This is a genomic window from Acidimicrobiia bacterium (assembly GCA_040881685.1).
GTDB lineage: Bacteria > Actinomycetota > Acidimicrobiia > IMCC26256 > PALSA-555 > SHVJ01.
In genome coordinates this window covers 26,156-126,708 of record JBBECS010000019.1, presented here as the reverse complement: position 1 = coordinate 126,708, position 100,553 = coordinate 26,156, and the positions used below count along the sequence as shown (strand labels likewise).

The 100,553-nt window shown below is 65.3% G+C and carries 80 protein-coding genes and 1 pseudogene; 31 read left to right on the top strand and 50 right to left on the bottom strand.

Going from position 1 to position 100,553, the window contains the following annotated elements:
- Positions 1–677 precede the first annotated feature (677 nt).
- Positions 678–1,721 (top strand): annotated as a pseudogene (locus WEE69_05975) (IS110 family transposase).
- A gap of 164 nt (positions 1,722–1,885) precedes the next feature.
- On the opposite strand, the gene WEE69_05970 reads toward WEE69_05975, so the two are convergent.
- The 10 genes from WEE69_05970 to WEE69_05925 all read right to left on the bottom strand — a co-directional run bounded on the left by WEE69_05970 (position 1,886) and on the right by WEE69_05925 (position 14,639).
- Entirely contained in the window at positions 1,886–3,595 is a 1,710-nt protein-coding gene (locus WEE69_05970) for an asparaginase domain-containing protein (GenBank protein MEX1144835.1), read from the bottom strand.
- Positions 3,596–3,810: 215 nt separating this feature from the next.
- Entirely contained in the window at positions 3,811–4,632 is an 822-nt protein-coding gene (locus tag WEE69_05965; GenBank protein MEX1144834.1) for a DUF3891 family protein, read from the bottom strand.
- 328 nt (positions 4,633–4,960) lie between these two features.
- Positions 4,961–5,962, bottom strand: a complete 1,002-nt coding sequence (locus tag WEE69_05960; protein ID MEX1144833.1) for an amidohydrolase family protein — start codon at positions 5,960–5,962, stop codon at positions 4,961–4,963.
- A 57-nt stretch (positions 5,963–6,019) separates the two neighbouring features.
- The gene (locus WEE69_05955) at positions 6,020–6,877 is read right to left on the bottom strand and encodes a xanthine dehydrogenase family protein subunit M (protein MEX1144832.1); all 858 of its coding nucleotides are present in this window, start codon (positions 6,875–6,877) and stop codon (positions 6,020–6,022) included.
- Positions 6,877–9,303, bottom strand: coding sequence for a xanthine dehydrogenase family protein molybdopterin-binding subunit (locus WEE69_05950; GenBank protein MEX1144831.1), 2,427 nt, complete (start codon positions 9,301–9,303; stop codon positions 6,877–6,879). The genes WEE69_05955 and WEE69_05950 overlap by 1 nt, the downstream gene beginning before the upstream one ends.
- The gene (locus tag WEE69_05945) at positions 9,300–9,818 is read right to left on the bottom strand and encodes a (2Fe-2S)-binding protein (GenBank protein ID MEX1144830.1); all 519 of its coding nucleotides are present in this window, start codon (positions 9,816–9,818) and stop codon (positions 9,300–9,302) included. Before WEE69_05945 ends, WEE69_05950 begins: the two co-directional genes overlap by 4 nt.
- Positions 9,819–10,045: 227 nt before the next feature.
- Positions 10,046–10,843 carry an SDR family NAD(P)-dependent oxidoreductase gene (locus WEE69_05940; protein MEX1144829.1) on the bottom strand — a complete coding sequence of 266 codons (798 nt, stop codon included), beginning with the start codon at positions 10,841–10,843 and terminating at the stop codon, positions 10,046–10,048.
- Positions 10,844–10,921: 78 nt separating this feature from the next.
- On the bottom strand, positions 10,922–11,857 hold the full coding sequence (locus tag WEE69_05935) for an ABC transporter permease (protein MEX1144828.1): 936 nt from the start codon (positions 11,855–11,857) through the stop codon (positions 10,922–10,924).
- The gene (locus tag WEE69_05930; protein ID MEX1144827.1) at positions 11,854–12,963 is read right to left on the bottom strand and encodes an ABC transporter permease; all 1,110 of its coding nucleotides are present in this window, start codon (positions 12,961–12,963) and stop codon (positions 11,854–11,856) included. The genes WEE69_05935 and WEE69_05930 overlap by 4 nt, the downstream gene beginning before the upstream one ends.
- A gap of 71 nt (positions 12,964–13,034) precedes the next feature.
- Complete coding sequence (locus tag WEE69_05925) at positions 13,035–14,639, bottom strand: ABC transporter ATP-binding protein (GenBank protein MEX1144826.1); 1,605 nt, start codon at positions 14,637–14,639, stop codon at positions 13,035–13,037.
- A 485-nt stretch (positions 14,640–15,124) separates the two neighbouring features.
- Here WEE69_05925 and WEE69_05920 point away from each other — a divergent pair, with 485 nt between their 5' ends.
- The gene (locus WEE69_05920; GenBank protein MEX1144825.1) at positions 15,125–16,255 is read left to right on the top strand and encodes a BMP family ABC transporter substrate-binding protein; all 1,131 of its coding nucleotides are present in this window, start codon (positions 15,125–15,127) and stop codon (positions 16,253–16,255) included.
- Between the two features lie 282 nt (positions 16,256–16,537).
- Positions 16,538–17,428 carry an LLM class F420-dependent oxidoreductase gene (locus WEE69_05915; GenBank protein MEX1144824.1) on the top strand — a complete coding sequence of 297 codons (891 nt, stop codon included), beginning with the start codon at positions 16,538–16,540 and terminating at the stop codon, positions 17,426–17,428.
- A 43-nt stretch (positions 17,429–17,471) separates the two neighbouring features.
- On the opposite strand, the gene WEE69_05910 is transcribed toward WEE69_05915, so the two are convergent.
- Together WEE69_05910 and WEE69_05905 are read right to left on the bottom strand one after the other, a co-directional pair.
- Positions 17,472–19,130, bottom strand: a complete 1,659-nt coding sequence (locus tag WEE69_05910) for an NAD(P)/FAD-dependent oxidoreductase (GenBank protein MEX1144823.1) — start codon at positions 19,128–19,130, stop codon at positions 17,472–17,474.
- A gap of 52 nt (positions 19,131–19,182) precedes the next feature.
- Positions 19,183–20,133 carry an amidohydrolase family protein gene (locus tag WEE69_05905; protein ID MEX1144822.1) on the bottom strand — a complete coding sequence of 317 codons (951 nt, stop codon included), beginning with the start codon at positions 20,131–20,133 and terminating at the stop codon, positions 19,183–19,185.
- Between the two features lie 314 nt (positions 20,134–20,447).
- On the opposite strand from WEE69_05905, the gene WEE69_05900 reads away from it, so the two are divergent.
- Positions 20,448–21,806, top strand: a complete 1,359-nt coding sequence (locus WEE69_05900; GenBank protein MEX1144821.1) for an MFS transporter — start codon at positions 20,448–20,450, stop codon at positions 21,804–21,806.
- A gap of 23 nt (positions 21,807–21,829) precedes the next feature.
- Here WEE69_05900 and WEE69_05895 read toward each other — a convergent pair whose 3' ends face one another.
- The 5 genes from WEE69_05895 to WEE69_05875 all read right to left on the bottom strand — a co-directional run bounded on the left by WEE69_05895 (position 21,830) and on the right by WEE69_05875 (position 30,404).
- Positions 21,830–23,983, bottom strand: coding sequence for a hydantoinase B/oxoprolinase family protein (locus tag WEE69_05895; GenBank protein ID MEX1144820.1), 2,154 nt, complete (start codon positions 23,981–23,983; stop codon positions 21,830–21,832).
- Positions 23,976–26,093, bottom strand: coding sequence for a hydantoinase/oxoprolinase family protein (locus WEE69_05890; GenBank protein ID MEX1144819.1), 2,118 nt, complete (start codon positions 26,091–26,093; stop codon positions 23,976–23,978). Before WEE69_05890 ends, WEE69_05895 begins: the two co-directional genes overlap by 8 nt.
- 206 nt (positions 26,094–26,299) lie before the next feature.
- Entirely contained in the window at positions 26,300–28,036 is a 1,737-nt protein-coding gene (locus tag WEE69_05885; protein MEX1144818.1) for a hydantoinase B/oxoprolinase family protein, read from the bottom strand.
- A 5-nt stretch (positions 28,037–28,041) separates the two neighbouring features.
- Positions 28,042–29,250, bottom strand: coding sequence for a CoA transferase (locus tag WEE69_05880; protein MEX1144817.1), 1,209 nt, complete (start codon positions 29,248–29,250; stop codon positions 28,042–28,044).
- Positions 29,247–30,404 (bottom strand): acyl-CoA dehydrogenase family protein, encoded by a 1,158-nt coding sequence (locus WEE69_05875; GenBank protein MEX1144816.1) that lies wholly within the window; start codon positions 30,402–30,404, stop codon positions 29,247–29,249. Before WEE69_05875 ends, WEE69_05880 begins: the two co-directional genes overlap by 4 nt.
- Before the next feature lie 57 nt (positions 30,405–30,461).
- On the opposite strand from WEE69_05875, the gene WEE69_05870 reads away from it, so the two are divergent.
- Positions 30,462–31,646, top strand: coding sequence for a thiolase family protein (locus WEE69_05870; protein MEX1144815.1), 1,185 nt, complete (start codon positions 30,462–30,464; stop codon positions 31,644–31,646).
- Between the two features lie 22 nt (positions 31,647–31,668).
- On the opposite strand, the gene WEE69_05865 is transcribed toward WEE69_05870, so the two are convergent.
- Both WEE69_05865 and WEE69_05860 read right to left on the bottom strand, forming a co-directional pair.
- Positions 31,669–32,463: an enoyl-CoA hydratase-related protein gene (locus tag WEE69_05865; protein ID MEX1144814.1), complete on the bottom strand. Its 795-nt coding sequence runs from the start codon at positions 32,461–32,463 to the stop codon at positions 31,669–31,671.
- Entirely contained in the window at positions 32,460–33,635 is a 1,176-nt protein-coding gene (locus tag WEE69_05860) for an acetyl-CoA C-acyltransferase (protein ID MEX1144813.1), read from the bottom strand. The genes WEE69_05865 and WEE69_05860 overlap by 4 nt, the downstream gene beginning before the upstream one ends.
- Before the next feature lie 79 nt (positions 33,636–33,714).
- Between WEE69_05860 and WEE69_05855 the strand changes: the two genes are divergently transcribed.
- Genes WEE69_05855 through WEE69_05830 form a run of 6 tightly spaced genes read left to right on the top strand, consistent with a single transcriptional unit; the run spans position 33,715 to position 40,438 of the window.
- Positions 33,715–34,473 carry an SDR family NAD(P)-dependent oxidoreductase gene (locus WEE69_05855; GenBank protein ID MEX1144812.1) on the top strand — a complete coding sequence of 253 codons (759 nt, stop codon included), beginning with the start codon at positions 33,715–33,717 and terminating at the stop codon, positions 34,471–34,473.
- Positions 34,470–34,865, top strand: a complete 396-nt coding sequence (locus WEE69_05850; GenBank protein MEX1144811.1) for a RidA family protein — start codon at positions 34,470–34,472, stop codon at positions 34,863–34,865. The genes WEE69_05855 and WEE69_05850 overlap by 4 nt, the downstream gene beginning before the upstream one ends.
- Entirely contained in the window at positions 34,862–36,916 is a 2,055-nt protein-coding gene (locus WEE69_05845) for an acetate--CoA ligase family protein (protein ID MEX1144810.1), read from the top strand. The genes WEE69_05850 and WEE69_05845 overlap by 4 nt, the downstream gene beginning before the upstream one ends.
- Positions 36,916–37,344 carry a cobalamin B12-binding domain-containing protein gene (locus tag WEE69_05840; GenBank protein ID MEX1144809.1) on the top strand — a complete coding sequence of 143 codons (429 nt, stop codon included), beginning with the start codon at positions 36,916–36,918 and terminating at the stop codon, positions 37,342–37,344. The genes WEE69_05845 and WEE69_05840 overlap by 1 nt, the downstream gene beginning before the upstream one ends.
- Before the next feature lie 44 nt (positions 37,345–37,388).
- Complete coding sequence (locus WEE69_05835) at positions 37,389–38,921, top strand: AMP-binding protein (protein ID MEX1144808.1); 1,533 nt, start codon at positions 37,389–37,391, stop codon at positions 38,919–38,921.
- Complete coding sequence (locus tag WEE69_05830; GenBank protein MEX1144807.1) at positions 38,918–40,438, top strand: methylmalonyl-CoA mutase family protein; 1,521 nt, start codon at positions 38,918–38,920, stop codon at positions 40,436–40,438. The genes WEE69_05835 and WEE69_05830 overlap by 4 nt, the downstream gene beginning before the upstream one ends.
- Positions 40,439–40,447: 9 nt before the next feature.
- Here WEE69_05830 and WEE69_05825 read toward each other — a convergent pair whose 3' ends face one another.
- The 7 genes from WEE69_05825 to fabG all read right to left on the bottom strand — a co-directional run bounded on the left by WEE69_05825 (position 40,448) and on the right by fabG (position 50,184).
- Complete coding sequence (locus WEE69_05825) at positions 40,448–42,094, bottom strand: methylmalonyl-CoA mutase family protein (protein MEX1144806.1); 1,647 nt, start codon at positions 42,092–42,094, stop codon at positions 40,448–40,450.
- Entirely contained in the window at positions 42,081–43,547 is a 1,467-nt protein-coding gene (locus WEE69_05820) for an NADH:flavin oxidoreductase (GenBank protein MEX1144805.1), read from the bottom strand. The genes WEE69_05825 and WEE69_05820 overlap by 14 nt, the downstream gene beginning before the upstream one ends.
- 122 nt (positions 43,548–43,669) lie before the next feature.
- Positions 43,670–45,265 (bottom strand): AMP-binding protein, encoded by a 1,596-nt coding sequence (locus WEE69_05815; GenBank protein ID MEX1144804.1) that lies wholly within the window; start codon positions 45,263–45,265, stop codon positions 43,670–43,672.
- A gap of 4 nt (positions 45,266–45,269) precedes the next feature.
- A complete protein-coding gene (locus tag WEE69_05810) occupies positions 45,270–46,085 on the bottom strand; it encodes a PaaX family transcriptional regulator C-terminal domain-containing protein (GenBank protein ID MEX1144803.1) in 816 nt (271 codons plus the stop codon).
- 188 nt (positions 46,086–46,273) lie between these two features.
- Entirely contained in the window at positions 46,274–48,340 is a 2,067-nt protein-coding gene (locus tag WEE69_05805; protein MEX1144802.1) for a hydantoinase/oxoprolinase family protein, read from the bottom strand.
- A gap of 48 nt (positions 48,341–48,388) precedes the next feature.
- The gene (locus tag WEE69_05800) at positions 48,389–49,387 is read right to left on the bottom strand and encodes an LLM class flavin-dependent oxidoreductase (GenBank protein MEX1144801.1); all 999 of its coding nucleotides are present in this window, start codon (positions 49,385–49,387) and stop codon (positions 48,389–48,391) included.
- A gap of 50 nt (positions 49,388–49,437) precedes the next feature.
- Positions 49,438–50,184 (bottom strand): 3-oxoacyl-ACP reductase FabG, encoded by a 747-nt coding sequence (gene fabG / locus WEE69_05795; protein MEX1144800.1) that lies wholly within the window; start codon positions 50,182–50,184, stop codon positions 49,438–49,440.
- Positions 50,185–50,256: 72 nt separating this feature from the next.
- Between fabG and WEE69_05790 the strand changes: the two genes are divergently transcribed.
- Genes WEE69_05790 through WEE69_05780 form a run of 3 tightly spaced genes read left to right on the top strand, consistent with a single transcriptional unit; the run spans position 50,257 to position 51,845 of the window.
- A complete protein-coding gene (locus WEE69_05790) occupies positions 50,257–50,673 on the top strand; it encodes a cobalamin-dependent protein (GenBank protein ID MEX1144799.1) in 417 nt (138 codons plus the stop codon).
- Between the two features lie 32 nt (positions 50,674–50,705).
- Positions 50,706–51,182, top strand: a complete 477-nt coding sequence (locus WEE69_05785; GenBank protein ID MEX1144798.1) for a MaoC family dehydratase — start codon at positions 50,706–50,708, stop codon at positions 51,180–51,182.
- Between the two features lie 12 nt (positions 51,183–51,194).
- The gene (locus WEE69_05780) at positions 51,195–51,845 is read left to right on the top strand and encodes an isochorismatase family cysteine hydrolase (GenBank protein ID MEX1144797.1); all 651 of its coding nucleotides are present in this window, start codon (positions 51,195–51,197) and stop codon (positions 51,843–51,845) included.
- Positions 51,846–51,869: 24 nt separating this feature from the next.
- Here WEE69_05780 and WEE69_05775 read toward each other — a convergent pair whose 3' ends face one another.
- Complete coding sequence (locus tag WEE69_05775; protein MEX1144796.1) at positions 51,870–52,772, bottom strand: DMT family transporter; 903 nt, start codon at positions 52,770–52,772, stop codon at positions 51,870–51,872.
- A gap of 109 nt (positions 52,773–52,881) precedes the next feature.
- On the opposite strand from WEE69_05775, the gene WEE69_05770 reads away from it, so the two are divergent.
- Positions 52,882–54,459: an AMP-binding protein gene (locus tag WEE69_05770; GenBank protein MEX1144795.1), complete on the top strand. Its 1,578-nt coding sequence runs from the start codon at positions 52,882–52,884 to the stop codon at positions 54,457–54,459.
- Between the two features lie 171 nt (positions 54,460–54,630).
- Here WEE69_05770 and WEE69_05765 read toward each other — a convergent pair whose 3' ends face one another.
- Positions 54,631–55,920 (bottom strand): M20/M25/M40 family metallo-hydrolase, encoded by a 1,290-nt coding sequence (locus tag WEE69_05765; protein ID MEX1144794.1) that lies wholly within the window; start codon positions 55,918–55,920, stop codon positions 54,631–54,633.
- A gap of 38 nt (positions 55,921–55,958) precedes the next feature.
- A complete protein-coding gene (locus tag WEE69_05760; protein ID MEX1144793.1) occupies positions 55,959–57,071 on the bottom strand; it encodes a BMP family ABC transporter substrate-binding protein in 1,113 nt (370 codons plus the stop codon).
- 555 nt (positions 57,072–57,626) lie between these two features.
- Between WEE69_05760 and WEE69_05755 the strand changes: the two genes are divergently transcribed.
- The 3 genes from WEE69_05755 (at position 57,627) to WEE69_05745 (ending at position 60,631) form a co-directional block, all read left to right on the top strand.
- Positions 57,627–58,316 carry an HAD family hydrolase gene (locus tag WEE69_05755; GenBank protein ID MEX1144792.1) on the top strand — a complete coding sequence of 230 codons (690 nt, stop codon included), beginning with the start codon at positions 57,627–57,629 and terminating at the stop codon, positions 58,314–58,316.
- Between the two features lie 102 nt (positions 58,317–58,418).
- Positions 58,419–59,831 (top strand): aldehyde dehydrogenase family protein, encoded by a 1,413-nt coding sequence (locus WEE69_05750; protein ID MEX1144791.1) that lies wholly within the window; start codon positions 58,419–58,421, stop codon positions 59,829–59,831.
- A gap of 5 nt (positions 59,832–59,836) precedes the next feature.
- The gene (locus tag WEE69_05745) at positions 59,837–60,631 is read left to right on the top strand and encodes an N-acetyltransferase (protein MEX1144790.1); all 795 of its coding nucleotides are present in this window, start codon (positions 59,837–59,839) and stop codon (positions 60,629–60,631) included.
- A 15-nt stretch (positions 60,632–60,646) separates the two neighbouring features.
- On the opposite strand, the gene WEE69_05740 is transcribed toward WEE69_05745, so the two are convergent.
- The 4 genes from WEE69_05740 to WEE69_05725 all read right to left on the bottom strand — a co-directional run bounded on the left by WEE69_05740 (position 60,647) and on the right by WEE69_05725 (position 64,295).
- Positions 60,647–60,850 carry a cold-shock protein gene (locus WEE69_05740; GenBank protein ID MEX1144789.1) on the bottom strand — a complete coding sequence of 68 codons (204 nt, stop codon included), beginning with the start codon at positions 60,848–60,850 and terminating at the stop codon, positions 60,647–60,649.
- 115 nt (positions 60,851–60,965) lie between these two features.
- Entirely contained in the window at positions 60,966–61,349 is a 384-nt protein-coding gene (locus WEE69_05735) for a VOC family protein (protein ID MEX1144788.1), read from the bottom strand.
- 22 nt (positions 61,350–61,371) lie between these two features.
- On the bottom strand, positions 61,372–62,535 hold the full coding sequence (locus WEE69_05730; protein MEX1144787.1) for an acyl-CoA dehydrogenase family protein: 1,164 nt from the start codon (positions 62,533–62,535) through the stop codon (positions 61,372–61,374).
- A gap of 2 nt (positions 62,536–62,537) precedes the next feature.
- Positions 62,538–64,295: an AMP-binding protein gene (locus WEE69_05725; GenBank protein MEX1144786.1), complete on the bottom strand. Its 1,758-nt coding sequence runs from the start codon at positions 64,293–64,295 to the stop codon at positions 62,538–62,540.
- 193 nt (positions 64,296–64,488) lie between these two features.
- Between WEE69_05725 and WEE69_05720 the strand changes: the two genes are divergently transcribed.
- Both WEE69_05720 and WEE69_05715 read left to right on the top strand, forming a co-directional pair.
- A complete protein-coding gene (locus tag WEE69_05720; GenBank protein ID MEX1144785.1) occupies positions 64,489–65,133 on the top strand; it encodes a hypothetical protein in 645 nt (214 codons plus the stop codon).
- On the top strand, positions 65,130–65,729 hold the full coding sequence (locus WEE69_05715; protein ID MEX1144784.1) for a nitroreductase family protein: 600 nt from the start codon (positions 65,130–65,132) through the stop codon (positions 65,727–65,729). Before WEE69_05720 ends, WEE69_05715 begins: the two co-directional genes overlap by 4 nt.
- Positions 65,730–65,739: 10 nt before the next feature.
- Here WEE69_05715 and WEE69_05710 read toward each other — a convergent pair whose 3' ends face one another.
- Genes WEE69_05710 through WEE69_05700 form a run of 3 tightly spaced genes read right to left on the bottom strand, consistent with a single transcriptional unit; the run spans position 65,740 to position 68,920 of the window.
- The gene (locus tag WEE69_05710; protein MEX1144783.1) at positions 65,740–66,804 is read right to left on the bottom strand and encodes a Gfo/Idh/MocA family oxidoreductase; all 1,065 of its coding nucleotides are present in this window, start codon (positions 66,802–66,804) and stop codon (positions 65,740–65,742) included.
- A 60-nt stretch (positions 66,805–66,864) separates the two neighbouring features.
- Positions 66,865–67,800, bottom strand: coding sequence for an NAD(P)-dependent oxidoreductase (locus WEE69_05705; protein MEX1144782.1), 936 nt, complete (start codon positions 67,798–67,800; stop codon positions 66,865–66,867).
- Positions 67,801–67,804: 4 nt separating this feature from the next.
- Positions 67,805–68,920, bottom strand: a complete 1,116-nt coding sequence (locus tag WEE69_05700) for a hypothetical protein (protein MEX1144781.1) — start codon at positions 68,918–68,920, stop codon at positions 67,805–67,807.
- A 44-nt stretch (positions 68,921–68,964) separates the two neighbouring features.
- On the opposite strand from WEE69_05700, the gene WEE69_05695 reads away from it, so the two are divergent.
- On the top strand, positions 68,965–70,152 hold the full coding sequence (locus tag WEE69_05695) for an amidohydrolase family protein (protein ID MEX1144780.1): 1,188 nt from the start codon (positions 68,965–68,967) through the stop codon (positions 70,150–70,152).
- Positions 70,153–70,169: 17 nt separating this feature from the next.
- Positions 70,170–71,675: an AMP-binding protein gene (locus WEE69_05690; GenBank protein ID MEX1144779.1), complete on the top strand. Its 1,506-nt coding sequence runs from the start codon at positions 70,170–70,172 to the stop codon at positions 71,673–71,675.
- Here the strand turns inward: WEE69_05690 and WEE69_05685 are convergent.
- The 3 genes from WEE69_05685 to WEE69_05675 are packed head-to-tail and all read right to left on the bottom strand — an operon-like array spanning position 71,672 to position 73,672.
- Positions 71,672–72,307: a TIM barrel protein gene (locus WEE69_05685; protein MEX1144778.1), complete on the bottom strand. Its 636-nt coding sequence runs from the start codon at positions 72,305–72,307 to the stop codon at positions 71,672–71,674. The genes WEE69_05690 and WEE69_05685 overlap by 4 nt on opposite strands.
- Positions 72,308–72,317: 10 nt before the next feature.
- Complete coding sequence (locus WEE69_05680; protein ID MEX1144777.1) at positions 72,318–73,229, bottom strand: SDR family NAD(P)-dependent oxidoreductase; 912 nt, start codon at positions 73,227–73,229, stop codon at positions 72,318–72,320.
- 8 nt (positions 73,230–73,237) lie between these two features.
- A complete protein-coding gene (locus WEE69_05675) occupies positions 73,238–73,672 on the bottom strand; it encodes a MaoC/PaaZ C-terminal domain-containing protein (protein ID MEX1144776.1) in 435 nt (144 codons plus the stop codon).
- Between the two features lie 68 nt (positions 73,673–73,740).
- Here WEE69_05675 and WEE69_05670 point away from each other — a divergent pair, with 68 nt between their 5' ends.
- Together WEE69_05670 and WEE69_05665 are read left to right on the top strand one after the other, a co-directional pair.
- Complete coding sequence (locus tag WEE69_05670) at positions 73,741–74,478, top strand: helix-turn-helix domain-containing protein (GenBank protein MEX1144775.1); 738 nt, start codon at positions 73,741–73,743, stop codon at positions 74,476–74,478.
- Positions 74,479–74,538: 60 nt separating this feature from the next.
- Positions 74,539–75,099: a hypothetical protein gene (locus tag WEE69_05665; GenBank protein ID MEX1144774.1), complete on the top strand. Its 561-nt coding sequence runs from the start codon at positions 74,539–74,541 to the stop codon at positions 75,097–75,099.
- A 79-nt stretch (positions 75,100–75,178) separates the two neighbouring features.
- Here the strand turns inward: WEE69_05665 and WEE69_05660 are convergent, their stop codons facing one another.
- From WEE69_05660 to WEE69_05645, 4 genes are read right to left on the bottom strand one after another with little or no spacing between them, the layout of a single operon-like run.
- Complete coding sequence (locus tag WEE69_05660) at positions 75,179–75,970, bottom strand: ABC transporter ATP-binding protein (GenBank protein ID MEX1144773.1); 792 nt, start codon at positions 75,968–75,970, stop codon at positions 75,179–75,181.
- Complete coding sequence (locus WEE69_05655; protein ID MEX1144772.1) at positions 75,970–76,776, bottom strand: ABC transporter ATP-binding protein; 807 nt, start codon at positions 76,774–76,776, stop codon at positions 75,970–75,972. Before WEE69_05655 ends, WEE69_05660 begins: the two co-directional genes overlap by 1 nt.
- Positions 76,773–79,499, bottom strand: a complete 2,727-nt coding sequence (locus WEE69_05650) for an ABC transporter permease (protein MEX1144771.1) — start codon at positions 79,497–79,499, stop codon at positions 76,773–76,775. Before WEE69_05650 ends, WEE69_05655 begins: the two co-directional genes overlap by 4 nt.
- A gap of 59 nt (positions 79,500–79,558) precedes the next feature.
- Positions 79,559–80,953: an ABC transporter substrate-binding protein gene (locus WEE69_05645; GenBank protein MEX1144770.1), complete on the bottom strand. Its 1,395-nt coding sequence runs from the start codon at positions 80,951–80,953 to the stop codon at positions 79,559–79,561.
- A gap of 144 nt (positions 80,954–81,097) precedes the next feature.
- Here WEE69_05645 and WEE69_05640 point away from each other — a divergent pair, with 144 nt between their 5' ends.
- Positions 81,098–81,919 (top strand): PIG-L family deacetylase, encoded by an 822-nt coding sequence (locus WEE69_05640; GenBank protein MEX1144769.1) that lies wholly within the window; start codon positions 81,098–81,100, stop codon positions 81,917–81,919.
- Here the strand turns inward: WEE69_05640 and WEE69_05635 are convergent.
- Positions 81,849–83,012 (bottom strand): hypothetical protein, encoded by a 1,164-nt coding sequence (locus tag WEE69_05635; protein MEX1144768.1) that lies wholly within the window; start codon positions 83,010–83,012, stop codon positions 81,849–81,851. The two genes, WEE69_05640 and WEE69_05635, sit on opposite strands and share 71 nt — an antisense overlap.
- A 132-nt stretch (positions 83,013–83,144) precedes the next feature.
- On the opposite strand from WEE69_05635, the gene WEE69_05630 reads away from it, so the two are divergent.
- The 5 genes from WEE69_05630 (at position 83,145) to WEE69_05610 (ending at position 89,111) form a co-directional block, all read left to right on the top strand.
- Entirely contained in the window at positions 83,145–84,812 is a 1,668-nt protein-coding gene (locus WEE69_05630) for an ABC transporter substrate-binding protein (protein MEX1144767.1), read from the top strand.
- 64 nt (positions 84,813–84,876) lie between these two features.
- Positions 84,877–85,869 (top strand): ABC transporter permease, encoded by a 993-nt coding sequence (locus WEE69_05625; protein ID MEX1144766.1) that lies wholly within the window; start codon positions 84,877–84,879, stop codon positions 85,867–85,869.
- Entirely contained in the window at positions 85,850–86,944 is a 1,095-nt protein-coding gene (locus WEE69_05620) for an ABC transporter permease (protein MEX1144765.1), read from the top strand. Before WEE69_05625 ends, WEE69_05620 begins: the two co-directional genes overlap by 20 nt.
- Positions 86,941–88,071, top strand: coding sequence for an ABC transporter ATP-binding protein (locus tag WEE69_05615; protein MEX1144764.1), 1,131 nt, complete (start codon positions 86,941–86,943; stop codon positions 88,069–88,071). Before WEE69_05620 ends, WEE69_05615 begins: the two co-directional genes overlap by 4 nt.
- Positions 88,071–89,111, top strand: coding sequence for an oligopeptide/dipeptide ABC transporter ATP-binding protein (locus WEE69_05610; protein MEX1144763.1), 1,041 nt, complete (start codon positions 88,071–88,073; stop codon positions 89,109–89,111). Before WEE69_05615 ends, WEE69_05610 begins: the two co-directional genes overlap by 1 nt.
- A gap of 5 nt (positions 89,112–89,116) precedes the next feature.
- Here WEE69_05610 and lon read toward each other — a convergent pair whose 3' ends face one another.
- Genes lon through WEE69_05595 form a run of 3 tightly spaced genes read right to left on the bottom strand, consistent with a single transcriptional unit; the run spans position 89,117 to position 93,814 of the window.
- Positions 89,117–91,486 (bottom strand): endopeptidase La, encoded by a 2,370-nt coding sequence (gene lon, locus WEE69_05605; protein ID MEX1144762.1) that lies wholly within the window; start codon positions 91,484–91,486, stop codon positions 89,117–89,119.
- 38 nt (positions 91,487–91,524) lie between these two features.
- Positions 91,525–92,922 (bottom strand): class II fumarate hydratase, encoded by a 1,398-nt coding sequence (gene fumC, locus WEE69_05600; protein ID MEX1144761.1) that lies wholly within the window; start codon positions 92,920–92,922, stop codon positions 91,525–91,527.
- 58 nt (positions 92,923–92,980) lie between these two features.
- Positions 92,981–93,814 (bottom strand): SDR family oxidoreductase, encoded by an 834-nt coding sequence (locus tag WEE69_05595; GenBank protein MEX1144760.1) that lies wholly within the window; start codon positions 93,812–93,814, stop codon positions 92,981–92,983.
- A 100-nt stretch (positions 93,815–93,914) separates the two neighbouring features.
- On the opposite strand from WEE69_05595, the gene WEE69_05590 reads away from it, so the two are divergent.
- A complete protein-coding gene (locus WEE69_05590; protein MEX1144759.1) occupies positions 93,915–95,597 on the top strand; it encodes a DUF885 domain-containing protein in 1,683 nt (560 codons plus the stop codon).
- Here WEE69_05590 and WEE69_05585 read toward each other — a convergent pair.
- The 3 genes from WEE69_05585 to WEE69_05575 are packed head-to-tail and all read right to left on the bottom strand — an operon-like array spanning position 95,594 to position 100,395.
- Positions 95,594–97,402, bottom strand: a complete 1,809-nt coding sequence (locus tag WEE69_05585; GenBank protein ID MEX1144758.1) for a M3 family oligoendopeptidase — start codon at positions 97,400–97,402, stop codon at positions 95,594–95,596. The genes WEE69_05590 and WEE69_05585 overlap by 4 nt on opposite strands.
- 13 nt (positions 97,403–97,415) lie before the next feature.
- Positions 97,416–99,722 carry a UvrD-helicase domain-containing protein gene (locus tag WEE69_05580; protein ID MEX1144757.1) on the bottom strand — a complete coding sequence of 769 codons (2,307 nt, stop codon included), beginning with the start codon at positions 99,720–99,722 and terminating at the stop codon, positions 97,416–97,418.
- Between the two features lie 52 nt (positions 99,723–99,774).
- Complete coding sequence (locus WEE69_05575; protein MEX1144756.1) at positions 99,775–100,395, bottom strand: histidine phosphatase family protein; 621 nt, start codon at positions 100,393–100,395, stop codon at positions 99,775–99,777.
- Positions 100,396–100,553: the final 158 nt, after the last annotated feature.

The window sequence follows — 100,553 nt, the reverse complement described above, 5'->3', positions numbered from 1 at the left end:
GAGAGAAACCCTCCATCGCTCGATCGAGCGCGCGGATTCATCAACCGTTGTTGGGGCCATGTCCCCATCATGGCCGATATGCCACCTGTGACGCGCGGCTTGAACCGGTTAGGCGACGGCGCTCGGGCGCTTTCGCTTGGGGCTCGCGCCCGTTTCGCGCGTTCCGCACGCCGTTGAGTCGTTCCGGTCAGACGACGCTCGGTTCCTCCGGTGAGGTTCGTTCGCGGCCTCCGAAGCAAAGAGGCGCACTCCGCCGTAGCGATTCGCAAGCACGTTGTAGAGCGCAGCCGAGACGACGGCCATCGCCACCATGAACGCCGTCACCAGCAACCGCATGATTCGATCGTGATTGGTTTCCCAGGAAGCGATGGTCACATTGAACTGCACGCGCTCTGCCTTGTAAGAGCGGCTGAGCACGCCCGGCGACGTCCACCGCTGACAGTGAGGATGTTGGGTGGGAGCCCGGCTCGGGCCTGACCCAGCTGCTGACTGACGTCGGGGTCTTGAAACGGATTCGTCGGCCCGGGTCGGACTCCCGTGTGTACTCGCCAGTCCGGGCGTTCGTGACTTCATAGGAGCCTGCGTCATCAGGCCGCCCATCACTGTCGTGTCCGTTGTCCCGGCGGTGCGTGCCGTCCACGATCACCGGTGCGATGAAAGGGATGGCCATGACCACGATGCCAGACGAGCGTGTGCGTGTCACGGTGGGGATCGACACCCACGAAGAAGTGCACGTTGCCGCAGCCCTCGACGAGGCAGCTGGTGGCGACCGAGTCGTTCGCGACCACCGGGCAGGGTCATCAGCACCTCGAGCGGTGGGCGTTGGGCTGGGGGGCGATCGACGCGGTCGGGATCGAAGGCACCGGCGCGTGGGGTGCCGGGGTGACCCGCTATCTCCAGGTCGCGGCCACCGGGTGGTCGAGGTCGACCGTCCTGACCGCAAGACCCGTCGCCGAAAGGGCAAGTCCGACACGATCGATGCCGAAGCGGCGGCGAGAGCGGTTCAGGCCGGCCGCGCCACCGGGATCCCCAAGACCCGCACCGGGCCCATCGAAGCCATTCGGGTGCTGCGCGTCGCGCGGCGTTCTGCGGTCAAGGCCCGCGTCCAGGCCGCGAATCAACTGCAGAGCCTCGTGTCGACCGCACCCGACGACCTTCGTGACCAGCTCCGCCATCTCCGCTTGGTCGAGCTCATCCGCGCCGCCGCCCGATTCCGACCCGGCCCTCCAAATGAGCCCAGCCAAGCAACCAAGATGGCGTTGCGCGCCCTGGCCCGCCGCTACCAACGGCTCGCCGATGAGATCGCGGGCCTCGATGCCCAGCTCGAGGCCCTCGTCGCCACCGTCGCACCCAACCTGATTGCGCTCAACGGTGTCGGCACCGACATCGCCGGTCAGCTTCTCGTGACCGCCGGCGACAATCCCGAGCGGCTTCGCAGCGAAGCCGCGTTCGCGCACCTGTGCGGCGTCGCGCCCATCCCCGCCTCCAGCGGCCACACCGACCGGCACCGACTCAACCGCGGTGGCGACCGAGCCGCCAACACCGCCATCTACGTCATCGTGCTGTGCCGACTCCGATGGGACCTACGAACCCGCGCCTACGTCGAACGCCGCACAAAAGAAGGCCGCACGAAACACGAGATCATCCGCTGCCTCAAGCGCTACGTCGCCCGTGAGCTCCACCGCGAACTGACTCGAACGAGCGTGCTTGACACTCCATAGGAGCATCCGTTTCAGCAGGTGAGAGCGATCGTAGCAACCACCGATGGACACGACGTCTTGCCGGTGGACAAGACAATTTTGGGATCAATTCCCAGCTTCAGTTCGCTCGTATCGAGATGCCGGACGCCCGGGACCGACCGGGGAATCGTGGTCCCATCGTGGAATCAATGGGTATCGAAGATCTCCTGGTAGCGGCCGACAGCCCGTGACGTTGCAGCGTGCTCCTGTTCGGTCGGACGCCGTGGATCGGCGGCGGGTGGGAGCGCGCCGAGCTTCAGAATCGCTGCCATGAGCAACACCCGCGCCTTTGTCGCCGTGAGGTTGTTGCCTGCGACGAAGATCGGCTCCGTCTTGCGCGCCATACCGCCGGTGTTCCCTCGGCCCACACGGACGACTGGCATGCCCGCGAAGACCGCCACGGACAGGGCCGCGTTCATCGTGGGGCTACCGATGGCAAAGGGCGACATGCCCTCGCACACGAAGCCGGCGAGCGGCGCATTCATGAGATTCGCTGAAATGCGAGCAAGGATCTCGACTTCAACGGCTGGATCGGACCATGCGTCAGGTCCCGTTGGCGGCGGCGAGTACTCGCTGTACTTCGAGATGGTAACCACCGGAATGGCTGTCGACTCAAGGTTCACATCGTCGCGCTTCGTGGCGACCGGCACCGCGAGGACGCCCTCGTCGAGCGAGCCAGTAACGCCCGTCACCTCGCTTGGAAGCACAGAGAGACGGACGTCCGAGCAGTAAGTGTGGCGACGCGTGGGGACATACGTGAGTTGCGGCGGGCCGTGGCCACCCATATCCGCTACGACGCCGCCGTGGCCGCCTGTGGCTTCATACCCGCCGGGTCGCGCGTCGACTTTCGCTACTTCGCGCGCTGAGTAAACCAACTCATCGATGATGACGACCGCGCCGACTCGGTCCCGGCCGTCCTTGTCAGTCGCCACGCCTGAGGTGAGGTACTTGATCCCGTCGACGATGTTGCGGTCCCCATCGCAGCTCAGTGCCTGGTGCCGGCGCTGCCCAGCATGACCGACGATCGGAACGGTCGTGTCGACAACAAGGTTCAACCAGTAGATCGTCTCCTCCGCTGTGGGGCTGCCCTCCAGCCACTGCGCGCCGATGTACCTTCCGCTCGCGAGCCTTGTCTGAACCGTGTTCGTCGCCCTTGCCAGAGTGGCGAGCGTCGGCTCATGCCGGAGGTGATACGGGTAGTAGACGAAGAAGTCCTCTCCGAGGCGCTCTGGTGGGATGTCGCCTTCCCCGGCATCAGTGCGCGCTTCTGCCCCGAGACCTTGTGTGTACCCGCCGGCTGGCGCAGCACGGATGAAGTCGAAGTCGGCGACCGACGACAGCTCAACTGGCCGTCCCAGGTCGCTGAGCCCGAAGCGGTCGATCTCCTCGTACAACCGGCTGGCATCCGGATAGAAGGTCTGCCGTGAGGCGGCGATGGGAGCGAATGGCTGCGCCGTGGCTTCCTCCCACGCCGAGCCGTCCGCCTTTCTTGCCATGTACGGCAGAAGGTACAGACCGTCCTCGGGGCGGAGCTCGACGACGTAGACCGGTGTCGCGCCCGCGGGCGCGGTTCCCGATTGGAAACTTCCGGAATCATCGAGCCACCCATCGGGCACGGCGCAAAGATGGTTCGAGTCGGCTTCGAGCGGGTGGGCGCTGCAGGCCTCGACGTACACCGTGACTGGCGCAGCCAGTCTCTGCGCGCGGAGGACGTCGAACCGAGTCGGACCACCGTCAGGCGCCGTCAGAAGTGGAAGGCCATGACGTGTCCGTGCCTGGTTGGACGTCACAAGATCGGGAGTATTCGTGATCGTCGCGGTCGGTCCGGAGAACACCGCTATGCGCGGCTTCGCCATCGAAGTGGTCCTTTCAGTGTTTCTCGGAGCCTACGTAGGCTCCGTCGCTGTCCAACTGGGCGACCGATGAGGCATTGCGCCATACGTGTGGGTACGCGGGACACAGGGCGGCGGTTCCACACATAGCGGCATCGACGTGAAGCCACGATCGAACTCTTGGCAGACCGGCACGAATCTCGCATCGGTCAAGGGCATCAGAGCTACCAACACCTGCGTCACGCGCAGAGGTGAACGCGTTGCTCGGCGGAATCGGCAGCCGACCAAAGCGCCCTTAAGTCGGTTCCCGAGGGCTGCGGTGAGAGGTATCGGCCCGTCGTCGCAGGCATAAAGGGTTCGATGTCGAACGGGTAGGGCGACACGCGATACGAACCGTGACCGAGCGGAGTGACCGTGATAGTGACATCGTGCGCGGGCTCGACATCGACCGGTACGTGCCGCATCACAGTCTCTTGGTGGCGTGACGGATGCTCGCATTGCATGTACAGAGAAAAGATGTCGAAGAACTCAAGCGCCTTGTAGGTCCGCAAGACGAGTGTGTCGTCGACGAGATGCGCTGTCGTCGAATCGGCAAGAAGCTCCGCACGCAGCCGTTCCTGGCGTTCGCCTTCGGCAGTCAGCAGGGCGTCTACTCGCTTGCGTGCCGGCGGCGGAAGCTTGTCGCTGAGTGCTGCGTCCTCCAGTCCATAGCGGCCGTTGAACAAGCCGCAACTGTGCATGCTGGAGAGCAGACCGATGAACGGATGCCGGGCCTCGCCAAGCGTCGGTGTGAGTTCCGCCGTGGGCAATAACTCAGACATCGGCGTGCTGGCAAGGTTGTAGGGAAGGCCAGTATCGGGATCAGCCAGGAACCGCTTGTCGAGATCAGTCCAACCCTCGTCGTGCCATTCGACCAAGCTCGTAACGAGCTCGGCGGGCTCAAGCGGCGCGAAGCGATCGTTGCCGAAGTGGCGAACGAGTTGACCCGCGAAGGCGGTGTGATCGTTCTGCAGAATGACAAAGGCCGCATCGCCGGAATGCTCGGCAGGCTGTACGATCATGACTCGCCCTCGTTGTGGATGATCGTCGATGTCAGACGATCGCGAGCGTCACTTGCCGTACATCGCCTGAAGTTGGCTGACGTGATACTCGGCTGGTGTCGTTGGTGAATGGCGAGGAGGATCGGCACCGACTTGGCCCCCAAGATCGCCGCCGATCGCCGCCGGTCGCGTCCTCGGTCATGGTATTCGCTTTCGCTAGCGATCGCCACCAATCCGATAGACCATCGCAGCGGGTCAATCTGCGCGCCGGAAAGCCAGGACCACGCGGAAGCGGGGGGGGGCCCGGGCTCACCCGGGCCCCCACCTCGCCCGCACGTCAGGGGGACAGTCAGCGCGGGAGATTCGTACGCGCCGATGCGGGCAGATCCAGACCAAGGCGTGCTATGGCGTTGGCGAAGAGCACGCTCTCGTAGGCGTCGCCAGAGATCCCAGCATCGATGATCACGCGCTCATTGGCTGCCAGGTCGTGCCTGTTTGCGAACGGGAAGTCGGTTCCCATCATCAACCGCTCGGTTCCGAAGGTCGCGGCGGTGAGCGCCACCGCTTCTGGGGCCGGGGTGGCAACGTCGAACAACAGCCGCTGCACGGTGTCTCTTGGAGGAGGGCCCTCGGGCAACAGGTGTGCGTAGCTCGCCCATATGCGGTCGACCCGCTCCAGCAGGAAGGGCAAAACGCCGCCAGCGTGCGGAATGATCCAGGTGATGTTCGGGAATCGCTCGAGCACTCCGGAGATCATGAGCTTCACTGCGGCGATCGTGTCGTCGAACGGTGCGCCTAATGCCCAGCCCATGAAGTGCCCGCCGATCACGTCCGGGGCGCAGAATCCGTCGGGGTGAACGAATACCGTGATCCCCAACTCGTCCCAATGCTTGTAGAGCGGGTCCCAACGCGCGTCGTCAATGCCAATACCGGCCGAATGCGTGCAGACCGAAACCCCTACGAAGCCTGGTAGGTGTAAGGCACGGGTCGTTTCCGCTATCGAAGCGTCGACAAATGGAAGCGGCACATTCGCGAAGAGGCGAAAACGGTCACCGTAGGGTTCCATCGCTTCGATGCATCCGTCGTTAAAACGCGCGACGAGAGCAGCGCGCGCGCGTTGATCGGGGTGCCAGACGTTGCCCGCCGAGAAGCTGAGAACCTGCATCGCGATGTTCGCCGCGTCCATCAGAGCGATCCGCTCTTCGAACCCAGCCGTGAAGGCAGGATCGGCGTCCAACGGTTCGTACGATGTGAGGAAGCCCGTCGCATCAGGTGGAACCCCGGGATCGCCGAGGAGCGAACGCGCCTGGCGCACGTAGTCCGGCGGGAAGTAGTGGGCATGCACGTCCACCGCCCCGCTTGATCGTGAGCGACTACTCACGTTCATGTTGCACCCTGCTCTGTTTCCTTAGTCAGCGACGTCCGCAAGCGCGCGTCCCACCATCGTTCCTAGGAGCTCGCGTCGATAGGCTTCACTCGCATGAGTGTCATCGGTGACGCGCTGAGGCTCGTTCGCCGCCGCCCTAGCGGCGTTCTTGATCGTCGCTGCGTCGAGGCGCCGTCCCACGACCTCACTCTCGACGGCTGGGAGCTTGATCACTGAAGAGGTGACGCCGAACGCGCCGCTGCCGATGTTCGACACGACACCCTCGCCGTCCAATTCGACAATCACCGCGACTCCAGCGATCGCGAAGTCGCCATGCCGACGCGCCAGTTCCTGGAGAGAGACTCGAACTCCGGACCGCGCTGGGAACACAACCTCCGTAACAATCTCGCCGTGTTCGATGGTGGTCATGAAGGGACCCTCGAAGAAGTCGAGCGCCGGAACCTCCCGCTCAGACCCTGAGCTGACGAGTCGGACTCGAGCACCGGCCGCAATAGCCACTGCAGGCAGTTCAGCAGCGGGATCGGCATGAGCAATGCTCCCACCGATGGTGCCGCGGTTGCGGTTCTGCACATGTCCGACGAAGGGAAGCGCCACGCTGATGAGCGGCGCATCCTCTCGAATCACGTCATTGCGTTCAGCATCCCGTTGACGGACCATCGCACCGACTGCCAGATCGCCATTGCGTCGGGAGACGGAGTCCAAGCCTTCGACCCGCTCGAGATCCACAAGCACTGTCGGCTGCGACAACCGAAAGTTCATGGTGGGAACGAGGCTTTGTCCGCCCGCCAGAACTCGGGCGTCTTCGCCGTGCTCGGCGAGGGCGGCGCACGCCTCAGCCACCGTTGTGGGCCGTACGAGCTTGAAGGGGGCTGGCTTCATCAGGCAGTCGCTCCTGGTGCAACTTCCATGTCCCACGGATCAAATACACCGTCTCTCACCCAATCGCGGACCATCGCCGGGGTGATTGGGGTTGATGTGATGTTGACGTCAAACTCCGACAGCGCGTTTGCCACCGCATTAGCTACAGCGGCTGGCGCTCCGATCGTCCCAGACTCTCCGGCACCCTTGGCTCCGAGCGGGATGCCGGGTGCTGGCGACTCGAAGTGGTCAACGGTGACGGTCGGGATCTCGATCGCCGTAGGAATGAGGTAATCCATGAACGATGCCGATTGCGGTTGTGCGGTATCTGAGTAACAAAGGTGCTCATAGAGAGCGCCCGCGATGCCTTGTGCGACTCCGCCCTGGATCTGACCGGTCACGATTGTTGGGTTGATGAGCGTGCCGCAGTCGTGCACAACGACGTAGTCCACGACGCTGATCACGCCAGTCACCAGGTCCACTTCGACGACCGCGCCGTGACTTGCGTTCGACCAGGTCGCAGCCGCGTTCATCTTTCCGTGTGAATCCGGGAAGTGGGTCACGTCCGGCGGGTCAAACGTGACGGTCACGTCGAGACCCGGATCCATACCCTCGGGCAGCGACATTGTTCGCCCATACGCCGCCATTGCTACGTCGCCGAGCGAGACTGCGGGCGTGGCACTCCCCTTGACATGGAACGAGCCGCCCTCCAAGACCACATCGGCCGGGTCTGCCTCGAGGAGGTTCGCAGCAATCGCCGCGGCCTTCTCGCGGATCAAACGCGCCGCTTTCACGACTGATCCGGCCATCACTACCGCGCTGCGCGAACCCCACGCTCCGAGGCCGTACGGACAGGAATCTGTGTCCCCGAGCGCAACGCTGATTTTCTCGATCGGGATTTCGAGAGCATCGGCCGCCATTGTCGCCACCATGGTCTCGGTGCCCTGGCCAATCGCCGCGGCGCCGACAGACACCAATGCCCCGCCGTCGGGGGTGATGTGGATCTTGGCGGCGTCATAGGCCGTCCACACGCCGCTCGTGCCGAAATGGGTTGGAGCAGTCGCTTCGATATAGGACGAGTAGCCGACGCCGACACGCACCTCGCGCTTGGACGCGTTTCCCTCTCGCGCCTTTGCGGCCAGCTCCTCCGTCAGCTCGACGGCCCGCTTGAACGACTCCACGTGGCTACCGGAATCCAGGATCCCCCCACTTGGAATCGTGTACGGCAAGTCTTCCGATTTGACCAACATCTCTTCGCGCAAGTGATTCGCATCCCTACCCACAGCCTGCGCGACACGTTCGATCGTGCGCTCGATCGCAAAGACCGACTCGGGTGATCCGAAGCCGCGATATGCGCCGCTCGGCGTCTTGTTCGTGACCGCACAGTTGATGTTCACGTCGCTGTAGGGGATCTTGTATGGGCCAGTGAGTACGCCGGCTGACACCAGACTGGTTGCCGTGCCGGGCGCGAAGATCTCGCCGGAACCGACATCGGTCACGAGATTGCATCGCACTGCTTGGATGTGGCCTCGCTCGTCGTAGGCCGCCTCCACTTCCATCAACTGGTCGCGCGCGTGCACCGCGGTAACCATGTGCTCAGATCGATCCTCGATCCATCGGACAGGGCGCCGGAGTGTCATCGCGAGCCAAGCGACAAGGATTTCTTCCGGATATTGGTGGAGCTTGGCCCCGAAGCCGCCACCAACATCGGGGGCGATCACGCGTATCTGTGATTCTGAGAGACCGAGCGTGAATGACAGGGTGGAACGAAGCATGTGTGGTGCCTGCGTCGATGACCAGACGGTGATTCGGCCGCCGCGGTATTCAGCGACTACCCCACGGGTTTCGATCGGATTCGCGGATTGGCGTTGACTCCGGAATGCGGTCTTCACCGATGGATACTTTTCGAAGGCCTGCGCAACCTCGTCACTGGAGTGCGGAAAGAACAGGAGCTTGTTGTCCGGCCAGTCGTCGTACAGCTTCGTGCAGTCGGGGGCGATCGACTCTTCCAGCGATGCAACGACTGGTAGCTCTGTGTAATCCACGACGACATCCATCGTGGCGTCCTCAGCGAGATATCGGTCGTCGGCGACGACGACCGCAACTGGCGCGCCCACGTAGCGCACACGGTCACGCGCGAGCGGAAACAGGTGGACGTTCTTGAGGAAATGAAGGAACTGCGGAAACTCCTGAACACCAACCAGATCTGCGGCAGTGCCCGCAAATTGGACACCAGGACGGTCGCGCGCCGCGTCGAGATCGACGTTGTCGATGGTCGCGTGTGCGTAGGGGCTTCGCACGAATGCGGCATCGACGAGCCTCGGTATACGGACGTCGGCGACGAAGGTTGCCGTACCGTCGAGCAACGCTTGATCCTCGCGGCGCTGCCCGGGCGCCCCGATCAATGAACGGCGGATCTGCAAGCCGAGCTCGAGATCTGCAGTCATGCTCCACCCTTCCCGCTCGATGCCGCCGGGGAATCCGACGCCCATGCCGCCTTTACTGCGTCGACGATCGTGGAGTAGCCCGTGCATCGACACAGATTTCCGGAGAGCAACTCTCGGATTCGATCCTCGCCTTGCCACTCAGCGGGATCCTCGGCGTGCAGGGTCATCAAGAAGCCTGGAGTGCAGAAGCCGCATTGCAGGGCGTGACACGCGCGGAAGGCCTCCTGCAGATCTGACAGAGACCCGGCCGGCGCAAGACCTTCTACCGTCGACACGTGTCGTCCGTCGGCTTGCACGGCCAGGATGAGGCACGAGCGCACTGCCGCGCCATCCATCACCACCGTGCACGCGCCACAGACGCCGTGTTCACACCCGAGATGAGTACCCGTGAGCCCGAGGTCGTCTCTGAGGAAGTCGGCGAGCAGCCGACGAACGGGCACGCGGTGCTCGACACGCTCGCCGTTTACTTCGAGGGCGATGTCTTCCTGCTCGACGGGTTCAAGTGCTGCTGGCATTCGCTCCCCCGATTGAGATTGCCGACGAGGACTCACCAATACGGCACCCGGTCGCGGGGCACGGTATACCGGATTTCTTGCGACCGCCAACAGGACATCATGCGACCCCCGCGCCTCGCTGAAGTCACGCATAAGAGTGGATTGGATCGTGCTGCCACGACGCCGAGAACCGAACCGATCCCGGCCCCTTCATGCGCTCGAGCCTGGAGCGTGAGATGCGCGTCGTGTCACCCTGCCATGAACCGCCCGCCGTTGACGTCGATGACCGTTCCGGTGATGTAGCTCGCAGCATCGCTCGCAAGGAACAAGATCGGGTCCGCAGCCTCATGGAGCTCCGGCATTCGTGAAAGTGGAATCGAGTCCAGCACTTCCCGCTTCTCCTCGCCGCTGAGGCTTTCCCACATGCCGACTAGGCGAGGACCGGACAAGAAGAGGCCTGGTGCTACCGCATTGACTCGGATGCCGAATGGGCCCACTTCGCGCGCGAGGCGCCTCGTCAGGCCGAGGACACCGGCCTTCGCGGCGGCATACGGCACTCCCGTGACGGGCGAGTTCGTTCGACCGCCGATCGACGACACCGTGACGATGGCACCGCCACCCGCTTCGATCATGTGGGGAACTGCCGCTTGGCAACATGAGAAGGTTCCCCGCAGATTGACATCAACCACAAGGTCGAAGTCGTCCGTCGAGATCTCCGCCAGATCGCGCGGTGTTCCGAGGCTTCCTCCGGCAAGTGTGACCAGGACATTGGGCGCACCCAGCTGCTCTGCGATCGCATCGAAGGCTCTCTGAACGGCATCGGCGTCGCTGACGTCGAGCTCGAATCCATGTGCGGATCCCCCGGCGTCGTTCAAGACGCTTGCAGTCGTCTCTGCTGCGCGGCCGTCGACGTCTGTCACGGCCACGACGGCACCTTGCTGCGCGAATCGAACGCACGTCACGTGCCCTAGCCCGCCTCCGCCACCCGTCACGACGACGGTGCGACCGGTGAGCCCTCCGATCGGTCCTCTCTCGACGTCACTCATCGCGACCGGTATCCCTCTTCACGTCAGAGGGCGAAGACCGGAGGGCGTCTGCTGCGCATGCAATGCGACACGGCTCGCTCAGGATCCCTCTCGCGAATAGGGCTTGGTCAGCGCCGTCGGCTCTGCCCCCACTCGACCAGATCCAACCGACGTCGCGATTAGCAGTGCGAACGCGAGGACATAGGGGAGCATGTCCAAGAGCTCGGGGGGAATGCCGATGCCACGGACTTGGAACGTAAAGGCCAACCTCGTCGCTGCTCCGAAGATGTATGCCGCCAGGAGCACGCGCCAGGGCCGCCAGCCGCTCAAGATCACGAGCGACAACGCGACCCATCCACCTCCGCCCGTGATGTTGTCGCTCCATGCAGGAATGAGCCCGAGCGAGATGTAGGCACCCGCGAGCCCCGCGGCTGCAGACCCGACAGCGACATGGGCGACACGCACCCGGTTGACACGGATGCCCAGGCTGTCAGCCGCGGCTGGATCATCGCCAACTGCGCGGAGCGCAAGACCCGGGCGTGTGCGATGGAGATAGATGCTCGCAGCCGCGACCAGGATCCAAGACACGTAGACGAGAAGATCCTGTCCGAAAAGAACGGGGCCGAAGAACGGCCAATCGGTGATCCCACCTGAGATCAGCGGACCAAGATGACTCGGCGCGCGTGTACCTGTCAGAGAAGCCGCTGTAGCAATGTAACTGGAGAGCCCGAGACCGGTGAGGAACAGCGCAAACCCGAGAACCATCTGGTTCGCCTTGAAACCCACCGCCGCGATGGCGAAGATGACTCCGACGAGTGCGCCGGCTGCTATTCCGGCGAGAAATCCAACCAGCAGACTCTCGGTCGCGGAGGTCGCCCAGAACGCGAAGATCGCACCGATCAGCATTGTGCCTTCGACGCCGATGTTGAGCACACCGGAACGCTGCGAGATCAACTCCCCCAAAGCTGCGAGCGCGAGCGGCGTCCCGAAGCTGACACCAGCGACGACCAGTGTCACGAACAGCCCGTCGTTCATTTTTCAGAGTCCGCAGTCTCGAGGGGTCGAGCGGACCGACTTGTGCCCTCGAGAGGCGCACCGGCAAGGGCAACCGAGTGGTCGTGGTCACTTTCGCGTCGGGTGATGGCGATGGTGTGGCGAAGCCAGAAATCTCCAACAATCACAAAGAACAGGATCGAACCCTCAATCACGAGGATGAGCGCGTCCGGAACCCCGAGAACTTGCATCGACGGTTTCGCCGTATCGAGAGCTCCGAAGAGAACGGCAACCGGAATGACTGCGACGAGGTTCAACCGCGAGAGCGCCGCGACCACGATCCCGAGGTATCCGAGGTTCACAGCGAGCGTTCGAGGTTCGAGGGCGCCCACTCTGCCCGCAACGAGAACTGCGCCGGCCAAGCCGGCGAGGCCGCCGGAGGTGAACATCACGGTCAGGATCATGCGCGGAAGTCGCACCCCGGCGTATCTCGCAGTCGACGGTGAGTCGCCTGTGATGCGAAGCGCAAAGCCCCAACGCGTCCATGTCAGCAGCGCAGCTACAAGCAAGATGGCGCCGGGTGCAATGAGGACCGAGAGATCGAGGCGGTCGGTTAATACAGGGAGTCTTGCCGGATCGGGTAGATGGGCTCCCGCTGGGAATGTGCTCGTGACCGGATCCCTGAAGATGCTTGTCGTGCCGAAGATGAAGTAATTCATCAAGTTGAGCGCGACGAAGTTGAGCATCAAGGTGGGCAAGACCTCGTTGACCTGCCAACGGGCCTTCGGTATCGCCGCGAGCAGCGCCCAGAAGCCACCTGCCACGACGCCGCCGACGAGCACGAGTGGGATGACGACGATCCCAGCGAGATCGTCACCGAACGTCAATCCGACGAAGGCGCCAGCGATCGCGCCGACATACATCTGGCCTTCGCCGCCGATGTTGTAGATCGAAGCGCGGAACGCGACTGCCGCGGCGCCCGCGGTCAGGACGAGGGGCACCGCGGTGAGGAGCGATTCCTGGACCGCGAACGAACTGCCAAACGCCCCTTCGAGTCCTTCTCGGTACACGGTGAATGGCGAAGGCGAGCCACCCTCGAGCACGAGGAGGAACGCGCCCACCACGAGCGCAGCCAGCGTGCCCAGCACTGGTATCGCAATCTTCAAGGCCCGCGACGGCGATTCGCGACGCTGGACCTGAAGGATCAGCCCACCGATCGTCAACGCGACGCCTCGTCCGACACGAGCCCGAGCGCAGCCGCACCGTGTTCGACGTTGGAGTGTGGTACCGCCTCGTCAATCTGCGCTCGATGACCAGACATCCAGGCACCCAGCGTCTCGACATCGATGTCTTCGGGAGCGCATTCGCCTACAACGCGTCCCTCGTACAGCACGGCGATGCGATCTGAGATCAAGAGCAGCTCATCGAGATCCTCAGAGATCACAAGTACGCCTGCTCCTGCTTCACATCTCTGAAACAGCAGTTGATGAGTCGCGACGACCGCCCCGACGTCCAATCCTCTCGTCGGCGAGGCCGCAACGACTACATCGGGCTCGTGTTCGAACTCGCGCGCGAGGATGAGGCGCTGAAGATTGCCGCCGGAGAGCTGACGTACTGGTCCGTCTCGCGAGACACCTTTGACCGAAAACTTCCCAATGAGCGTGTCGGCGTTTGCTCGAAGACGACGTGTCATCAGCAGACGGCCGCGAAGGTAGGTGCTGTGCCAAAAGTTCCGCAAGGACAGGTTGACCCACGCCGGCAGACCTGCTGCGGTCCCCGTGTGCAGGCGATCGTCTGGCACGTAGGCCACCCCGACGCGTGCCCGCTCCGTCACTGAAAACCGAGTCACATCGATTTGCGAGCTTCCGACTCGGATCGTCCCGGCAGTCGAGCGTCGGGTGCCCGCAATCGCTTCCGCTAGTTCACGCTGACCATTCCCGGACACACCAGCAATGCCGAGGATCTCACCGCGGTGGACGACCAGATCCACTCCGCACACAGTCTCTCGGCCGCGATCGTCGGCGACCCGAAGCCCCTCGACTTCCAATGCCACTGCATCTTTCCGTGCGGTTCGGGTCCTCGATGCCGGCTTGATCTCGCGTCCGACCATGAGCCGGGCAAGCGCTCGGGGCTCGAGCTCGTCGGCCTGAACCTGCCCAACCTTCCGACCATCCCGCAGGACCGTGATGCGGTCCGCGACATGGCAGACCTCGTCCAACTTATGGGACACCAGCACCACGCTTCGACCCGAATCCGCAAGTGACCTCACCGTCTTGAAGAGAGCGTCGGCCTCCTGGGGAGTCAGTACCGATGTGGGCTCATCGAGGATCAGCACTCCAGCATCGCGGACGAGGAGCTGGAGGATCTCGACGCGCTGCTGCTCACCCATCGAGAGGTCTCCGACCCGAGCTCGCTGAGGTATCGCCAAGCCAAACTGTTCGACCAACGCCGCCGCTCGTTGCTCGAGCTCCCGGCGACGAACGAACACCCCGGTATCAGGAGCAGCTAGACCTAGGTTCTCGGCAACCGTTAGCGACCGGACGAGGCGAAACTCCTGGTAGACCATTCCGACCCCGTACGCGAGGCCGTCATGCGGGCTCGAGAGCACCCGCTGCTCCCCATGGATGCGAATGTGCCCGCTATCGGGTTGGTACAAGCCGGCAAGGATCGAACAGAGTGTCGACTTCCCAGCACCGTTCTCACCGAGGAGCGCGTGGACCTCGCCCTGCCGCACCGCCCAATCCATGCCCCGCACCGCGTGGTTCGAGCCGAACGACTTGTCGACCCCGATAGCCTCGATCGCTGTATCTTCAGGACCCGACATGATTTCCCTGCCGTCCGCGGACCTGCAAGGCATGCCGCTGAACGATCCGCCGTCGCAAAACTGACATACTCCGGATCCACCCGTCGTGAGTTCTTCGCCTTCGAGGCGAACACACCGCGGCCTTCGAGGTGCCGACCCCGACATCCACTTGGAAAGCCTGCGCTGCGAAGGGCGCCGACCAAGCGCGAGTTACAGGGACAATCTGGTCAGATGACGGCCAGCGTGCTGCATACATGCAAGCAGTCCCCCTATTTCGGACCTCAGCGGCCCGGGCCACCCAGCACTCCCGTGCGGCCAGATCATATAGTGACTGAGTTGCGATCGCGAGCAAGCCGTGATATCAATTTCGTCGGTGCCAGACGGCGGCGGGTGGGTGCAAGCTCGTCCGAAGTTCCGTTCCGGACGGCGCTTGGTCGTCCCGACCAGTGCGACTGGAGGGCTGGACACGGGGGCTCGGCCTGAACGCGGCAAACGAAGAATTTGGTTTGGGGGGAGAACCTGTGGGAGTTTCAAGAGGTAAGGGCAAGTGCGCGTCGGCAATTGGCATTGCAGTTGCCTTAGCGCTCGTCCTAAGTGCTGCCGGCAGTGGCGTCGCGGTCGCCGGCCCTAACGACGAGCCGTGCATTCGGGTCGCAATGGTTTACGAAGGCGACGCTTCGCTGCCAGGTTTCGAGGGCGGTCTCAAGACCGGCGAACGGTACCTGCAGAAGAAGCTCCCGTGCGCGGAGGTCGAAGCGGTCGATGACATCCCCGAAGGGCCTGGCTCTGAACAGACCTTCGCGAGGCTCGCGGATGAGGGCTTCGACTTGATCTTTGCGCAGTCCTTCGGATACGGAGACCAAGTCCTTGCGGCGGCGGCGGACTATCCCGACGTCAAGTTTGAGCATCTGCTCGGGTTCCAGCAGGCTGACAACCTCAATACGTACGACTATGCACGATTCGAGGCCTACTACCTCGCAGGTGTTCTCGCTGCTCGGGAAGTCCCGTCGGGTAAGTACGGCATGATTGCACCGTTCGCCATCCCGATCATTGTCTGGGACATCAATGCGTTCACCCTTGGTGCTCGTTCGGTGAATCCAGAAGCGACAGTGCAGGTCGTGTTCACCAACGACTTCGATGACCCAACTGCGGACCAGCAGGCAAGCGAAGCACTCATCGACGAAGGGGCCGAACTCATCGTGCAGCAGACCGGGTCGCCTGCGGCGGCCCAGGTGGCGCTGGATGAGGACTTGCCGTGGATGGGTCACAGCGATCCTAAGGTCCAGCAGTTCGGGCCGGAGACGTTCCTCGCCGCGCCCTATGCGAAGTGGGGTCCCTACTTCGTGGCGAGGGCGGAGGCTGTCATGGACGACTCATGGAGTGCAGAGGGCTACTTCGGCAGCACGGCTGACGGCTTGGTGAAGATCTTCATCAGCAAGAAGAATGTTCCCGCGGACGTTCGTGCGGAGATCAAGGCCAAGCAGAAGGAAATCGCCGATGGGTCGTTCGTAGTATTCGGAGGCCCCATCAATCGGCAAGACGGAACGGTCGTCGTAGCAGCTGGCGAGACCGCCGATCTTGAAGAGATGTCCACGTTGTTTGTGGAGGGCGTCATCGGCGAGCTCCCAGCGGAGTAGATCAGCGGTAGGGCGGCGCACTCTTCCCCTTGCTCTTCGAGCGAGGGAGTCGAGGATGCGCCGCCCTATCCTTGCGTCTGGCCCAACCCTCCGCCTTCGTTGCCGACCGAATCCGCCATCTTGACCACGATCGGCACCGATGGACAGCGGTCCGGGCAATGTGCACCAGCAGCCTCCACAATCATGACGAGATGTTCGGCACACGCATCTGTACGGTGCTCGCCCCTACCGTGCCTACCCAGCTCAAGTTGAGCCTTCGGTAGCCTGGATCCAGGAGGCTCATTGGAACTCGGCATTCACATCCCCGTATTCACCTTTCGCGGCTCCACATCCACGATCGTCTCCGAGCTTGTCCACATTGCCGAGGCAACAGAGGCGTCTGGCGCCACCTGGCTGTCCGTCATGGACCACTATTTCCAGATCGACCGCATGGGCGCGGCGGAGGACCCCATGCTCGAGGGCTACACCACCCTTGGCTTCCTCGCGGCGAACACGTCGAGCGTGCAACTGGGCCTACTCGTGACCGGCGTCACCTATCGACACCCAGGACTTCTTGCCAAGGTCGTATCAACCCTCGACGTGCTGTCCGGTGGTCGGGCGGCCCTGGGGATCGGGGCAGCCTGGTACGAGCGGGAGCACCGCGGTCTCGGTGTGCCACTCCCGCCATTGACCGAGCGTTTCGCGCGGTTGGAGGAAGTGCTTCAGCTCTGCCGCCAGATGTGGGACCCGAGAAACAATGGCCCGTTCCGAGGGCGCTACTACCAGCTTGACGAAACCCTGTGCTCGCCCTCGCCGTTGAGCGTGCCCAGTCCGCCGGTCCTCGTCGGGGGTAGTGGCGAGCAAAAGACGCTTCGGTTGGTCGCCCAATACGCGGACGCGTGCAATTTGCTCCCGGCTTCGCCTGAGGTCGTCGCGCACAAACTCGATGTGTTGCGGAGGCATTGTGATGACGTTGGCCGCGACTACAGCGCCATCCGCAAGACGATCCTGTACAACGGAGAGACCCTGCTTGCCGACGACGTCGATACCTTCGTCGAAGAGATGACGAACTACGCCGTGCTCGGCATCCAGTCCGTCAAGGTAATGCCACCAAACGAAGAGCCAGCCGCCTGGATCGAGCGCTCGTGTGCACCTGCGGTAGCCCGGCTTTCCGAGCTCTCGGCCTCGGTCTAGACCACGTCACAACGCAGTGCCCCCCCAGCACGGACGCAGCTCGTCAGCCGCTGCGTACCTGCCGCGTCAGTCTCACGAGGTTCCTCGCCCGCGACCTTTCCGCACCCATCCATCGCGCTCGCTGGGCGCGACGACCTCGACCATTACTGCGGGCGAGATCAGCAAGCACCGCTTCAGCGCACGCGCGGCCAGGCAAGCCGCTGACGCTCGGCCCTGGATGCGTCCCCGCACCGGTGAGATAAATCCCCGGCACTCCCAAGCGATGCTGTGCGCTTCCGCGCACCGGACGGTCGCCGAGCAGTTGATCCAACGTCGGAGCGAGATGGGTTGCGGCGTTGGTTGCGCCCGTGCGCGCGCTGAGGTCATCCGGCGTCATCAGTATCGACTCAGTAACGCGGTCCCTCAGCCCGGGCAGGCACGCTTCGATGGTGGCCCAGACCGTGTCGGCAGCCTCCGCGCGCGCTGACTCCCAACCGCCTACTCGGTCGAGTTGGTGGGCCATGAAGCTGTTGATCCACATCGAAGCGTTCGGGGGTTTCCCAAGAGACACATCGACGATCGAAGGAATGGTCACGATCACGCTCGGCCTTGGCGCAAGATCTCCTGTCAACGCGGCGGCCTGAGACTCCAACGCGGCGGACGGATCCGCCAGAAGCCACAACATCGAGCCCTCGAACCCGCTGCCCTCAACGACGCCAAGATCGGGGCGCTCTCTCAGCACCGAGGCAATACCGAACTGGCTGAGGTTCCCGCTTACCACCTCGACGCGTTCGAAACGCTGGCGGAGCTTCGCCGGAATCGCGTCATGAGGCTGGATCATGTCCAAGACCAGATCCTGCGGCGGGATCGCCGATACCACCGCCCTTGACGCGTGCAACATGGAACCTTGCCTCGATCGCACTTCCCACCCATCGGACCGCTGCGTGACGGTTGACACGGCAAATCCCGGTTCGATTCGACCGCCGGCCGAAGTCACGGCCCGCTCAAGCGCAGCTACGAACGCGGGAGATCCCCCTCTGGGCCGGGCGTACCGCCGCCCGTGACCTGCGGGGGTGAGACAAAAGAAGGCCCCGGTTCCGGGATACGACGCGGGGAGGCCCGAGAACGCCGTGCGGAAGATGGCCAGGGCTCGCATGTGAGGGCTGCGGAACCACTTCTGGGCTAAGTCGGCGACCGGCATCGTCGCGAGCTCCATCAGCGGACGGCCTTTCCGTCCCAACGCCAGTCGACCCGCGCGCAGCGCAACCGACATCGGAACATTTCGACCGTTCGACAACTCGGCCGTGAGGCCCATGAGTCGGCGAGAGAGATCCACCAACTCGAACCACGCGCTCGCGTCGGCCTCGTCCACCTGTGCGATTGAGCGAGCCGTGTCCTTTGGATCTGCAGCAATCGCGATCTCGGTTCCGTCGCCGAACAGGTGCATCGCGTTGTTTGTTCGGTAGATGTACTCGAGGCCATGCCGCTCGAGCTCTAGCTCCTCTGGGATCGGCGACGCCACGATCGTTGAATGGTCGACCGCTCCGAGCTCAAGCGTGACGCCAGCCCGTGATGTGCTGTAGAGCGCACCTCCGCACGTTTCGTTCTTCTCTACGACGCAGACGTCGAGACCCGCTCGAGCTAAGTACGCAGCACAAATCAGTCCGTTGTGCCCTCCACCAACGACCACTACCTCAGCCCGATCTAGTGGCCTCTCATCCATCAGTCCCCTTCCCGAAGAACGGCAGGCAACGGCACGTTCTATCGATGCGGGTTCACATCCGGAGCAGCCGTTCGGCGTTCCCGTGCGCGATCTTTTCGCGATCGGTTGGATTGATGGGGGCGGCATCAAGAAATGCGCGTCCCTCCGCCATGTCGCTGTACGGATAGTCGGTGGCAAACAGGATGCGATCTGCGCCGAGGACCATGAGGGCGCATAACAGCGGCGCGAACGTGAAATACCCGCTGGTCGTGATGTAGATGTTCTCGTGGAAGTAGTCGCCGACTCGCTTCTGCAAGTTCGCGTAGGGAGTGAGGATCTCGTCCGCTCGAGCTAGCGAGAACGGGACGTTCTCGCCCATGTGGCCGATGATGACGCTCAAGCTTGGGAATCGATCGAAGACGCCGCCAACCACCATTCGAAGCATGTGCAGGCCGGTTTCGCAATGCCAACCCCAGCCCGCCAGAGCCAGGGCATTTCCAACCATTCCTGGGAGATCCGAGTAATAGGCCTCAACGACCTTTTGAGGCGGACGCGTCGGATGGAGGTAGATCGGCACCTCGAGCGCCTCGGCGCGCTCGAAGACAGGCCAGAAGTCCTGGTCGTCGAGAAAGCGACCGCGGGTGTGGCCGTTGATCAGGGCACCCTTGAAACCGAACTCGCGGACCGTTCGCTCCAGCTCATCTGCTGCTGCCGTCGCGTCCAGCATGGGCAGGACAGCGAACCCTGCGAAACGCTCAGGATGTTCTGCAATGGCGCTCGCGAGCACGTCGTTTACTTGCTTCGCCATCGGGATGGCGTCGACGGGATCAAGTTCCTCGACGCCGATCGGAGGGGTCGAGAGCACCTGGACATCGATCCCGGCCGCGTCCATGTCGGCCAGGCGACGCTCCCCCAAGCTCGCGAGCTGCTCTTCCCACCGTTGTGTCGGAACGCTCACCCGTTCGTCGCTGAGTGCAAACCCCTCCGGGGTGATGAAGTGCTCTTCGATCGCGATGACGTGCATTCCCCAACCTCGAGATCCCGCTATTGATGAGGCTCGGCTCCTTCGGTCGGCTTCACGAGCACCGAGTCGACCGGAGACTATAGAGTTCTTCTGTCGATCGCAAGGTAAGCAGGATATGGTGTCTCCGACGACGTGCTAGGTGCGCCAGCTTGGGAGAGCCCGCATGCGGGGAGAGCGCCGAGATCAGCCGCGCTCGCAGCGTCACGGGGTGACGACTGCGGACAACTCATGCCGCCTGTCGTAGAGCTCATCGGACTCGCGGAGCCCGACCCGTGATCGAGGGACCTTCCCGGCGGCGACTGTCGATTGGGTTGATGCTCAATGTCGCGGTCGTGGCCTTCGAAGCGTTGGCCGTGACCACGGTTGCTCCGCGAGTCGCCCGTGATCTCGGTGGGACTGATCTGTACGGCTGGACCTTTGCAGCGTTCATGCTCGCCAACTTGGTCGGTGTCGTCATCGTCGGTCATGCCGCGGACCGTCACGGCCCCGCGCTCCCCTTCATCGTGGGCCTCTCGATCTTCACAACGGGCATGGTCGTGTGCGGCTTGGCCCCCTCCATGCCAGTGTTCATCGCTGGACGCGCCGTACAAGGTCTTGGGGCCGGAGCAATGGTCGTCACGGCGTATGTGACGATCGGGCAAGCGTTCGAAGAACGGGAGCGGCCCCATCAGTTCGCGTTGCTCTCGACCGCCTGGATTGTCCCGGGGTTGGTCTCGCCGGCGCTCGCAGGTCTGATCACGGACGCTGTCGGATGGCGTTTCGTTTTCTTGGCCTTGATCGCTATGCCCATCGTTGCGACATCGATCTCACTACCCGTTATGCGGACGCTCCGCCCCTCTTCCTCTCAGCCGACGACCGCACTGCCCATTGGGCCGGCCGTCGCACTCGCAATCGCCGCTGGGCTCATCATCACAGGCTTGGGTTCGAAGAGCGCTCTGGTGCTCGGACCATGCGTAGCGATCGGCTTGCTCGTGGGTCTGCCGGCGTTCCGAACACTCACGCCACCTGGTACGGCTCGCGCCCGTCATGGCCTCCCGGCGATCGTTGCAACTCGTTGGCTTGAGACGTTCGCATTCTTCGGGGCGAACGCGTTTCTCGCGTTTTCGCTCACCCGCGTGCGGGATCTCAGTTCGGTGACCGTAGGTGCTGTGCTCACACCGGCCACTCTGCTCTGGGCTTGTGGCGCATGGCTTCAGGCACGACTCACGGGCCGATGGGCGAGGCGAACGATGGTGACCGTCGGCGTGGCAACCGTAGGTATCGCAACCGGCGGCGCTGCGCTGGTCTTGGTACGTGGCGTTCCCACTGCGGTCGTCGCAGTCATCTGGGCAACTGCAGGTCTGGGGATGGGGTTGTCGTATCCGACCACCGCGCTGGCCGCGCTGTCCGAGGCGCCGGCTGGACGCCAGGGTGAGGCAACCGCATCGCTTCAGCTGAGCGACGTGTTGGGCCAAGCGCTCGGGACGGGTATCGGGGGGGCCTTGCTCGCGCTGGCAGCTGCGAATGGTGTTGCGCGTCGCGACGCTCTCGCCGTCGTGTTCGGCATGTTGGTGTTGTCCGCCGTGCTCGGTATCCGCACTGCTCGAAACTTTCCCGACGACCCTGATTCCTTGAAGGGAGACGCCCGACTGCGAGAAGGCCAGGGCGATAAGTCTGCCCCTCAATTGCCGTGATCGGTCCTAACTCGCGGCATGCCTCAAGGCCAACGCGAGATGACGTCCTCTAGGGGCGCTTCGTCTGCCTTCGTGACCTGAACCTCCAGACACGTTGCACACGTGGGACAGAAGAACTCTTGCAGGACGAAGTCGCTACTAATTGTCTTCGGGGGACCTTCGAGGGCGACCGGTGATGTTCGTCGGGTGGCGTGGTCGGTCCAGGGGTCACTCGCTGGCCCGACGATGGCACCGCACCAAGTGCATTGGACGTCGGTACCCTCGGCGGTCAGTTGGAGGTACTCGTTGATGCGGTACTTCGTCCGCTCGACAATCTGCCGCTCGAGGGAGGGGATGTCTACGGACTTCCCCAGTCGCTGTTCCCTGAGCTTCGTACGCTGGGTGCGGGTGGCCTCGACGTCAACACGACGTGCGAGCTCGTCGACGATGACGCCGTATGCGGCACGACCGGCTTCGGCCGTCACGATCTGCAGTAGGACGTCCTGGAGCACGAGCTCCGGGTCTCTGTCCAAGGGATCCCCGTAGCCTCCGCCACCTTCCGACCGGAGATAGAGAATGTCCTTGCTCGACACTTGGAGTGATGTCGCACGGGCGTCGTCGACCTGCTCGCCGGTGGTGGCTTCGAGGTTCCAGGGAAACTGGTCGACGTTGCTCTTGCGGAAGATCCGGTGCGCGGAGGTTGCGCCCGGGTATCCACCCGATGTGCCAGGCGTTCCCGGCGCATCTTCGCCCGTTCCCGGTATCACGACTGCGGTCATCTCGTCCGTGGCGCCACCGTGGGGTACGACCGCCCGTTCGTGTGCGGGACCGCCGCGGAACTTCCCGACACCTCCTGAATCTGGGACCACTCGTCGGTACAAGAAGCGCTTGGGTACGGCCTGCTCTTCGGTTTCTACGTTGCCCATGGTGAGAGCAACATGTGCTACGAAGCCACCCGATCCAGCTCCGTCGGCGAACGAACGTGCCCCTTCCGGCATGGCGAACACGTCAGTGCCTACCTGCGCCACGAACTCGCCATACCTGTTCACACCGCCGACGACGTCGGCGGCCTGTGAACCTGTCCAGCACCCCACCGCGCGATCGCTGTATGCGGGTGATGCAGCGAGCATTTTCGCGAGAACGGCGTTGGAAAGGATCTTCACGGCGAAGCCGCTCGAGACCGTGTTCAGCGAGATAGGAGCCGGACGAACGGCGTTGAGCAAGCAGCCCTCGGGGACCACTACATCGAGGCACCGCAGGACTCCGTCGTTCCAGGTCATGTCCCACGCCAAAAGCGGCAGCACCGGCGCCATCGCTTCACCCTTTGTGTGCCAGTAGTGGCAGTTGACGGGAAAGTCGGTTTGGGGGTCAGTTCCGGTGAAGTCGTAGGTGAGCTGGTCGCCTTCCTTTGTTGCCGCGAGCACAAGTCGGTGCGTCTTGTCCGGTACGTCAAGGTACTTAACCGCTCGCCATGTTCCATCCGGGAGCTCGAGCAATCTGCGACGTAGGCGTTGCTCGGACTCATCGATCAACCTCTTGCCGACCGTCTCGACAACGTTGTGCCCGTATTCGTCGTACAACCCCTGCATGCGCTCCTTCACCACGAAGTTCGCCGCCATCTGCGAGTTCAGGTCAAGACCCGTCATGCCAGGGTCGCGGACCATGTTCAGGAATGTCTCGTACACGTCGCGGCGGAAGGTTCCTCGCTCGATGATCTTGAGGCCCTTGGTGCTGAAGCCTTCGTGGAACACCTCTCGGGCATTGGGGCAGAACCCTCCAACGTCCACGCCACCAATATCGGTGACATGCACAAAATTGACCACCCAGGTCGCGAGTTCGCCGTTGAAGAAGATCGGCGTGATCATGTAGATGTCCGGGCAGTGGATCGAGACGGTGTACGGATCATTCGCGAAGAAGACGTCGCCGTCGAAGATACCGGGGTCTTCCGCAAAGCTTGACGTGATCTGTCGTACGGCGCGAGATGCCGGAACTAGGTGCTCAAGGAATCCGAGACCGCAGGTCAACAAACTTCCATCGGGAAGGTAGAGCGCAACGAGCACGTCATGGCCATCGGCTGTGACGGCGGTACCCGAAACCTTGCCCAAGGTGATCAGGCCTTCATCGATCACGCGAAAGAGCTTGTGTCGAATGATCTCAAACGTGAACGGGTCGATCTCTTGATCGAGCGCCTTACCCATCACGACCACCTTCCTCCCACGCAAGCTCGAGGTTCTTGTATTCGTCACAGCGCAGCCATTGCCCGGGATTGATGACGACCGTTGTGTCTGGGCTCCACACAATTGCAGGACCCTCAACGACGTTGCCCGGTGTCAGTTGTTCGAACGAATAACAGCCTGCCTCAAGAAAGTCACGATTCGGTGCGAAGTAGGCCTCGCGCATCTCAACGAGCGCCCTTGACGGATCCGTACTACCGAGCTCCCCGCCAGTCAGTGCCGGCTTTCGCAACAGCCCAGTGCCATGCACTCTGAAGTTGACCATCTCAATACCGGCCTCGGCATAGCCGGAGCCTTCGCCGAATCGTTCCTCATACAGGTTGGTGAACTGGGTCACTGCGCGCTCGAGATCGACGCCTGATACCGGCCCACTCCCATCGAGAGGCACGGTCACCACATGCACCTGGCGAGCAAACCGCATCTCGATCGCACGGGTGATCACGATGTCCGACTCCGAGAAGCCGTCATCGATGAGTTGTTGTCGAATGCGAGTCTCGATCGTGTCCAGCATGGCATTGACTTCGTCAGGATCGCCGGGTACGCGGATAAGACGATTGACTTGCTCCTCGTAGGACACGTCCGAGGACACGGTCCCGAGCGCTCCATGCACAGAAGCGGCATGCGGGATGATCACCCGAGAGACATTCAACTGCGGTGCGAAGCCGCCTACGTGCATGCCAGCGGTTCCACCTGTCGAGAACAGCACATAGGACCGGGGGTCGAGTCCCCGCTCGACGGTCAACTTGTGCAGCATGTCGAAGATCAGACTGTTCGCCAACCGGTACGCCTCGCCGGCAGCTTCGCGCACATCCATTCCGAGCTCATCGGCAATCTTCGTCTTGAAGACGTCTCGCGCTTTCGCGGCATCGAGTCGCTCTCGACCGCCCAAGAAGTAGCGCTCATCCAAGTAGCCCAGGATCAAGTCGACGTCGGTGATGGTTGGCTCGAGACCGCCACGGTCGTAGCACACCGGTCCCGGCGTCGATCCTGCGCTCTGCGGACCGATCCTCGGCACGCGCGTCTCGGGATCGAGCGAGATGATGCTCCCTCCCGCGACACCGATCGATTCCATGTTCATCTTCGGTGACGCGTAGTGGTACCTCGCGACCATGGGCTCGCGTGCGTAGTCGATCAGTCCGTGCTGGATGACTCCTGCTTTGAAGGTCGTGCCACCCATGTCAGCGCCAATGATGTCCTCGTAACCAAGAAGCTGCCCGAGCGCGCGACTTCCGACCAACCCGCTCGCAGGACCGGATTCGATCATTCCGACAGGCTTCCTCGCTGCCTTCTCCGCCTCGAGCAGACCGCCATACGCCTGCATGATCAGCAGCGTGCCGCGGTACCCCTGGTTCTTGAGACGATCACTCAGTTGACCGAGGTACCGCGTGACCGGCGGGCCCAACCTGCTGTTCAACGCCACGGTTTGAGATCTCTCGAACTCACCGAGGACCGGAGCGACATCGTGCGACAACGTGAGGAAGACGTCCGGGTAGAGCTTTCGAATGACTTCCTCTGCCCGAAGCTCGTTCACCGGATTTGCGAATGCCCATAAGAAACAGACTCCGAGCGTCTCAGCGCCCGAGGACATCAAGGACTTGACGGCCGCGGCGATCTCATCCTCATCCGCCGCGGCAACCACCTCTCCCCAAGCGTCCGTCCTCTCCCGGACACCCTTCACGAGCTCCGGCGGAACGAGCGGTTCAGGTTTGGCTACGTACGGAACATTCTTGATCTCCTCTTCAGAACGGCCCGACCATTCCGCGTAGCCACCGCGCATCAAGCGAAGCGTGTCTTCAAACCCGCGCGTCGTCACGATTCCCGCAGGGACAAGGTCGCCTTCAATGATGGCGTTCTCGGCCACGGTCGTCGCGTGGAGAAAGAGCCTCGTGTTCCCCAGCAGGTCCGTGAGCGACGAACCAAGATGCGCCGCTCCCAATCCCACGGCATTGATCACGCCTTCAGAGAAATCCGGATAGGTCGAGAACGTCTTCGCGACCGTGATCCGGCCGTCGCCGTCGAGGACGACGCAGTCAGTGCACGTACCGCCGATGTCGACGCCAATCACGTAGTCCATCGCACTCCCATCGGATTCTCCTGCGGGGAAATGGTGGACGTGATTCGCACGGTTCTCGCGATCGGCCGTTCGACGACGAGCTCCATCTGCGTAGGTCCCCCGGGTCGGCTCTCGGTGAAGGGGAACGGCGCCAAGGGCACCGCCGGAGGCGACACTATAGAGTTCTTTTGCCGATCGCAAGATCAGCAGCAGGGCAAGCGACGGACTCAGTCGTGCCGCGCTGCCTCACGAAGGCGTGTCGTCTCGTCGGCATCGACCACAACGTGATCGGGCATCACCTGCACCGCGACGCCGTACCGCTGGGACGCGGCAACCGGCGTCACGAAACCGAGCTCGACGTCCCGAGCAACGCGGCCGGGATCCCGATCCAACGGATCCCCGTAACCTCCCCCGCCGGCCAGGCGGATGCTCACGACATCGCCATACTCGAGGTCAAAGGACGCCTTACTGCCGACAAGCCGCTCAGTGTCAGTTTCCGGGTTTACAACGGTGGCACCCAGTGACCCCGTGTTGCCGCCGAAGAGACCGTAGGAGGCCACAACGTTACGGTCCGAGAGGTTGGTGAAGCGCACGGCATCCGCGAGGATTCGAACATCGCGCCGAAGACCGCTGCCACCGCGAAACTTCCCCGCGCCGCCCGAGTCTGGGATGAACTCGAACCGTTCGATGACGACCGGTTGATCAACCTCGATCGATTCGACCGGAATGTTCGATGCATTGAACGGTGAGGACATGGCCTCACACCCGTCCCTGCCTGCTCGGGCACCGGTTCCCCCGAAGACGAGCTCATAGCCCACGAATCGCCTCCCGCTACGGCGGTCGATCCCGCCGTAGGTCGGGTTCGCCATGTGAGAGCACGCGGCTTGCACCTCTTCAGGCACGGCTTGACTCAGGGCCCCGATCACTACTTCAAAGATCCGATGGCAACACACGGCACGCGGTCCGCCACCGGCCGGCCGACGCGGGTTGACGAACGAGCCCTCGGGGGCGCTGACCGTCACCGCCCGGAGCGCACCGCCGCTCATCGGTCCGTGCGGATCCGTGAGGCATTTGACCGCCATGTATGTGTACGAGCGGGTGTAGTTGATATAGCTGTTCAGGCCAGATTCGGTTTGACTGTCGGTCCCCGTCCAGTCGATGTCGATCGCGTCGTCGGTGACGGTCACCGTCGCCTGCATCTTGATTGGCGGCGTACCAGGACCACAGTCGTCCATGTAGTCAGTGAACGAGTACGCGCCGTTGGGGATCTCACGAATGCGCTCGCGCATACGCGCCTCGCTCGCATCCATGATTGCGGCCATGCACGTTCGGACGGTTTCGAGTCCGTGCTGCTCGAACAGTTCAATGACGCGCCGCTGACCGACGAGCAACGAATTGCGTTGAGCGCGCAGATCACCAAGCAATGAGCCCGGTGTGCGTGAGTTCGCGAGCACGAGCTTCCATACCCCTTCCACCTCACGACCGCCATCCACAAGCTTGATAGGCGGAATGAACAGCCCTTCTTGGTGGTAGTCGAAGATTCCTTCGACGGCTTGGCTGCCCGGCCGTGAACCACCCACATCAGTCTGATGGACGAGGTTCGTCAGGAATGCGACGACCTCGCCGTTGTAGAACACGGGCTGAGTGAGGAAGAAGTCGGGAAGGTGGCCGGATCCGAGCGCCGGATCGTTCAACAGGATGGCGTCACCAGGCTGCAACGACTCGACTGGATATGCGTCGATTGCGTTGAGCACCGCGAAGTTCATCGCCCCAAGGTGGCCCGGTGTGTACGGACCCTGAACGACCATCTGGCCGCGCTCGTCGAAGATCGCGACCGAGAAGTCCTGACCCTCGCGAACTTGGGGCGAGTACGCGGCTCGGTGCAGCGAGGTTCCGATCTCGACTGCGATCGAGTGGAACGCGCCCCAGACAACACCGAGCGTGATCGGATCCGGTTGTTCCATTCCCTCTACTCCTCCACGGCCGGTCCCTCGGCGACGACTCCTGCTGCGCGCCAAGCAGCCAATTCCTGTGCCGAGTGCTCCAGGAGCCCGCCGAGGATCTCGTCGTTGTCTTGACCCAAGAGTGGCGCTGGCTCGAACGTCTCGGCGTCTCCCACCTTGATGGGATTCCCGACGACCGGATACACACCGACGCGCGGGTGCGCGCTGCTGGTCTCGGTCACCATCCCGCGGTGTCGCACCTGGTCGTCGGTCAGAACGCGATCCACCGTGTTGACGGGCCCACAGGGAACACCCGCGGTTCGGAGTGCATCGATCCACTCCTCGGCCTCCCGCTCGAGGAACCGGGCCCGCAGCAGAGGAACGATGACGTCGCGCGCCGCGTGACGCTGTGCGTTTGTCGGGTATTGATCGATGAGCTCATGACATCCGAGCACTTCACAGAACGGCGCCCAGTGCCGATCCACGAACACGGCAATGACGATTGGGGATGTGGAAGTCTCGACGAGCTGATAGGGCACTACGGATTGGTGCTCGGTCCCGATCGGCCCTGGTACCTGACCATCCGTCAGCCAGTACTGCGCGACATAGGTGAGCAAGGACACTTGGGCATCCAGCAAGCTGAGGTCGATGTGTTGCCCCCGACCGGTCCGGTCGCGCTGAACGATCGCACCCAGGATCGCGAGGGCACCCAACATGCCGCCTGCCAGATCCCCCATTGGGATGCCCATACGCACCGGCGACCCATCACGTTCTCCAGTGATTGACATCGCGCCACCCATCGCTTGCAGGATGAGGTCGAAAGCTGGCAGGTCGCGGTAGGGGCCGTCTTCACCGAAGCCGGTGATCGAGCACGTGATGATGTCCGACTTCACCTGTGCACACGCACCGTGATCGATGCCAAGCCGCTGCATGACTCCGACCCGGAAGTTGTCGATGACGACATCGGACACGCGGACGAGTTCGAGGAAGAGGTCCCTGCCCTCGGATCGCTGCAGATCGATAGCAACGCTGCGCTTGTTGCGATTGATGCCGAGGAAGTAGGCGCTTTCGCCGTCTACGAACGGTGGACCCATCGTGCGGATTGGATCGCCGCCGCTGGGGTCCTCAATCTTGATGATCTCGGCGCCCATGTCGCCAAGAAGCAACGTTCCGTATGGCCCCGCGAGCATCCGGGTCAGATCGAGAATCCGCAGACCCTCCAGCGTCTGGCTCACGAAGCGTGCGCTCGGAGGACGTCGCGTCCAATGATCATCTTCAAGATCTCTGACGTACCGCCGCCGTACAACAGGAACCTGGCGTCTCGGAAAAAGCGTTGCGCGGGATACTCCATCGCGAAGCCGTAGCTGCCGAAAATCCGCGTAGTTTCATCGACGGCTTTCACGCATGCTTCGGACGCGAACAACTTCACCATGGCAGTCTCGCGGACCGTTGCCGTACCGGCTTCGACTCGCCGCGCGACCTCATCGGTGAGCACGCTGGCGGCAAACAGGTCGGTCTCCATGTCGGCAAGCTTGTGCTGAATTGCTTGGAAGTCGCCGATCTTGGCGCCGAATGCCTCACGCTCGTTTGCGTACGCAGCCGCGGCGTCCCGCGCACGACGGCCCAGGCCAACACTGAGTGCTGCCGTCATGGTGCGAATCTCGGACAGGATCCCACCGACGATGCGAGCCCCATCGCCCACATCGCCCAAGAGCGCATCGTCGGGAACAAAGCAGCCATCCAACCTGATCTCGGATGTGAGCGACGATCGGACACCTAGTTTCTTGATCGGCTTGCCCACCTCGAAGCCGTCGGTCTTGGCGTCGAGGAAGAACAGGGCGATGCTCTTCATTCCGGGCTCGTCGGAGGTTCGCGCCCCGACGGTCAGGAAGTCAGCGACCGGCGCGTTGCTGATCCAGGTCTTGGAGCCATTGATGACCCAACCTCCATCGATTTTCTTCGCCCGGGTCTGGATCGCTCCGAGATCGGAGCCGGCGTTGGGCTCGGTAAGAGCAAACGTCGCGACCTTCTCTCCCCGCAGTGCCGGCTCGAGATAGTCGGCCCGGTGTGCGTCGGTGCCATAGCGATGGACAAACGCCGTTCCCATCAAGCCCTGCATGGCACAGATCGCAGCGAGCGCGAGGTTCCCATAGGCGAGCTCTTCCCACAGCACACACGCCGTCGCCAGGCCAGCGCCTTGTCCCCCGACGTCCTCCGGGTACCGGATGCCGAGGTAGCCAAGTGATCCGAGGCGGCGGAACAGCTCGAAGGGGAATTCGTCCTGGTCAAGCTCCTCCTCGCGAGGGATCACCTCATTGGCAACGAACTGGCGCACAGCCGCTCGGAAGAGCTCGGTCTCTTCGATCTCGCCTGGTCGTCGCTCTGGCATCTGCTGCTCCTCGCGGTACGATGACGATCGCAACATTACTTATAGCCGAGGTTGCTCATGTTTGAGAATGCCGCAATTCCGCTGGGCTTTGCGTGGTCGTCACCATTCACGCGGTGGCAAGGCCCGCTTGCCTCCATGTCGGCGCTCGATCTCGTCGTCGATGTGACCGAACGGGCACTCGAAGCGCGCGGCCTGCCAGCAGCCGACGCATCCGAGGTCGTGCTGGGATGGACGATCCCTCAACCCGGCCTGTTCTATGGCGCGCCGACGGTCGCGGCCCGGCTGGGTGCACCCGGAGTGACCGGCCCGATGATCTCTCAAGCGTGCGCGACTGGCGTAGCTGTGTTGCTCGCCGCTGCGCTCCGAGTTGAGACGTCGTCCGCCGACGAGCTCGTCCTCGCGCTGACGACAGACCGCACCAGCAACAGTCCTCTCCTCGTGTACCCGACGGACGGCGCGCCGGGTGCGCAGCCGACCACCGAACACTGGCTGCTCGACGCGATGGCCGGTGATCCCTGGGCTGGGGAGTCAATGGTCACGACCGCCGAGATCGTCGCACGGCAGTCTGGAATGACGCGCGACCAACTCGATGAGCTTACCCAGCTGCGATTTGACCAATACCAGGCATCGCTCGCTGACGACCGTTCGTTCCAGCGCCGGTACATGGTGTCGGCGGAAGTACCGCAACGTCGAGGCGCGATCGTTGTGGATGCTGACGATGGGATCCATACCACCACCCCTGAAGGGTTGGCCAAGCTTTCGCCAGTCGAACCTGACGGCGTGGTTACGTACGGCACGCAGACGCATCCGGCCGATGGCGCAGGCGGCATCGTGGTCACCTCGGTGCCCACCGCGCAGAAACTCTCCAACGATGGGATCGCGCGCGTGCTCGGTATTGGGACTGCTCGCGCCGCCAAGGCCGAAATGCCAAAAGCGCCCGTGCCAGCCGCGCAGCGCGCGCTTGACTCTGCACAACTGACCATCGATGACGTCGACCTCATCACCACACACAACCCTTTCGCGGTCAATGATCTGTACTTCTCACAGCAGACGGGCTTTCCGGTAGAGCGCATGAACACCTACGGCTCGAGCCTGATCTACGGTCACGCTCAAGCTGCAACTGGAACCCGGGCAATCGCGGAACTGGTCGAGGCCCTACGTGAGCGCGGCGGCGGCATCGGCGTGTTCACCGGCTGCGCCGCCGGTGATACCGGCGCAGCAGTCGTACTTCGCGTCGAATAGACGGAAGCAGCCCGGGACAGAGCTAGCGGAAGGCTGAGAAGTCGGGGTCGCGACGCTCGTTGAATGCCGTGTACCCCTCGGTCGCCTCTGCGGTTGTCGTGAAGAGATCCAGACCCGCGTAGGCCATGTTCCCGAGTCCGACAAGGTGGTCGCTGTCCGCGTTGAAACTGTGCTTGAGAAAGCGCAACGCGGTTGGCGACAGCGCGCACATGCGACGCCCCCACTCGGTGGCCTTGGAAAGGAGTTGATCCGAGGGAACCACCTCGTTGACCAGCCCCCAACGCTCCGCGGTCGTCGCGTCGTACTGGTCGAGCAGGAACCAGATCTGGCGGGCGCGCTTCTCCCCCACGACTCGGGCGAGGTAAGCCGTCCCGAACCCTGCGTCGAAGCTCCCTACGCGCGGTCCGGTCTGTCCGAACCGCGCGTGTTCGGCCGCGATCGTCAAGTCGCACAGCACATGAAGCACATGGCCACCGCCGATCGCGAAGCCATTGACCGCCGCGATCACCGGCTTGGGGATGTTGCGAATCGTCTCGTGGAGACGTTGGATCTCGAAGAGGCCGGACTCAGTCTCGCTCTGCCCATACGTGCCGGTCTCCAGACGCTGCTTCTGGTCGCCGCCGGCGCAGAACGCCCGCTCCCCGGCGCCAGTCAGGACAACTGCGCCCACGGCTCCGTCCGCCCATGCCCGCTTGAACGCGTTGATCAGATCCTCGACCGTACGGGCCCGAAACGCGTTCATTCGGTCGGGACGATTGATCGTGATGACCGCGACCCCTTGGTCGACCTCGTACACGACATCTTCAAATTCCCTCACGGATCCACCTCACAAGCGATCGCGATTCCTTGACCCACACCAATACACGCCGCGGCGATGCCACGCCCACCCCCGCGTCGACGGAGCTCCACGCAGAGGTCGATGACGATCCTCACTGCGGACGCACCCAAGGGGTGCCCCATTGCGATTGCGCCACCGTTCACGTTCACCCGTTCGCGCTCTAGCTCCGGAAGGTCTTGGAGCGTGCACAACACCATTGCCGCGAACGCTTCATTGATCTCGATAAGGTCGAACTGCTCGAGCGGCACCGCGACACGCTTCGCAACGTTTCGGATCGCCTCAACGGGCGCAACAGGAAAGCGGTCGGGCGCGGTCCCGACGACACTCGATGCCATGATCGCGCCGATCGGATCGATTCCAAAGCGTTCGACGGCGTGAGCGCTGCCGATGAGAGCCGCCGCAGCCCCATCGTTGATGGGCGACGAGTTGCCGGCCGTGACCGTCCCATCTGACGAAAAGGCAGACGGCAACTTGGCCAGTGCACTCAAACTCGCGTCATCTCGAATCGATTCATCCCGGGCGAGACCGCCGGCGGGCACGACGTTTTGCTCGAACGCACCCGACGCCCACGCGGCGGACGCAGCTCGATGACTCCTCAATGCCCATGCGTCCTGCGCGTCACGCTCAATTCCGTACTCCGTGGCAACGGTTTCGACGACGCCGCCCAACGAGTTGGTCCATTCGGCGGGGAAGCCCGGATTGACGAAGCGCCAGCCGACGGTGCTGTCCACAAGCTCGAGCGAACGCGGGAACGCGGCATCGGGTCGCGCCACCACGAACGGGGCTCGGCTCATGCTCTCGACCCCACCGGCGACGATCAGTTGCGCATCATCGATCGCGATTGCCCGCGCCGCTTGGACCAACGCCTCCGCGCCCGATCCACACAATCGGTTCACGGTCGCGCCGGGCACCGTCACCGGCAGCCCCGCCAGCAGGGCCGCCATGCGGCCGACATTGCGGTTGTCCTCACCGGCGCCATTCGTGTTCCCCAGCACCACATCCTCGATCGTCGCCGGGTCGAGGCGCGGTTGACGTGCGACCAACGCCGCAATCGGCAGCGCGGCCAAATCATCGGTTCGCAGCCCCGAGAGGCCACCACCGCGCTTGCCGAAGGGCGTGCGCACGGCATCGAGGATGTAGGCGGGGCGCATATGCCGAAATTTTGACGAGCGCAACGAGATGTGGCAAGTTCGGCCGGGTCCAGGCTCACATCGGGGAGTCCCGCCAACCGTGGAACCGTCGCGAACGAGCGTCGTCACCGGGGCGGGGCGAGGTATTGGCGCCGCCATCGCTCGCCACCTTTCTGCTCACGGTCACCGAGTCGCGCTGACCGCGCGCACCCAGTCAGAGCTAGACGCGACGGCCAGCACCCTCGTGGGGCCAACCATGGTGGTCGCTGCCGATCTCACAAACGGCGACGACGTCGACCGCTTGTTCTCACTCGTGGAAAACGAATGGGGTCCGGTTGAAATCCTCGCGGCCAACGCTGGAGTTGCGCGCTCGGCACCGCTGGCGCGAACTGACGACGAACTTTGGGACCTTCACATCAACGTGAATCTCACAGCAGCCTTTCGATGCGTCCGCCGGACAGTCCCGCGAATGGTGAGCAACGATTGGGGTCGGGTGATCGTCACGGGCTCCACCACATCTCGGGCTGGCGCCCCCTATGTCAGCGCCTACGCCGCATCAAAACATGGGCTGCTGGGCTTGGTCCGTGCAGTTGCTGCCGAGGTCGCTGGCAGTGGCGTGACGATCAATGCCGTGTGCCCCGGGTTCGTCGACACCGACTTGACCGATACGTCGGTGGCCAACATCGCTGCAGCCACCGGCGCGACTGAAGAGACTGCGCGTGACCGACTCGCACACATGCAGGGCCACGGACAATTCATTACCAGCGATGAAGTAGCCCGCGCAGTGCTCTACCTCGCCTGCGAGGGAAGCATCAACGGGCAATCTCTGGTGATCGATGGAGGGACACTGCTGTCATGACGATCAAGCGCGTGAATCCCCCTTCGCTGAGTCCGCCAACCGGGTTTAGCCATGTCGTCCACGGCAACGGACAGGTCGTCTTCCTCGCGGGCCAGACAGCGCAAGACGCTACGGGCGCCATCGTTGGCGAGACTGTCGTCGACCAGTTCGAGCGCGCACTTGCAAACCTCGTAGAGGCGATCACCGGCGCTGGCGCAAGTGTTGACCACCTCGCCAAGCTCGTCGTGTATTGCACCGATGTGGAGGGGTACCTGAACAGTCTCAAGGATCTTGGGCGCATCTGGCAACGGCTCGTTGGTCGCGAGTACCCCGCAATGACCTTCGTCGGAGTGCAACGCCTGTTCGACCCAGCCGCGCTGATCGAACTCGACGGTTTCGTGATTCGGCCGTGACGGCAGCGACCACGTCCGCGCTGGAGTATCTCTGGGAAGCCCGATCGATAGCGATCGTCGGTGCAAGCAACCGAGACGGCGCGCTGGGATCCCTACCGATCAAGTACCTGCAGCGTTATGGATACGCCGGCACGATCGTTCCGATCAACCCGTCCGCGAAGGAGGTGCACGGCCTCCCCAGCTACCCGTCGCTCGCCGTCGCGCCGATGCCGATCGACTTGGCGCTGGTCATGGTCAGCGCCACACACGTCGCGGACACCATCGATGAATGTGCCGCAGCCGGCATTCCGATGGTCATCATCGGCGCCTCAGGCTTCGCCGAAGCCGGCCCCGAAGGCGCAGCGCTCCAACGCGAAATCGAATCTCGCGCCAAGTCCGCCGGCATCCGTCTCCTAGGGCCGAACTGCATCGGCGCCGTTGGCTTCGCGACCAAGCTCATGGCGACCTTCACCCCTCTGTTCTCGGCACGGGAAGTCCCGTGGCAGACCGGCAACATCGGTTTTGTGAGCCAGAGCGGTGCACTCGGCTTCGGCGCCGTCAGCCTCGCGTTGGAGCGCGGCCTCGGATTGGGGTGGGCCATCAACACCGGCAACGAGGCCGACGTGACAGCGCTCGAGGTTCTCGAAGCGCTCGCACAACTCCAGTCGTGTCACGCGCTGCTTGCATACCTCGAGCAGCTCTCCGACGCGAACGCGCTCCGACGTCTTGCAGTCCTTGGAAAGCCGATGGCGTTCATCAAGGCCGGCGGAAGTGACGCCGGCGCCTCCGCCGCTGCCTCCCATACGGGCGCCCTTGCCACGGCAGACCGAGTGGTCAACGCGGCGTTACGCAAGTACGGCATCGCGCGTGCGCAGGACGTCGACGAGCTCCTCGACTTCGGAGAAGCCTTCAGCCAGCCGCGGCGGCCGGCAGGTCCTCGCGTCGCGGTCGTCTCCACCTCCGGCGGATCGGGAATCCTTGCCACCGACGCGATTGAATCGAGCACGCTCACACTGGCCACTCTCGGGGAAGCAACCCAGGCTGTGCTCGACGAGTTCGTCCCCGCGTTCGGGTCGACCACCAATCCGGTCGACGTCACCGCCACCGTGATGTCGGACGTCTCGGTCTTTTCCCGCTGTTTGGACGCCGTCGCGGACGATCCTGGCGTCGACACGATCATTGCCTGCTTCTGTGTCCTCGTCGACGATGACGTGGATGCCATTGTCAGCACCCTGGGGACTGTGGCAGCCCGATCAGGGAAGCCCGTGCTAGTCGCTCGAACTGGTGGGGATTTTCTCGCGCCGCTGGCCAAAGACGCGTTGCGACACGCAGGAATCCCTTCGTACACGACGCCGACGCGAGCAGTTCGGGCTGCCGACGCGCTGTGGACAGTGTGGGCAGAAGGTCGGAGCCCAACGGTTTTGACCCTGCAATCAGTCACGCCTCCATCACATGCCGACGAGCACAGCCTCAAGCTGCTCCTGGCCGCGGCCGGGCTACCTGTCACGCGGGGCCGTCTCGTTCACTCCGACTCCGATGCCCAAGACGCCGTCCTCGAGCTCGGCGGGCTCGCGGTGGGCAAGGCCGTCGTGCCCGGCCTCCTGCACAAGACCGACGCGGGCGGCGTCGAGCTCGGGATCACACCTGAGACTGCATCGCGCGTGTACCAACGCCTGAAGCAGCTCGGTGGCGAAGTGCGCTTCGAGGAGATGGTCACTGGGCACACCGAAGTTCTGGTGGGCGTCGCATCGACGCCGTTGGGCCCGGTCGTCAGCGTCGGCACCGGCGGCATTCACACCGAGGCGATGGGTGACGTCACCGTGCGCCTGGCCCCAGTCGATATGCACGAGGCCGCGGCGATGATCGCCGAAACCGCGGTCGGACGGCTCCTCACGAGCACACGAGGGCAGCCCGCGGGTGACATTCCGTCCCTCGCTCAGCTCGTCGCGACGGTCTCACAGATCGTCGACGGATGGCCCGCGGGGTTCGAGCTCGACCTCAATCCCGTTGCCGTGTTCCCCACCGGGATCCGTATCCTCGACGCGGCCTACGTCGAACCGCGCGCGAAATGATGAGCTCGCCCCGCACTTGGCGTGTGCTCGTCGCCAAGCCCGGCCTCGACGGTCACGACCGCGGTGCCAAGGTCGTAGCGATGACCTTGCGCGACGCCGGGTTCGAAGTCATCTACTCCGGGCTGCGACAGTCCCCCGAGGCCATCGCCGAGGTCGCCCTCCAGGAAGATGTGGATGCTGTCGGCCTGTCATCCCTCTCCGGAGCACACGCCACCGTGTTCCCCGCCGTCGTCCGGGAACTCCGCGCCCGTCACCTCGACCACGTCCTCGTGTTCGGCGGCGGCGTGATCCCTGACGCGCACATCGCGCAACTCGAGCACGCCGGGATTGCCCGTGTCTTCACACCTGGGGCACCCCTCGGCGAGATTGTCTCGTGGCTCAAGGGTGCGCTTGCCGCCCGCCGCGACGAGCCCGCCGAGCCTCTATGACGTTATTGTGGCGACCGTCACACGTTCAGTAGATCAGGAGAGGCATGAACCTCGGCACTCTCGTGGCGCGGGCAGCGCAGCGGCATGGCACCGGCATCGCCCTCGAAGAACCAGGGCGACAGCTGTCCTTTGTCGAGGTCGCCGACCGCTCGCGGCGCCTCGGTCGTGGCCTGCTCAACCTGGGATTGGCGCCGGGCGACCGCGTCCTTGATCTCCAATCGAACGGGATCGCCTACGTCGAGACCGACTTCGGCATCTCCTCGGCTGGGCTCGTCCGAGTCGCCTTGAACTATCGCCTGAGCCCAAGCGACTGGTGTCGCATCGCACGCGACTGCGACGCCAAAGCCCTCATTCATCGCGCCGAGTTCGCAGACAGGATTCAGGAACTGCGGGATGTCGTGGACCACACGATCGTGATCGGCGATGGAGACGGCATTCCCTACGACCGGTTCCTTGCGGATTCCGAACCCCATCTCACAGACGACATTGCGCCGGACACGCTCATCTCACTCAACTACTCGTCCGGCACCACCGGAAAGCCCAAGGGTGCGACTCGGACCCATCAGAATCGCATCGCGAGCCTCTACAACATCCTCACTGACATCATGACGCCGACGCCGGCCGATGTCTGGTGCCATGCCGGTCCCATCACCCACGCCAGCGGCCTCTTCGTGCTTCCACACTTCCTGATGGGTGCCCGCCAACTCATTCTCCCAACCTTCGATCCCGACGACCTGTTCGAGGCGGTCAACCACCGTGGGGTGACGGGGACAGTGCTCGTACCCACGATGGTGGCGCGACTCTTGATGCACGACGACTTGAACGCGTTGGATACATCACGCCTGCAACGCCTGGTCTATGCAGGCTCGCCGATGCCATCGGAGCAGATCCGCGAAAGCTTCGAACGGATCACTTCGAACCTCATCCAAATGTACGGGTTGGTCGAGGCGATCCCGCCCGTGACGGTGCTCTCGGCGGACGATCACGCGCTGGGCATCACGTCGCATCCTGAGCTGCTCACGTCGGCTGGTTTTCCGTGCGCTGGCGTCGAGGTTCGCATCGTCGACGAGCACGGTTCCACGGTCCCCCCTGGAGAGGTCGGCGAGCTCATCACCCGTGGTGACCACACGATGTCCGGCTACTGGGGTATCGCGGATGAATCCGCGGCCAAGTCCGTGGTCGATGGATGGCTCCACACGGGCGACCTCGGCAAGCTCGATTCGGCCGGACGGGTGTACCTCGTAGACCGCAAGGGCGACATGATCATCTCCGGGGGCTACAACGTCTATCCCCGCGAGGTCGAAGACGTCATCGCTGAGCTGCCAGGCATCGCCGAGGTCGCTGTTGTTGGCGTTCAGGACGCGGAATGGGGCCAGCGCATCGTTGCGCTCTACTCCGTTCGGGACGGTGAGCACGTCGCCGTGGAGTCGGTGCTCGCCCACTGTCGCCAGCGACTCTCCGCCTACAAGAAGCCGAAGGACATTCGGCAGGTCGATGCGTTCCCGCTTCAGGCCACGGGCAAGATCTCGAAAAAGCAGCTTCGTCTGGACCTCGAGGCCGAAAGGGTGAACCGATGACCCTTCGGGCCGATTACGCCCCGGAAGGAGCCGAACGGCCCGGCCAGTTCCCGTTCACCCGCGGGGTCACCGACCAGCCGGGACCCTGGATCATGGGGCAGTACGCCGGCTTCGGTTCTGCCGCCGACACCAACCAGCGCTTCCGTGAGCTGCTCGACGCGGGCCAGACCGGGTTCTCGGTGGCTCTCGACCTTCCCACACAGCTTGGCCTGGACTCCGATGACCACTTGGCCCTGGGCGAGGTCGGCAAGGTCGGTGTGGCGATCGACAGTCTCGCCGACATCGAGATCCTCATGCGTGACATTCCGCTCGAGCAGATCTCCCAAGTTCGCACGACGGCAAATTCCATTGGCTACCTGTGGGCCGCCATGTTCGTCGCGCTCGCCGAGCAACGTGGTGTCGACCCGAACGAGTTCGGTCTGTTCATCCAGAACGATGTCCTCAAAGAGTTCATCGCTCGCGGCACTCAGATCTTCGAGCCCGAACCGTCCCTGAGCTTGGCCGTCGACGTGATCGAATACTGCGCCCGGGAAGTACCCAACTGGGTGCCCCTCGCCATCTCCGGCTACCACATCCGCGAGTCCGGATCCGATGCGGTGCAGGAAATCGCCTTCACGTTCGCCAACGCCATTGCGTACCTCGATGCCGCCATTGCCCGGGGACTGTCAGTCGACCAGTTCGCGCCAAGTCTCTTCGCGTTCCTCTCGTCCGGTATCGAGATCCTCGAAGAGGTCGCCAAGTTCCGGGCCGCGCGCCGGGTCTGGGCCCACCTTCTGCGGGACCGTTACGGCGCCAAGGACCCGAAGTCGAGCCAGTTGCGTATCTTCGCGTTCACCGCGGGTTCGTCGCTCACCGCGCAGCAGCCACTGAACAACATCAGCCGTACCACGGTCGAAGGCTTGGCGGCCGCTCTTGGTGGCGTCCAGACACTCCACGTCTGCGCGTACGACGAAGCGCTCGGCACGCCGACAAGCGACGCAGCCACGGTGGCACTGCGAACCCAGCAGATCCTGTGCTTTGAAACCGGTGTGACCGAGACTCTCGACCCCTTCGCCGGGTCATACGCGGTCGAGGCGTTGACCGACGAGCTTGCAGCGCAAGTCCTCGGGGTGATGGACCGCATCGACCAACGCGGCGGTTCCATCGCGTGCATCAGCAGCGGGTGGTTCCAGAACGAACTCAACGAGGCCGCCTACCGCCAAGCACGCAACGTCGAAACCGGTGAGACGACCGTGGTCGGCGTGAACCGCTTCACTTCAGAGCCGATCGCGCTCCCGGCTTTCGAGATCGATCCCAGGACGGAACAAGCACAGCGTGATGCGCTCTCCACCCTGAGGGCGCGGCGCGACAGCGACGCCGTCAAAACGGCCCTTGATCACATCACCGCGGCAGTACGCGGCAACGAGAACGTGATGGATGCGTGCATCGAGGCGGTGAAGGCCTACGCGACCGTTGGCGAGATCATTGGCCGGATCCGCGACATCGTGGGCGCCTGGCGGCCAACGCGCGCGCTCTGAGCGTTCCCGTTAGCCGAAGATCGCGGCGATGGGCTCCCGATAGACCCCAAAGACATCTCGCAGCGCATCGAAAATCTCGCCGACGGTTGCGTAGTTGCGAACGCACTCAATGGTCGCCGGCATGATGTTCTCGTCGGGATTGGCCGCGACATCCTTCAGGCGAGCAAGCGACTGTTTCACCGCCTGGTCATCTCGGGAGTTTCGAACGTGGTCGAGCCGTTCGAGCTGCTCAGCGAGCGCTCCTTCGTTGTACTCGAACAGCGACGTAGGTGCCTGCGCGTCGTCTGTTTCGAAGATGTTCTCGCCGACGATCAGTCGTTCGCCTGACTCGACGGCACGCTGATCGCGATAGGCCTCGTCCAACACGAGCCGTTGGACATAGCCACTTTCGATGCAGCTAGCCATGCCACCACGCTCATCAATGTCATCGATGAGCTCACGGATTCTTTCCTCATACTCGTCTGTCAGCGCCTCGACGTAGTACGAACCCGCCAGCGGATCAGCAGTGTCCGCCAATCCCGCTTCGTACCCGAGGATCTGCTGAGTCCGCAACGCCAACAGCATCGCTTCCTCGTCGGGAATTCGATACGCCTCTTGCCAGGTATTCACCGTGAAGCTCTGCACACCTCCGAGCACAAGCGCGATCGCCTCTACGGTGCCTCGAACCACGTTGTTCAATGGCTGGCGCGCGCTGTACGTCGACCCGCACGTTCCCGCGAACCACAAGAAACGCCATGACCTTTCGTCGGTGGCCCCGAATCGCTCGCGCATGATCCGCGCCCAGAGACGGCGTGAAGCCCGATACTTCGCCACTTCTTCGAAGAGATTCATGAACGCGCCAAGGTTCCAGGAAATCCTTGGTGCGAACGCGTCTACTGGTATCCCGCGCTCTATTGCACGATTCACATATTCGATCGCGTTCGAGATCGCGAAGCCCATCTCCTGCACTGCGTTCGCACCCGATTCGCGTATGTGGTAGCCACACACGGAGATCGGGTTCGCCTTGGGCATGACCTTCGAGCAATACGCAAAGGTGTCAGCCACGATCCTCAGGCTTGGTTCCACCGGAAAGACGCACGCGCCTCGAGCGAAGAACTCCTTGAGGATGTCGTTTTGGACGATCGGCCGCAGGCGGTCAGCAGGAATCCCCTTCTTTTCGCCGACAGCTTCGTACAGAGCCAGGAAGAGAAAGGCGGGCGCGTTGATGGTGAACGAGCACGAGATGTCTTCGAGCGGAATACCGTCGAACAGAACTTCGAAATCTGCAAGTGAGTCAATCGCTACACCGACGCGGCCAACCTCTGAACGCCACTCGGGGTAGTCAGAGTCGAAACCCATCTGCGTAGGGAGATCCAACGCCGTTGACAGCCCGTGCACGCCTTCCTGCTCGAGCAGACGTCGATGCCAAGCATTCGTCTCGCGGACCGTCCCAAATCCTGTGTAGGTCCGCATGGTCCACAACTTTTGGCGGTACATGTCACGGTACGGCCCGCGGAGATAGGGATACTCCCCCGGGTCTCCGCTGTCTCGCTCGTAGACACGGTTCGAGACGTCACCTGGCCCGTAGACAGGCTTGATCTCGACGCCTGACGACGTGTGCACTTTGCGAAGACCATCGTCTCGGATCGTTGGATCAGCCTGCTCAGAGCGAGACATCTACATCCTCCAATGCCATCGCCTCGTCGGCATCATCCGGACCAAGCTCGATCTCGACGATGTTGGATGGCACACCGCGACGACCACTCTCATCGTAGGGAACTACGCGATACCGGTACGAGCGACCCCTCAGGACAGAATCGTCGAGCTGCGAGGCTCGCGTGCATGACGTGAGGCGCTCATATGGACCGAGGTCCTCGGAGCGCAGCACGTCGAAACCGACGGCCGGGCCCTCCGGTCGTGTCCACTTCAATCGAATCTGTCCTGCCTCGGCGCTCGCCGTGAGGGGTTCGAGATTCTCAGGCCAGCGGATCGGCACCTGACTCTGCTCGTCCGGACGGGGAGCCTGGATCGCGTCCTTCGGCCACAAGTAACACACGACCGTGTTGAAGTTCTCGTCCAGTGACTTGCAGACGTTGCAATAGATGCAGCGCACCGTCTCGTCCTCACGACCCTCACGGAACTTCTTGAGAAGGTATGGATCGGCAAGGAGGGCGCGTGCCATCCCCACGATGTCGCATACCCCGCGCTGCAACAAGTCCTCCGCGAGCTGCGCGCTTCCGATCTTGCCCGTGGCGAGCACGGGCGTGTCGCAACCATGCGACCGCAATGTGCTCTTCACTGCCTCAGCCATCCAACTGTTCGCACCGTCGACATACGTGTCGCCGGGCATACAGCGATCGCCGCTGTAACCGGTGTACGGATACAGCGGCTTGCCCTCGCGATGAACCGCGTCCTCGAACTTGCCACCTGCAGACAAGGACACGTATCCAGCACCGAGCTCGGCGAAACGGACCGCCATTTGGCCGGCCTCGAGCACCGAGTACCCACGCCGAATGCTCTCGTCGGCATCGAACCTGACCGCGACCCCAAACGACGGGTCGACCCTCGCGCGCACGGTCCTGAGAACCTTTGAGGGAAGGCGCAGACGGTTCTCGAGCGTGCGGCCGTACTTGTCGGACCGACGGTTGTGACGCGAGAGCAACGACGAAAGTGTGTACGCATGCGCCATGTGGAGCTCGACGCCGTCGAAACCAGCTTCTTGCGCGCGAAGAGCCGCGGAGGTGAAAAGCTCCGGGAGCTCTTCGAGGCGTTCCGCATCGACCTCTGACACCTTCTCCCGCCATCCCGACCTGGCGATCTTCAGGAAGTGGATGATCTGGAGGAAGACCTTGGAGTCCGATGCCGCGTGGCACGCCGACGTCAATTGACGCAAGCCAGGGATGAACTCGTCGTCGGACACGCGCAGAAGCGGTCCCGACTTTCCGCCGTGCACTGACGAGGCCTCGACCACGATCAGGCCAACGTTTCCTTCGGCGTATCGCACGTATCGGTCAACGACATCGTCGTTCACCCGGCCGTCTTCACCCGACAAACGTGTGACCATCGCTGGAACGGCCAAGCGGTTCGGCAATGTGACCGGGCCCACATTGAGGGCTTCGAGCAGTTTCATCGTCTGGTGGCGTCTGCCCCTGTCCTGCGGCGGCGTGCGAAGCCACATTATGGCATTTCTGTGACGATCGCTAGACGAGCGTCAGGCGCCCCTCATGGCCGGTTTGGGCCCGCGTGGTCCGCTCACGCCTCGGCAGCACTCCTCCCCAATGCCCGCCGGCGGAGCTTGCCATTGGCCGTTCGAGGGAGAGACGTGACGTACTCGATCTCGCGAGGACACTTGTAGACCGCAAGTCGGGACTTGACGAACTGCCGGAGCATGTCGGTCGGCTCAGAATCGAGTGACTCCGCCAGGACGACCCAGGCCTTGACAATCGAAGTCCCACTGGCGGTCTCGGCGCTCGCCACGCCACAGTCCGCCACCAGTGGATGCCCCAGGAGGATCTCCTCGACCTCGACCGGCGACACGTTGTAGCCGGACGCAACAACCATGTCGTCTGCCCGGCCCTGGTACCAGAACACGTCGTCCTCGTCACGTATGAACACATCCCCGGTGTAGTTCCAGCCGCGCCGCACGTACTCACGCTGACGCTCATCATGGAGGTACAGGCAGCCGGTGGGCCCTCGCACGGCAAGTTGCCCCGGTTCCCCGGGCGCGGCATCGACCATCTCGTCGCCGACCACCCGAGCCTCGAATCCGGGAATCGCTCTTCCGGTAGCTCCCGGTGGGAGCTCGGCGCCGGGTGAGGAGATGAAGTTGTGCAGCAGTTCGGTGCTCCCGATCCCATTGGTGATGGCGACGCCGGTTGCCTCGCGAAATGCCGCGGAGGTCGCGGCCGGCAGGTGCTCTCCGCCGGATACTGCAATGCGAAGCGACGAGAAGCTGTGGTCGCGAGCGAGGTCGGCCAGGTCGAGATAAGCCTTCGGTGCAGTGAAGCACACCGACACAGAGTGTCGGTCGATTGCATCGGCGAGGACATCCGGCCCACCCCGCTCGAACAAGACACTTGCTGCTCCAACCCGCATCGGAAATACCATGAGCGCACCGAGCCCATAGGTGAAGGCGAGTGACGGTGTTCCGGCGAAGACATCATCCGAGCGTGGGCGCAAGATCTCGGCCGAGAAGGTGTCGGCGATTGCGAGCACGGACCGATGGAAGTGACACGGCGCCTTTGGCTTGCCGGTCGTGCCTGAAGTCGAGCCCACTAGACAGACGTCATCGGCGTCGGAATCGTCGTCCGAGAACGAGTCTGGCTGGTGCTCGGCGCGGCGCAACGGATCGCTCGAGCCCCCATGACCCCAGCAAAGGATGCTCGGCGGACTTGCGGCCTCAAGCTCGGTACTAACGGTGTCGTGACAGACGGCGATGGCTGGCTGCGTCATCTCGAGAACATCGCGGATCTCCTTTTCTTTCAGCAACGGGCTTGTAGTTACGACCACGCCTCCGACCTTGAGGGCTGCAAACCACCATGCAACGGTCCATGGGGAGTTCCAGCTCCGCAGCACGATGCGATCGCCGGGTTGGAGCCCGTGGTCATCGACCAGGACGTGCGCAAGGCGGTTCGCTCGTTGGAGGAGCGCCGAATACGTCCATTCCTCGTCATCGGTGATGAGGCAGGGCCGTGGCCCCCAACCGCGCTCCACTGCACGATCGAGGAGCTCGGTAGCAGCATTGAGCTTGCTCGGGTATTGGAGCGATGGAAGCGAAAACTGGAAGTGGGGCCACTCGTCGCGGCGAGGCAGGCCTTTCGTCAGAAAGGGGCTGAGAGCACGCGCCACCGGATCAGCCCTCGACGACGTCCATGACCCGCTTGAAGGCGCGCATCTCGATCAACCCGCGGAGCTCGTTGAACACGCGGCGCGCCCGTTCGGCCTCCCAGTCCTCAGGGAGCAGCTCAGGGGGAAGGCCAGGGTCCATGTACGGCAAGCGACGCCATTCTGACACCAGCCGCATGACATCGATGAAGGCGTCACGATCGGTCATGCTGCCGTCATTTCGCCAACGTTTGAGGGCAGGCTCGTGACGCGAGAGGAACTCGCTGTACAACGCTCGCAGATGATCGAGGTCCCATGCGCGCGACACAAATTCAGGCAGTTCGAGAAACGCCGAGTATGCGCCCTCAAAGAGATGAACGTAGCGGTCCAACTTGTTGCCTTCGAGCACACGCTTCACATCGGGGAGTATGCGACGTGGTGCGATCCACACTGCGGCTTCGACCTGTCCGAAACCGAGCCATGCGAGGCGCGACCGCAACGAGTACCGCTGGTCTCGCTCCTTCTCGGGCACCGAGAACACGGCGATCACCCAGCCATCGATCAAGTCGGCTGGTCGTTCGGAGTTGAAGATCCGCTGATCGCCGGCGGCCAGGATGTCCAATGCCTCGTCGGTCAGCGCGTATCCGGCGGACTCGCTCCGCGATTCGGCTCGAAGAAGGCCAGCTCGCTTCATGCGGGAAATGGCCGACCGCGCCGCTTGCTCGTCGATTCCAAGATCTGCCATCAAGACCACAAGGTCTGCGACGGCGATCCAACCTCCAAGTCGCCGGACGAACACGGCATAGACATCGAGGATGAGTGACTTTGGTTGCGTCGCGGGCATTCCTACAGCACTCCGGTCCCCGTCAGATCCCGCTACCGATGCCCAACAGGTCCGGAGCCGCTTGCCGAACCGATCGCGCGCCGGAGCCTATAGCGCATGGATTACGGCCGTCAGGTGGCGGCGTGTCGGCTGCCTCGCTCGCCATCGAATAGGCGGATGCCATGGTGCGCCTCCTGTTGCGCTCGTCGCTACGGCTCATTTCGGATGATCAACGTGCCGAAGTCATCGACGACCGCTCGGAAGCCAGGTGGCACCACGGCGGTGGACTCGCGTTCTTCGATTACCGCCGGACCAACGATCTCCGCTCCTGACGTCAACGCAGCGTGCGAATAGGCGGGCGTGTCGACGTATCCCTCATACTCGGGAAAATACGCTGGCCGCGTCTCGCGCAAAGCGTCGTCTGGCAACCCAGCCCCTCGCGTAATTCGACCGAGGTTGATCTCGGGAGTCGGTCCATACGCGGTGACCTTCCACGTCGTTGCCTCGATACTCTGGTCTCCGCTGCTGAATCCATAGCGAGCGATGTACGCCTTCTCGAAGCGCTGACGGAGCAACGCCATCTCAGCTTCGGTGAGGTCGCCAGCTGGGACCTCGATCGAGAGCTCATAACCTTGTCCGATGTAGCGGAGTTCCACCTCTCGGACCAAGACGGGGCTCTCTGCCGCGCCTGATTCTCGAATAGTGCGGGATGCTTCGGCCTCAAGTTCAGTGAATAGGTGGTTCAATGCCTTAAGGTCAGTGTCGGCAAGGGTGCCGACGAGGCTGCGCGACACGTCAAACCGCACGTCAGCGGCGAGCATGCCGATTGCTGAAGCAACGCCAGCTGCCGCAGGCACGATGACCGTCGGCATGCCGAGAGCTGACGCCATTCGACACGCGTGCGCAGGTCCGCATCCACCGGTGGCCACCAACGCCAGATCGCGCGGATCGTACCCACGGTCGATCGACACGACACGGGCAGCGAGCTCCATGTTCAGGTTGGCGATGCGATGGATCCCCCAGGCGGCCTCCTCGAGGCTGATCCCGAGAGGTTCCGCGACGTGTCGTCGGACCGCGTCGTGGGCTGCTTCTGCGTCCAGTGTCATGGTGCCACCCGCGAAGTTCGCGGCACTCAGATAACCCAACACCACGTTCGCGTCCGTCACGGTCGCGTGGTCGCCGCCTCGGCCGTAACACGCGGGTCCTGGGGTCGACCCCGCGCTTTCGGGCCCGACCTGAATCGTCCCCATCCCGGCTTCGGCGATGCTGCCCCCACCGGCACCGATCTCGACCAAGTCGATGGAGCGCACGCTCATCGGGATGCCGCTGCCGGCCTGGAGGTCCACCTTGTGCAACTCGAATTGGCTGACCGTCTCCGGCACGCCGTCCTTGATCATCGCCAGCTTTGCGGTCGTGCCCCCCATGTCGAACGCGACGACATCGGCGTTGTTGGTCAGGCCGCCGTAGAGCGCAGCAACGATGGCGCCACCGGCGGGACCAGACTCGATCATGCGCACAGGAAGTCGGGTCATGGCCTCGGCGGTGGCAATTCCACCGTTCGATTGCATGATGAACAGCCGTCCCTTGTAGCCCGTGTCGCGGACTTCCTCGAGCATTCTCTGCAAGTAAGCGCGCACGGCGGTCATCACATAGGCGTTCACGGCCGTCGTACTCGTGCGCTCGTACTCGCGGATCTGCGGCGACACTTCGGATGACAGCGACACCGCGATCTCGGGAGCGACGTCGTGCACGATTTCGGCAAACCGTCGTTCGTTGGTTGCGTTCCGGTAGCTGTGCAAGAAGCAGATGGCGAGGCTCTGGATCCCGGCTGAACGAATCTGTTGCACCACTTCTCGCGCGGCCGGCTCATCCAACGGCGTCGCCACGGAGCCGTCCGCCAACGTTCGCTCCCGGATCTCCCAGATCGAAGATCGGCCGACAAGGGGCTCAGGCTTCTCGATCTGGAGGTCGTAGAGCGAGTATCGCTTCTCGCGGGCAATTGCCAGCACGTCTCGGAAGCCTGCGGTCGTGACCAGGCCGACACCGACTCCCTTGCGCTCGATGATGACATTGGAACCCCAAGTCGTGCCGTGGATGAGCTGCTCGAGGTCCGACCATTGCGCGGCACCGCGGTAGAGGATCTCCTGGAGGCCGGCGAGGCACGCGTCGGACGGATCCGGATAGGTCGTCAAGCGCTTGCCCGTGAACAACTGTCCATTCGAGGTCAGCAGGACGAAGTCTGTGAAGGTCCCGCCAACGTCAAAGCCGAGTCGCATGCCTCTCCTCACGATGCGCCCGTTGGGGGTGCCCGATCTTCACCTCGGTCATGACACGGTTGATTGCGCACCGCGAAATTTCGGGAGCACACTCTGGGTAAATCGACTCACTTGATCAAACTGGTCGATCGCACCGAACCGACACACGAAGTAGGTGACGCCAGCGTCGAGAAAGCGATCAAACCACGCGGTCACTTCGTCTGGCGAGCCGACGGGTCCCCAATCGACCAAGTTCACGTGCTCTCGGAGCTCGGGGTAGTAGCTGTCGATGTACTCCCGTTGCATTGCGTGAGCAGCATCGGTGGTGTCCGCCAACGTCAGAGTGACCTGATAGGCGACATCGAACTCGTCGAGATTGATGTCGCTCTCGGATGCCGTCTGTACAAGCATCTCGAGTTGCTGTTCCAATTCTTCGGGGTGACCCGCTCGACAACAAGTGAGCCACCCATCGCCGTACGTGAGGATTCGACGGCACGCGTTGGCGACCTGTTGTTCACCCGCCGGGTTCATGATGTTCGGGTTTGAGACAACCCAGATCGGTGGTGATCCCTGCTTCGCTGTGAAAGGGGCTAGCTCGGTACCCGAGTAGAACGACACGTCGTCGTACTGGAAATGCTTGCCGTGGAAGGTGACCGATCCGGAGCTCCAGATGGTCTTGAGGACGTGCAGGCACTCCTCCAGCCGGGACATTCGCTTGCCGAATTCGAGACCGAGCGAGGCGAACTCCAACTTCACCCGGGGTTCGGCATTCCCAGCACCTGCACCGAGGATCATTCGCCCATTCGAGAGGTGGTCCAGCGTCGCCCATTGCAGTGCGAGGTACAGAGGATCACGCAGCGACGCGACGAGCGCTGAAGTCCCGAGCTGCACCCGCGAGGTCCGCTGGCTGAGCGCACCGAGGAGTGTCAATGCCTCGAATCGAGGCTTGGAGAACAGGCTGTCGCCCACGAACACTGCATCGAAACCCAATTCCTCGACCTGTTCTGCGAGTGCCAAGAGGGCATTGAGGTCGTAACCCGGAGCGAGCAGAGGCTCACGGTTGTTCAAGTTGACCCCAAAGCGCGGCTGCGAGCGTTCGCGGATGGGAGGCGACGCTCTCACATGTAAGCCCCGCCGTTGATGTCCAGCACGGCTCCCGTCATGTACGACGCGTCTTCGCTGCAAAGGAATGCCACGGCGCCAGCGACGTCCCCTGGTTCGCCCGATCGGCCCAGCGGGATGTCATCGATCAGCTTCTGGCGGAGATCAGGAGGGACAGCTTGGGTCATCGCGGTGTCGATGAAGCCCGGGCGAATGGCATTGACGGTGGTCTGAAAGCGCGCAAGCTCGAGCGCGGCCGTTTTCACCAGCGAGAGGATGCCACCCTTAGCCGCGGTGTAGTTCGATTGCCCCAAGTTGCCCATCGCGGCCGAGATCGACGAGATGCACACGACACGTCCGGGGCCGTCGGCGCGCAGCCACGGGCTCGCAGCGCGCAGACACGCGAACGTGCCTGTGAGGTGGACCGCGATGACTGTGTCCCACGCGTCGTCGTCGAGCTTGTGCAAGAAACCGTCTCGCGCAACGCCTGCGTTGGTGATCAAGCCATCGAGGCCACCGAGCGACTCCGCGGCGGCGGGCACCACCTCGGCTACCTGGGATCGATTCGACACGTCGCAACCGAATCCCACGACCTGACCAGTTGTGCCTGCGATCTGCGACGCGGTGGCGGCGGCGGCATCCGCGTCGAGGTCCAGGATCGCCACGGCCGCCCCTTCAGTGGCGAGCCGGCGGGCAATCGCCTCACCGATTCCCCGTGCGCCCCCGGTCACGAGCACGCGTGATGTAGCCAACTTCAGCGGCATGGAACCCCCTCCGAGCCTGGGATCTTGCCACATTCTGACGACCGTCGACAAGACGGCATATTGCGACCTACGATGCGTGCCGTGGTGAATCAGCACCCGGTGCGAGTTCTCATCGCGAAGCCTGGTCTCGACGGGCACGACCGCGGGGCCAAGGTAGTCACGCGAGCGTTGCGCGACGCCGGTTTCGAAGTGATTTACACCGGGCGCCACCAATCTGTTGATGCAATCACCGCGACGATCCTCGACGAAGACGTCGATGTTGTCGGCCTGTCAATCCTTTCCGGCGCGCACATCGACTACTGCACGCGCTTGGCCGAGGGCCTGAGAGCTGCTGGCCGGCAAGACGTTGCGCTGCTTGTCGGTGGAGTGATCCCGCAAGACGATGTTCAAACGCTCACAGAGCTCGGCTATTCGGTCTTTCCGACCGGCAGCGCGTTGGATGAAATCGTCGAGTGTGCTGCTGCGGGTCGCACCGAGCGCAAGAGCTGATCTCGCCCTATTCCACTTGAGGAGCTGCGTTCATGACCGACCACACCCGACAAGCGCCGGCGTCGACGCCGAAGGTGAGTGAGCTGCCGGGACTGGTCGGCAAGGATCTTGGCTCTTCCGAGTGGGTGACGATTGAGCAACGCGACATCGATCTCTTCGCTGACGCGACCCGGGACCACCAATGGATCCATGTCGATCCCATCGCGGCCAAAGACGGTCCGTTCGGAACCACCATCGCTCACGGGTTCTTCACGCTGTCGCTATGTCCCTGGCTCCTCGCCGAGGTCTTGCAGGTTCCTGATGCGACGTCCGTCGTGAACTACGGCCTCAACAAGGTGCGCTTCCCTGCACCGGTGCCTTCGGGTTCAAGGGTTCGGTTGAGCATCCGGCTCAATGCTGCCGAGGCGATGGATGGAGGCGTTCAGGTCGCCCTTGGCATGACCTTCGACATCGACGGCAGCGAGAGACCGGCCTGCGTCGCTGAGATGGTGATCCGCTATCTCAGCTAGAACCTGACACCAGTGTTCGTTCCGACCACGTTCGAGATTCAGCCAGAGTCCACGGCCTTTCTCGTTGTTGACATGCAGCGGGACTTCCTTGCGCCCGGTGCTCCCTACGAGAATGCCATCGGGCGCGAAGCCGTCGAGACCATCAACCGCGTCTCCACGGTATGTCGCGCGCAGGGGATCCCTGTCATCTTCACCGCACAGGCTCATCGTGCCGACGGCAGCGATATCGGGCGTGTGGGAGTGCTACATCCTGTGACGGCAAGTGGCCAGGCCCTGCGTGAGAGCACGCCCGGCGTCGAGCTCTATCCAACACTCGAAGTGGAACCGACTGACCACATCATCACGAAGCGACGATTCAGTGCCTTCTTTGGAACGGACCTTGAGGTGCTCTTGCGCGGCCTGGGGGTCACTCTCCTGATCGTTGCGGGGGTTGCTGGCAACGTCTGTTGCGAGTCCACCATCCGCGACGCGTTCTACCGGGACTTCGAGGTCATCTACCTCTCAGATGCGACTGGCCCCGCTCCCCTAGCTGATCGTGGGTGGGGCGCCTTCGATGAGGACTCCGTGCACCGGTACGTGCTGACCATGGTCTCGACATTCTTTGGCGAGGTCGCAGAGTCTGGCGATGTCCTCGCCCGCATCGCTAGCGCATCTCACCGGTAATTCTCGGACCGGGATGGTCGCGATCTAGGTGGGCGCTACTGGATCAGCAGTAGTCCCCTCGACAAGTTCCGCAGCGGGTGTACGGACCACGAAGACGAGGGTCGCGATAACAATCGTCGATCCAACGATTTCGACTGCGCCGAGTTCCTCGCCGAACCAGAGCCAAGCCGCAACCGCGACGATCGGAGGCTGTGCGAGGAGCAAGGGCGCCGAGACAACCGCAGGAAGATAGGGATGCGTCCAGACCACCAGGACGTGTGCCGTCGTGCCTGCGACCATGGTGTAGGCCGCGAACGCGAACCCACGCCCGTTCATGTGGAGATTGCCGTGCATCAGCAGCGCCACTGGCGTGAGCAAGGCCGCTGCAGGAGCTAGGACCCCCAGCATTAATGCAATCGGATCCATCGAGAACCGGGCTCGCAAGACCCGGCCATAGAGGAACCAACCGGCGTACAGCATGAGCGCACCGACCGCGATCAAGTCGCCCTCGAGAGTCCAGGTGCCATTGCTTGATCCAGCAGCCGCCACGGCGAGGGTTCCGAGCACCGCCGCGCTGGCAGCGGCAGCGCGCTTCGCGCTCAGACGCTCGCCGAGTGCGATGACAGCAAACGCGACGACCACCACCGGTTGAAGTGAGGTGATCAGCGTGACGTTTAGGAGGCGGGTCCGGTCGATCGCAACGAACGCTACGGAGGCACCAGCGGCGAAGAGCGCGCCGCCGCCCACTAGCAACGCGAACACGCGACCCCTTGATATTTCTGCCGGCCAGAGCTCCAACTCCGGGCGCCGGCGTTGGCGCCACACGACAATCGCTGCAAGCGGCGGAACCGCGAACCACAAGCGCCAGGCATTGAACACAACCGGTTCTGCTCGTCCCGCGCGGACGAGCAACGACGATGCTGAATACGCGATCACCGCGATGGTCATCGCTACCAACGCTCGCCGACGCATTCTCACATTTGGATCTTGGCACCACCGCCGGACTGCAATCTGCACGCGTAAGGACGGGAGCGCGATCCTCTAGAAACAGGCACGGATGACCGGGAGGGATGTGATCCACAGGAGCCCACTTCCTGACGTCGAGATCCCCGATGTCTTGCTGCCCGAGCTGGTGCTTCGGCGAGCGGCCGACGTCCCGGACAAGGCGGCGCTCATCGAAGGTGTAACCGGGCGCGTGCTCACCTACGGAGAACTGGATGACGCAGTGCGGCGCCTCGCTGGCGGGCTCGTCGCGCACGCGTTCGCGCCGGGCGACGTCGTGGCGATCATGGCGCCGAATTCTCCCGAGTACGCGGTCGTGTTCCACGGGGTGGGTTTCGCTGGCGGGGTGGTCACCACCATCAACCCGACCTACACCGAGGCCGAGGTTCGTCATCAGCTAGAAGACGCCGGGCCCCGCATCCTCGTCACCGACGCCGACTGCTTGGACACGGCACTTGCCGCCTCCGCCGGCACCTCGGTGCAGAGCACCTACGTGATCGGCGACGCGGCGATCGACGGCATCCCGCGATTGGTGGCCTTGTTCGCCGATCCGGTGTCCGAGCCGGTGGACGTGCCCTTCGACGCGCCGTTCGCCATCCCCTACTCGTCCGGGACTACCGGCCTAGCCAAGGGCGTCGTGCTCAGCCACCGCGCGCTGGTCGCAGGAGTGATGCAGACGCTCGCTCCGTTCGCGCTGCGTGCTGACGAGAAGATCGCTGCCGTTCTCCCGTTCTTCCACATCTTCGGCATCCAGGTGCTCATGAACGCGCCCATCACCGCCGGCGCCACCGTGATCACGATGCCTCGCTTCGCCTTGCAGCCGTACCTCCAGTTACTCCAGGACTTCGCTGTGACACGGGCCTTCGTCGCGCCACCGATCGTGGCGGCACTCGCCAAGGATCCGATCGTCGACAAATTCGACCTATCAGGTCTTGAGCAGGTGTTCTCGGGCGCGGCACCACTGTCGCCTGGCCTCGCCGGTGAAGCGTCGGCGCGTCTCGGCTGCGAGGTGGTCCAGGGCTACGGCATGACCGAAATGGCGCCCGGAACACATCTGGGGCCAAATCGAAGCTCCAAACCCGGCTCAGTCGGAGTCACCGCACCGAACAGCGAGATCAAGGTCGTCGATCCCGTGACCGGGGACGCGATGCATGTTGGGGAGGACGGTGAGGTGTGCATGCGCGGTCCCCAAATGATGACGGCGTATCTCAACAACCCGCGAGCGACCTCCGACACCATCGACGAACACGGCTGGTTGCACACGGGTGACATCGGCCACGTCGACGATGACGGTTATCTCTACGTCATCGACCGTCTCAAAGAGATGATCAAGTACAAGGGGTTTCAGGTAGCGCCAGCCGAACTCGAGGCCGTTCTGCTCACCCACCCCGCAGTCGCCGACGCCGCCGTCATCGGCGAGCCAGACGACATTGCCGGCGAAGTGCCCGTCGCATTCGTCGTGCTCAAAGAGGCCACCACGGCCACCGAAGACGACATCGCCGAGTTCGTCGCCACCCGCCTCGCCCACTTCAAACGCCTCGCCAAGGTCACGTTCACTGACAAGGTGCCCAGATCAGCCTCGGGCAAGATCTTGCGCCGACTGCTGCGGGACCAGGCCAGACCACCAACCTGAAGTTCCAGATGGTGGGACCGTCAACCCTTGCCTCTATCGAGCAGCGCTTGCTCGGGCTTGATTCGCGCCGCGACACGACCGCAGCACCTGGTCGCGCGTCCTCCATCCTTAGCTGGACGTCCGGTCGTGCCGTGCAGTCGAGCCAGAGCGACGCAAATCTGACTCAGACCTTCATGCACACATGCGAAGTGCTGTCGCGGTATAGATCCGTGTAGCTGCGAGCAGGTCTTCGACGCTAGTCGTATGGGGTATCAATTCCGTACGCCCATCGCGCTCAACCAGGACAGCGCCAATTCCAAACTTGACTGCCGGTATACCGACCTCGTTATAGATGTTGGTGTCCGTCCACATGGACGTCATCATTGGGGCAATGGTCTTGAGTGTCGCACCCGTGACGCGTTCATGAGCGTCGGCGATTGCCTCGGCGATGGGCTCGATACCTTCACCGACGTAGCCCTGCTGCGAGACGTAGAACTCGACTCTCGCGTCAACGCTCGCAACGTCAACCACCGCTCGGAACTCGCGCATTGCCTCGATTGGCCGCATTCCGGGGGGCATCCGAATATCGACGTAGATGCTGCACCCAAGCGGTGCGACCGCGACCTTGAACGGCACACCGCCCGAGATAGCTCCGATGCTCACACGCGGGTGGATCTCACCAGCTTCGAATCGAAAGACATTGCGCGACTCGAACTCCATCGCCCATGTTTCGATTTCGCCGATGAGTTGGGTCATCTGAATGATCGCGTTGTCGCTGTCTTTCGCATCGATTGCCCGGCGCGTAAACGGCGTGTACAGCGGCCTGCCGGCCGTCGAGACCTTTGCGTACACAACACCGCATTCGGCCCAGGTCAGGCCGAAGTGCGACCCGTCGGCCACCACCGCGTAGTCAGACACGACACCGTGCGTCAGCAGGTGACGAGTACCCACGCCTTTCGCACGGTATCGACGCCCTTGATATTGGTCGATCGGTGCGACACCCATTTCGCCACACACACCCGCAATGATGACGTCGCCGTGCAACTGCACACCGCTGCGGTGGCATGCGACGGCGGCACCCATAATCGCCGCAAGCCCGCTCTGCATGTTGTCCATCCCCGTGCCGTACAGGATGCCGCCCTCCCGATGCGGCTCCATGAGCTCGTCGGGCTGACCTGCAACCCCCGGTGCAGCAAGTTCATGAGGAATGGGCGCACCGGTATCGAGATGTCCGTTGAACATCAACGAGGTGCCGCTTGCTTCGCCCGGAACGACTCCAACCGCGTTCACACGCCCGTCTTCAACCTCCTGCGTGAAGGCATGGACTCCTGCGGCGCGCAACCACGAGACGATGAACTCGCCGACCTCACCCTCTTCACCCGTAGGACTCGGAATCGCAGTGAGCTGGAGCGCGAGATCGCACAGCTCATCCTCGTCAATATGGGCTAACGCAGCCGTGAGCCGGTCTTCGTGAGTCTGCATCGCATTCCAATTCGGTTGGAGCCGTTCCGAAGCGTCGCTCAGCCTTGTTGCGGAATCTCGCCGATCACACCTTCGACGAAGATCGTAGTGATGACGTCAAATTCCGCAAACTGACCCTCAGGCACGAGGACCGAGCCGTCTTGCGCCGTAATCGGTCCGGCGAAGACGACAAGCGTTCCGTCGGCAATCTCGGCCTTCTTCGCCTTGATGTCCGCGACGACGTTCTTGGGGATGGTCCCGACATGGAACGCCACGAACTTGTCCGCGATCGTCCCGAGGTAACCCTGGGACTCCCACGTCCCGTCGATGACCGCCTGTGCCTCCTGAAGGAAGTAGTGACCCCACTTCAGATACGGGGCTCCGACATAGGTCGAAGGTCCGAAACTCTTCACCTTCGGGTCGTCCGCCCCGTTCCACGGGATGTCGTTCTCTTCGGCGACGGATCCGACCGACGGCGATCCCGACATCTGGGCCAAGTAGTCGATGCCGTCATCGAGGAGCGCCTCAGCGGCTTGCTTGTCCTTGATTGCGTCCTCGAACGCGTTCGTGAAGACGACCTGGACAGTGGCGTCCGGGTTCACCGAGCGCGCACCGAGGGTGAAGCCATTGATGTCAGAGATGATGCTTGGAATCGGAAATGGCGCAATAACGCCCAACTGTCCTGACTCGCTGGCGTCCGCCGCGGCGATGCCCTGCAGGTACCAACCCTCGAATCGAGCGCCGTAGAAGGTGCTCAGGTTGTCAGCCGTCCGGAAGCCGACTGCGTGCTCAAATTTCACGTCTGAGTTGTCAGCCGCGACCTCGAGCAACTGATCGCCATAGCCGAAGGAGTTGGCGAAGATGAGTTCGTAGCCTTCGTCAACGAGTTGTTCGAAGGTCGGCAATGACCCTGGGCCTTCAGGGATGCTCTCGACTGCCTTGACCTCGGCGCACGGCAGCTTCTTACGCATGTAGTTCTCGCCGACCTTCTGACCATGTTGGAAGCCGGGCGTCTTGGTCTCGTTGTCGTACACGAACGCGACACGAACACATGGCTCTTCGCCCGCACTTGCGACGCCGGCGGCGAAGGAGCTTCCGAGCACGCTCGCGAGTGCGATGACGATGAGAACGGAACGGGACCGCGCTTTACCGACGTTTGGCAGACATTGCATGTTGAACTTCCCCCCAATGAGGACAATGTCGGCCCGCCCTCGTGCTCAGCCCCACCTCGTCTGCAGGTGGCCGCTGATCTCGAGAGCCCTCGCGCGGTGCCACGGCTGCATCAACAGCGCTGACTGTGTGGCGGGTGCGGCGTCTCGCTCACTTGCCGCCGCCACAGAGTTGTGGTGTTCCACGACCACGCGCCCTCCCCTGACGGTGGCCACGCCCGGATTGCCCGAGGTCGCAGCCACGGCGGGAGTCCTATCACGAAAAATTCGCGATCGCAAGAGGCCCGCCATATGCCCGCCCGGGTCCGTGATCGTCATTTGGGACGTCCACGTGGCCCCAGCCATTACGAATTGGCTCGCTCCTAGGGCACCGCTTTGATCAGGCAGCGCTTCACGGGTCCTCGTCCCAGCGGGCCGGGCCGAGCTGTCGTATGCCATCCCTAGACTTGCCTCGCGTCATCGCCGCCGCCTCGCTCGATTGGATGCTGATTGATGCGACAGCAACTCCGCGGTGACCGAGCCTCTGACCAGGACAAACGCCCCCTAGACCTTCAAGCCGTGCTTCTCGACTTCTACGGGACACTCGCACACTCGACGCAGTGGGTGGCGGTCGACGATGTACTCGCGCAGCACGGCGTCGAGATGTCCGACGAGATCCGGCGGCGGTTCTGGCAGGGCGAGCTCGACGGGATGGAGCACCTCGAGCACTCACGGAGCCGAGACCACTACGTCGCGTGGCAGCAGCAGCGTCTGCTCGCGATGCTCGCAGAGACCGACCTGCACCCCGGCGAGTACGAGATCGTGCGCGACAAGCTCCGCGCCGGCAACGAGCAGCGAGCGCTCGAGGCCTATCCCGAGGCGGTCGAAGTGCTCGGCGCGCTGCGAAACCGTGGCCTGCGCCTGGCGATCTGCTCCAACTGGGACTGGGACCTCGCGGAAGCCGTGGAGGAAGCCGGCCTCACCGACACGGTCGACGTGGTGGTGTCGTCGGCGTGGGCGGGAGCCCGCAAACCGCACCCGCGCATCTTCGAGCACACGTTGGCGAAGCTTTCGATCGAGCCCGAAGCCGTGGTGTTCGTCGGCGACACGTGGGGCCCCGATGTGATCGGCCCACGGGCGTTCGGGATGCGCTCCGTGTACCTTCGACGTGAGGGTCATTGGCCCGACGACACGGCGCCCGGGGAGCTGGATGACGAAGGCGTCACGATCGGCCCCGACCTGCGCACCGTGCTCGACGTGATCAGCTAGCCAGAGGTGAGCGCCCGCCCCGCAGGTACTCTGCGGGGCAGCGAGCCGGGGCCCGAGTGGCCCGGCGCGCAGCGCCGAGAGCGGAAATGAAGGAGAGTCGGTATGACCACCACGATCTCTCGCCCGGACACCCCTGCAACCCCGAGTCTCGACGCACCCGGGCTCGTAGCAAGGCTGCGCAAGGTGTTCGCCTCGGGGAGCACGCGCCCGTACGAGTGGCGCCGCGACCAGCTCCGCGCAATGCGACGGATGCTCGTCGAGCGCGAGCCCGAGCTACGCGACGCGCTCGAAGCCGATCTCGGGAAGCCGGCAACCGAGACGTACGCCACTGAGGTCGGCTTCCTGATCGCGGAGATCGACTACACGCTCAAGCGACTGCGCCGCTGGATGCGACCCCATCGGGTCGGTACGCGCCTCGTCACGAAGCCGTCACGCGGCTTTATCATCCGCGAGCCGCTGGGCGTAGTGCTCGTGATCGCGCCGTGGAACTACCCCGTGCAGCTCGCACTCGCTCCCGCCGTGGGTGCGATCGCCGCGGGCAATGCTGTCGTCATCAAGCCGTCCGAGCTCACGGCCGAGACGTCGGCTGCGCTCGCCCGGCTGATCCCGGAGTACCTCGACCCCGAGTGCATCGCCATCGTCGAAGGCGGCGTGTCCGAGACGACGGCGCTGCTCGCCGAGCGATGGGACCACATCCTCTATACGGGGAACGGTACCGTCGGCCGGGTCGTGATGGAGGCGGCAGCCAAGCACCTCACGCCGGTGACGCTCGAGCTCGGCGGGAAGAGCCCGACGATCGTCGACGAGACCGCCGACCTCGAGGTCGCCGGCCGGCGCATCGCTTGGGGCAAGTTCCTCAACGCCGGCCAGACCTGCATCGCACCCGACTACGTGCTCGTGACCAAGCCCGCGGTCGACCGGCTCATCGAGCACATGCGGCGAGCGGTCTTCGACTTCTATGGGCCTGACCCGAAGGCGAGCCCCGACTACGCGCGCATCATCGACGACCGCCACTGGAAGCGACTCTCGGGCCTGGTCGACTCCGGCACGATTGCTCTGGGCGGCGAGCGAGACGAGGCCACGCGCTACTTCGCACCCACCGTGCTGCGCGACGTGGCACCCGACTCCCCCGTCATGCAGGACGAGATCTTCGGTCCCGTCCTGCCAGTACTGACCGTCGACAGCGTGGACGAGGCCATCGCGTTCGTGAACGAGCGCGACAAGCCGCTGGCGCTGTATGTATTCAGCAAGTCGACCGCAGTCGCCGACCGGGTGCTCGAACAGACGAGCAGTGGCGGTGCGTGTGTGAACGCCACCATGTTCCACGTCGCGGTGCCCACGCTACCGTTCGGTGGTGTCGGGCCGAGCGGCATGGGTGCCTACCACGGCCGCTCGACGTTCGAGACGTTCAGCCACGCCAAGAGCGTGCTCCGCAAGGGCGTCCGCCCAGATCCGGCGCTCGCGTACCCGCCGTACACGAGCACCAAGGACAAGCTGCTCCGCAAGTTCCTGTAGCGCCGATGAGTGAACGACTCCCGGACGGCTGGGGTCCGTCCACACCCCGCAACGACACGCTCACTCGCGAGTTCATCGAGGCGTATGCCGACCTCGTCGAGGCGCTCGGAACCAGCGCGGGCAACGCGACGGCGCGGACCGAGGACTTCGTGGCGCTCGACAGCCACTCCCCGTTCCCGTTCCTCAACCTTGCCGTTCCGCTGCGCCCGATCGTCGACACCGCCGATCCGATGCTCGACGACATCACCGGGTTCTTCGCGCCCGACGACGAGAGCACACCCTTCCTCATCTACAACGCAACGCCGATGCCATGGCTCGGCGAACGCGGCTGGGAGCTCATGGGCCACCCGCCACTGATGCTGCGTCCAGCCGGCCCCGCGACCGTGCCCACGCCGCCCGGATTGGAGATCGTCGAGGTCCGCGACGACGGCATGCTCGAGCAGTTCGACCGCACGATGGCGGAGGCCTACCCCGTCCCCGAGATCCAGGGCCGGCGAAGCTTCCACGCGGGCTTGCTCGAGCTGCCCGGCTGGCACATGTGGCTCGGCATGATCGACGGCGAACCCGTCGGAACGTCGGCCGCGCACGTCAGCGACACGCTCGTCGACGTGGAATGGATCTCGGCGATGCCGAGCGCGCGCGGGAAACGTGTCGGCGAAGCCCTCACTTGGGCGGCAACCTGTGTGCAGCCCGACCTCCCCGCGATGCTGATCGCGAGCGATCTCGGGCAACCGGTCTATGAGCGGATGGGTTATCTCCGCCTGTCGCGCTTCACCCTCTGGATCGGCAAGCGCGCCTGACGGGAGAGAGCGGCGCTAGCCGACGAGCTTGACGTTCTGCGCCTCTTCGCCCTTGCGACCCGGGCCCACGTCGAACTCGACGCGCTGGCCCTCCTCGAGGGTCCGATAGCCATCGCCCTGGATCGCGGAGAAGTGAACGAACACGTCGTCCTCGCCCTCTCGCGCGATGAAGCCGAAGCCCTTCTCGGCGTTGAACCACTTCACGGTGCCAGTTGCCACGTTGGTCGCTCCCTTGCTGTGCTCGCGAGGGAGCATCGCAGACACACCCTCACCTATCGGTACGGCGCGGGACGATACCCGGGAGCGGGGCCGGAGCAAAGCGGAGCGAGTGCGGCTAGGCGGCGTAGGCGCGGAGCTCGACCGTGTTCCCATCGGGGTCACGCACGTACAGGCTCGTGGCCATGCCCTGGGCGCCGAAGAGGCCGTCGACCGGGCCGGCGCCGACAACGTCGAAGCGTCCGGAGGCTGCCAGCGCGCTGAGATCGGTCGGCTCGATCACTAGGCACACGTGGTCCATGTTCGTACCGGACCGGTCGGCCGGGAAGAGGTCAATGATGGTGGTCTCGTTGATGCGCACGGACGGAAAGAACGTGTCTCCCCGTCGCCACTCGTCGACACGCACCGCGTCGAGACCGAGCTCGTCGCAGTACCAGGCGAGCGAGCGCTCCACATCCGCGCAGTTCAACACGATGTGATCGAGCCCAGTGACTCGGACCATGCCGCCAACCTATCCCCGGCCGTCAGCCCCGGGGCAGGCCGAGGATGCGCTCGGCGATGATGTTCTTCTGCACCTCGGACGTGCCGCCGGCGATGGACGCGGCCTTGCTCCAGAGCCACTGCCGCTGCCAACGGCCGTCGTCGGGCACATCGTGCGCCCCGCGCCACAGCGGCGACGCGTCGCCGCAGAGGTCGAGCGCGCGCGTCGACAGGTTCTGGGTCATGTCGGTCCACGCCAGCTTCACCCACGACGACTCCGGGCCCGGCTCCTGCCTGCGGGCGAGGCGAGACAGGGTCCGCCAGTTGTGGAGCCGGAGCACGCGTAGCTCGACGAACGATTGCGCAAGATCGTCGCTGGCCACGATGTCGTCCAGCAAGTCACGTTCGCGCGCGAGGGCGTAGAGATCGTCGAGGTAGACCTCGTGCACGACCTGTTCCTTGAACGGGAACGCCGTGCCGCGCTCGTGCGCCAGCGTTGTGTTGGCGACCGCCCACCCCTGGTCGAGCGCACCCACCAGATGCTCACTGGGCACGAACACGTCGTCGAAGAACACCTCGTTGAACTCGGCCTCGCCGGTGATCTGCACCAGCGGTCGCACCTCGATGCCGTCGGCTTCCATGTCGATCACCAGGTACGAGATGCCACGGTGCTTCGGCTGCTCGGCGTTCGTGCGCGCCAGGCAGATGCCCCAGCGGGCGAACTGTGCGTAGCTCGACCAGACCTTCTGCCCGTTGAGCACCCATCCACCCTCTACGGGCGTCGCCTTGGTGGACAGCGCCGCGAGGTCGGAGCCCGCGCCCGGCTCACTGAAGAGCTGGCACCAGAGCTCGCGGGCGTCGAGGATCGACGGCAGCCATTGCATCTTCTGCTCGTCGGTCCCGTGGGCGAGGAGCGTGGGCCCGGCGAGGTTGATGCCGACCCGATTGACGGGTTGCATCGCGCGCGAGCGCGCGTACTCCATGTTGTAGATGGCAACCTGGATCGGCACCGCGCCGCGTCCGCCGTACTCGTGGGGCCAGTGGATGCCGATCCAACGGTCGGCCGCGAGCTTGGCCTGCCATCTTTTCCCCCACTCGATCTCTTCTTCGAGCGAGGCGAAGGAGGGCGGAAGATCCAGGTTGGCTGCGAGCCACCCGCGGATCTCCTCCGCGAACGCGCGCTCCTCGTCGGTGAAGCTGAGGTCCACCCTTACAGGTCCCAGAAGCGCTCGCGGCCGTGCTTCACGAACGACTCGCGCAGTGCAGCCTCGTCGGCGCCCGTGAACGGGCGGTAGACGGCTTCGCCGCGGTTGCGAACGAACAGCTCGTCGCTCCCGGTCCGGTCGGATCGGAACTTCTGGTGCACCAGCGTGCGCTTGACGATCTTGTTGGTCCCGGTCGTGGGCGGGTGGTGCATCACGCGCACGTAGCGCGGCCGCCATTTGGGTCCGATGGTCTCTTGCGCGTCGATCCAGCCGGAGAACTCGTCGGCGGCGAGCGTGGCACCCTCACGCAGCACGAGCCCCGCCATCACCTGGTCCCCCGCCTGGTCGTCGGGCACGCCGTACACCGCGGCAAGCACGACGTCGGGGTGTGCGGCGATCGTGTTCTCGATGGGCTGAGCCGGGAAGTTCTCACCGTCGACGCGCAGCCAGTCGGCGTTGCGGCCCGCGAAGTAGAGGTACCGGTCGGTGTCGAGGTAACCGAGGTCACCGGTCCAGTACCAGCCGAACCGGAGCGTCTTCTCGTTGGCCGCGTCGTTGTTGTAGTAGCCCTCGAACGGCCCGGCACCGGCGGTGTTGACGATCTCGCCGACGCAGTCCTCGGCGTTGACGAGCCGTCCGTCGGCGTCGAGTTCGGCGCGCGGGAGCTCCTTGCCCTCCTCGTCAACCACTTGCACGTTCTCGCCCACTTGCCCGAGCGCACCCGAACGCTCGTCTGCGTCACGGTTCACCGCCACGCCGCCCTCGGTCGCGCCGTACGCGTCGATCACGTCGACGCCGAAGCGGCTCGAGAACGTGTCGACGATCTCGGGTGACCCCTCGTTGCCGAACGCGACCCGCAGCGGGTTGTCGGCGTCATCCGGCTTCTCGGGCGTCGACATGATGTACGCGAGCGGCTTGCCCGTGTAGTTGAAGTAGGTCGAGCCGTAGTGACGGATGTCAGCGAGCCACTGCGATGCGCTGAAGCGCCGCGCCACACCGACCGACGCGCCGAGCACGATCGACGGTGCCCACCCGACCATGAGCGCGTTCGAGTGGAACAGCGGCATGCAGATATAGCCGACGTCGTCGGGGCCGAGGTCCATGATGATCGTCATGCGGTTGCCGGTGACGAGGAAGCGCCGCTGCGTGCAGATCACGGCCTTGGGCGCATCCGACGTGCCCGACGTGAAGATCAGCCCCCAGAGCGTGTCGGGACCAGGGTCGATGCCCGGGTCGGTGGTGCCGACGGCGCTGAGTGCGGCGTCGAGGTCCGCGCCGAGCTTCGGGGCGGGATCGTCGGCGTCGGGGTAGCGGTTCGACACCAGCAGTTCCGGGAGACCCTTGGCGATCGGCTCGAGCAACGGCGCGTGGCGTGGCTCGGTGACGACGAGCCCGCAGTGCGTGTGCTCGATGTCACGCAGGAGATGCTCGTCGCGTCGAGTGTGGTTGACCCCGACGACTGCCGACCCGGAGAGCGCCGCGCCACCGAGCGCGAACAAGTAGTCGGGCGTGTTGTCGAGGAGCACGCCCACATGCAGCGCTCGGTCGGGAGGCTTGCGGTCGAGGAAGAGGTTCGCCCACCGCATCGACTCGCCGACGAACTCGGCGTGGGTCCACACGCGGTCGCCGAACTTGACCGCCGGGCGGTCACGCAGGCCGGGATCCTCGGCGTTGCGACGCAGGATCGCCGCCGCGTCGGTCGCCGGCATCGGCGCCTCGCCGGGCGCAGGGACGGCGCGATCGCGCAGCTTCTCGGCTGACACGGCCGTCAGGTTATCGGCAGTGCGTCAGACGGGTTCGACCACAACGACCGGGATCTCGCGGGCGATCGCCTTCGCGTGGTCGACCCCCGAGCAAGTGACGCTCGAGTCGAAATACGGAACCTCAGCGTCACTTGCTCGTTGGGTTGGGGAGCCTGCGGGCGCGCTGCCAGGGCCTTTCGTAGACTCGGCGGGCATGGAAGATCGGAACACGGCTGCGCTGTATCTGGAGATGACCGACACGCTCTCGCCCGACGAGTACGCAGCGAAGCGGGTCGACGAGGTGCTCGCCCACCCCGGTGTCGACCGTGCCACCTGGTGGATCAACGTGCATCGGGACCGCACGGACCTGCCGCGGGTGCTGCCCGAGTTCGACACGCTCGGTGTGTACGAGGTGGACGCTGCGTTCAGCGCGCCCGACACGCCCGACGGGATCACCGGCCACCACTTCCGGCGTTATCCCCGGCCCGGCCAGGGCCGCCTCACGGGGAAGCCAACCGTCGGCCTCTCGCTCGTGCTCATCAGCCCGACCACCTCCGACCAGGCACAGTCACTCCGCGACTGGGGCGATTTCGTGCACATCAACTGGATCGCAGCCGTCGCCGTTCCTGGGTACTCGATGATCACGCCGTACGAGAATGTGACCGGCGGCGACCCGCGCTACATGCACTTCTACGAGATGGACACCGAAGACGTCGAGAAGACGTTCAAGAGCATGACCCCACTCGTGGAGAAGCGCATCGGCAAGATGGGCTCTGATGAGTTCAAGGAGTGGGGCTGGCACGACGCGTTGCGGATCATGTACGTGAACAGCTTCCGCCGCGTTGGCGAGCGCGTGTGAGCGACTTCTTCGACCTCGTCCACCACCAGCGAGCGCACCGGCGTTTCACGGACGAGCCGGTCGATGACGCCGACGTGGCGCGTCTGCTCGATGCCGCGGTGCACGCGCCGAGTGCGGAGAACCGTCAGCCGTGGGAGTTCGTCGTGGTGCGCGATGCCACGCTGCGCTCCAAGCTGCTCGACCTTGCCGAGCAGGCATGGGAGGGCGGCGGGCGCGAGTTCGCCGAGGCGCGGCTGCCGGCCGGTCTCATGGCCGACGTGGAGCATGGCATCGGCGGTGGCGGCTACCGCGATGCGCCGGTGCTGATCGTCGTGGCCGCCGACATCGAGCGCGGCCTCGAAGTGACCGTGCCGTCGTCGATCTTCCCGGCGACGCAGAACCTGCTGCTCGCGGCAACCGCGCTCGGCCTGGCCTCGGCGTTGACGACGATCTCGATGGGCTTCACCGAGGATCTCCAGAAGATGCTCGACCTGCCCGCGCACGTCGTGCCCCAGGCCATCATCCCGATCGGTCACCCCGTCAAGCAGCTCGGCCCGTCCAAACGCGATCCCTACGAGGGGCACACCCACCGCGACCGCTACGGCACCAGCTGGTAACCGCGACGCGCTAGAGGGTCACGGTGGCGCCGTCGTTGGCGGACGACTCTCGAACTGCGTCGAGCACGCGCATCTCGGCGACGCCGTCGGCGAAGGTCGGGATCGGGACCGCGCTGGTCACCGACCGTCCCTCGACGCCGGCGCGCAGCACCTCGCAGAGGCGGGTGAACGGGCCGAGCTCGAGGTGCGTGAACCGGTGACGGGGGTCGTCGCTCTCGGTCGGCGGTGGTGGCAGGGCCAGGTCGTCAGGCACCGCGAGCTCACGCACGCCGTTGGCATCGGCGAGCATCACCGTGGCGCCCTCGTGCCAGATCGTGCCGTGGGTGCCGGCGACCCGCGTGATGCCGGCCATGGGCCCCCAGGTCGCGGCGGTCTGTTGGAGCACCCCTTCGACGCCCGACGCGAGGCGGAAGCGGATCGTGAACGTGTCCTCGGCGATGTCGCGGCGCTGCGACGTGATGCTGAGACGGGCGCTCACCGCGGCGAACTCCCCCAGCCATACGCGCACCATGTCGACGACGTGTGAGCCCGACGCACCGAGCCACCCGCCGCCGGACCCTGGGTCGAACCACCACGGCGGCGTACGGGCCTCGGGATCGGCCACGAGCGGCACGTACTGCACGAGCGAGACGAGTCGCGGCTCGCCGATGCGCCCTTCGGCGATGGCGCGCATCGTGACCGCGCGCTCGGGCGCCCAGCGGAACTCATGGCCCACGAGATGCGTCACGCCCGCGCTCTCGGCTGCGTCGAGCATCGCCGACGCGTCGGTGGCATCCATCGAGAACGGCTTCTCGCACAGCACGTGCTTGCGCGCACGCGCGGCCGCGATCGCGATGTCAGCATGGGTGTGTGGCGGCGTGGCGATGGTCACAGCCTCCACGCCGGGGACGGCGAGCGCCGCGTCGAGATCGGTCAACCCACGTGGCACGCCGAGGCGTTCGGCCCGGCGGGTGGTGCGCTCCTCGTCCCGACCAACGAGCGCCTCCACCGTGAAGCCGGCACCGCGCAGCGCGGGCGCGTGGACACGCACACCGAACCCAGTGCCAACGACGACCGCCCCTGGCTTCGCTCCCACTCCGCTACTTCCGCTTCGCTCCATCCGCTCCGTTCGCTCCGCAGCCGCACCCGGCATGGCTCAGTAACCCTCGTCGAGGTCGATCACACCGTCGAGCGGCTCGCCGTCCACGTAACGGCGCAGGTTCGCCGCGAACGACTCGAACATACGGGCGGTGGCGTTGGGTGACGACCATGACACGTGCGCGCTGAGTCGCACCTTCGGGTGCGAGTACATCCAGTGCCCCGCGGGGAGCGGCTCGGGGTCGACGGTGTCGAGGCTCGCCATGGCCACCCGGTCGTCGTCGAGCGCGGCGAGCAGCGCGTCCTGGTCCACCAGGCTGCCCCGGGCGATGTTCACGAGATGCACGCCAGGCTTCATGGCGGCGAACGCGTCAGCGTCGAGCAGGTGCCTCGTGGCCCCGGTGCCGGGCGCGGCGAGCACGAGATGGTCGGCGCTCGCCAGGAGGTCACCGAGATCCGTGACCACTTCGATGCCCGGGTCACTCGCGGGCTTCGCAGTACGGCGGAGAGCGCGCACCTTCATCTCGAAGGCGAGCGCACGGGTCGCGACGGCCATGCCGATGCCACCGAGCCCGACGAGGCCGAGGGTCTTGCCCGCGAGCTCACCGAGCTGCGCGAGGTTCCAGTGCTCCGGCGGCTCGGCGAGCCAGGACTTCGGGAAGTCCTTCTCGAACGCGAGCATCCCCCCCAATACGAACTCGGCGATGGGGATCGCGCTCACACCACGCGAGCACGTCACGGTCCGGCCTTCGAGGAGGTGCCGCGGCCACGAGTCGATCCCCGTGCCAGGCAGATGCATCCAGCGCACGCCGAGATCGTCGAGGTGCTGGACGAGCGGATGCCCGTGCCACGCGGCGAAGAGCACCTCGCCCTTCAGGGCGTCGAGGTCGAGATCGTCCCCCCACGGCACCGGCACGATCTCCACGTCGGTGACGGCGGCGCGGGCCGCGGCAGCGGCCTCGTCGCCCATCATGTTGAGCACGCGCAGGGCCATGGTCCTACTGCTCCTCGAACTCCGGGAGCGCGCGGCCGGGTCGACCGTCGGTGATCCCGACGATGTAGGAGTCGAGCCACAGCTTCAGCAGAGCATTCGCGGTCGCGGCCTTGCGACCAACCGCGACCTTGCCGTCGGCCGCCGCCTGGACGCTCGCGAGCGCAGTGGCCTGCACCGTCTCGAGGAATGCCGACGAGATGTCGAGCAGCTGCTCATAGGCCTCCTGCGAGAAGCCCTGCACGTTCAGCAGCCCGTCCCACACCATGCGTCCGCGCGCGATACCGGCTTCCTGGAGCGACGGGATCCGATCAGCGAGGTCGGCGTACCTCCCCTTGCGGCCCGCGAGCTTCACGGCGATCGGCTCGAACGTGCGCAACGCAGCCAGGCGGTTGACCAAGTAGCCGCACGTCAGCGGGGCCAGCGCTGGATTCGCCGGGCAGTCGATGAAACCAGGCGGTGTCGACAGTCCGACAGGGGGCGCGTCGACGATCTGGAGCAGGTAGCCCTCGTTGTATCCGAAGGTGTCGATGAGGCCTCGCTCCGGCTGTTCGGGGTCCTCAGGATTCTCCTTGTCGAACAGGCTGTCTTCGTTGTACTTCAAGACCTTGCCGTTGGAAGCCCGCGCCGCATCGAGGATCGCGTCCGCGTCACTGACGTTTTTGGCGAAGCCCTCCTCATCCTGCGGACTGCTGAAGTTGGTGAGTCCGGCGTTGTGTCCGGTGCGCGACAGCTCACCGCGCAGCCACACACCACCGAAGTACCCGGAGAGGTGGAACAGCCACAGGTACGAGCCCATCGGTAGCTCGTCGCCCGGGTTCGCGGTCGCGAACGCCCGATCGAACAGAGTAACGGGCACGTACGAGAACAAGAAGCGCGTCATCACGAGCGCGTCCGAGTCCTGTGAGCGCTGGTACTTGCGCGCCAGCGAGTTGAGCAACTTGGGGGCCTCACGCATCGTGGTGCCGTCGAAGAACGGGTACTCGGGCACGACCACAGTCAATCCCCCACCACCAACCAAACCTCCGAGCGGCAGACGGCTGATGCTTGGTGCGACCGCGGCCGCGAAGCCGAGCCCGGCGCCCCGAGCGAGCACCTGTCGCCTCGTCAAGTCCTTGTCCATGGACTCCCCCTGCCCCAGCCGAACGGCTGGGGCAGTATTGCAGAGTGGACTACCGGCTCTTCGACGCCGACAACCACTACTACGAGCCGCGCGACTGCTTCACGCGCCATCTCGAGCCATCAATGCGCGACCGCGCGATTCGGGTGGAGACGGATGCCGACGGGAACGAGATCGTGCTCGTGGGCGATCGCTCCTTCACGTTCCTCGCCGACCCGTTCTCGAGCACGGTCACGAAGCCCGGGGCGCTGCGCGACATGCTGCGCGCCCTGAGCAGCGGCAACTTCGAGGAATCCGATGCAGTGGAGCCCCTCCAGCCGCAGTACGTGGAGCGCAACGCACGCCTCGCGCGCATGGACGAGCAAGGGGTCGAGTCGATCCTGCTGTTTCCGACGCTCGCCGTGTGCGTCGAGCACTTCATGAAGGACGATCCCGATCAGCTCTACGCCAACTTCCACGCGTTCAACGAATGGCTCGACGAGGATTGGGGCTTCGACCACGAGGGTCGGATCTTCGCCGTCCCTCTCCTCTCCCTACGAGATCTGGACAAGGCGGTCGCCGAGCTCGACTTCGTCCTCGCGCGTGGCGCGCGCGTGGTCGGGCTTCGTCCGGGGCCGGCGTTCGGTCGGTCGCCCGCCGATCCCCACTTCGATCCGTTCTGGGCCCGACTCGACGAGGCGCGCGTGCCCGTCGCGTTCCACATCGGCGAGTCGGGCTACAACGAGATGACCGCGCCGTTCTGGGGCGAGGGGGCGAACCCATCCTCGCATCGCCAATCCGCGTTCCAGTGGACCACGACGTACGGAGACCGGCCGATCATGGACACGTTCGCCGCCTTGGTGTTGCACAACCTGTTTGGGCGGTTCCCGAACGTGCGTTGCTTGAGTGTGGAGAACGGGTCGCTCTGGGTGCCGTACCTGCTCAAGGTGATGAACAAGATGAACGGGATGGGTCGCAACGGCCCGTGGCTCGGTGGCCGCATCACCGAGCGGCCCAGCGACATCTTCAAGCGGCACGTGTACGTCTCGCCGTACCACGAGGAAGACATCGTGGCGCTGACCGAGACCATCGGCGTGGGTCAGGTGCTGTTCGGGTCCGACTACCCGCACCCCGAGGGGCTGGCGAACCCCGCAGAGTTCGCGGAGCGACTCGACAGCTTGGACGATGCCGACGTGCGGCGCGTCATGCGCGACAACCTGGCGTCCTTGTTGGGCGGCGTCACCGCGCCCGTGTGATCCAACCTCGCACACCCTTGGACGAACACGGGTTGGTTGCCCCGACGGAGCGGCCGGAGATCCCAGACGGCGCGCCTCAGAGCATCGCGGCCGTGCTCGACCGTGGTCTCCGTGAGCACCCGGACCGGGAGGCGCTGGTAGGTCGCTCCGGTCGCGCCACCTACGCCGAGCTCGACCGACTCGTGAACCAGGTCGCGAACGGGTTGGCGAGCACGGGCGTGCAACCCGGTGATCGGGTGGCGGCGTGCCTGCCCAACGACGCGCCGATTGTGGTGGCGTTCCTCGCGTGCATGCGGATCAGTGCGATCTGGGTGGGGATCAACCGCGTGCTCGCGCCACCTGAGCGGCTGTACCTCCTCGACGACGCCGCAGCCTCGCTGGTGCTCGAACCCGAAGGCGAGTGGCTCACGTGGCTCGAAGCGGGTGACGGCGAGCGGCCGACGTTGAAGGTGGACCCGTTCGCGCCGGCGGCGATCGCGTACACGAGCGGCACGACGGGCTACCCGAAAGGTGCGGTGCACAGCCAGCACAACCTTCTGCTGCCCGGTGCGGTGGCACGCGCCCGAGGTCAGTACGACGAGGACGATCGCTTCGGTGTGATGCTTCCGCTGACGCTCCTCAACCTGATCGCGCTGGGGCCACTGCTCGCTTACCAAGTGGGCGGCACCTGCGTGGCGATTGACCGCGTCGACGCGGCCGGCCTTGCGGCGTGGATACGCGACGAGCGCGTGACGACGTTCGCCAGCGTGCCGGCGATCCTGCACGATCTGCTCACGCATCCAGAGGTGCAGACCGACGACCTCGCTACGCTGCGCACACCGGGCGTCGGCGGCGCCGACTGCCCCGAGGCGTTCCGCGAGCTGTACCGCGAGCGCTACAGCGCCGAGGTCACGATCGGATACGGACTCACCGAGGCTCCGACGGCCGTGACCATGACTCGCCCCGACGAGGCACCGGTACCGAACAGCGCGGGGCGTGCATTGCCGCACGTGCGGATCGTGGCGATCGACGACGACGCCAAAGAGCTCCCGGCCGGGGAGGTCGGCGAGCTGTGTGTGGGACCGGCGCTCGCGGGCCCGTTCGCCGGCGTGTACACGCCGATGCTCGGCTACTGGAACCAACCCGACGCGACTGCGGCGGCGCTGTGCGAGGGCGTGCTGCACACCGGCGACCTTGGATACCTCGACGACCAGGGCGAAGTGTTCGTAGCCGACCGACGCAACGACCTGATCATCCGCGGCGGCGCCAACGTGTACCCCGCCGAGGTGGAACGGGTGATCCACGAAGACCCTCGTGTCGCCGCATGCGCGGTCGTGGGCAAGCCGGATGAGCGTCTCGGCGAGCGCGTCGTCGCGTTCGTGCAGGCCGCGCCGGGCGCGGCACTCGACGTGGCTCAGCTCAGAGCCCGCTGCGAGCAGAACCTCGCGCGCTACAAGGTGCCCGAAGTGTTCGAGATCGTCGAGGACTTCCAGCGCACCTCGATGGGGAAGATCAAGAAGGGTCCGCTCCGGGAGAGGCTCTAGGCGGCAAGCAGGGGAAGCAGGTGGGTCCGGAGATCGACGGCCCACGCGACGGGATCGTCGAGACCCCAGCCGTGCTCGGGCAGGTCGAAGTACTCCACCGACAGACACCCTTCGTACCCCAGGTCGTCGAGGCGACGCCGCACCGCAACGAAGTCGACGACACCACTCGGGTCGTCGATGTGCACCTGGGTCGAGCCGGGCTTGCCCTGGCGGAGTTGGATGTGATCGGCGTACTCGAGCATCTCGAGCGCGTCGCCACCCCAGTCGGAGACGTGCCCGGTGTCGACGAGCAGCCGCAGTCCCGGGACCTCTTGCATCATCGCCCTGGCTGTCTCGAGCGAGTTCACGACGGAGCCCGCCCACGGCTCGAGCAGCGCTCCCGGTGACCGCGCGAACCACCGGACGGTGCGTTCCCACATCCCCTCTTCATTGCGGGGTGCGGGCGTCGTGCACCAGCCGGGTTGCGGCTTCGGGTACGCCGTCGGGCAGCCGACCGGGAGGACGAGCGACGCCGGATCCACCTCGACGTTCACGTCGATGTGCTCGAAGCCCAAGTCACGAGCGCGCTCGGCCCGCCGGATCGGATCGCCCTCTTTCCAGAACACGACGTCCACCACGCCCAACCGATACACGGCAGGAGTCCTACTTCTGCTGCTTCTCGCCCGAGTACTCCATGCCGGCTGGCATCACCATGCCCACGTGCTGGAGGTGCTGACCGAGAACCTGGTCGAAGTGATCCGCAACCTGCTCCGGGCTCCATCCACCGTCGCGCCACATGAACGCGACCTGCTTGGGATGCTGGAAGATCGTGTAGGCGTAGTCGGTGCGTCCGAGGATCTGCCCGTTCACGTGCGCGGCGCGCTCCGACGCGAGGAACGCCACCAGCGGCGCGTTGAGCGCAGGATCCTGCTCCGGAGGGGCCGTGCCGCCGGAGCGCTCGAACAACGCTGCGGTCATGCGAGTGGCGCCGGCCGGCGCGACCGCGTTCACGGTGATCCCGTACCGGCCGAGCTCCATGGACCAGATGAACGTGAGACCCATGAGCGCAGCCTTCGCTGCGCCGTAGTTCGTCTGCCCGAAGTTGCCGCGCAGTCCAGCCGACGACGTGATGTTGATGATCCGGCCGTAGCCGGCTTCCTTCATGATCGGCGCCGCGTGGCGGGCACAGTTGAAGGACCCCTTGAGGTGCACCTCGAGCACGGCATCGAAATCGGCTTCCGACATCTTCACGAGCGTGCTGTCGCGCACGATGCCAGCGTTGTTGACGAGGATGTCGAGCCGGCCGAACGAGCCGACGGCGGTCTGCATGATCCGCTGGGCCCCGTCGAAATCGGTGACCGAGTCGTAGTTGGCCACGGCCTTCGATCCGAGCGCCTCGATCTCCTTGCACACCTGCGCCGCCGGGTCTTCCTCCGTGCCCTGGCCGTCGAGACTCACGCCGACGTCGTTGACGACGACGCTGGCGCCCTCACTGGCCATGCAGAGCGCGAACTCGCGGCCGATGCCGCGGCCCGATCCGGTGACGACTGCGACGCGCCCGTCGAGCAGTCCCATCCCGGCGGTCAGGCGACGACGGCCGTCGCGGTGCCGGTGAGCACCTCGACACCGTCCTGGTTGGTGACGGCGCACTCGACGTCGACGAGGCGCTCATCGCCCTCCTCGCGCTTGCCGGTCACCTTGGCCGTGCACGTGAGCGTGTCACCCGGCCAGACCTGCTTCGAGAACCGCATCTGGAAGCGGCGCAGCGCCTCCGGCCCGAACCAGTCCTTGAGCAGGCGGGCGAGCAGGCCCGCGGTGAGCATGCCGTGACCGAAGACCGACGGGTTGCCCATCTGTGTGGCGATCGTGTCGTCGTGGTGCATCGGGTTGAAGTCGCCCGACGCGCCCGCGTACCGCACGAAGTGAGTGCGGGTCAGCGGTCCTTCGGACAGCGGCGGAGCCTCGTCGCCTTCCGAGAGCGAATCGAACGTCGGGGCTTTGGATGCAGTCGTGGTCATGGCGACGGAGCGTATCGCGAGCCTCCGAAAGGTGACACGCCCGTCAGGCGCCACCTAGTTTGCGAGCCGTGGCGGACCGGCGGGCAGGGACACCCGCCCGCAATCGCGAGTTGCGGGCGCGCGGGCAACGGACGCTCGAGCGACTCCTCGAAGCGGGGGCGGCGGTCTTCGCGGCCCGCGGCTACCACGCCGCACGCGTGGACGACATCGTCAAGGCAGCCGAGACCTCGCACGGAACCTTCTATCTGTACTTCTCGTCGAAGGAAGACCTGTTCCACGCCCTGGCGGTGGACGTGGCGGAGTCGATGGTTCATCTTGCCCGCGAGCTCCCCGATCTCGCTCCTCATGGTGGTGGACTCGATGGTGACGGGTTGGCCGATGACGCGTACCGCGACCTGCACGAGTGGCTCGGGCGCTTCCGCGAGCTCTACGCGAAGCACAGCGCAGTGATCCGTTCGTGGACCGAGGCCGAGATCGTCGACAGTGAGATGGGGAAGGTCGGCGGCGACCTCGTCGCGCAGTTCTCCCAGGAGCTGGCCACCCGGCTCAAGGTGGCGGCCCCGGAGCTCGACCCCGGGATCGCCGCGCTTGCGTTCGTCGGGATGATCGAGCGATCGAACTACTACCTCGAGACCCGCCAGGTGCGGGTCGAGGCCGACGAGATGGTTGCCACCCTCGCCCGGGTCCTGCACGCCGGCATCTTCGGTGCCGCGGCCCGAGAGGACCACCTCCGACGTCCCACCGCGGGGGGACCCGAAAGGGCCCGCCCGCGGTCTGGCGCGGCTCGGCCCCGGCTATATTCCTGACACCATCGTCAGGCCACGAGGGCTGAACCCTCATCCCGAGGGCCCGAATCAGGGGGGAACATGCGAAGACGAGCAGGAGTACTGCTCATCGCCACGCTGACCGCGGGTGCGCTCGTGGTCGGCATCGCCGGAGAGAGCGGCGCGGCGGTGAAGAAGGCCAAAGCACCACTGTGCAAGGGCAAGGGCAAGAAGAAGGCGGCCAAGGCCATCGAGAATGCGTACTTCGCGTTCCTCGACGGGGCTTCCTCGCCGACGGCCGCGGATAAGTTGCCGTACATCCAGTACATGAGCCCACCGGAGGAGAGCCCGGCGCTGATCGCGCTCATCGAGGAGAGCTCCGCGGCGAACGCGGAAGCGGCATCCACCACGTCCGTTCAGGTGAATGAAGTGAAGTGCACCGGCAAGAAGACGGCCGATGTGCTCTACGATCTCGTGCTCGGCGGCGAGCCCGCACCTGGCCTTGCTCCTCCGGGGAGCGCGATCCTCGAGAAGGGCAGCAAGCAGTGGAAGGTCACCGCTGAGGCATTCTGCAACCTGACCGCGCTCGGTACTCCGGCGGTGCTGGAGTCGGGCCCGTGCTCGGAGATCCTGCTCGAAGGGGCGCCCTCCGACCTGGCTTAGAACACACGCAACAAGGGACTGCGAGCAGGAAAGGGGCCGCCCTCCGGGGCGGCCCCGCTCGCGTCCTGGGCGAGTTTCGCTAGCCGGCGCCGTTGCCGGTGGGGACCTCGCCGTGGACCGCGGGCAGGATGCTCTCGCTCACGTCACCGAGCTCGTCCACCGGACCTGCGAGCGCCACCCGGCCCTTCGACATCACCACCACGTCGTCGGCCAGCGTGAGCGCTTGGTGCACGTGTTGCTCCACGATCAGCAGTGACGTGCCGTGCTCACGGATGGTCGCGAGCGTTTGGTACACCTCGTCGATGATCACCGGTGCCAGCCCGAGGGAGAGCTCGTCGGTGATCAGGAGCTTGGGCTCGTGCACGAGCACCCGGGCCAGCGACAACATGCGCTGCTCACCACCCGAGAGCGTGCCCGCCACCTGCTTGCGCCGCTCCCCCAGTCTCGGGAACTGGTCGTAGGCCTTCTGCGCTGCCGCACGCGCGCCACGGCGGCCGAAGACCTGGCGGAAGGTGAGGACGAGGTTCTCCTCGACGGTGAGCGTCGAGAACACAGAGCGGCCCTCGGGGGCGTGCACGATGCCGATCCTGGCGAGCCTGAACGCCCGCCGGCCGGTGATCTCGGTCCCTTGATAGAAGAGGTGACCCAGCGTCGGCTTGAGCAGACCGCAGCACACCCGCACGACGGTCGTCTTCCCGGAGCCGTTCGATCCGAGGAGCGCCATGACCGACCCCTCGCGCACGGCGAACGAGACGCCGAAGAGTGAGCGGAACGGCCCGTAGCTGGCCTCGATGTCGCGCAGCTCGAGCAGCGGAGCGCCGTTCGGCGACGCGGGGCTCGGCGTGGCTGGCGTGGTCGTCGGAGCGCTCATCACATGTCTCCGAGGTAAGCCTTGCGGACGATCTCGTTCCCGAGGACCTCGCTGGTGGGTCCCGACGCGATCATCGTGCCGAAGTCGAGCACATAGAGCCGGGTCACGAGGCTCTGGACCATCTCCACGTCGTGCTCCACGAGGAGCACCGCGAACTCGTAGTCCTGCTGGACCTTCGCCAGCCGCTCAGCCAGGGCCGCGGTCTCTTTCACGTCGAGACCCGATGACGGCTCGTCGAGCAGCAGAAGCTTCGGCTGCGTCATCAGCGCGCGCCCGAGCTCGACGAGGCGGCCCCGCCCGAGGCTGAGCGACTCGACGGGCTCGTCGGCCTCCCGCTTCAGCTCGAGCAGCTCGATCATGCGCTCGGCGAGCGCGTGCTCGTCGGCGGTGGGCTTCGACAGGTTCAGCAGGTCCTTCCACAGCCGGCCCGAGCCGTTGCGCTGACGCTCGGTCACGAGGAAGTGATCGCGCACGGTCATCCCGGCGAAGAGCTCGAGGCGCTGGAACGTGCGCCCGAACCCGAGGCGCGCGCGCTTGTAGACGGGAAGCGCGCTGATCTCCCGCCCGTCGAACTCCACGCTTCCCTCCTCCGGGCGCAGCATGCCGAGCAGGCAGTTGAACAACGTGGTCTTCCCGGCACCGTTCGGACCGATCAGCCCGACCAGCTCGCCGTACTCGACGTCAATGTCGACCGCGTTCAGCGCAGTGATGCCCGCGAATCGCTTGGTGATCTGGCGCGCGTCCAGCAGCTTGCCGCGCCCGTTCGGCGCACTCGCCGTTTCCGCCGTGGTCGCCACGTCGGTCATTGCGCACCTCCGGTCGGCGCCGGGATCGCGACCTCACGCTCCGCCACGAAGGCCTTCTCCTCGGGCGGTTCGAAGCCCTCGCCCCCGATGGCGAGCTCGTTCACCGCGGCCTGCACATCGGCCACCCAGCGCACCCACGCGATCACGAAGGCCGTGACGATAAAGAACGCCGGCCACCCCGCGGGCGGTTTGCCCTGCTCGAACAAGCTCCCGCTCGTACCGCCGGTGAGCGTGGTCCGTTGGAAGAGCAGAGCACCGAACAGAATGAACCCGGCGGGAGCCCGCCCCGCGTGCCACGAGATCGGCGTGCTGACCCAGTTGCGCTTCTTGGCGATGCGTTGCACGTGCACCGGCAACAGGAAGAAGGCAACAACCGCCGTTCCCGCGGCGATGCCGACGAGCACGCAGTCGAGCAGGCTGCCTCGCAGCGGCCAGCCCTTGCTGTCGAAGAACACGCCCACGAGCGCGCCCACCGCACCCCCGGCGCCCAAGTAGAGCCAACCGAACCGCACGCCACCATCCCGCTCGAGCCGCACACTCGTCACGACGGCCCACCCGAGCGCGTACAGCAGGCTCGGCACGATGAAGAAGAGGATGGTGGGGCTGCGCACGCTGAGCCAGCCGTCCGTGAACAGGCTCCCGATCAAGATGTAGGCGAAGAACAGCGCTGGGCCGGCGAGTACCGGCATCGCCGCGAGTCGCACCGGCCAGTACTCCTTGGGCAGCGTGCCCTCGCGCTTCAGCTGCTTGGCGCGCAGACCCAAGGCGCGCTGTCGGATCGTGGAGAGGATGCTCTTGCGGGTCTGGAACTCGACGATCCCTTCGGGATGACGGGCATACGTGATGGCACCGAGTCCGAACAGCATGATGGCGAACTCGGGGCGGAAGCCGAGCTCCGGCAGCAGGAACGTCGAGAAGATCACGAAGCCAAGTGCCGCGTTGACGGCGCCGTCGACCGTCCGAGCGCCGAGCGTGACCACGAGCACCACCCAGACGATCCCGAGGAACGAGATCGTCTCTCGCGGCGTCGCATTCTGTGCGTGCAACGTGAGCACCCCGCCGCCGAGGCCGGCGACTCCGGCGGAGAAGGCGAACAGCGTCATGCGCAACGCCCGGGCATTGATGCCGATCGACGCCGCGGCTGGGTCGCTGCCGCGCAACGCGGCCATGGCGCGGCCGGTGGTCCCCTTGCGGATGAGGATCACGAGGAACGCCACGACCGCGAAGATCGCGAAGACCACGAGGAACCACTCGTCATCGCCCAAGATTGCGTCGGGTCGGTTGACCTCGAGGCCGGAGTCGCCTCCGATCACCGACTCGCGGCGAAACACCGTCTTGTCCATCATCAACGCGAACGCAAACGTGGCAAGCGACAGGTAGAGCCCTGAGAGGCGTCCCGGCGCGCGACCGGTGAAGCGGCCGATCAGCGCGGGCAGACCATCGATGATCAACACGAGGACCGCGCCCAGCGCGGCGGCGGCCACCGCGCCGATGAGCAGGCCGGGCAGGACCGGCACGTCGAGGTCGCGGGCGAGGTGCGCCACGCCGAAGGCACCGACCGATGCGAACGTCGCTTGCGCCAAGGAGATCTGCCCGCCCAAGCCCGTGAACACGGTGATCGACAGGAAGATGATCGCGAAGACGAACGCGAGCGTGATGCGGCCAACCCACGGACCACTCACCAGCGTGAGCATCACCACGAGGAAGCCGAGCATGAACACCGGGAAGATGATCCTCGTCGTCTTCTGGAGCGCCGCGTCCTTGTACTCCTGGGCCATGGCCGGCGGGGGCGGATCGACGCCGGCAAGAGGATCGGCGGCCGCCGTGCCTTCCCGAAGCCGCCACCAGAACACGAGCAGCAGGAACAGCACCAGGAACGGCAACGACGGCTGGATGTCGTCGGCGATGTTCGTCCCGCCGATGATGTCCTGGAGGGCCCGCGCCGAGAACGCGATGCCGATGGCCCCGGCGAGCGTCATGGGGATGTTGGTGAACCGGCCGACCGAAGCTGCGGCGATCGCGGCCACGATCACCAGCTGATAGGCCGTGCCGTTGACCTCTTGGTACAGCGGCGCAAGGAGCACGCCGGCAAGCCCGGCGACGGTGCTCGAGAGCATCCACGCGACCATGCCCACTCGGTCGGAGTCGACGCCCGCGAGCTCCACCATGCGTGGGCTCTCCACGACCGCCCGCATCTGAAGGCCGATCGCGGTGTAGCGGAAGAGCAGCCCGAGCGCCGCTGCCGCCACCACGGTGACGATCACCACGATCACGGCGTCGGGCGGGATCGTGTAGTCGCCGATCTGGAACGGATCGAACGGGCTGCGCCCGATGAACGTCTCGGAGAGGCTCGGGACGAACGTGGCCGGCGTGTAGCTATAGAGCGCCTTGACGATCTCGGGGAAGGCCACGACGAGGCCGAGCGCGGTGACGAGCTTCACCTGCCACGACGCCGTTCGCATGAATCGGAACAGCGCGCGGTCGAGGAGCAGACCGACGAGTGGTGCGACCACGAACACCGTGATCACGAAGCTCAGCCAGATCGGCCAGCCGTGGTTCTCGATGCGGTCGTACCAGAACCATGCGCAGAAGAACGCCTGGCCGCTGAACGCGAGGTTGAAGACACCTGAGGTCTTGTACGTGAGGACGAGCCCGACGGCGACGAGACCGTAGATGCACCCGATGGGCACACCCTGGATCACCCAGTCGGCGAATTGGTCCATGCGCGCGACCTATTTGCCGATGCCGGATGTCACCGTCGGGAACGTCCTCGTGTTGTTGGTCAGGGCTGGACAGCGGCTTCCGGCACCAACGTCGGCGCGGTCTCCCCTGACTTCAGCGGCCGGTAGTACGGCTCGAGCGTGTCGGGCAGCGCGGGCGTGAGCGGGAAGCACACGAACGGCTGGCCCGGCTGGCCGAAGATCGTGACGAACTCGCCGCCCTGGACCTCCTCGTACACGTCGCAGGCCTCGTAACCCGCACCGTGACCGCCACCACTCGGCTGCCAGCCGATGGGCGGCAGCATGCCGTCGGCGGTGAAGTCGGTGATGCCGTTGATGGCGTCGATCACCGACTGTCGGTCGAAGTTCTTGCCGGCAGCCTTGATGCCCTCGACGAGCAGCGCGGCGTTGATCCAGCCCGCCTGGTTGTGCTCGCTGGGCTCGACACCCTTCTTCTTCATGGCCTTGAGGAACGCCTTCGTCCCCTTGGGCAGGTCCTGCCCGTGCCAGGGAGCGAAGCCGAGTCGGAAGATCCAACCCTCGAGCGCGTCGCCGGCGTCGTCGAGCGTCGACTGCTTGTAGCCCTCAGGTGCGTAGAAGACGACGTCGTCGACGCCCGCCTGCTTGAGGCCCTGCGAGAGCTTGAAGCCACCGTTGAACTCCATGCAAGTGGCGACGAACTGCACGCCCTGATCCTTCATGGCCTGAACGTCGGCCTGGACCTCGGCGATGCTGAAGCCGAACTCGAGCGATGCGTTGGAGTGCGCGACTTCGATGCCGAACTTCTCGAAGCCCTGGTTCACACCGGTGACGCACTTCCGCGAGGAGATGTGCGTGTAGCCGAACACCGCCACCTTCGTGTATCCGCGTTCCAGAGCGATGTACGACGGGGCGATGCCTGGGCACTCGAAGCACAGGAACGAGCCCTTTTCGCCGAACAGGTTGTCGCGGGGGCACTGCTGGATCTCGTTGTTATCGATGAGCGCCCGCTCAATGACAGCCTGCTCGTCGGCGGTGCCGCACCATGCCGGCTCGACGTTGATGCCGAAGCCCGGAACGTTGTTGTCGCTCAAGTACTTGCCGCCCAACGTGAACGAGTTCGTCATGATTGGCAGCACCGCGAAGACGTTCTTCTCTTCCACGAGCGAGCGCACGGTGATGGCGCCGGTCGACGCCTGGCCCTGGTCGCTGCCCTTCTCGACGAGCTTCAGCTTCTTGCCGAAGACCCCGCCCTTCTTGTTGATCATGTCGAAGTACGCCTCGGTGCCATCGAACCCGTCCGGGTACGCGACGTTCAGCGTGTCGTTCGGTGGGCTGGCGTAGCCGCCCACTCGAATCTCTGTCTTGGTGACGCCGGGAACCTTCCCACCCCCGCCAGCACCCGCGGTGACCACCTGGGTCCCGACGAGCGCGGCGACGACCAACGACACCGTGATGACGGCCAAGACTCGGCGCATCCATTCCCCCCTGGTTCGATCGACCCAACGGTCGACGACTGGGCGGCACTCTAGCGAGGAATCGTGTGACGCTCACGTCAGGTCAGCCCCGAGGGCCCGCCAGGACTGGCCTGGCGTCGCCGACCGGCGCGCGACCATGAGGAGATGGCCGGGACCCTGGTGTGCTTCCACGCCCACCCCGATGACGAGACGATCGCCACCGGCGGCGTGATCGCACAAGCGGCGTCGACCGGGCGCAGGGTGGTGCTCGTGCTCGCAACCCGCGGCGAGCTCGGCGAGGTGCCCGACGGCTTCCTCGACCCCGGGGAGACCTTGACGGATCGGCGGGTGGACGAGGTGACGCGGGCCGCGGAGATCCTCGGGATCGCGAGGGTCGAGTTTCTCGGGTACCACGACTCGGGGATGGCCGGTCTGCCCGAGAACGACGCGCCGGGCTCCTTCTGGTCAGCTGACGTGCAGGAGGCGGCCGATCGCCTGGCTTCCATCCTGCGCGACGAGGACGCCGAGGTGCTCGTCGTCTACGACGAGAACGGCGGCTACGGGCACCCCGACCACATCCAGGTACACCGCGTGGGCGTGCGCGCGGCGGAGATTGCCGGCACGCCCCGCGTCTACGAGACGACCATGAACGCCGACGCCATCCGGCGGATGATGAAGGCGCATGCGGCGGAGCTGGCCGACTCCGGCATCGAGATGCCGGACGGCGTGACCGATCCCGAGGACATCAAGATCGGCGTGCCCGAGGCGCTGATCACGACGACGGTGGACGTGCGCGAATTCGCCGACCTCAAGCGCGCCGCCCTCGCCGAGCACGCGAGCCAAGTCGGCGAGTCGCACTTCTTCCTTGCGATGCCACCGGAGTTCTTCCGGGAAGCGTTCGGCATCGAATGGTTCATCAAGCGGGGGGCGCCGTCGGATCTGAGAGAGACCTCCTTGTTCGAGGGCGTCGGCTCGCCAGGCGCTTGATCAGCCCAGCCCGCCGGGCCAGGGAGCGATCCGACGACCAGGGTGCGTACGGCGCCATGGTCAGACCGGCGAGCGCAAGCAGCACCGCGTCGTAGTTCACGCGCCAGCCCTGGAAGTCGCGCCACGCCTGATCCCGATCGTCCTTCATCGGCAGGCGCGCCTCCTCGAAGGAGCGGCACGCGGCGTCGAACTCGTCGCGGGCGATGCTGATCGGATCGGTTGACGCCGGGTCGGGGTCGTACGGAAGGCCGAAGTAGTCGGCGATGGTCCGCATGGCGAGGAACCCGCCCCGCACGCACGCGCCGGCGTTCGGTGACCAGGGCACGGCGAGCACCGAGTTGTAGAGCGCGGCCGCGTCGAGCACCGACCCGGCGGCGGTCACCCACGACCGGTCGGGCTGGGGCGAGCGGAAGAAGCTCAGCATGCCGAGCGACGTGTGCGTCTCCTCGAGCTCGGCGAACCACGTCTGCCACTCGGTCCAGAACTCGTCGAGCAGGTTGAACCGCTGCATCGTCTGGGCCCGGATGAGGATCTCGACCCCCGACGGCGGCTCACCGGCGCGCACCGAGAGCTTGGCGACCAGCACCTCTCGACGCGAGAACGCACTGTAGATGGTCGGGAGGTAGCTGATGAGCAGGGCCAAGACACCAAGCCCGACCGCGGCCTCCGCGAACACGATCATGTAGTCGCCGGGATCGTTGGGCGGGCTCACGAAGCCGAGCGTAAGGAACGACGAGCCGCTCAGCTCGAAGGCGCGCGTCCACGACTCCACGCTGACGGCACGGAAGATGAAGGTGAACCCGGTGATCACCATCACGACCCAGACCCCGACGAGGCTCAGGAGCCCGATCGGGGCGTACAGCGCCATGACCCGATCGCGGCGCTCGTAGGAGCGGGCCGGACGGGCCAGGAGATCGAACAGCGCCCGCAGGGAGACGAAGACCCAACGCGTCAGGGGGGTTCGTGCACCTCGAGGGAGGACGAAGGTGCGCAGCGCCGAGTCGAGCACGGCGCCGATCAGCACCACTCCCGCCACCGCCAGCGCGACCTCGCCCACCACGGGCCACAGCATCGCAGGCCAGACACCACCCACCCCTGGCCCCGCCCCGCGATTGACAGCGCGGCCGGGCCTTCTAGAGTGCTGGCGACGTGACGGGGGTCACATCCCGTCGTGGCTCTGGCACGACACAGACGCCGGGCATGACCCGGCTCCCACGGGGGATCAATGGTGATCGACTCGCACCGGACCGCATCTCGGCGACGCCTCGCCCGCTTGGCCGCGTCGGTTGCCGCGCTGGCGCTCGTGAGCACGACGTTCGCCACGTCGGGCGGCGCGTCCGCACCCGACCGCCGTGCCCACGGCGCAGGGAGTGGCGGCGAGATCACGTTCGGGCTCGAGAACGAGACCGACACCGCCAACGGCTATTGCCTGCCCCGGTCGCAGCTCGCCATCTCCGGCATCCAGGTGGCGGCGGCGGTCTACGACACGCTGATGGTGCCGAACACCAAGGGCGAGTACGTGCCGTACCTGGCCGAGGCGGTGACGCCCAACGCCGACTTCACCGAGTACACCATCAAGCTGCGTGAAGGCGTGACCTTCCACGATGGCACGCCGCTCGACTCCACGGCGCTCAAGCTCAACCTCGACACGTACTCCGGTGAACCGGGCGCACCGCAGAGCGCGCCGCTCTTCTCGAGCTTCCTCCAGAAGCTCCTGGTGAGCAACGACATCGTCGACGACCTCACGGTCCTGGTGAGGCTCACGCAGCCGATGCCCCAGTACCCCTCGTACCTCTACGGGACCGGCCGGTTCGGCATCGTTGCGCCGGCGCAGCTGAACCTGGGCGACGAGTGCGCCACCACCATGATCGGGACCGGCCCGTTTGTGTGCAACGAAGGGTGCTGGACGCCGGGCGAGAGCACGGTCCTCGACGCCAACCCCGACTATTGGCAGGAGGGCTACCCGAAGGCCAGCAAGCTCACCTTCGTGCCGGTACCCGAGTCCGCCCAGCGCCTCACTGCGCTCCGAGGCGGTGAGCTCGACGTCTTGCACCTCGACGCCGCGCAAGAGATCCTCCAGCTCGACAAGGTGAAGAGCGACTTCAACCTGGTCGTCCAGAAGCCGGGCGTGCGTGAGGTCCGCTACTACTTCATGAACAGCGCCAAGCCGCCGTTCGACACGCTCGACGGTCGCCTGGCCGTCGCGTACGCCATCGATCGCGACGAGATCAACCAGATCTCCAACAAGGGTCTGTTCACCCTGGCCGACGGCATCATGGACGTCGATGCACCCGGGTACCTGCCCGACGCCGGCATCCCGCAGTTCAACCTCAAGAAGGCCAAGGCGCTCGTCCAGAAGGTGATCGACGCCACCGGATCCTTCGACGTGACGCTGCTCGCCGACACCAGCGACCCGTCGAACGTGCGAGAGGCACAGATCGTCAAGGAGCAACTGGAGAAGGCGGGGATGACGGTGACTCTCCCGCCGACCGCGGCGCAGGCCTCGTTCATCAACGACGCCATCGCCGGAAACTTCGGCCTGTTCCTCTTCCGGAACCAGCACGGCGGCGCCACCAACATGATCGACGTCGATCTGGTCCCGTGGTTCGGGGACGGCTCGCTCGTCAACTTCGGCAGGGTCGAGGACGCCGGGCTCGAGGACGCCCTCCAGGCCGGACGCCTCACGGCAGACATCAACGAGCGCACGGACTTCTACGAGACGGTGAACCAGACCATCTCGGAGAACGTGTACATCCTGCCCATGTGGTATGTGGACTGGACGATCGGCTCGGCGAAGAACGTCAAGGTCAAGCTGCCGAAGCTGCCCGACGGCGGCGGCAAACCGCTGTTCGTCTACGGCCGCATCCCGGTCTTGGGGATCGCGAAGGGGTAGGAGCCACCCAACGGTTCGCGTGATGTGCGGGACATGACATGAGGACGGAGCGCTCGCGTTGCGCATGATTGCCTCGCGGCTGATCCAGTTCCTGATCGTGCTGTGGCTTGTCGCCACGTTCACGTTCTTCCTGATCCGCATCATCCCGGGCGACCCGGTCGACATCCTCGTGCCGACGCGGCGGCTGCCCGGTTCCGTGGCAGCCGAGCGGGCCAAAGAGGTCCGTCGCGACCTCGGCCTCAACAACTCGCTCCCCAAGCAGTACGTCGACTACCTGGCCCAGGTCGCGACGTTCGACCTCGGCAAGGACTACGGCTCGGGTCGGCCCGTGACCGACACGCTCAAGACCGCGCTGCCGGTCTCGCTCCAGCTCATGCTCTACGCGCAGATCCTGGCGCTAGCGTTCGCCATCCCGCTCGGGGTGTTCACCGCGTACCGCGCCGGCACCCGGGCCGACCGGAGCCTGAACGCCACCGCCTTCGGGCTGCTCGCGCTCCCGAACTTCGTGCTGGGGCTGCTGCTGTCGTTCATCATCGGTGCCGAGCTCAAATGGTTACCCAGCGTCGGGTACGAGCCAGGGTGGCTCGACCCGATCTTCGACTCGAGCCGTACCGGCAACTTCGGCGAGCACATCAAGACCATGATCCTGCCCTCGGTCACGCTGGCCGTTGGGCAGATCGCTATCTACATGCGACTGCTGCGCAGCGACATGATCGCGACTCTCCAGGAGAACTTCATCACGATGGCCCGCTCGAAGGGCATCTCCGACCGCCGGATCCTCTGGCGCCACGCGCTGCGCCCGTCGAGCATCACACTTCTCACGGTCGCGGGACTCAACGTGGGAACGCTCATCGGCGGCGCGGTGGTCGTCGAGGTGATCTTCAACCTCGGCGGGATGGGCAAGGCCATCGTCTTCGCCCTGAACACGAAGCAGTACGTGACCCTCCAGAGCCTGATCCTCGTGATCGCCGCGCTCTTCGTCCTCGTCAACTTCCTCGTCGACCTCCTCTACACGGTCGTTGACCCAAGGATCCGTCGTGCCCGCGCCGCCAGCTGACACGCCCGAGAGCGTCGGCCAGCCGAGCGGCGGCGACGTGCTCGTCGCGCCCACCGGCAAGGCGCTGCTCGACGCCGAGCGCGAGGGATTCGTCGTCGAAGGTGGGCTCATCCCGATGGCCGCGATCGAGGCCGGAGCCGAGCAGCGCAAGCGCACGCTCGGTCTCGGCGCGTGGCTCGCCATCGCCTGGCTCACGCTGATGGTGGGGATGGCGATCCTCGCGCCCGTGCTGCCGGTCGGCGACCCCTCCGAGACGATCACCCTCGACCGTCCGTGCCCGACGGCCGTCCGCCTCGGCCGCGAGATCGAGCAGTGCGACATCGCCGGTCGGGGACCCTTTGCCGACGAGGGCACTGCTCGCGGCTACCCACTCGGGGGCGACGGCAACAGCCGCAGCATGCTGGCGCGCCTGGTGTATGGCGCCCGCACGTCGCTCGTCGTCGCAGTCGGCGCCGTGGCGCTGGGCTTCGCCATAGGAGGGAGTCTCGGGATGCTCGCCGGGTACTTCGGCGGGAAGATCGACACCGTCCTCACGGGCTTCTTCAACGTGCTGCTCTCGATCCCGGCCATCATCCTCGCGCTGGCGCTGGTTGCGTTCCTCGCGACACAGAGCGCGGCGGGCGGAGGCGGGACAGGCCTGCCGAGGGAGCTGATCTTGATCATCGCCATCGGCGTGGTGGCGATCCCCCTTCTCGGCCGCATCACCCGTGCGAGCGCGCTGACCTGGTCACAGCGCGAGTTCGTGCTCGCGGCCCGCGCCCAGGGCGCAAAGAACCTGCGCATCATGATCCGAGAGGTGCTCCCCAACGTGCTACCGGCGATGTTCTCCATCGCGTTGCTCGGCATCGCCGTTGCGATCGTCGCCGAGGGCGCTTTGAGCATCCTCGGCGTGGGCGTCGAGCCACCGACGCCGTCGTGGGGAAACATGATCGCGCTCGACCGCGGCTTCTTGCTCGCCGGTTCACCCCATGTCGTGATCGAGCCTGCGATCCTCATCTTCTTGTCCGTGCTCTCGCTCAACTACCTCGGTGACGTGGTGCGGGCGCGCTTCGACGTACGGGAGGCGGGGATTTGACCGACGCCCGCTTCACCGAGGAGCACCAGGGCCCACTGCTCGAGGTGGTCGACATCAAGACCTACTTCGAGACCGATCGCGGACTCGTGCGGGCGGTCGATGGTGTGTCGTTCACGTTGGAGCGGGGCAAGACGATCGGGATCGTCGGCGAGTCGGGCAGCGGCAAGACCGTGCTCTCCCGCTCGGTCATGGGCCTGCTCCCCCGCCGCGGTCTCGTTCGCGAGGGATCGGTCCGCTTCGAGGGTCACGAGTTGATCGCGCTCACCCCCAAGGAGATGCGCGCGTACTGGGGCTCGCAGATGTCGATGATCTTCCAGGACCCGATGACCTCCCTGAACCCGGTCATGAAGGTCGGCAAGCAGATCACCGAGTCGATCCGCCAGCACCTCGACGTGGAGAAGGACTTCGCGAAGGAGCTCGCCGAGAACCTGCTGAAGTCCGTGCGCATCCCCGAAGCGCACCGTCGATTGGAGGAGTACCCGCACCAGCTCTCGGGCGGCATGCGCCAGCGGGTGTGCATCGCGGTCGCACTCGCAGCCGGACCCAAGCTGCTCTTCGCCGACGAGCCGACGACGGCGCTCGACGTCACGGTGCAAGCCCAGGTGCTGGACCTCATGGCCGAGCAGCAGCGCGAGCGTTTCATGGCGTTGGTGCTCATCACGCACGACCTCGGGGTGGTCGCCGGACGCGCCGACGAGATCGCGGTGATGTACGCCGGCCGGATCGTGGAGAAGGCACCGACGAACGTGCTCTTCCGCGAGATGAAGATGCCGTACACGCAGGCACTGCTCTCCTCGATTCCCAAGCTCGCTGACGAGAGCCACACGCGGCTGGCCACGATCCCCGGACGGCCGCCTGACCTCGTGAACCCGCCCAAAGGCTGCAAGTTCGCACCACGGTGCGCGTACGTGCAGGACCGTTGCCACGAAGAGGAGCCGCCGCTCACGCCCGGCCCCACGAGCGGGCACGAGTTCCGCTGCTGGTTCCCGGTCGGCACACCTGAGGGCAATGAGGCGTTCGAGAAGAACCGCCGCGAGGGAATCGCGGCCGCCAAGGCGCTCGCGGCCGCCGACGCGCTGGCAGCAGCCGAGGCCATGACGATGTCGAAGACGTCCGGGGGAAGCTGATGGCAGGGAGCGGCACGGCGCACCTCCGGCCCGACGGAGAAGCCATGCTCCGCGTCGAGCACCTCGTCGTGGAGTTCCCGGTCGGCGGCCGGCGCTCGGGTCTGAAGGTAAACGCCGTCTCCAACCTCAGCTTCGACATCATCGAGGGCGAGACGGTCGGGCTCGTCGGTGAATCGGGGTGTGGCAAGTCAACGACCGGTCGCGCAGTGATCCAACTGCCGCCGCCGGTCTCGGGCAGCGTGAAGCTCGACGGCGTCGAGCTCACCGCGTTGCACGGCGAGGAGCTGCGGCGCATGCGCCCACGCATGCAGATGATCTTCCAGGACCCGATCTCGTCGCTGAACCCGCGCCGGAAGATCCGCGACATCGTGGCCGAGGGCCTCGAGATCTGGGAGATTGGCGACGACGAATCGCGCGCCAAGAAGGTGGAAGAGGTCCTCGAGACCGTCGGCATCGATCCCGCCAACGGCGGCCGTCGGCCGCACGAGTTCTCGGGTGGGCAGTGCCAGCGCATCTCGATCGCCCGCGCGCTCGTGACCGAGCCGAAGCTCATCATCTGCGACGAGCCGGTTTCGGCCCTCGACGTGTCGGTGCAGGCCCAGATCATCAACCTGCTACGCGACATGAAGGAGCGCTACGGGCTCACGCTCGTGTTCATCGCCCATGACCTCGCCGTCGTGAAGAACGTGAGCGACCGCGTGCTCGTGATGTACCTCGGGAAGTTCTGCGAGTTCGGAACGCCCGATGACATGTACGCGAGTCCGGCGCATCCATACACGGCCGCGCTGCTCGCCGCGATCCCCGAACCGGATCCTGAGGTGCGTCCCGACTCCGACAAGATCCTCGGGGGCGAGCTGCCGTCACCAATGAGCCCGCCGAGCGGCTGCCGATTCCGGACGCGGTGCCCGAAGGCGCAGGACGTGTGCACCGAGCAGGAGCCCGAGGTGCGCGAGATCCGGCCCAAGCAGTTCGTCGCCTGCCATTTCCCCGTCGAGCCTGGCGAAGAACTCGACTTCGCCGCCGCGGTCGCCGTCGAGTAGGGGAGCTACGCCGCCTCGGCGTGGGACTCGGGCTCGAGCGCGAGCGCGAGGACCTCACCGACGTCGTCGACGAGGTGGAACGTGAGCTCGTCGCGCACAGCCTCGGGCACGTCGTCGAGGTCGGGACCGTTGCGCGCCGGGAGGATCACGGTGGTGAGCCCGGCCCGTTGCGCCGCGAGGACCTTCTGCTTCACGCCGCCGATGGGCAGCACACGCCCTTGCAGCGTGACCTCGCCTGTCATGCCGACGTCGGGGCGCACGGCCCGTCCGGTGAGCAGGCTCGCGAGCGCGGCCGTCATCGTGACTCCCGCGGACGGCCCGTCCTTGGGGATCGCGCCCGCCGGAACATGCACGTGCACGCGACGCCGCGCCCTGGCGTCCTCGATCTCGAGCGCACTCGCGTGCGCCTGAACGTACGACAGCGCGATCTGGGCTGACTCCTTCATCACGTCACCGAGCTGACCCGTCAGCGTGAGCCCGGGCTCACCATCCATGGTCGTTGCCTCGATGAACAGCACGTCGCCGCCGGTGCCGGTCACGGCGAGCCCGGTGGCCACGCCCGGCGCGCCGACCCGCTCCGCGACCTCCGGGAAGAAGCGCGTTCGTCCGAGCGCCTTGCGCACGACCTCTTCGTCGACGTCGAGTGGTCGCGCGTCCTCGCCGCCAACGACCCGCGCCGCGACCTTGCGTAGCAACTTTCCGAGCTCCCGCTCGAGGTTGCGCACGCCCGCTTCGCGTGTGTAGTCGACCACGACCAGGCGCAGGATCTCGTCGGAGATCTCGACGTCGCGCAACTCGAGCCCGTTGCGCTCGAGCTGGCGCGCGAGGAGGTGCTCCCGACCGATCGCGACCTTCTCGTCTTCGGTGTAGCCATCGAGGCGCAAGACCTCGAGCCGGTCCAGCAGCGGCCCGGGGATGGTCTCAGCAACGTTGGCCGTCGCGATGAACAGCACGTCGGACAGATCGAGGTCGACCTCGAGGTAGTGGTCACGAAAGGTGTGGTTCTGCGCGGGGTCGAGCACCTCGAGCAACGCGCTGGAAGGGTCTCCCCGCCAGTCGGCGCCGAGCTTGTCGACCTCGTCGAGCACGATCACCGGGTTCATGGTCCCGGCCTCGGTCAGCGCGCGCACGATGCGCCCCGGTCGGGCGCCGACGTACGTGCGTCGGTGACCGCGGATCTCGGCCTCGTCGCGCACACCGCCGAGCGCCACCCGCGCGTACTCGCGTCCGAGGGCGCGCGCGATCGACTCACCGAGCGAGGTCTTGCCCACGCCGGGAGGACCGACCAGCGCCAGGATCGCACCCACGCCGCGTCCGGGCACATCGCTCATGCCGCGCTCCGCGCGCAGACGACGGACGGCGAGCAGCTCGACAATGCGATCCTTCACGTCGTCGAGCCCTGTGTGATCGGCGTCGAGCACCGCGCGCGCGGCATCCAGCTCCAGTGCGTCCTCGGACCGCGTGCCCCATGGGATCTCGAGCACCGTGTCGAGCCACGTCCGGATCCAACCCTGCTCAGGGCCCTGCTCCCCCGCCCGCTCGAGCCGATCCACCTCACGGATCGCCGATTCGCGCACCGCGTCGGGCAGCGCAGCCTCTTCGATGCGGCGTCGATACTCCGACACCGCGTCGTCGTCGCCCTCGCCGAGCTCCTTGCGGATCGCGTCGAGCTGCCGGCGCAGCAGGAACTCACGCTGCTGACGATCCATCCCGTCCGAGACCTCGGTGCGGATCTTCTCCGCCACCTCGAGATCGGCGAGCGCGTCGCGCGCCCAACCGAGAACCTTTTCGAGGCGCTCCTCCACGTCGAGCGTCTCGAGCAGCTCCAGCTTCCGCTCGAGCGCGAGATCGGGCCACCAACCCGCAGTGTCTGCGAGCGCGCCGGGTTCGGTCACGCCCTGGAGCGCCTCGTGCAGACGGCCGGCCCCCATGCGCTCGGCGATGATCGCCACGATGGCGCGGTACTCCCGCGCGAGCTCGCGGGACCGCTCCGACGGCTCGGAGGGCTCTTCCACTTCTTCGGCCTCGACCCACAGCGCGTCGCCGGTGCCCGCCACGCCCACGCCGACCTGCGCCCGATGCAGACCGCGCAACACGACGGCACGCACACCGCCGGGTAGCTCACCGCCGCTCTCGATCCGGGCGACCGTCCCCACCTTCCCGTACCGGCCTTCGATGCGCGGCACGAGCAGGAGCAGGCCGTTGCCCTCGGTGGTGCCGGCGGCGTCGGCCGCGACCTGGGCCTCGTCGCTCTCGAGGGCGAGCGTGACCACCATCTGCGGGAGGACCACCCCGGTGGTGAGGGGCAGCAGGGGAAGCGTGGCTCGATCGGTTGTCGTCACATGGCCTGGAACAGCGCGGACGGCGCCCGGCATTCCCGACCAAGCAGATCGGGAATGCCCGAGGCGGGGTGCTACCCCGGCTTGGTCATGTGCTCGGGGCGCACGAGGCGGTCGAACTCCTCAGCCGTGAGGTGCCCGAGGGCCACGGTCGCCGCCTTGAGGTTGGTGCCGTTGTGGTGCGCGTGCTTGGCGATCTCGGCGGCCTTGTCGTAGCCGATGTGCGGCGTCAGCGCGGTGACGACCATCAACGAATTGCGCACGTGCTCCTCGATCTGGTCCCGATTGGCCTCGAGACCCTCCACGGCGAAGCGGCGGAAGTTCGTGCACGAGTCGGCGAGCAGACCGACCGAGGAGAGCAAGTTGAAGATCATCCCCGGCTTGAACACGTTGAGTTCGAAGTTGCCCTGCGACCCCGCGATCCCGATTGCGGTGTCGTTCCCGAGCACCTGCACGCAGACCATCGTCATGGCCTCGCTCTGGGTCGGATTCACCTTTCCGGGCATGATCGACGAGCCCGGCTCGTTCTCCGGGAGCGAAAGCTCGCCGAGACCGGCGCGCGGCCCCGACGCGAGCCAGCGGATGTCGTTGGCGATCTTCATGAGTGACGCGGCGAGCGTCTTGAGCGCGCCGCTCGCGAAGACGACAGCGTCGTGTGCGGCCAGCGCGGCAAACTTGTTGGGCGCGGAGACGAAGGGCAGATCCGTGAGCTCGGCGATCTTCGCAGCAACTCGATCCGCGAACTCCGGCGGGCTGTTGAGACCGGTCCCGACGGCCGTGCCGCCGATGGCCAGCTCGTACAGACCCGGGAGCGCGAGCTCGATGCGATCGAGATCGGCGTCGAGCTGCGCGACGTATCCCGAGAACTCTTGACCGAGCGTGAGCGGCACCGCGTCCTGGAGGTGGGTGCGACCGATCTTGACGATGTCGGCGAACGCCTTGGACTTCGCGGCCAGCGCGTCGCGGAGCTCACGGACCGCCGGGATGAGCCGATGCACGACTTCCTCCGCCGCCGCGATGTGCATGGCCGCAGGGAACGTGTCGTTGGAGGATTGCGACATGTTCACATGGTCGTTGGGATGGATCGGGGTCTTCGATCCCATCGTGCCGCCCGCGAGCTCGATGGCGCGGTTCGAGATCACCTCGTTGACGTTCATGTTCGTCTGCGTGCCGCTACCCGTCTGCCAGACAAACAGCGGGAACTCATCGTCGAGGACGCCAGCGAGGATCTCGTCGGCCGCCCGGACGATGAGACCGGCGTCTTCATGGTCGAGCTGGCCCAAATCCTGGTTCACGAGGGCGGCGGCCTTCTTGAGGACGGCCATCCCCCGGATGACGGGCTTCGGCATGCGATCGTCACCGATCGAGAAGTGATGCAGCGATCGCTGGGTCTGCGCACCCCAATAACGCGAGGCAGGCACGTCGATCGACCCCATGCTGTCGGTCTCCGTGCGGGTGGCCTCGTCGTTCATATCCGCTCTCGGCCCTGCGGCACGGGCGCTCGCCTCTGGCTCCGCCACGCTCTTGAACCTACTCCTGGGTGGTCGAGCGCCTTCGATTCGCACGCCGGACATGTCGATCCATGGTTGCCCGGACAACTGGGCCCACGAGCCCGCCGACCCGGGCGAGCAAGGCGGTCGACGAGTCGAACGTGATGACGAGCCGGTTCCGCTCGATGCCCGACACGATGCCCTTGGCCACCTTGTCGGCGGAGCGCACCTTGATCGTGGCCGAGATGCTGGCAGTTGCCGCGGGCTTCGTCTCACCCTCTCGCGCAAGTCCCGGCGTGTCGGTGTCGGGTGGATACGCACAGGCAACGACGATGCCGAATGGCTTGAGCTCTGACCGAAGGGTCTCGGCAAGCCCCCGGACCGCGAACTTCGCTGGCGAATACGCCGCGTACCCGTACACGCCGACGATGCCAGCGCTCGATGACACGAGGAGCAGATGACCGCGCCCGTGCTCGATCATCGACGGTACGACCGCGCGGATGGGATGAAGAGTGCCGAAGTAGTTGAGCGCCATCTGCTCTTCGAACACGCTCGCCGGCAGCTCTTCGAAGTGGCCGGGGCGCGCCCCGCCGGCACTCGTGATGAGCACGTCGACCGGGCCGAACTGAGCCGACAACAACGACAACGCCGACTCGAACGCGTCCGGATCGGTCACGTCAGCCGGCTCGGCGGCCACCCGGGTCGCGTCACCGATCCCAGCCTCAAGCGCGTCCTCAGCCGTTGCCAGGCGCTCGGCGTCCCGGGCCACGAGCGACACCCGCGCACCGCGCTTGAGCGCGTGATCCGCCGTGGCGAGACCGATGCCGCTCGAACCCCCGGTGATCAGGACATGCGCGCCGGCAAGGTTGGTCACGCGCGCATTCCGGTCTTCACGGCGACGATCGTGGCACGTTCGGGCCCGGACGCGCTGCGAGGCGACGTTGAACGGCGCCGCTTATGCTCGGCATCGCCCCATGACCACCACCGTCAACGAGATCTCGGACGCCTTCGTCGATCGCTTCGCCGCGCTCGACCCCGTGACCGCGACCTTCGAAGGCATCCCCGGACACGACACCGAGCTCACCGACTACTCCCCCGACGGCGCCGAGGAACGTCGGTTGCACGCGCAGAGCGTGCTCCGGGATCTCGATGCGGCTCCCCTCGGCAACGACCTCGATCGCATCGCGGCCGAGGTGCTGCGCCACCACCTCGTGGCAACGATCGATCTCGCCGCGGCCGGCGAGGACCTCCGGGCCTTGCGGGTCATCGGGAGCCCGGTGTCCGAAGTACGAATCTGCTTCGACCTGATGCCGCGCGAGACCGTCACCGATTGGGAAACGATCGCGGCGCGTGCGGCCGCCGTTCCACATTCTCTCGACACGCTCATCGCGTCGCTGCGCGAGGGCATGAACCGGAACCTGGTGGCCGCACAACGTCAGGTCCTGGCGTGTGCTCGTCAGGCCGACACCTGGGGCGGACTCGACGACTCGCACACGGCGTTCTTCCTGGGGCTGGTCGAGGAGTACGACACGGCCAGGATCGACGACCCAGCCCTGCGCGCCCGGCTCGACGACGTGGCCACCCGAGCCACCGCCGCGTATGCCGCGCTCGGGCGTTTCCTGGTGGGCGAGTACCTCCCGGCCGCGTCGGAACACGACGCGGTCGGCGCCGAGCGCTACGCGCTCTGGGCAAGGGTGTTCAACGGCACCGAGCTCGACCTGCCCGAGACGTACGAATGGGGCTGGGAGGAGCTGACGCGCATCGAACACGCGATGCGCACCGCTGCTGAACGCATCCTTCCCGGCGAGCCGTTGCCGGCGGTCATCGAGCACCTCGAGAACGATCCGACGCGCATGATCGAGGGTGAAGACGCGTTGCGCGAATGGCTGCAAGAGCTGATCGACCGCACGATCGCGGAGCTCGGCGGCGTGCACTTCGACATCCCCGACGCGATCATGCGTTGCGAGGCGATGATCGCTCCGCCGGGTGGTGCGGCGGCGATGTACTACACCGGACCGTCGGAAGACTTCGCGCGCCCCGGACGCACGTGGTACCCGACGCTCGGGCGCACCCGCTTCCCGCTCTGGGGCGAGGTGTCCACCTGTTACCACGAGGCGGTGCCGGGTCATCACCTCCAGATCGGGATGATGCGCTACTTGGCCGATCGCCTGAACCGGTTCCAACGCACGCTCGCGTCGAACTCGGGTCACGCCGAAGGGTGGGCGCTGTACGCCGAGCGACTCATGGGTGAGCTCGGCTACCTCGACGACGCGGCGTTCGAGCTCGGCATGCTGCGCGCCCAGGCCATGCGCGCGGTGCGCGTGATCGTGGACATCGGCTTGCACCTCGAGCTCCCGATCCCTGCCACTGAGAGCTTTCACTCCGGCGAGCGCTGGACCCCCGATCTCGCGCTGCCGTTCGTGATCGAACGCAGCCACTTCGACGAGGAGTTCATGACCAGCGAAGTGGACCGGTACCTCGGGTGGCCTGGACAAGCCATCTCGTACAAGGTGGGCGAGCGGGTGTGGCTCGAGTGCCGCGACGAAGCGAAGCGCAGGGCGACACACGGCTTCGACCTCAAGACATTCCACTCACGGGCGCTCGAGCTGGGCCCGATGGGTCTCGACCAGCTCCGCCAGGAGCTCGGCCGCCTCTAGAGCCGCCCGGCCGCCTGCGCCGCGCCTTCCGCCGCGTCGAGCTGCTCCTCGATGATCTCGAGGCCGCCGTCCCAGAAGGACGGATCGGTGAGATCGACGCCGACGACCTTGCCCAGCTCCTCGGGCGGCGCCGAGCCCCCGCGCGACAACAGGTCGAGGTACGCAGGGACGAACTCGGCGCCGCGCTCCTCGTACTGGCGGTACACGCTCAGCGCCAAGAGCTGCCCATACGCATACGCGTAGACGTAGCCAGGCGTGCCGATGAAGTGCGGCACATAGGACCACCACGAGCGGTAACCGTCGGTGATCTCGACCGCGTCGCCCAGCATCTCGGTCTGGGTCTCGTACCACAGCTCGCCGAAGCGGTCGGTGCTCAGCTCGCCGCGCTCCCGCCGCTCGGTGTGCACGCGATCCTCGAACTGGTTCATCGCGGTCTGGCGGAAGACCGTGGCGATCTGACCCTCGAGGCTCTCGGCGACGAGTGCAAGTCGCTCGGACGGATCGGTGGTCTCGGCGAGGAGCCGACCGAACGTGACCGTCTCTCCGAACACCGACGCAGTCTCGGCAAGTGTGAGTGGTGTCGCCTGGTGGAACACGCCTTGATCGCGGGCGAGGTATGCGTGCACCCCATGGCCCAGCTCGTGCGCGAGCGTGAGCACGTCGCGCCGGCGCGCCGTCCAGTTGAGCAAGAGGTAGGGATGATGCGACGGAACGGTGTACGCGCAGAACGCGCCCGGTCGCTTTCCTGGGCGCACCGGAGCGTCGATCCAGTCGTCGTCGAAGAACCTGCGCACGATGCTGGCGATCTCGGGAGAGAAGGATCCGTAGGCGTCGAGCACGAGCTCCTGAGCATGGGACCACGCGAATGTGGCCTCGGCGTCGCCCACCGACGCGTTGCGGTCGTAGTCGGCCAGACGATGGAGGCCGAGCAGCTGCGCCTTGAGCGCGTACCAGCGCTGCGGGATGTCGTAGCGGTGCACGACGGCCTCTACCAGTGCCTGCACCGACTCGTCACTCGCTTGGTTGTCGAGATTGCGGCTCGCGAGCCAGTTCGGATAGTGGCGGATCCGGTCATCGGTCGACTTGTCGGCCAGCAGCGTGTTGAACACGAACGCGCGGGTCCGCAGCCCCGGCGCCAGCCCGGCGCTCACACCGTCGGCCGCGGCACGCCGAACGGCGCGGTCGGGCGACATGAGTCGCGACAAGCCTTCTTCGAGCCCGACCGCTTCGCCGTCGATGTCCAGATCGATCGTCGAAATGAGCTCGTTGAACAGCCGCCCCCACGCATTCCGGCCCGTGACCGCCTTGTCGTTGAGAAGGCGCTCTTCGGGCTCGGTGAGCAGGTGCGGGCGATAACGACGCGCCGCCGCAAGGTGGTACCGGCAGAACTCGAGCTCGGGAGCAACGAGCAACGGCTCGACGTGCTCGTCGGGCAACGCAGCCCACTCGAGCTCCACAAAGAGGAGCTCGTTGGAGATCGCGGTTGCGCGCTCCTCGGTGCGCGCCATCAGCGCCCCCAGAGCAGGGTCGGTCGTATCGACGGAGAACTTCAGTCCTGCGTACGAGCCGGCCTTGCCCAGCAGTTCCGCGACCGCACCCACCCCGAGCATCAGCTCGGCCAGGCCCACCGCGTCGAGCTCGGCGAGTCGACCGCGGCAACGATCGGCCAGCTCGTCGGCGAGAGCCGCTGCCTCGTCGAGAAGCGCGTCGACGCCGGCGTCGCCACGGTCATCGACGAGGTCCTCGAGGTTCCACGCCACGGCGGCTGCCGTGTGGTCGAGATCGGCGCTGCTGATGCTCGTCATGGTCGGCCCCTGCCTACGACGCCGCGACCGGCGCGCCGCCGATTGTCGAGGTCGCCGCGAGCGACTCCGGCAGCGGTTCCGAGTGAACCACGAACAATCGCCGCGTCGCTCGCGTGAGCGCGACGTAGAGCATCCGGAGCCCGGGCGCGTCGGGCGGAACGAGGCGCGCCGGCTCGACGACCACCACGTGGTCGAACTCCAGGCCCTTGGCGTCCACCGGCGTGAGCACGGCAACGGCGGCATCCAGCGCCTCCACCGAGTCGGCGACCGCCCCGATATCGGCGAGCGCGTCGACCAATGCGGAGTGCACGTCGGGCGGCGCCACGATCGCCACCGTGCCCTCGCCGATGACCGAACGCGCGGCGCGTGCGGCCACCTCGACCAGTGCACCGGGATCGACCCGCTCGAACTGCGGCGACTCCCCGGTTCGCCGGACGGCTCGTGTGGGCGCGACCTCGGGAGCACCCGCGGCCAGCACCCGGTGCGCGACTTCCATGACTTCCGCTGGTGTGCGGTAGTTCACCGTGAGTGTGACCATGTGGGACGGTGCGCGCTGGGGCAGGATCTCGAGCACGGCGTCCCAACTCGTCGCCGCGCCAGCGCGGCTGGACTGGCCGAAGTCGCCGACCACGGTCATGGAACCGGTCGGGCAGCGGCGGGCGAGCATGCGCCATTGCATCGGCGAGAGGTCTTGGGCCTCGTCGACGAGCACGTGGCCGAACGTACGCGGGTCGTCATCGTCGGGCTTGGCCGTTGGCTCGTCGCTGCCGTAGCGGCGCGCGACCTCAGCACCGGTGATGAAGCCACCGACTCCCAGCTCGGCGACGACCCGGTTGGCCGCGTCGTCGCTCCCGCGGCGTCGGGCGCGTCGTCGCGGCCGCGCCGCCTCCGGCGAACCGAGCAGCGCGTCGGCTTCGTCGACGAGCGCGAGATCGGCGTCGGTCCAGGCCACCTCGCGCACGCTCTCGGAACGGGGCCGGTGGAGGCCTTCCTGTTCGTCGCGCGACAGCACACCGTCGGCCGCGGAGTGAATCAGCGCCGGGAACGAGAACAGGTCGTGGATCAGCTCGCCACCCGTGAGCACGGGCCACATCCGCTCGAGCGCGGCGCGCACTTCCGGGAGTCGGCGCAATCGATCGTGGAGCTCGTGATCCCATTCGGGATCGTCGGGCGCGGCCGGACCGAGCGCGCGCCGGTACTGCTCGCTCAGCTGATCGATCACCGCGCGTGCGACCCGCGGGCGCTTCTCGTTGTGCGTACCGCGTTGACGGCTGGCACGCTCGACGATGCGCGCCGACGCCCCTCGGCGTAGGCGGAGGCGGATGCCGTCGACCGTGACCACCAGATCGCTCGCCAGCGGGTGCTCGCGGTCTCGGAGCGCGCGAGCAACCACCGTGACCATGCGAACGTCGCTCTTCACGACGGCCACCGCCGGCGCGTCCTGCGCACCGACCCGGTACGCCGGCTTGAGGCCCGCCGGCGTGGCGAGCTGCACATCTTCCTCGCCGAGAGACGGCAGGACCTGGTCGATGTAGCGCAGGAAGATTGTGCTGGGTCCGACGAGCAGCACACCCTGGGACGCGAGCTGCCGGCGGTACGTATAGAGGAGGTAGGCGGCGCGGTGCAGGGCCACCGCGGTCTTGCCGGTGCCCGCCCCGCCGGCCACCACGAGCACGCCAGGGAGACCGGCGCGGATCGCTTGATCCTGCTCCGCCTGGATGGTCGCGACGATGTCGGTCATTCGGCCCGTGCGCGACCGCTCGAGTGCGACGAGCAGCGCCCCCTCGCCGATCACGGTCATCCCCGACGCTTCGACGGCGTCGCGATCGAACACCTCGTCGTCGAGGCCGACGAGCTCGCGCCCGAGTCCCGGCTTGGTCAGGAAGTGGCGGCGGCGGGCCACCCCCATCGGCTCGATCGCCGTGGCCCGGTAGAAGGGCTCGGCGACCGGCGCCCGCCAGTCGACGACGAGCGGCACCTGCTCGTCGTCGGTCACCGACAGCCGTCCCACGTAGTACGTGGACTCGCCAGCCGAGTCGCCGTTCGGCTGGGCCGGCTCGGCGGGGACGGACCCGTTGGATGCGAGATCGACGCGCCCGAAGCACAGCGGGGCATCGCCGATGTCGAGCGCCGCGAGTCGGCGCCGCGTCACGTCGAAGGCGGCATCCCGCTCGAGGCGGGCTTGATGCGTGCCGCCCGCGCCCATGTCGGCAAAGCCCTCGGCGACGCGCCGGGCGGCGTCGCGCATGGCGTCGAGTCGGACGTAGGCGGCGTCGACATAGAGCTGTTCGGACGCCAGCTCGGGGTGAGACAACGGCAACTTCCTGCCTCGAGGGGACCGACCATCGTACCGGCGACAGAAGCGGGTGTCGTCATTCCTCCGTGGGGACCGTCAACGTGGCGTCGTCGGCATCGATGAGCACCTCGCGGTCGCCGAGCACGAGATCTGCACCGGCGATGACGACCCACCGGCCGGCCAGGTTCGGCACCGGGGCCGATGGAGCACCGAGGCGACGCTCGAGGCTGCGGATGACGCCGCCGTGGGTGACGACGAGCACGGACGTGCGAGCGGCGAGCCCGCTGGCGATCGTCTCCAGCGCGGGCAAGACGCGCCCGACCAGCGACTCGTCGCTCTCGAAACCCGGCGGGCTCTCGCGCGCGTCGAGCATCCCGGGGAACTGCGCGTCGATCTCGCCTCGCGTCAGCCCCTCCCACTCCCCCACGTTGCGCTCCTTCAGCGCCGGCTCGACGACCACCACGATCTCCGGTGGTGCAAGGAGCTCTGCGGTCCGGCGCGCTCGCAGCAGGTCGGAACTGAACACCGCGGTGATGCCGAGCTCGGTGACCGTGGCGGCCCCAGCGCTCGCCTGAAGCTCGCCGAGCGGTGAGAGCGGCGGGTCGGAGTGGCCCTGCCAGCGACCCTCGGCGTTCCATGTGGACTGGCCGTGGCGAACGAGCAAGAGACGCGTCTCGACATGCTCTCGTTCGCCCATGCACGGAGGCTATCGACCGCGCCACACGTATCGTGTGGCGCAGATAGCCGTCGCCGAGGTGGTGGGGAGCGGCCCGGCGCGCAGCGCCGAGAGCGGAGTTGTTGGAGGCTATCGACCGCGCCGCGCCGCTAGCGTGCCGAATCATGGAGCGAGATCTG

Bases quoted from the DNA above. Each gene is read 5' to 3' on its own strand.
- WEE69_05970 (MEX1144835.1), bottom strand. From the start codon at position 3,595: ATGGCGAAGCCGCGCATAGCGGTGTTCTCCGGACCGACCGCGACGATC.
- WEE69_05965 (MEX1144834.1), bottom strand. From the start codon at position 4,632: ATGATCGTACAGCCTGCCGAGCATTCCGGCGATGCGGCCTTTGTCATT.
- WEE69_05955 (MEX1144832.1), bottom strand. From the start codon at position 6,877: ATGAAGCCAGCCCCCTTCAAGCTCGTACGGCCCACAACGGTGGCTGAG.
- WEE69_05950 (MEX1144831.1), bottom strand. From the start codon at position 9,303: ATGACTGCAGATCTCGAGCTCGGCTTGCAGATCCGCCGTTCATTGATC.
- WEE69_05945 (MEX1144830.1), bottom strand. From the start codon at position 9,818: ATGCCAGCAGCACTTGAACCCGTCGAGCAGGAAGACATCGCCCTCGAA.
- WEE69_05940 (MEX1144829.1), bottom strand. From the start codon at position 10,843: ATGAGTGACGTCGAGAGAGGACCGATCGGAGGGCTCACCGGTCGCACC.
- WEE69_05935 (MEX1144828.1), bottom strand. From the start codon at position 11,857: ATGAACGACGGGCTGTTCGTGACACTGGTCGTCGCTGGTGTCAGCTTC.
- WEE69_05925 (MEX1144826.1), bottom strand. From the start codon at position 14,639: ATGTCGGGTCCTGAAGATACAGCGATCGAGGCTATCGGGGTCGACAAG.
- WEE69_05910 (MEX1144823.1), bottom strand. From the start codon at position 19,130: ATGGATGAGAGGCCACTAGATCGGGCTGAGGTAGTGGTCGTTGGTGGA.
- WEE69_05905 (MEX1144822.1), bottom strand. From the start codon at position 20,133: ATGCACGTCATCGCGATCGAAGAGCACTTCATCACCCCGGAGGGGTTT.
- WEE69_05900 (MEX1144821.1), top strand. From the start codon at position 20,448: ATGCTCAATGTCGCGGTCGTGGCCTTCGAAGCGTTGGCCGTGACCACG.
- WEE69_05895 (MEX1144820.1), bottom strand. From the start codon at position 23,983: ATGGGTAAGGCGCTCGATCAAGAGATCGACCCGTTCACGTTTGAGATC.
- WEE69_05890 (MEX1144819.1), bottom strand. From the start codon at position 26,093: ATGGACTACGTGATTGGCGTCGACATCGGCGGTACGTGCACTGACTGC.
- WEE69_05885 (MEX1144818.1), bottom strand. From the start codon at position 28,036: ATGGAACAACCGGATCCGATCACGCTCGGTGTTGTCTGGGGCGCGTTC.
- WEE69_05875 (MEX1144816.1), bottom strand. From the start codon at position 30,404: ATGCCAGAGCGACGACCAGGCGAGATCGAAGAGACCGAGCTCTTCCGA.
- WEE69_05870 (MEX1144815.1), top strand. From the start codon at position 30,462: ATGTTTGAGAATGCCGCAATTCCGCTGGGCTTTGCGTGGTCGTCACCA.
- WEE69_05860 (MEX1144813.1), bottom strand. From the start codon at position 33,635: ATGCGCCCCGCCTACATCCTCGATGCCGTGCGCACGCCCTTCGGCAAG.
- WEE69_05850 (MEX1144811.1), top strand. From the start codon at position 34,470: ATGACGATCAAGCGCGTGAATCCCCCTTCGCTGAGTCCGCCAACCGGG.
- WEE69_05840 (MEX1144809.1), top strand. From the start codon at position 36,916: ATGAGCTCGCCCCGCACTTGGCGTGTGCTCGTCGCCAAGCCCGGCCTC.
- WEE69_05835 (MEX1144808.1), top strand. From the start codon at position 37,389: ATGAACCTCGGCACTCTCGTGGCGCGGGCAGCGCAGCGGCATGGCACC.
- WEE69_05830 (MEX1144807.1), top strand. From the start codon at position 38,918: ATGACCCTTCGGGCCGATTACGCCCCGGAAGGAGCCGAACGGCCCGGC.
- WEE69_05825 (MEX1144806.1), bottom strand. From the start codon at position 42,094: ATGTCTCGCTCTGAGCAGGCTGATCCAACGATCCGAGACGATGGTCTT.
- WEE69_05820 (MEX1144805.1), bottom strand. From the start codon at position 43,547: ATGAAACTGCTCGAAGCCCTCAATGTGGGCCCGGTCACATTGCCGAAC.
- WEE69_05810 (MEX1144803.1), bottom strand. From the start codon at position 46,085: ATGCCCGCGACGCAACCAAAGTCACTCATCCTCGATGTCTATGCCGTG.
- WEE69_05805 (MEX1144802.1), bottom strand. From the start codon at position 48,340: ATGCGACTCGGCTTTGACGTTGGCGGGACCTTCACAGACTTCGTCCTG.
- fabG (MEX1144800.1), bottom strand. From the start codon at position 50,184: ATGCCGCTGAAGTTGGCTACATCACGCGTGCTCGTGACCGGGGGCGCA.
- WEE69_05790 (MEX1144799.1), top strand. From the start codon at position 50,257: ATGCGTGCCGTGGTGAATCAGCACCCGGTGCGAGTTCTCATCGCGAAG.
- WEE69_05785 (MEX1144798.1), top strand. From the start codon at position 50,706: ATGACCGACCACACCCGACAAGCGCCGGCGTCGACGCCGAAGGTGAGT.
- WEE69_05775 (MEX1144796.1), bottom strand. From the start codon at position 52,772: ATGACCATCGCGGTGATCGCGTATTCAGCATCGTCGTTGCTCGTCCGC.
- WEE69_05770 (MEX1144795.1), top strand. From the start codon at position 52,882: ATGACCGGGAGGGATGTGATCCACAGGAGCCCACTTCCTGACGTCGAG.
- WEE69_05765 (MEX1144794.1), bottom strand. From the start codon at position 55,920: ATGCAGACTCACGAAGACCGGCTCACGGCTGCGTTAGCCCATATTGAC.
- WEE69_05760 (MEX1144793.1), bottom strand. From the start codon at position 57,071: ATGCAATGTCTGCCAAACGTCGGTAAAGCGCGGTCCCGTTCCGTTCTC.
- WEE69_05750 (MEX1144791.1), top strand. From the start codon at position 58,419: ATGACCACCACGATCTCTCGCCCGGACACCCCTGCAACCCCGAGTCTC.
- WEE69_05745 (MEX1144790.1), top strand. From the start codon at position 59,837: ATGAGTGAACGACTCCCGGACGGCTGGGGTCCGTCCACACCCCGCAAC.
- WEE69_05735 (MEX1144788.1), bottom strand. From the start codon at position 61,349: ATGGTCCGAGTCACTGGGCTCGATCACATCGTGTTGAACTGCGCGGAT.
- WEE69_05720 (MEX1144785.1), top strand. From the start codon at position 64,489: ATGGAAGATCGGAACACGGCTGCGCTGTATCTGGAGATGACCGACACG.
- WEE69_05705 (MEX1144782.1), bottom strand. From the start codon at position 67,800: ATGGCCCTGCGCGTGCTCAACATGATGGGCGACGAGGCCGCTGCCGCG.
- WEE69_05700 (MEX1144781.1), bottom strand. From the start codon at position 68,920: ATGGACAAGGACTTGACGAGGCGACAGGTGCTCGCTCGGGGCGCCGGG.
- WEE69_05680 (MEX1144777.1), bottom strand. From the start codon at position 73,229: ATGGGACTGCTCGACGGGCGCGTCGCAGTCGTCACCGGATCGGGCCGC.
- WEE69_05675 (MEX1144776.1), bottom strand. From the start codon at position 73,672: ATGACCACGACTGCATCCAAAGCCCCGACGTTCGATTCGCTCTCGGAA.
- WEE69_05665 (MEX1144774.1), top strand. From the start codon at position 74,539: ATGCGAAGACGAGCAGGAGTACTGCTCATCGCCACGCTGACCGCGGGT.
- WEE69_05660 (MEX1144773.1), bottom strand. From the start codon at position 75,970: ATGAGCGCTCCGACGACCACGCCAGCCACGCCGAGCCCCGCGTCGCCG.
- WEE69_05655 (MEX1144772.1), bottom strand. From the start codon at position 76,776: ATGACCGACGTGGCGACCACGGCGGAAACGGCGAGTGCGCCGAACGGG.
- WEE69_05650 (MEX1144771.1), bottom strand. From the start codon at position 79,499: ATGGACCAATTCGCCGACTGGGTGATCCAGGGTGTGCCCATCGGGTGC.
- WEE69_05645 (MEX1144770.1), bottom strand. From the start codon at position 80,953: ATGCGCCGAGTCTTGGCCGTCATCACGGTGTCGTTGGTCGTCGCCGCG.
- WEE69_05640 (MEX1144769.1), top strand. From the start codon at position 81,098: ATGGCCGGGACCCTGGTGTGCTTCCACGCCCACCCCGATGACGAGACG.
- WEE69_05630 (MEX1144767.1), top strand. From the start codon at position 83,145: ATGGTGATCGACTCGCACCGGACCGCATCTCGGCGACGCCTCGCCCGC.
- WEE69_05625 (MEX1144766.1), top strand. From the start codon at position 84,877: ATGATTGCCTCGCGGCTGATCCAGTTCCTGATCGTGCTGTGGCTTGTC.
- WEE69_05610 (MEX1144763.1), top strand. From the start codon at position 88,071: ATGGCAGGGAGCGGCACGGCGCACCTCCGGCCCGACGGAGAAGCCATG.
- lon (MEX1144762.1), bottom strand. From the start codon at position 91,486: ATGCCGGGCGCCGTCCGCGCTGTTCCAGGCCATGTGACGACAACCGAT.
- fumC (MEX1144761.1), bottom strand. From the start codon at position 92,922: ATGAACGACGAGGCCACCCGCACGGAGACCGACAGCATGGGGTCGATC.
- WEE69_05590 (MEX1144759.1), top strand. From the start codon at position 93,915: ATGACCACCACCGTCAACGAGATCTCGGACGCCTTCGTCGATCGCTTC.
- WEE69_05585 (MEX1144758.1), bottom strand. From the start codon at position 97,402: ATGACGAGCATCAGCAGCGCCGATCTCGACCACACGGCAGCCGCCGTG.
- WEE69_05575 (MEX1144756.1), bottom strand. From the start codon at position 100,395: ATGGGCGAACGAGAGCATGTCGAGACGCGTCTCTTGCTCGTTCGCCAC.